The following is a 112,466-nucleotide window of genomic DNA, read 5'->3' as shown; positions in this document are numbered from 1 at the left end:
CAGACGGTGTGCTCCACCCAGACGCTGTCCAACGTCAGGTTGTCGACGTCCTTCAGCTCGCCCCACACCTTGCCCGGTCCGTCGATCCGGTTGGTGTAGTTGCCGAAGAACGCCAGGTGGGCGAAGGTCGACCCGCTGGCCGAGGACTCGACCCGGAACCCGGCGTCGGTGTTCTGCTGGTTCGTCGGCGTCTGGAACCGGGTGTACCACATGCCCGCGCCGACGACCTTCACCGCCTTGCCGTACACCTGGAGCTTCTGCGCGGTCTCGTAGGTGCCGGCCGGCAGGTAGACGCCGACAAGCGTGCCGGTGGTGTCCATCCGCACCGCGTCCAGCGCGTTCTGCACGTCCTGGTGACTGAAGCCGGTGGGCACCTTGTACCGGGTCGGGTCCGGGTTGGCGCGCGGCGACACCAGCTCGGTGTTGACGAAGTCGATCGCGTACGTGGTGCTGTTCGCCGGGTCCTTCTGGAGCCGGATCCGGCTGCCCGCCGGGACGGTGGAGTTCAGCAGCACGTTCGCCTCGTCGTAGAGGTGCCGGGGCGCGCCCGCGCCGGGCGAGTCGCTGGGGGCGGCCTCCGCGCCGTAGAGCCAGATGTGCTTCGAGGTGAGGCTGATCGGCTTGTGCAGCACCCCGTTGACGTAGACGTTGAGCGTCGAGTCGATCCCGCCGCCGCCGGACGCGTCCGGGATGGAGAAGCGGGTGACGAGCGCGTTCGCGGCCGACTTGGTGGTCCACTCGACGTACGCGCCGGTAGTGTTGAGCGTGACCGCGCGCCGGCCGGACGCCTCGCCGGCCAGGTCGCCGATGGTGCGGTTCGGGCCGATCACCTGCGCGCCGCCGCCGACCGAGCCGTCCTCGGCCTCGTACATGTCGTACGCCAGGTTCGCGCCCCGGCCGACGAACAGCGGCCGGTCGCTTGAGTTGTTCTGCCGCTTCACCGGCAGCTCGTTGGCGTCGTCGGCGAGCACCACCCGGACCGTGTACTTGCCGTTGGCGGCGGTCCAGGTGCCGAGCGACACCGGGCCGGCGGTGGCCCCGGCGGCGATCGTGCCGGAGTACGCGCCGGTCAGCGTGCGGACCACGGAACCGGAGTCGTTGAGCACGGTGAGCGTGATGCCGTGCGCGCCGCTCGCCGACGCGATCGTGCCCTGGTTGCGCAGCGTCACCGCGAAGCTGACCGTGGCGCCGGCGGCCGGTGTGCCGGGCGACCAGGTCACCGCGGAGGCCACCAGGTCGGAGCTGGCCACCGGGCTGACCGTCAACGCGGTCGGGTTGGTGTAGGAGTTGTTCGCCTCGTTCTGCTCGATCACCGTGTTCGACTCGTCGACCTTCGCGGTGAGCTGGTAGCTGCCGGCGTCGCGCACGCCGATGCTCGCCGAGACGGTGGTGGACGCGCCGGGCGCGAGCGCGCCGACGGCGGCGGTGCCGACCTTCGTCGTACCCAGGTAGAGGTTGACGGTGGTGGCGGCGGACGCGGCGGTGCCGGCGTTGCGCACGGTGGCGGACAGCGTGATCGCGTCGGTCTCGACCGGCGCGGCGGGCGAGGCGGTCAGGGCGGTGACGGTGAGGTCCGGGTTGGCCGCCGGCACGCCGATGACCTGGAGTTCCGCGACCTGGCCGTTGGACGAGCCGGAGTTCGCGGTGAACTGCAACCGGACGTCCGCGGCGGTCGCCGAGACCGGGACGGTCACCGTGTTGCCGGTGTTCGGGTTGAAGGAGTACGTCGCGGAGCCGACCAGGCTGGTGAACCCGGACGCGGACTGCTCCCGCCCGAGCACCTGGAACGTCTGGGTACGCGCGCCCCACGCCGGGTCCGGGTTGAGCTTCACCACCACCGCGCTGATGCTGGCGTTCGCGCCCAGCGCCACGGTCAGCGTGCTCGGGTACGCGCCCGGCGCGCCCTCCCAGTAGGTGGCGACGTCGTTGTCGACCGCGTTGGCGGCGGTGAACACGTGCACCACGGAGGAGGCGGTGGCCGGCTTGCCGACGGCCAGGTTGGTGCCGCCGGTGGTGCTGCCGGTGCGGGTGACCGTGTTGCTGTTCGCGGACACGTTGCCGGCGGCGTCGCGGGCCCGCACCTGGTAGGAGACGGTGGCGCTGTCCGGCTGGCTGTCGGTGTACGTGAGCGTGGAGCCGCCGACGGTGGTGCGCAACACCCCGTTGGCCCACACCTCGTAGCCGGTGACACCGACGTTGTCGGTGGACGCGGTCCAGGTGAGCCGGATCTGCCCGCTCGCCGGCTGGGTCCAGGCGAGGTTGCCGGGCGCGGTCGGCGCGGTGGTGTCCCCGGTGTTGCCGGTGCGGGTCACCGTGTTGCTGTTGGCGGACACGTTGCCGGCGGCGTCGCGGGCCCGCACGTAGTACGACACGGTGCTGCCGGCGGGCTGGGTGTCGGTGTAGGTGAGCGTGGAGCCGCCGACGCTGGTGCGCAGCACGCCGCCTGCGTAGATGTCGTAACCGGTGACGCCGACGTTGTCGGTGGACGCGGTCCAGGTCAGCCGCACCTGGTCGGTGGCCGGCTCGGTGAACGCCAGGTTGCCCGGCGCGCTGGGCGCCTGGGTGTCTCCGGTCGCCGGGCCGTAGATCTCCAGCTCGGCGAGCTGCCCGGCGGGCCAGGCGCTGTTCGCGGTGAACAGCAGCCGCAGGTAGCGGGTGGACGCGGTGGGCACGGTGACGGTGACCGTGTTGCCGCCGGCCGGGTCGAACGCGTACGCCGCGGACGCGACGAGCGTGCCGAACGTGGAACCGTTGGTGCTGCCCTGCACGGTCAGCGTCTGGGTGCGCGCGCCCCAGCCGGTGGGCAGCCGCAGCACCAGCCGGTTGACGCTGGTCGCGGCGCCCAGGTCGGCCTGGATCCACTGCGGGAACGCGTTGTTCGGGCTCTCCCAGTAGGTGCCCGCGTTGCCGTCGTTGGCGTTGCCGGCCCCGTACACGTCGGAGTGGCCGCTCTCGGTCATCGTCCTGCCGAGCGCCAGGTTGGTCGAGGAGCTGGCGGTGCCGTAGACCTCCAGCTCGGCGAGTTGGGCGGCGGCCCAGCCGGTGTTCGCGGTGACGACGACGCGCAGGTAGCGGGCGTTGGTGGCGCCGAACCCGAGCGTCACCGTGTTGCCGGCGGCCGGGCTGAACGCGCGGGCGGCGGACGCGACGACAGTGGTGAAGCCGCTGCCGTCGGCGCTGGCCTGCACGGACAGCGTCTGGTTGCGGGCCTCCCAGGCGGCGGGGAGCTTGAGCACCACCTGGTCGACGGCGCGGCTGGTGCCGAGGTCGACCTGCGCCCACTGGGGCAGCGCGCCGCTGCTCTCCCAGTAGCTGCCCTGGTTGCCGTCGGTCAGGTTGGCCGTGACGTAGGGGCCGTTGACGCTGCTGGCGCTGGCGGGCCGGCCGGCGGCGAGGTTCGGGCCGCCGGCGGCCAGGGCCGGTGGGGCCGGCGCCGCGGTGACGGCCAGGCCGACCGCGGCGAGCACCGCGACCATTCCGGTACGGAGTCTGGACATGGTGAACGGACACCTTCTTCCCGGGGGACGTGGAGAGGCGTTGACGGGGTGGGGGGGGATGTGGTGCGGCGGGGATCCGGACCGGTCCCCGCCGCACCGGGTCAGGAGGCGTAGACCTCGAACTCGGAGAGCTGGCCGGCCGGCCAGCCGGTGTTACCGGTGAACGTCAGCCGCACGAAGCGGCGGTCAGCGGAGGGCAGCGCGATCGACACGCTGTTGCCGGACGCCGGGTCGAACGTGTAACCGGCCGCCGACTTGAGCGTGGTGAACGACGCGCCGTCGGTGGAGCCGAGCACGGCCACCGTCTGGGTGCGGGTCTGCCAGGCCGCCGACGGCGGCAGCTTGAGCACCACCCGGGCCACCGGCCGGGCGCTGCCCAGGTCGACGGTCACCGACTGCGGGAAGGCGCTGTTGGCGCTCTCCCAGTAGGTGTCGGCGTTGCCGTCGACCGTGTTGCCGGCGCCGTAGACGTCGGCGTGGCTGGTCTCCGCGACCGGCCGGCCGGCGGCCAGGTTGCCGGTCGGCGGCGCGGTGGTGGGCGGCGGGGTCGACGGCGGCGGGGTGGTGGGCGGCGGGGTGGTCGTGCTGCCGCCGTACACCTCCAGCTCGGAGAGCTGGGCCGCCGGCCAGCCGGTGTTGCCGGTGACGGTGACCCGGACGTACCGGCGGGCGCCGGAAGGCAGCGCGATCGAGACGCTGTTGCCGGCCGCCGGGTCGAACACCCGGCCCGCCGACGAGGCGAGCGTGCTGAACGAGGAGCCGTCGGTGGAGCCGAGCACGGACAGCGTCTGCGTGCGGCGCTCCCAGCCGGCCGGCAGCTTGAGCACCACCCGGTCGACAGTGCGCGACGCGCCGAGGTCGACGGTCAGCGACTGCGGGAACGTGTTGTTGGCGCTCTCCCAGTAGCTGGCCGCGTTGCCGTCGACCGCGTTGCCGGCCGCGTACGTCTGGTTGACGCTGGTGGCGGTCGCCGGCCGGCCCAGGGCCAGGTTCCCGCCGGTCGGCGGCGGCGTGGTCGGCGGCGCGGTGGTCGGCGGTGCCGTGGTCGGGGGCGCGGTGGTCGGGGGCACGCTGGTGGGCGGCGGGCTGGACGGGCCGTTGCCCCACTGCGGCTGCGGCCACGGCCCGCAGTACGGGGTGGCCGTGTACCAGCCGGAGTTGCCGGTGCCCTGGGTGATCTGGAAGCCGCTGCCCACGCAGTTGTGCATCGGGTTGGCCTGGGCGATGTTGGTGGCCCGCACGTTCGTGAAGCTGACCTGGCTGGGCGCCTGTACCTGGAGCGCGTACGTGCCCGCGCCGTCGATCCGGACGTTGGTGAAGCTGATGCCGCTGGTCTGTCCCTCGATCCAGTGCAGCGCCGCGTACGAGCTGTCCAGGATGTCGGTGTCGGTGACGTTGATGGCCGCGCCCTGGATCGGCTCGTTGAGCGCGGAGAACCAGATCGCGCCGACCCCGAAGTTCCAGTTGTAGTCGGAGTTGCCGTTGCGGATCAGCGTGTTGCGGGCCACCGTGATGGTGCCGGCCACCGCCGTCGGCCCGGTGACGCCGGGATAACGGTTCGCCACGTGGATGCCGCCGCCGTTGGTCACCGAATCGGCGGTCACGTTGTCGGCGATGGTGATGTTCCGCCCGCCGTAGGTGACCAGGTGGTTCGCCAGGATCGTCACGCCGATGGTGTTGTGGGTGAACGAGTTGCCGACGTTCGGCACGCTCTGCGCCCACATGGCCAGCGCGTCGTCGCCGGTGTTGCGGACGAACGTGTTCGTCACCGTGGAGTTGGTGACGCCCCAGTGGAAGTTCACCCCGTCGGCGGTCTGGTCCAGGATGCGGCTGTTGCGGATGGTGAAGTTGTCCATCGGGCCGTCCATCCAGGCCCCGACCTTGGTGTGCTGCAACCACAGGTTGTCCACCACCGAGTCGGTCATCGCACCGCCGAGCGCGTTGACCTGGTCCTCGTCGACCCGCTCCCGGATGTCGCCGATGATGGCGAAGTCCCGCAGCGTGACGTTGCGGCTCGGCCCGCCGGCCTCGTGCGAGCGGATCTCCCCGGAGTAGCCGCCGCCGGGCACGTACTTGCCGTAGATGCCGGCGGCGCGCTTACGGTCGGTGGGGTGCCGGCCGCCGAGCACCGAGTACCACGGCCCGGCGCCGCGCAGCGTCACGCCGTCGACCACCACGTGGTCCCACAGCGTGAACGTGCCGGACGGGATCCACACCGCCTTCCCCTGCGCCTTGCCGGCGTCCACCGCGGCCTGGAACTTCGCGGTGGAGTCGCTGGCGCCGGTCGGGTCCGCGCCGAAGTCGGTGACCACGTCCAGCACGCCGGACGGCTTGCTGATCGGCGCGCCGACCAGCTCGAAGTCGGCCAGGTCGATGGTGAACGTGGGTGACTGCGCGGTCGAGGAGACCTGGAGGCGGATCTTCGTGCCGGCCGGCCAGGTGGTGCCGAACATGGCCCGGGTCTCGTCGTAGAAGTGGTGCGGGTTGGTGTCGCCCGGGTTGTTGTTGAACGGGTAGCCGCCGTAGTACCAGCCGTACCGGGAGGTGACCGGCACGGCCTTGACCAGCGTGCCGTTCGCGCGCAGGTCGATGCTGGCGTCCCGGCCGGTGCCGGCGGCGTTGTCCGGCAGGCTGTAGCGGAACGTGACCGCGTTCGCCGGGGCGGCGAGCGTGAACTCGACGTACTCCCCGACCGCGTCGAGCGTGACCGCCTCCCGGCCGGACGCTTCCGACGGCAGCGTGCCGTAGCGCCGGTCGGGGCCGATCTTCGTGCCGGTGTGCGCGGCCTGCTCCGCCTCCTGCTCCCGGAACGGGACGGTGGCGCCGCGGCCGGCGATGTCGAACGGGGACAGACCGGCGGCCTGCGCCGGGGTGGCGGTGGAGGTCAACGCCACGACGGTCAGTGTCGAGGCGGCGAGCGCGGCGGCGGCCAGGGCCGCCAGCCCGGTGCTGCGGTGGCGGTGCGCGGTACGGTGCTCGGCCATGCGGGGTGTGCTCCCTTTCGTCGGTGGCCAGGTCCCCCGTTGCGGCGGTGCGGTTCCTTCCTCCCCCAGGTGTGCCGGCGGCCGGGACGGGCCGTCGGTCGTGGTGCGGCGCGGTGGCGCCGACGGCGGGACGGAGCCGCCGGCGCCACCGCGGTTCAGTGCGATCCGGTACGCAGCCAGACCGCGGTGTCCGGTGGCAGCCGGTCGTCGTCGAGTGGACCGCTGGCCAGCAGCAGCCGGTCGTGCGCGGGCAGCGGCACGGCCTCGCGGCCCAGGTTGACCAGGCAGGCGAAGCCCGGTTCGCGGGCGAACGCGAGCACCCCGTCCGGCGCGGGCAGCCAGCGCAACGCGCCGTCGCCGAGCGCCGGTTCGGCCCGGCGCGCGGCCAGCGCCGCCCGGTACAGCTCCAGCATCGAGTGCGGGTCGCCGGTCTGGGCGCGGGCCGTACGGTCCTTCCAGTCCGCCGGCTGCGGCAGCCACGGCGCGGCGGTGGCGTCGTCGGGGCTGAACCCGAACGGCGGTGTGTCGCCCTGCCAGGGCAACGGCACCCGGCAGCCGTCCCGGCCCGGGTCGACCCGTCCGGAGCGTTCCCACATCGGGTCCTGCCGCAGCTCGTACGGGATGTCCTCGACCTCCCAGAGCCCCAGCTCCTCGCCCTGGTAGACGTAGGCGGCGCCGGGCAACGCGAGACTGAGCAGCGCGGCGGCGCGGGCCCGCCGGGTGCCCAGTTCCAGGTCGGTGGGGATGCCCTCACGCTTGGCGGCGAAGCTGAACGTGGTGTCCGCCCGGCCGTAGCGGGTGACGTGCCGGGTGACGTCGTGGTTGGACAGCACCCAGGTGGCCGGCGCGCCGACCGGCGCGTGCGCGGCCAACGTGCCGTCGATGCTGTCGCGCAGCGCGGCGGCGTCCCAGGCGCAGCCGAGGAAGTCGAAGTTGAACGCGGTGTGCAGCTCGTCCGGGCGCAGGTAGTTCGCGAACCGTTGCCGGTCCGGCAGCCACACCTCGCCGACCAGCGCCCGCTCGCCCGGGTACTCGTCGGCGATCCGCCGCCAGGCCCGGTAGACGTCGTGCACGCCGTCCTGGTCGCGGAACGGGTGCGGCCGGTCCGGGTGGACCTCGGGCAGCGTGCCGTCCTTGACCAGCAGGCCGGCCGAGTCGATGCGGATGCCGTCCACGCCCCGGTCGAACCAGAACCGCAGGACGTCGGAGAACTCGGCGCGCACCCGGGGGTGGTCCCAGTTGAAGTCCGGTTGCTGCGGCGCGAACAGGTGCAGGTACCAGTCGCCGGGTGAGCCGTCCGGGTCGGTGGTGCGGGTCCAGGTCGGGCCGCCGAACTCGCCGGTCCAGTCGGTCGGGGGCCGGGAGCCGTCCGGGCCCCGGCCGGCCCGGAACCAGAACAGGTCCCGTTCCGGCGCGTCCGGGCCGCCGGCCAGCGCCGCCCGGAACCACGGGTGCGCATCCGAGCAGTGGTTCGGCACCACGTCGACGATGGTCCGGATGCCGAGCGCGTGCGCCTCGGTGATCAGCGCCTCGACCTCGGCGAGCGTGCCGAAGACCGGGTCGATGTCGCGGTAGTCGGCCACGTCGTAGCCGGCGTCGGCCATCGGCGACGGGTACCAGGGGCTGAACCAGATCGCGTCGACGCCGAGCGCGGCGAGGTGGTCCAGGCGGGACCGGATGCCGGCGACGTCACCGATCCCGTCGCCGTTGCCGTCGGCGAAGCTGCGCGGATAGACCTGGTAGATCACCGCGGAGCGCCACCACGGGCTACTGTCGACAATGGACACGGTCACCTGCTTTCTGCGGGTCGGTTCGGCTTCGGCGGGGCCTGCGGGCGGCGGCGCCCGGTCAGCCCTTGAGACCGCCGGTGGTCAGGCCGGACATGATGTTCCGTTGGAAGATCAGGAACAGCACGACGGTCGGGATCGCGGCGATCACCGAGGCGGCGATCACCACGTTCATCGGGGTGCCGCCGGCGAAGGCGTAGATGCCGACGCTGACCGTGCGCGTCTCCGGCGACGGCATGACCAGCTTCGGCCAGAGGAAGTCCTTCCACACCGCGGTCACCGCGAAGATCGCCACCACACCGAGGATCGGGCGGGACATCGGCAGCACGATCGACCAGAGCGTGCGCAGCGGCGACGCGCCGTCCATCACGGCGGCCGACATCAGGTCCTCCGGGATCGAGTCGAAGAACCGCTTGAGCAGGAAGATGTTAAACGCGTTGGCGACCAGTGGCAGCCAGATCGCGAACGGCGAGTCGAGCAGATTCAGGTGCACGATCGGCAGGTCGATCACGGTCACGTACTGCGGGACGATCAGCACCATCGCCGGGATCATCAACGTCGCCAGCATCAGGCCGAGGATCAGGCCACCCAGCACCGGGCGCAGTTTCGACAACGCGTACGCGGCAGCGGTGTCGAACACGAGCTGGAACAGCACCGCGCCGGTGGCGTAGTAGAACGTGTTGAACAGCAGTTTCGCCAGGTCGAGGTTGGTCCACGCGTCGACGTAGTTCTGCGGCTGCGGGTCGCGCGGGAACAGCGACGGCGGCGTCTGCGCGATCTCCTGGCCGCTCTTGAGCGCGCCGGTGACCATCCAGTAGAGCGGGCCGAGGAAGACCAACGTGAACGCCACCACCACGACGGCGAGCACGGCCCAGTAGAGGACCCGGCCGCGTCCGCGCCGCAGTTGGGCCGGGGAGACGAGGGTACGGGTGGAGTCGACTGCCATGTCCTAGTCCTGTCTCGCGGTCAGTCGCACGTAGACGGCGGAGAACCCGGCCAGCACCACCAGCATGATCACGCCGAGCGCGGCGGCGCCGTTGAGGTCGTTCTGGAAGAAGCCGTGCTGATAGATCAGGTACGCCACCGAGGTCGCCGAGTCCTCGGTGCCGGCGCCGTTGGCGAGGATCAGCGGCTCGATGAAGAGCTGCATGGTGGCCACGATCTGGAGCATCGCCAGCAGCGCGAGGATCAGCCGGGTCTGCGGGATCGTCACGTGCACGATCCGCCGCCACACGCCGGCGCCGTCGATCTCGGCGGCCTCGTACAGCTCGCCGGGGATGTTCTGCAGGGCGGCCAGGTAGATCAGCACCGCGCCGCCCATGTTCATCCAGGTCGACGCCAGCACCATGGCCGGCATCGTCATGGTCGGCGACTGCATCCACTCCGAGGTGGGCAGCCCCAGCGCGGTGAGCACCGCGTTGAACAGTCCCGCCTCGCTCGGGTCGTACGCGTAGAACTTGAACAGGAACAGCGCGGACGCCGGCGGCAGCATCACCGGCAGGTAGACCAGCACCCGCAGGTAGCCCTTGGCGTGGCGCAGCTCGTTGAGCAGGATCGCCACGAAGAACGGCACCGCGTAGCCGAGCACGAGCGCCAGGCCGGTGAAGACGAAGGTGTTCTTCCAGGCGGTCCAGAAGCTCGGGTCGGCGATGATCCGGGCGTAGTTGTCCCAGCCGACCCAGGTGGTCTCGCCGCGCCGGGTGCGCTGGAAGCTCATCACCACGCCACGGACCATCGGGTACCAGGAGAAGACGGCGAAGCAGGCGACCGCGCCGATGAGGAACGTGTGCCCGGTCAGGTTGTCCCGTACCTTCCGGCCGAGCCCGGCGCGGCGCGCGGCGGTCTGCCGCGGCGGCGGTGCGGGACGGCCGGGCCGGCGGGTGGCACCCGGGGCGGTGGTGAGCGCCAAGGCAACTCCTGCGGTAGTGGGTGGGGGCCGGTGCGGCCGGCCCCCACCCCGGTCGGGTCAGCTACCGGCGGCGAGGAGCTGGTTGACCTTGTCCTCGGCGGTCTTGAGCAGGGCGTCGATGTTCGCGTTCGGGTTGGTCAGCACCCCGGACATCGCGGCGTCGAGCACCGCGTAGATGGCCTGGGCGTTGCGCGGCTCCCCCTTGATCGGCACCGGGTTCGCCTCGAAGGCCGTGAAGTTGGTGGTGTCCACGTTGGCGTTGGCCTTGCGCAGCTCCAGTTCCTGCTTCTGCGCGTCGCTGCCGCCTGTGAACAGCAGCGGCTGGGGCAGGCCCACCGGGTAGTTCTGCGGCTTGGCCCGGACGTAGTCGAACTGGCCCTTGCCGGGCGTGAGCTTCTGGTACGCGATCCACTTCAGACCGGCCTTCACCTGCTCCGGGCTCAGGCCCTTCTTGAAGAAGTAGCCCTCGCCGCCGCCGAGCGTCGCCTTGGCGGGCCCGTCCTGGCCGGGCAGCGGGCCCATCGCCCAGTCCTGGTACTTGCCCTGGAACTGGCTGACGATCGCCTGGGTGGCGTCCGGCGCGCCGATGAACATGCCGACCTTGCCGGCCCCGGCGTTGGTCAGCAGGTCACCCCACTGGAGAAGCTGGCGGCTGCCCATGCTGTTGTCGCCGTACCGCATGTCCTTGAGGTTCTGCAGGACCTGTTTGCCCGTCGGGTTGTTGAAGTCGGCCTTCTTGCCGTCGGCGCTGAGCACCTGGCCGCCCTGGGAGTAGAGCAGCGAGGTGAAGTGCCAGCCGCCGGTGTTGCCGGCGCTGTACTCGGAGTACCCGGCGACGCCGCCGCCGAGCGCGGAGATCTTCTTGGCCGCGGCCCGCACCTCGGGCCAGGTCCTCGGCGGGTTGGCCGCGTCGAGGCCGGCGCGCTGGAACAGCGCCTTGTTGTAGATCAGGCCCATCGAGTAGTTCTTCACCGGGATGCCGTAGAGCTTGCCGCCGTCGGTGAAGACCTCCTTGAGCGCCGGGTCCACGCTGTCCCAGGTCGGGATGGTGTCAGTGGTGGCGTACCCGGTGATGTCCATCGCCTGGCCGGAGTCCAGCACCTGCTGGAGGTCGGTCATGTAGCCGTAGAAGACGTCGGTGACGGTGCCACCGGCGAGGCGGGCGGTGAAGTCGGGCGGGTTGTTGCACTGCTCGCCGACGCTGACGCTCTTCACCACGATGGTCGGGTTCTGCCGCTGGAACTCGGCGACGTCGTCGTTCCAGTTCTTCAGCAGTTCCTTCTGCGCGCCGACCGGCTGACAGTCGACCGTGATGGTGACCTTGCCGCCGGCGTCGGCGGAGTCGTCGCTCTTGGTGGAGCACGCCGCGAGGCTGAGCCCGAGGCCGGCCGCGAGCGCCGCCGCCGCGACCTTCCGATATTGCGGTACGGACATCTGTCCATCCCTTCGGGAACGGTTATATCGATGACCTGCACTGGTGTGGGTGACCCCCGGTGAGTGGAGTCAATGTAGCGACGCCGACTCTTAACGGCAAGGTTTCAACGTGATGATGAAAGAACACGACTTGATGACGGATGATCGAGACGACGACCCGAGAGGATGCCGAGCGCGGCACGGGGCGCGTGCCGCTTGACGGGCTACTTGCATTTTGCAAGCATGGTCCCCATGAGCCTCTTCATCACCTGCCCGGTCGAGAGCGTCGAGCGCGCGACCGCCTTCTACACCGCGCTCGGCTGGACCCTCAACGCCGAGATGTCCGACCACAACGTGTCGTGCTTCGCGATCGCCCCCGAGCAGTACGTCATGCTCGGCAGCCGCGAGATGTACGCGAGCGTCGGCGGAGTCGAAGAGCTGGTCGGCGGAGCGCAGACGCCCTCGAAGGTCACGGTCTCGTTCGACCTGGACAGCCGCGAGGCGGTCGACGAGCTCGTCGACCGCGCCGGCGCCGCCGGCGGGCGGATCGGTGACACCGACGACTACCCCTTCATGTACCAGCGCCAGTTCGACGACCCCGACGGCTACCACTACTCACCGTTCTGGATGAAGACGGACGCCGATCCGACCGCGTGAGCGACCTCGCCGCGGCCCTCGACATCGTCGGCGCACGGTGGGCCCTGCTCATCGTGGAACGGCTGCTCGACGGGCCACAACGCTACGGCGATCTGCAGCGCGACCTCGGCGTGCCGACGAACATCCTCGCGACCCGCCTGCGCGAACTCGAAGCGGCTGGCGTGCTGCTCCGCCTACCCCTTCGACACAACACCCGGGCCTACGCGCTGACCGATCGCGGGTTGGCCCTGCGCGAGGCGATCGTCGCGCTCGGCAACTGGGGCCGGAACGAGGCCTAGGAAGCGCCTCTCCGGGGGGCGGGGGCGGTGGAGCCGCGTACCACCAGCTCGGGCTCGAAGAGCAGCTCGTCGTGCAGGACGCCGGCGCCCTCGATCTGGGTGACCAGCAGGTCCACCGCGGCCTGCCCCATCGTCTCGATCGGCTGCCGGACCGTGGTCAGCGGCGGATCGGTGCAGGTCATGAACGCGGAGTCGTCGAAGCCGACCACCGACACGTCGGCCGGCACCGCGCGGCCGAGCCGGCGGGCCGCCCGGATGGTGCCGAGCGCCAGCACGTCGCTGGCGCAGACGATGCCGGTCACCCCGCGCTCGATCAGCTTGGTGGCGGCGACCCGCGCCCCCTCCATGGAGAAGCTGGAACGCTCGACGAAGCGGCGCTCCGGGCCCCAGTCGGCGGCCCGGACCATGGCGTCCAGCTTGCGCCGCGAGGGCACGTGGTCCTCCGGGCCCAGCACCAGGCCGATCCGCTCGTGCCCGAGCGAGCGCAGGTGCCCGTACGCCTGCTCGACCGCGACCGCGTCGTCGGTGGACACGCGCGGGAAGCCCAGCTCCTCGACGCCGGCGTTGACCAGGACCACGGGCAGGCCCCGGTCGGTCAGCCGCCGGTAGTGCTCGTGCGAGGCGTCGGCGAGCGCGTACGAGCCGCCGGCGAAGATGACGCCGCTGACCTGGTGGTCGAGGAGCATCTCCACGTAGCCGGACTCCGGCACGCCGCCGATGGTGCGGGCGCAGAGCGCCGGCGTGAAGCCCCGTTGGGCGAGGGAGCCGGTGACCACCTCGGCCAGCGCCGGGAAGATCGGGTTCTGGAGTTCCGGCAGGACCAGCCCGACCAGTCGGGCCCGCTCCCCGCGCAGCTTCGTCGGGCGCTCGTAGCCGAGCACGTCGAGGGCGGTCAGCACGGCCGTCCGGGTCGCCTCGGACACGCCACCCCGACCGTTGAGCACCCGGCTCACGGTCGCCTCGCTGACGCCCGCCTTGCGGGCCACTTCCGTCAAGCGCTTCGTCACCGCGGCATCGTACGTCAGATTCTTGCAAGAAATGAACAGTGCATCGGCATCCTGCTGGCCAACCGGCACGGTCGTCAGCTCGAAAGATTCGAGCAGTTACATGCTTGAAAGCCTACAAGTGTCAGGAATAACATGAGGCACCTTGTCGGCCGGCACCCCCCGCCTCCGCCGAGGCCCCGTCCCTCCTCGCGAAAGTGGGTGCTCCGATGCAGCGGAGCGTGGAGAGCAGGTCGGGCCGTCGCCCGTCACTGCCGAGAATTCTCGCGGTGGCGGTCACCGCCGCCGCCCTCGTCGTACCGCCGGGTGCCGCCACCGCCGCGGCCGGGTCACCCGGCCCGGCGCCGGTGGTGACGCGGGCCGCCCTCGACCCGGCGCTGACCACCGGTCGCGGCGCCACCGTCGACCACGTCGAGCAGGAGGCGGAGAACGCGCGGACCACCGGCACCGTGATCGGCCCCGACCGCTCCGCCTACACGCTCGCCGGCGAGGCGTCCGGCCGACGCGCCGTGCGCCTGCTCCCCGGTCAGCACGTCGAGTTCACGCTGCCCCGGGCCACCAACGCGCTGACCGTGCGGTACAGCATCCCGGACGCGCCGGGCGGCGGCGGCATCACCGCGCCGCTGCGGGTCGACGTCGGGCGCGCTCCCGCCCGCACGATGCGGCTCACCTCGGCGTACGCCTGGCTCTACAACCAGTACCCGTTCACCAACGACCCCGACGCCGAGCTGCTGCACCCGGACTGGTGGATCACCGAGTGCTCCTGCGTGCCGGCCGCCACCACGCCCGCCCCGGCGATCGCCAAGCCGTTCCGGCCGCACCACTTCTACGACGAGCAGCGGCTGCTGCTCGGGCGCACCCACCGGGCCGGCGAGGTGGTCCGACTGACCGCGCCGACCGGGACGGCCGCCGCCTGGACGGTGATCGACCTGCTGGACGCACACCTGATCGCCCCGCCCCGGGTGGTGCCCCGCGCGGTCAACGTGCTCGCCTTCGGCGCCGACCCGACCGGGCGGCGGGAGTCCGCCGACGCGTTCGACCGGGCCGTCGCGTACGCCCGGCGGGTGGACCGTCCGCTCTACCTGCCGCCGGGCCGGTTCCAGGTCAATCGGCACGTGATCGTCGACGACGTGACGATCGTGGGCGCCGGAAGCTGGTACACCGTCGTGACGGGACGCGAGGTCGCCCTGGACCCGCCCGCGCCGGACGGCTCCCGGCACACCGGCGTCGGCTTCTACGGACGCGACGCCGCCGACGGCGGCAGCCGCGACGTCCACCTCGCCGGCTTCGCCATCGAGGGCGACGTCCGCGAGCGGATCGACACCGACCAGGTCAACGCGCTCGGCGGCGCGCTCAACCACAGTACGATCGACGGCCTCTACCTGCACCACACCAAGGTCGGCATGTGGTTCGACGGGCCGATGACCGGGCTGCGTGTCACGGACACCGTCATCGCCGACCAGATCGCCGACGGCCTCAACTTCCACACCGGCGTCACGCGCTCCTCGGTGACCAACTCGGTGGTCCGCAACAGCGGCGACGACGCGCTGGCCATGTGGTCGGAGGGGACCGCGAACACGGGCAACACGTTCGCGTACAACACGGTGCAGTCCCCCGTGCTGGCCAACGGCATCGCGCTGTACGGCGGCGCCGACCTGACCGTGGCGCACAACCTGGTCGCCGACCCGGTACGCGAGGGCAGCGCGATCCACGTGGGCGCCCGGTTCGGGGCCGAGCCGTTCGCCGGCCGCGTCCGGATCACCGGCAACACCACGGTCCGGGCCGGCACCTACGACCTGAACTGGAACATCGGCCTCGGCGCGATCTGGTTCTACGCGCTGGACCGCAGCATCGACGCCGACATCCAGGTGACCGGTGACGCCTACCTGGACAGCACCTACAACGCGATCATGCTGGTCAGCGACTGGCCGGTGAAGGATCAGGTCCGCATCGACGGCGTCGTGTTCCGCGACGTCCGGGTCGACGGCACCGGCACGTCGGTGGTGAGCGCCCGGACCGCCGGCGGCGCGAGCTTCGCCGGCGTGGACGCGCGCAACGTGGGCGCGGTCGGGGTGAACAACTGCGGCTCGTTCCACTTCACCCCGGCCGGGTCGGAGTTCACCGTGACCGACCTCGGCGGCAACGGCGGATGGCTCGCCCCGTGGCTGCTGCCCAACACCATCACCTGCGACGACCGCCCCCCGGTGGTGCCGCCGCCCCCGCCGTCGACCTGGTGATCGGTACCGCACACGCGTGATGCCGCCACCTCGGTGAGGTGGCGGCATCAGCGCGGTGGATCAGGCCTCGGTGAGCTGGCCCCGCAGCTTGGTCAGGGCGCGGGCGAGCAGCCGCGACACGTGCATCTGGGAGACACCGACCTTGGCGGCGATCTCGCTCTGGGTCAGGTTGCCGTAGAAGCGGAGCGTGAGGATCTTCTGCTCCCGCTCGTCGAGCGTGGCCAGCGCCGGGCCGAGCGAGGCGCGCAGGTCGGCCAGCTCGTACTCGTTGTCGTCGATGCCGAGCGTGTCGCCCAGCTCGGTGGCGCTGTCGCCGTCGCCGATCGGGGTCGAGAGCGAGACCGCGTTGTAGGCGCGCGCGCCCTCCAGGCCCTCCAGGACCTCTTCCTCGGTGACGCCGAGGTGCGTGGCGATGTCGGCGACGGTCGGCGCCCGGTTGAGCGTCTGGGTCAGCGAGCTGTTCGCCTCGGAGATGCGCAGCCGCAGCTCCTGGAGGCGGCGCGGCACCCGGATGTTCCAGGTGCGGTCGCGGAAGTGCCGCTTGATCTCGCCGAGGATGGTCGGGATGGCGAAGCCGGCGAAGTCGACACCGCGGGAGGCGTCGAACCGGTCCACCGCCTTGATCAGGCCCAGCGCGGCCGTCTGCGCGAGGTCACCGGCCGGCTCGCCGCGACCGCTGTAGCGGGCGGCCAGGTGGTTGGCCAGCGGCAGCCACGCCTCGATGACCTGGTTGCGCAGGGCGGCCCGCTTCGGGTGGTCCGCCGGCAGTTCGGCGAGCGCCGCGATCAGCTCGCTGGCACGGGACTCCTCACCGGTCTGCGGCGCGCGGTGCACCTCGGTGGCGGACGGTGCCATGGTCATCGTGGTCATGCTGCCCTTCCTGTCCTCGAAGAACGGGTGGGACCCCCACACCGGTCGTGGGAGCAACACTAGACCAAAGTTCACCAGCAAATCAACCGAACGGACGATGGATGTTTGCCTCATAAGTGGACAAAAAATCAGCGCGGCAGCAGCGGACGGTAATCAGCGGCGGTCAGCGGCAGTGCCGACACGCTTCCGTCGGCGCGCGGCACCTCCAGCGGCTCGCCGTCCCGGCGGAACGCGACGCTGTCCACGTCCGGCCGTTGGGTCAGGCTGCACACGATCTGCCCGAACGCGAGCACCTCGTCGTTACGGCCGGTCTCCTCGCCGGCCTGCCGCACGTCGACAGTGGCGACGGTGCCGGCCAGCGCCGCCCCGGCCACCGCCACCGTGCCCGGCAACGCGGTGGCCAGCCCACGCCGACGCTCCGTCTGGTCCGGCCCGGCCAGCAGGTGCTGAAGGTGGGCGTCCACCCCGGGCAGGCCGTCCACCCGGCGGGTCACCACCGCCAGCCCGTCGTCGCGCACGAAGCAGAACGGCTCGTCCACCCGCCCGTCCGGATCGGCCGTCGTGGTGCCCGCCGGCGTCGGGAACCGCCCGGGCGGCGGCTGGACCAGCCGGGGCTCGTCGTCGACCGGCACGCCGCAGCCGGCCAGCAGCACGACCGCGAGCACCGCCGGCACCAGCCGTCGAACGGTCGGCCGCCCGCCGGCGGCAAGACCCGGCACCGCCCGCCGCGTCATCGGACCGCTCCCGGCAGCTCGATCCGGAACCGGGCGCCCCGCCCCCGGTCCAGCACGGCGGCGGTGCCGCCGTGCGCGGCGGCGTGCTGGGCCACCAGGGCCAACCCGAGGCCGGTGCCGTCGGTGCCGGCCCGGGCGTGCGCGGCCCGGCCCCGGACGAACCGGTCGAAGATGGCCTCCCGATCCGCCGGCGGCACCCCCGGCCCGTCGTCGTCGACCTCCAGGACGCCCACCCCGTCCGCCGCGCCGAGACGGACCGCGACCGGCCCCCCGCCGTACCGCTCGGCGTTCTCCAGCAGGTTCAGCAGGACCTGGGCGAACCGGCGGCGGTCGATCCACCACTGGTGCGGCACCCCGTCGGCCACCGCCACCAGACTCTCCGGCAACGACCGTTCCCGGCAGGCGGCCCGCGCCAGCTCGGCCACGTCGACGGTCTGCCGGTGCGCGGGCTGCTCGGTGCGGGCGAGCTGGATGAGGTCGTCGACCAGCCGCTGGAACCGGGCCACCTCGTCGGCGACCAGGCCGGCCGCGGTGGCGGTGCGCTCGTCCTGGTGCTCCTTGCGACGGTTCAGCACGCTCGCCGCCGCGGCCAGCGTCTGGAGCGGGGAGCGCAGCTCGTGGCTGACGTCGGCGGCGAACCGCCGGTCCCGGTCGATCCGCTGCACCAGCTTGTCGACCATCTCGTTGAACGAGCTGGACAGGCGGGTGAGGTCCGGGTCGGTGGTCGGGTCCAGGCGGGTGGCGAAGTCGCCGGCCGCGATCCGCTCGGCGGCGTCGGCGACCGCGGTGAGCGGGCGCAGGCTGCTGCGGGTGGCGTACCAGCCCAGCGCCGCGCCGGCCCCGGCGATCATGATGGCCACCGCGGTCAGCGCCAGCCCGACCACCTGGAACGTGTCCTCCACCTCACGCAGCGAGGTCAGCTCGTAGTACCCCAGCTCGCCCGGGAGCGGCACGCCGACCAGCAGCGTCGGCTGCCCGTCGAGGCGGATCCGCTGCACGGCGGGCTGCCCGTCGGCGACCACGCGTTGCAGTTCCGCCGGCACCGAGCTGGCGCCCACGTCGGCGGTGCGGGCGTACCACCCGGTGCGCAGGTGCAGCAGCGGACGCCGGGCGCTGCCGGTGTCCAGCGAGCGCAGCACGGCCACCACGTCCGGCGCACCGGTGTCCAGCCCCGACCGGACCACCCCGGCGTCGTAGTACGCGGCCCGGATCGCGGTGCGCTCACGCTCGTCGAGCAGCGAGCGGCGGGTCAGGTCGTACGAGAAGAGCGCCATCAGCGCGGCCAGCAGCAGGGCGCCGACGGCGAACGCGGCGGTGACCCGGGCGCGCAGTCCGGGTCGACTCATCGTTGCAGCTTGTAGCCGAGGCCCCGGAGCGTGACCAGGTGGCGGGGGTTGGCCGGATCCGATTCGATCTTCTGCCGCAGCCGGCCCACGTGCACGTCGACCAGCCGCTCGTCACCGGTCTCGTAGCCCCAGACGCGGCTCAGCAACTGCTGCCGGGACAGCACCCGACCGGCGTGTTCGGCCAGCTCGCAGAGCAGCCGGAACTCGGTGCGGGTCACCGGCACCGGGTGGCCCGAACGGCGCACCTCGCCGGCCTCCGCACTGATCTCCAGGTCGCCGAAGAACTGGGCGGGGGCGGGGCCGGCGACGGTCCGGGCCCGCCGGCGCAGGGCCCGCAGCCGGGCCGACAGCTCCTTGATCGCGACCGGCTTGACCACGTAGTCGTCGGCGCCGGCCTCCAGCGCGGCGACGATGTCGTGGGTGTCGTCGCGGGCGCTGATCACCACGACCGGGACCTCGTCGTCGCGGCGCAACTGGCGGATGCAGTCGAAACCGTCGATGCCGGGCAGCATCAGGTCGACGAGCACGTAGTCGGCCGGGCTCTCCCGCTGCCGCCGCAGCCCCTCCTCCGCCGTCGCAGCCCCGTCTGCCCGGTAGCCCTCCTCCTCCAGCGCGAGCTGGAGCGCGAGCCGGATACGGTCGTCGTCCTCGATCACCAGTACGGCCGTCATAGGGGCATCATGACCGGCGCAGCACGGGTCGCCCAATCGCGCCGGCCGTTCGTGGCTTTTGTCATCGAACCGTCATCCAACCGTCCGGTGACCTCCACGGTCACCGCCAAGAGTGGGAGCGGACCGGAACCCGTCACGGAAGCGATCTGATGACCACCAGCCTGCCGCCCTCCCCGCCGGAGCCCACCGTGCCGCACGTCCGGGTGGAGATCACCGAGGAACTGGACCTGGCCGGACTGCCCGAGGTCACCCACGTACTGGATCAGATCCTGGCGCTGCGCCCCCGCGCGGTGACTATCGACCTGGCCGAGTGCCGGCACGTGGACGCCGCCGCCATCGCGCTTCTGCTGGACGTGCACCGCCAACTCGCCCGGCGTGACGGAACTCTCACGCTGAGCAACCCACATCCCCGGATCCGGCGCATCCTGGCCACCGCCGGACTCGGCGTGACCGTTCCCATCGTCGACACGCCCCGCCCGGCCACGCGCGGCCGGGCCCGGGTCTCGTCCGCGCCACGCTGAGGAGGAGTGGTGACCGTCAGCACGCTCGTCGGGGCGCTGGTCGTGGGACTCGCGGTGGGCGGGTTGGGGCGGCTGGCCGTCCCGGGACGGAAGGCCGTACCGGTCTGGTTGACCCTCGCGCTCGGGGTGGCCGCCGCGCTGCTCGGCGCGATCGTGACCGGGTTGGTCGACCGACGGCCGGACGGCACCGTGCTGGTGTCCCTGCTGGTGCAGTGCGGTTTCGCCGCCCTGGCCGTCATCCTGGCGGTGCTGGCCGCCGGCCGGCCCGGGGCGGAACGGTCGGCGCCGCCCGACCCGGGGGCCCGGCGGAAGGAGGAGGTGTGACTGTCGTACCGGCGGAACACCTGATGATGCTGATCTGCGACGCCTGCGGCGACAGCGTGACCGGCACGGGCACCACGCTGCCGGACGCCGAGGTGGTGTGGACGCTGGTCTTCGAGCACGACTGGGTCGGTTCCCCGTTCGCCTCCGGACCGCACCACTGCCCCCGGTGCAGCGCCCGGGCGGCGGTCGCCGACGACGGGCTGGGCCTGGACGACCTGGAACAGGTCGGGGGGCAACCGGCCGCGCCGGAGACGGACTCCGCCGAGGCGGTACGCCGGGCGCTGACCGACCGGCACGTCCGGGGCGAGCGGGTGCTTGTCGACCTCGCCGGCCTGGAGGTGATCGACTCCGTCGGCCTCGGCCTGCTGGTCCGCGCGCACCAGGAGGCCCGGCGGGACGGCCGGCGGCTGTGCCTGGTGGCGCCGTCGCGGTTCGTGCTGACCGTGTTGCACACCATGCGGCTCGACGGCGTGTTCTCCGTCGTCGACGACCGCGTCCCGGCGTCGGGTGCCGCACCCGACCCGAGGTCACGAGCGAGCAGAAGGAGCCTCCCGCAGTGATGATGCCCTGGCCGTACCCCGATTTCCCGTTCGCCGGCGACGGGCCGGAGCCCGACGGCGCGGACGTGCGGCTGGCCTCCCTGGTGGCCCAGCGGCTCAGTGCCGACTGGACCACCCGGCGGCAGCAGATCACGGTCACCGTGCAGAACCGGGTGGTCATCCTCGCCGGCATGGTCGCCGATCCGGAGACCCGGCGGGTCGCCGCCGAGCTGGCCTGGGACGTACCCGGCGTGTTCGACGTCTGCAACGCGCTGCGGCTCTACGGCGGGCGGCGCTCCCGGCGCTGATCCGCCGGTTGCACGCATCGGCGCACGCCTCTACCCTCTGCGTGGGAGCGCTCCCCAGGCCGCCACGTCGGGCTTTCCGGGCAGGTTGACGACGGGCACCGTCCGATCACCACCCACCAGATGGGACCTTCCCGCATGTTCTCGACTTCCCGCCCGTCCCGGCGGCATCTGCTCGTCGGCGGCGCGGTCGGCGCGCTCGCCCTGGCGGCGACCGCCGTCATGCCGACGACGGACGCGATGGCCGCGACCGGCTGCGCCGTCACCTACACCACCAACTCCTGGCAGGGCGGCTTCACCGCCAACGTGACAGTGAAGAACCTGGGCGACCCGGTGAGCAACTGGACGCTGGGCTTCAGCTTCCCCGACGGCGGCCAGCGGGTGGTGCAGGGCTGGTCGGCCACCTGGCAGCAGAGCGGCGCCGCGGTGACCGCGCGCAGCCTGGACTACAACGGCGCGCTCGGCACCGGCGCCAGCACCACCGTCGGCTTCAACGGCTCGTGGACCGGGTCGAACCCGAACCCGACCGCGTTCACGCTCAACGGCACGGTCTGCACCGGCGGCACGAGCACCCCGCCGCCCACCACGCCGCCGCCGACCACTCCCCCGCCGACCACCCCGCCGCCGCCCACCGGCACCACGCCGGTCGCGATCAACGGGCAGCTCCGGGTCTGCGGCGTCAACCTCTGCAACCAGTACGGCCGCCCGATCCAACTGCGCGGCATGAGCACACACGGGTTGCAGTGGTTCGCCAACTGCTACACCGACACCTCGCTCAACGCGCTCGCCGACGACTGGCAGGCCGACCTGCTGCGCATCGCGATGTACGTGCAGGAGCAGGGCTACGAGACGAACCCGGCCGCCTTCACCAACCAGGTGAACACGCTCGTCGACAAGGCCGAGGCCCGGGGCATGTACGCGCTGATCGACTTCCACACGCTGACCCCCGGCGACCCGACCTACAACCTGGACCGGGCCAAGACGTTCTTCGCCACCGTGTCGGCGCGCAACGCGGCCAAGAAGAACGTCATCTACGAGATCACCAACGAGCCCAACGGGGTGAGCTGGTCGACCATCCGCAACTACGCCGAGCAGGTCATCCCGGTGATCCGGGCGAACGACCCGGACGCGGTGATCATCGTCGGCACCCGGGGCTGGTCCTCGCTCGGCGTGTCCGACGGCGGCAACTCCGACGAGATCGTCAACAACCCGGTCCGGGCGGAGAACATCATGTACACGTTCCACTTCTACGCCGCGTCGCACAAGGACAACTACCGCAACGAGGTGCAGCGGGCCGCCGCCCGGCTGCCGCTGTTCGTCACCGAGTTCGGCACGGTGACCTACACCGGTGACGGCGCGGTCGACACGGCCAGCAGCAACGCCTGGCTCGACCTGCTCGACCGGCTGAAGATCAGCTACGCCAACTGGACGTTCTCGGACGCGCCCGAGGGCAGCGCGGCGCTGCGGCCGGGCACCTGCGCGGCAGGGAACTTCACCGGCACGTCGGTGCTGACCGAGTCCGGCGCGTACCTGCGCAACCGGATCCGTACCCCGGACAACTTCCCCACCTCCTGACCGGGCGGCCGGCGGCGGCCCTCCCCCTTCGGGTCGCCGCCGGCCCGCCCCCGCCCGGGTCGTAGCGTGAGCACATGACGCCGACCGCGACCGTGCTGCTGGTCTTCGGCCGGGGAGTGGTGGCCGACGACCACGGTTACCGGCTCACCGCCGAGGGTGTCGCCCGCACCCGCGCCGCCGTCGGGTACGTTCGTGCCCACGCGGCCGAGTTCCGGGCCGCGCCCGACGCGCGGGTGGTGTTCACCGGTGGCTGGCCGCACGGGCCGGCCGGGGCGCCGGACCCGCCGGCGGGCTGCCGCGAGGGGGAGCTGATGCGGGCGCTCGCCCGCGACGCCGGCCTCGACGCGTACGCCCGGCTGGACGCCGAGACGCGCTCCCGCACCACGTTGCAGAACCTCGCGCTCACCGTCCAGGACGGACTGCTCGGCGCGGCCGGGTTCACCGCCGCCCACCCGCTCGGGCTGGTCTCCCATCCGTGGCACCTGCCCCGCATCCGGCTGCTCGCCGCGCGGGCGCTCGGGCTACGCGGCGCGCAGTTGCTGGACGTGCCGGTGACCGGCCCGGACGCGGTGCCGGCCGGACGTGAACGGGCGGCCCGGGTGGCCTGCCGGATCGGCTATCTGGGCCTGCGTACCCCGGAAGCGCTGTTGCGCCGCGAACGTGGGCTGACCCGCGCCGCCCACCGCGTGGAACGGCTGCTCGGCACGCGGGGATTCGGGGCCCGACGCGCGGGGTAGAACGCTCGTCGATCCACCCGGCGGGCCGCGCCGGCGGACGACGCCAACCCGGGAGGTTCCGTGATCGTGCTGGTGCCGGTGTATCGGCCGGGTGACCGGCTGCCGCCGCTCGTCACCGACCTGACCGCCGCGTTGCCCGGGGCGTCCGTGCTGGTCGTCGACGACGGCAGCGGCCCGGACGCCGCGCCGGTGCTCGCCGAGGCCCGCGCCCGGGGCGCGACCGTGCTGCGCCGCCGGGTCAACCGGGGCAAGGGCGTGGTGCTGCGCACCGGTTTCCGGTACGCCCTGACGCACCGCCCGGACGAGGACGTGGTCTGTGTGGACGCCGACGGCCAGCACCAGGTTTCCGATGTGGTCCGCGTGGTCGACCGGATGCGCGACACCGACGCCCAGACGCTGGGAGTGCGCCGGTTCGACGGCGAGGTCCCGGCCCGCAGCCGGTTCGGCAACGCCGCGACCCGGGCCGCGTTCCGGCTGGCCACCGGCCGGGACGTACGGGACACCCAGACCGGGCTGCGCGCCTACCCGGCCGGGCTGTTGCACCGGCTCACCACGGTCCCCGGCGACCGCTTCGAGTACGAGATGAACGTGCTGCTGGACGCCGTCCGGGCCGGGTTGCCGATCGAACAGGTCGACATCGCCACCCGCTACCACGCCGGCAACTCGGGATCGCACTTCTCGGCGCTGGCCGACTCGGTCCGGATCTACCGCCCGCTGGTCGGCTTCGCCGCCGCAAGGGCGCTCTCGCTCGCCCCGGTCGGGGTGGACGCGCCCGCCGAGCGCGCGGCGACGCCCGACCCGTCCCCCGCCCGGACCTCCTGAGCCGGCGGCCGAAGATCCCGAGCCGGCGGGGCGGCCGGCGCGTGCCGGCCGCCCCCGGGCCCGGTCAGGGATAGCTGACCACGTTGACCGGCACGGTGTTCGTGCCCTGCGCCGGCCCGCCGGTGTCGTTGATGACGTGGGTGATCGACCCGTTGCCACCCAGCGAGACGGTGAGCAGGTCGTGGAACCGCACGCCGGCCCGGGTCGGGGCCTCGAAGGCGTGGTAGGCGGCGATGGTCGGGTCCACGTTGAAGTAGCAGTAGCTGCCCATCCCCCAGCCCTCGAACGAGGTGACCGGGTCGGCGACCTTGAACGCCGCGTACCCGACCCGGGAACCGTTCGTCCAGGCGGCGGCGTTCGGCGGGTCGTACGGCAGCTCGTTCTGGAAGAAGATGGTGCGCCCGTTCTCGCCGTTCCAGATCACCTCGTGCTTCTGGTAGTGCTCGACGAAGAGCCCGAGCGCGGTGACGTTGTCGCCGTTGACGATCAGTCCGGTGTCGGCGGTGTTCACGGTCCAGCCGATGCCGGTGCCGTGGTCGCCCCGCCAGGCCCAGATGTGGTCGATCAGCGCGTCGTCCTGGTTGACCACCAGGCTGGTGGTCGCCTTGCCGGCGTGCGCGCCGCCGATGCGGAAGAACACGTCCTGCACCGAGGTGGGGTCGGTGGCGTGCCGGGCCGCCGAGCCGGCGGGGCCGACCTGCAACAGCACCGGGGAGTTCACCGCGCCGGCGTCGAACAGCAGCCCGGCGAGCCGGACCCCGTCGACGTCGGCGACCGTCATCGGCACCACGCCGTTCTGCGGCACCAACGTGGGGTAGCCGATGCCGAGCACGACCGTGCCGGGCCGGTTGACCGCGATGGTCCGGTCGACGGCGTAGACGCCGGGCGTGAACAGCAGGTTCAGCCCCTGGGCCAGCGCGGTGTTGATGGTGGCCGCCGAGTCGCCGGGCTTCGCCACGTAGAACTGGCTCAGCGGGATCGACGTGCCGGGCGTGGCACCGCCCAGCCAGGACGCGCCGACCGCGTTGGTCCGGGTGGACGGCACGAACACCTGGTAGGCGCCGCCGCTGTCGAGGTAGAGGTAGGGCACGTCGCGGCTGACCGGGGTCTGGGCCAGCGTGGTGTACGGCGGGTTCGGGAAGCTGGTCGCGGGCGCGCCGACCACGCCGGAGTTGGTCACGTTCCAGACCGCGTTGAGGTACCCGCCCACGTTGCTGTCCCGGGTGTACCACTGCTGCTGGGAGTACGGCTGGACCACGCCGGTGACCCGGCTGTCCGCGATGTAGCCGCCGCTGGCCCAGCCGTAGCCGTTCGGGGCCAGGTTCAGGTCGCCCTGGATGTCCATCCGGCGGAACGGCGCGGCCTGCGACACCGCCCAGCGGGTGAAGCCGGCGGACGGGAAGACCCGCATGTTCGACGCCGAGCGCCAGAAGTTCTGGGTGGCGTTGCCACCGAACCAGCCGGCGTCCACCGTGACGTCGCCGTGGATGCGCACGTCCCCGGGGTTCCGGCCGAGCCCCATGATCGAGGTGTAGAAGCCGATCTGCGCGTTGATGCCGGAGTAGTCGCCCGGCTTGAACAGCAGCGCGTACCGCTCGGTGCCGAACTGGTTCGACTCCTGGGTGCGGAAGACGGCGTCGAGCTGGCTCTGGATGGTGGTGGCCGACATCGACGGGTCGAACGTGAGCACGTTGGGCCCGAGCGGTCCGCCGCCGGGCACGGTGCCGCCGCCGGTGGTGTTGACGACCAGTTCCCAGAGCGAGTAGCCGTAGCCGGTGGCCCGGGCTGTGCCGTACACCCGCAGGTAGCGGCCGGTACCGCTGACGGTCACCGCGTCGGTGCCGCCGTCGCCGCTGGTGGTGCCGTAGACCGAGGTCCAGGTGGCGCCGTCGGTCGAGGTCTGGATCTGGTACGCCCGCGCGTACGCGGCCTCCCAGGTGAGCACCACCCGGCAGATGGTACGCACGCTGCCCAGGTCGACGCGGAGCCACTGCGGGTCGGCGGCGGCGCTGGCCCAGCGGGTGCCCGGGTCGCCGTCGACCGCCGCCGAGGCGGGGGTGCCGGCGTTCTCGGTCGACGAGGCGGTGGCCGGTCGGCCCTGGGCCGCGTTCGTCGCGGTGTCGCAGCCGCTGCCGCCGCCGGTGGTGCCGTAGACCTGGAACTCCCAGAGCGAGTAGCCGTAGGCGGTGGCCCGCGCGGTGCCGGACACCCGCACGTAGCGGCCGGTGCCGTCGACGGTCAGGTCGTCGGTGCCGCCGTCGCCGTTCGTGGTGCTGAACACGGTGGTCCAGGCGGCGCCGTCGGTGGAGGTCTGCACCTGGTAGGCCCGCGCGTACGCACCTTCCCAGGCGAGGCTGACCCGGGAGACGGTGGCGGTCACGCCGAGGTCGACCTGGATCCACTGGGGATCGGCGAACGCGCTGGACCAGCGGGTGCCGGTGTTGCCGTCGGTGGCGTTGGACGCCGGGGTGCCGGCGTTCTCGGTCGAGGAGGCGGTGGTGGGCCGGCCCTGGGACAGCAGCGGGTCGGCGGCGCGGGCCGGCCCCGCCGGGGCGGTCAGCGCTCCGGCGGCGAGCAGCGCGGCCAGCGCGGCGAGCAGCCGGCGGACCGGCCGGCGGCGGACGGGCGGAAGGGGTGACATGGGCAGCTCCGGGACGGGTGGAGTGCGGGAACGGGCACGGGCGTGCCGGGGTGGCCGCCCGTGCGCTGGACCATCCCCGCACGCAGTGGCGCATGTCAATTCCCCGCAGCGGCTTCCCCCGCTTTTTTCGCACCTTGTGAAAAGTCCGGAACAAAGCGCCCGGCCGCGTCCTCACCCGGTCGCGGTCACCGCCGCCGCGACCCGCCGGACCCGCTCCGGGCAAGTGAGCACGTCGACGTTGTCGACGTACTGGTCCACCGCGCCGACCGGTGGCCGGTCGCGCAGGTCCGGGTCGTCGATCGACGCGCGCAGCGCCTCGACGAACCGACCCGCGTGCAGCACCAGGAACGGTCGGTCGTGGAACGGACGGGCGGTCGGGTCCACGGGCGCGGCCAGCCCGGCGTCGTTGGTCCAGGCCGCCACCGTCTCCAGGGCCCGCACCAGGCCGGCCTGCCGGGCCGGCCAGTCCCCGGGCCCGAGCGCGACCGCCAGCGCGTCCCGCACCGGCGCCGCCGCCGGCAGGCCGGCGAAGACCGTGCCGAGCCACTTCGGGTACGGCGGCCAGCGGCGGTGCAGCACCAGGCCGAGGCGCATCAGGTCACGGGCCAGCCCGGCCACGACGATCCGGCTGCCCAGGTCGTCGCCGACCTCGGCGCACCGGCCGGCCAGGTGCTCGGCCTGCGCCACCCGCTGCCAGCCGGCCAGCAGCACGTGCCGCCACACGTCGTCCGGGTACCACGCCAGCCGGGCGCGGACGGCGGTGAGCGCACCGTCCAGCCCGTCGTGGAACACCGCGCCGCCGGTCAGCTCGGCGAGCCGCTGCGTCGGCGTGGCCAGCCAGTCCGCCGCCGTCAGGCCCTCCCGCGGATCGACACCCAGCCGGTCCCGCAGCCACGCCCCGAGCTCGTCGACGCTCACCCCGTGCCGGTCACCGTCCGCCCGGACCACCCCGAGCCGGACCGTCGGTCCACCGGCGAACCGGGCCGGCCAGCCGAGGAACTCCCCCGGCAGTCCCGCGTCGAGCACCGCCCGCACCTCGGGCACCCGCGCCGCGTCCGCCACGAACACCTGGGTACGCGGACCCCAGTCGTGGTCGGTGGAGCGGGGCGTGTCGAGGCCGAACAGCTCGGAGCCGCCGTCGAGCAGGCCGGCGGCGTACCGCAGGCCGGGCAGCCGGCGGGCCAGCAGCGGGGCCACCACCTCGTCGTGGAACCGACGGGCCAGGATCAGACCGGGTACGAAGCTCACCGGGCCAGTCTGCGCGCACCGGCGCTCGTCGGGCCGCCCGTTTCCGGCCCCCGGGTGCGTCCCCCACCTCGTCGGTGGGCTGTGCCACAGTGGTCGGCGTGGCACAGCGACCCCCGATCCTGCTGATCGACTCCCCCAGCCTCTACTTCCGCGCCTACTTCGGCATTCCCGAGTCGGCCGCGAAGACGGGCGACGGCCAGCCGGTCAACGCCGTGCGCGGCTTCCTCGACATGCTCGCCCAACTGGTGCGCACCCGTCGGCCGGACCGGATGATCTGCACGCTGGACCACGACTGGCGGCCGGCCTGGCGGGTGGAGCTGCTGCCGTCGTACAAGGCGCACCGGGTCGCGCCGCAGGGCGGCGAGGTCGTGCCGGACACGCTCTCCCCGCAGGTGCCGATGATCCTCGAGGTGCTCGACGCGCTCGGCGTCCCGGCGGTCGGCGCGACCGGCTACGAGGCCGACGACGTGCTGGGCACGCTCTCGGTGACCCAGCCGGGGCCGGTCGAGGTGGTCTCCGGCGACCGCGACCTGTTCCAGCTCGTCGACGACGACCACCCGACGCGCCTGCTCTACGTCGGGCGGGGCGTGGCCAAGCTGGACGACTGCGACGACGCCGCGGTGCGGGCCCGCTACGGCGTGCCCGCCGACCGGTACGCCGACTTCGCCGCGCTGCGCGGCGACCCGAGCGACGGCCTGCCGGGCGTTCCCGGGGTGGGTGAGAAGACCGCCGCCCGGTTGATCGAGCGCTACGGCGGCCTCGACGGCATCCTGGCCGCGCTCGACGATCCCGCTTCCGGCTTCGCGCCGGGCCTGCGCGGCAAGCTCGACGCCGCCCGCGACTACCTGGCCGTGGCGCCCAAGGTGGTCCGCGTCGCCACCGACGTGCCGCTGCCCGAGCTGGACCCGACGCTGCCGACGTCCCCGGCCGATCCGGACCGGCTGCTCGACCTGGCGCAGCGCTGGAACCTGGCCGGCTCCTGCCGACGCCTGGTCGACGCGCTCGCCACCCCCCGCCCCTGACCCACCCCTGACCCACCCCTGACCCACCCCTCCCCCGCCGCGCCCCCGTCACCCGACCCCCGCCCCGGTCCGCGCTGTTCCACGGAAAGAGTGGCCATTCCGAGCGGGATGGCCACTCTTTCCGTGAATTGGTGCTCCGGGCCATGGCCCTGGGGGGCGGGTCAGGGGTTTCGGTCGGTGTTTCGGCGGGAGGGGAACTGCGCACCCGGCTGCGCCAGCGTCGACCGGGCCCGCAGGCCCACCGGGTCCGGCGCCGGTTCGGCCTCGACCAGCGGAGACGCGCCGTCCAGCCGTGCCGCCACGTACGCGGCGCCGGCCCGGTCGTCGTCGGACGGCGCGGCGAGCAACGCGTAGACCAGCCCGACCACGCCGAAGACCACCGCGAGCACGATCGGCACCAGCAGACCGCTGACCTCGGTGCCACCGGAGGTCGCGCCCCGGCCCTCGTGCAGGTGCACCGACAGCGCGCTCATGCCGGTGAAGTGCATGCCGTTCACGGCGATGCCCATGACCAGCGCGGAGGCGATGATGGCGACGCCACGCCGGACGGTCATCGCCAGCCAGAGCGCGACCGTGGCGGCCACCAGCGCGATCACCACGGAGAGCGCCACCCGCAGCGGGTCGTAGCCGAGCGTGCCGTCCAGCCGCATCGCCGCCATGCCGGTGTAGTGCATGGCGGCCACCCCGGCGCCGGTGAAGAAGCCACCGGCGAGCAGCCGGGTCGCGGTGAGCCGACCGGTGCCCACGATGGCCAGGCCGATGCCGACCGCACCCATCGCGATCACCGTGCTGGCGGCGGTCAGCGGCACGTCGTAGCGGATCCGGGTGCCGGCGACCGCGAAGCCGAGCATGGCCATGAAGTGCATCGCCCAGATGGCGGTGCCGCCCAGCGCCCAGGCCGCGAGCAGACCCCACCAGGCTCGCTGGCCGGCGCCGGTGGCGGTCCGGATCCGCCCCGCGCAGACCAGTCCGAGCGCCGAGCCGAGCACGGACAGCGCATAGCTGAGCGCGGGTGTGATCCACCCGTACTCAAAGTGATTGATCTCGCCCACGGTGACCTTCCCCCGATCCGCTACCGACGCCTGACCCGACGCGTCCCGGCAATGATCCGGCAGCGTCTGAGCAGGCATGACGGCGGCCCCCCGGATGTTCGGGGGGTGCCGTCGCGATGACGCAGCGATGCGTCGTTTTCCCGCCGGCGGTGACCGAAAGTGATCGTCAGGCGGAGGCGTGATAGGCCAGGACGCCCCGGTTCACGGCCGAGATCGCCTGTCGCGCGGTGGACCGCAGCTCGGTCGACGCGCCGCCCGAGTCGGCGAGCTGGCCGAGCAGGTCGACCACCTGCCGGGCCCACCGGACGAAGTCGCCGGCCGGCATCTCGCCGTCGATCTGGTGCCCGCTGGCGAGCACCTTGGCCAACGCCTCCCCGCGCGCCCACCGGTAGATCGGCCAGGCGAAGCCGAGATCCGGCTCGCGGGTGACGGCGAGGCCGCGGGCCGCCTCGTCCGCCTCGATGTCGCCCCACAGCTTCAGCGTCTCGTCGACCGCGTCGCCGACCCCGCCGCGCGGCAGCGACGCCCGCTCGTCGACGTCCCGCCGGGCCTCGAAGACCACCACCGACACGGCGGCGGCCAGCTCGGCCGGGGACAGCCCGTCCCACACCCGGCGGCGCAGGCACTCGGCGACCAGCAGGTCGGCCTCGGTCCAGATCCGGGCCAGCATCCGGCCGGCGTCGGTGACCTCACCGTCGGGGGCCAGGTAGCCGCGCGCGGTCAGCAGCGCCACGATCCGGTCGAACGTACGGGCCAGGGAGCCCGTCCGCCCGCTGACCCGCTCCCGCAGCTCCTCGGTGTCGCGCTCCAACCGGCGGCGGCGTTCCGCCCAGCGGGCGTGCTCCTCCCGGTCGGGGCAGGCGTGGCAGGGATGCCCGCGCAGCTCGACGCGGAGCTGGCTGAGCCGGTGGTCCTCCCCGACCGCCTGGCGGGACCGGCCGCCGCGCCGGCCGCCGTGCCGGTCCAGCCCGGTGCCGCTGACCGCGGCGGCCAGGTCGCGCCGGGCCGCCGGGGACCGGTGGTTGAAGTGCTTCGGGACCCGGATCCGGGTGAGCACCTCGGCCGGGGAGGTGAAGTCGCCGGGGCTGACCCGGCCGGCCCAGCGGTCCTGGGTGAGCACCAGCGGGCGCGGCTCCCCGAACCCACCGGTCGCCGGATCGAGGACCACGGCCAGGCCGGCCCGACGGCCCGACGGCACCCGGATCACGTCGCCGACCCGCAGCCGCTCCAGCGACGCGACGGCCGCGGCCTTGCGCTGGGTCTGCCCCTGTCGGGCGATGGCCCGCTCCCGGTCGGCGATCGCCACCCGCAGCGCGAAGTACGCGTCGAAGTCGCCCTGGTGGCAGGTGGCCTCCGCGCCGTACGCCTCGATCGTCTCGGTGTTGCGCTGCACCTGCCGCGCCAGGCCGACCACCGAGCGGTCCGCCTGGAACTGGGCGAACGAGGACTCCAGCAGCTCCCGGGCCGGCGCCGCGCCGACGCTGCCGACCAGGTTGACGGCCATGTTGTAGGACGGCCGGAAGCTGGACCGCAGCGGGTAGGTGCGGGTGGAGGCGAGGCCGGCCACGTGCCGGGGGTCGGTCTCCGGCGACCAGACCACCACCGCGTGCCCCTCCACGTCGATGCCCCGCCGGCCGGCCCGGCCGGTGAGCTGGGTGTACTCCCCCGGGGTGAGGTCGACGTGGGCCTCGCCGTTGAACTTGACCAGGCGCTCCAGCACCACGCAGCGGGCCGGCATGTTGATGCCCAGCGCGAGCGTCTCGGTGGCGAAGACGGCCTTGACCAGGCCGCGGACGAACAGCTCCTCGACGACCTCCTTGAACGCGGGCAGCATGCCGGCGTGGTGGGCGGCGAGCCCGCGCTCCAGCCCGTCGAGCCACTCCCAGTAGCCCAGCACGGACAGGTCCTCACCCGGGATCGCGGTGACCTTGGACTCGACCACGCGGCGGATCTCGGCGCGCTCGTCGGGCGAGGTCAGCCGCAGCCCGGCGGCGAGGCACTGCTGCACGGCGGCGTCGCAGCCGGCCCGGCTGAAGATGAACAGGATCGCCGGGAGCAGTCCCTCCCGGTCGAGCCGGTCGACGACGTCCGGGCGCATCGGGCCCCGCCAGCGCGGGCCACGCCGCCCGCCGCCGGGGCCGGCGCTGCGTCCCTCGCCCAGCTCCAGCCGGCGCACCGTGTCCCGGGTGTACCGCAGCAGCTCGGGGTGGACGTCGTGCTTGCGGGCCGCGTCGGCGTCGTGGAACAGGTCGAACATCCGCTTGCCGACCAGCATGTGCTGCCAGAGCGGCACCGGCCGGTGCTCGGACACCACCACCGCGGTCTCGCCGCGCACGGTGACCAGCCAGTCGGCGAACTCCTCCGCGTTGGAGACGGTGGCCGACAGCGAGACCAGGGTCACCGACTCCGGCAGGTGGATGATCACCTCTTCCCACACGCCGCCCCGGAACCGGTCGGCCAGGTAGTGGACCTCGTCCATCACCACGTAGGCCAGGCCCTCGAGCGTGGCCGAGCCGGCGTAGAGCATGTTGCGCAGCACCTCGGTGGTCATCACCACCACGGGCGCGTCCCCGTTGATCGCGTTGTCGCCGGTGAGCAGGCCGACCTGCGCGACGCCGTAGCGGTCGACGAGGTCGTGGTACTTCTGGTTGGACAGCGCCTTGATCGGCGTGGTGTAGAAGCACTTGCGCCGCACGGCCGGACCGTCACCACCCGGGGTGCCGCGCAGCGCCAGGTGCACGGCGAACTCGCCCACCACCGTCTTGCCGGCGCCGGTGGGCGCGCAGACCAGCACGCCGCTGCCCCGCTCCAGGGCCTCGCACGCCTCCCGCTGGAAGTCGTCGAGGTCGAACCCGAGATCGCGGGAGAATTCGTCCAGGGCCGGGAAGGCGGAGGCCTGCGCGGCCCGGCGGCGCGCCGCGGCGTACCGCTCGGCGGGGCTCGACATGCATCCAAGATTAATCGGTACCGCCGACGACCACCGGTCAAGGCCGTCCGGCAGGGCGGTCGGAGCGGGTCGGTAGGGTGCACGACGTGCCGGACCGTACCGAACTGCCCCACGCCTCGCGCGGCGCCGACGACGCCGTCCGCCCGAGCCCGTCCCGCCGGCCCGTGGAGGCGGTGCTCTTCGACTTCCACGGCACCCTCGCCCAGGTGGAGGAGCCGCTGGCCTGGGTGCGCGCCGCCGCGGCCGCCTGCGGGGTCGAACTGGACCGGATCAAGGCCACCTCGCTCGCCGACCGGCTGCTCACCGCCGGCCGGGCCGGCGGCCCGCTGCCGGCCCGGGTGCCGCCCCGGCTGGCCGAGCTGTGGGCCGACCGCGACCTCTACCCGCACGCCCATCGGGCGGCCTACACCGGGCTGGCCGAGACCGTCGACGCCGGCATCGACGGGCTCGCCGACGCGCTCTACGAGCGGGTGCTGGTGCCCGAGGGCTGGTTGCCGTACCCGGACACCGCGCCGGTGCTCGGCGCGCTGCGGGCTGCCGGGGTGAAGGTCGCGGTGGTCAGCAACATCGGCTTCGACCTGCGACCACTCTTCACCGCCTGGGGCCTGGACGCGCTTGTCGACGCGTACGCGCTGTCGTACGAGGTGGGGCGCTGCAAGCCGGACCCGGGCATCTTCCTGCGGGCCTGCGGGCTGCTCGGCGTCGACCCGGAGCACACGCTGATGGTGGGCGACACCCCGGCCGACGCCGGCGCGGTGGCGGCCGGCTGCGGCGTGCTGGTGCTGCCGTGCGCCGAACCCGGCCGGCCGAACGGGCTGGGCGCGGTGCTCGACCTGGCCGGCGTCCGGTGACCGGCCGCGCGGCGGGTCGTCAAGCTGGCCACGCGGCGGAGCCTCGGGCCGGCCGCGCGGCGGAGCGCCGGGCCGGCCGCGCGGCGGAGCCCCGGGGCCGACGTGCCCGGCCCGATGTCCGGCATGCCGGCTGAGGTCAGCGGCGGCACCGACCGGCACCCCCTACCGCCGGGCCGGCTCGGTGGGGTGGCGCTGGTGCTCGGTGGGGCGTTGTCCGTGCAGTTCGGTTCCGCGCTGGCCGCGTCGTTGTTCCCGCGGACCGGGGTGGCGGGGGCGGTCACGCTGCGGCTCACTCTCGGCGCGCTGCTGATGCTCGTCGTGTGCCGGCCCCGGCTGCGCGGGCACCGGCGCGGCGACTGGACCGCCGTGGTCGCGTTCGGGCTGGCCCTGGCCGGCATGAACTCGATCTTCTACCAGGCGATCGAACGGATCCCGCTCGGGCCGGCCGTCACGCTGGAGGTGCTCGGCCCGTTGGCGCTCTCCGTGGTCGGGGCACGCCGGGTCGCCGCGTGGTGCTGGGCCGGGCTGGCGCTGGCCGGCGTCGCCCTGCTCGGGCAGGGCGGCTTCGACCGGCTGGACCCCGTCGGCGCGGCGCTGGCGCTGGCGGCGGGCACGATGTGGGCGGCGTACATCGTCTGCTCGGCCCGGGTCGGCGCGCGGTTCCCCCGCGCCGACGGCCTGGCCCTGGCCCTGACCGTGGCGGCGCTTGTCACCCTGCCGATCGGGCTGGTCGACGCGGGCGGTCGGCTGACCCACCCGGCGGTGCTGGGGCTCGGCGCCGGGCTGGCGCTGCTCGCCTCGGTGCTGCCCTACAGCCTGGAACTGGCGGCGCTGCGACGGCTGCCCACCGCCACGTTCGCGGTGCTGATGAGCCTCGGACCGGCGATCGCCGCGCTGGCCGGCTGGCTGGTTCTCGGTCAGGCGCTGCACCCGGTCGAGGTGCTCGCCATCGCGCTGGTGGTGGCCGCGAGCGCGGGTGCGGTCCACGCCGCCGCCCCACCACCGGCCGTGGTCAGCGCAGCAGCCGCAGCGCCGCCGGCACGGCGGTGACGGTCACCGGCAACGGGAACGCCCGCTCGCCGTCCGCGTACGTGGTGATGCCGTCGGCGGTCAGCTCCACCGTCCGCGCCCGGTAGGTCCGCACCAGCGGGTGCGTGACGTGGGTGCCCCGGTAGATGCGGGGCTTGACCCGCATCAGCGTGCGCCTGTCGAAGCGACCGCCCACCACCACGTCCAACAGCCCGTCGGTCGGGTCGGCGTCCGGGCAGATCCGCATGCCGCCGCCGTAGCTGGCCGCGTTGCCGACCGCGACCAGCACCGCGTCCACCTCGTGCGGCACGCCGTCCAGGGTGAGCCGGTAGCGGCGGGGGCGCAGCCGGGCCAGCTCGACCAGGATCGCCAGATCGTACCGGCGACGGCCGCGCGGCCAGCGCATCCGGTTGGCCCGCTCGTTGACGATCGCGTCGAAGCCGGCCGCGAGCACCGCACCGAACCAACGGTCGGCGTCGCCGGGCCGGGACAGCCGGGCCAGGTCCACCGGGCGGCTCCGGCCGGCGGCCAGCGCGGCGGCGATCACGTCGACGGCGGCGAGCGGGTCGGCCGGGTAGCCGGTGTCCACCGCGAAGTCGTTGCCGGTGCCGGCCGGGACCGGCCCGAACGGCACCGCCGTGCCGGCGACCGCCTGCACCGCACGGTGCACGGTGCCGTCGCCGCCGACCGAGACCAGCGCCCCGGCGCCGCCGGCCACCGCGGCGTGACACGCCGCCTCCGCCTCCCCGGCGGTACGCGCACGCAGCAGCTCCACCGGGCGGCCGGCGGCGCCGAGGCGCGTCAGGACCTCCGGCAGCAGGCCCCGGTGCCGGCCCCGGGCGGCGGTCGGGTTGGCGAGCACGGCCACCGGGCCGGGCGGAACATGATCGGGCGCGGTCACGGCGAGCACGGTACGACACCGGGCGCACCGCCCACCAGACGTCGGTGATCGACGGGGCCGCGGCGCGGACGACCGTACGGCATACTCCGCGCCATGCGTTCCCGCACGCTGATCGCCGTCCTCGCCCCGTTCGCGCTCGCCCCGTTCGCGCTGGCCGCCGGGCTGTGGTGGGCGCACCGGCCGGGTGAGACGCCCTGGCACGACAGCGCGGTCGCCGACGCCACCGGTACGGTCGACCGGCTGGAGAGTCGGTTCGACGTCGACCACCTCTACCGGGCCGAGGACTTCGTGCACGCCGCCGGGCAGGAGCAGGCGGTGGAGGTGCTCCAGGTACGCGGCGAGACGCACTGGCAGACCGGGGTGACGTTGGTGCTGCGGGTGACCGGGCACGGCGTCGGCGTCAACGACTGGGGCGAGCGGGTCGAGGGCACCGAGCCGGTCTGCTTCCGGCTGAACCTCGGCCCCGAACGGGACGAGCGCGACGACGACATCGACTGCCCCACCGGCGACCCGCTGCCGGTCCCTCGGGACCCGTCCCTCACCGGCGTCGACGCCCGGCTCCGGGCGGCGCTCACCCGGTCCGGCCCCGACGAGGCCGCGGCCCGTGCCGCCGTGGCCGGCCTGGAACTCGACCCGGCCGTGCGGCAGGAGATCACCGTGCGGGGCGGCACGGTCGGCGTGGCGCTGCGGGCCAGCCAGTACGACTGCCTGCTCGCCCGCGTCGGCCCGACGGGCGCCACCGAGACGTGGCGGCCCTCCCACGTCCAACTCGCCCCCGGTGAGCTGAGTTGTTCCGCCGGGCTGGCGTTGAGCAGCCAGTTCGGCCACTCCGTCCGCTGACCGGCGACACGCCGACGGCGCCCGGCACGGAGCCGGACGCCGTCGGAAGGAACGTGGGTCAGGGCAGGTCGACCGGGCGCAGCACCCGGTCCACCGCGTGGGCGATCTGCTTGTTGCCCTTGTTGATGTCGTAGCGGACCACCCGCGCGTCACGGTCGTTGGTGTCCGCGTCGACCAGGCGCACCTGCTTGCCGTACCAGCAGTGCCGCACGTCGACCTCGACGGAGGCGCCGAGCGCGGTCGACAGCTCCGCGCCGTCGGCCTTCAGCGCCGCCTTCCGGTCGATCGTGGCGCCCGGCACCACGTGGTAGAGCAGCACGTTCTCCACGGTGTCCACACCCAGGCCGGCGACCCCGTCGAACGCGGCCTTCTCGCTCGGCAGCGTCCGCGCGTGGGTGATGTCGCGGACCAGCTCGCGGAACGCGTAGTCGTTCGGCACGAACGCGGTCAGCGCGACCGTGCCGTCGGTGAGCACCTTCACCGGCGAGTTCGGCTTCGCCTCCAACACGGTCAGGACCGCCTTGGTGAGCACGTCGAAGTCCCGCGCGTTGCGGTCGAAGCCGCTCTTGTCGGCGGTGAGCACCGCGGCCAGCGAACGCGTGCCGGGCTGCTTCGCGCCGGCCTGGGCGGGCGCGGCGGCGACGGCGGTGGCCACCGCCGCGGCCGTGGCACCCACGGCCAGCCGGGCGGCGAGACGAGCGATGTTCATCGGGGAGCCTTTCGTCGAGGCGACCAGGTCCGTGACTGTCGTCACGACCCTTGCTTCGCCCGCACCGTCCCCGATGGATGCACCCGCGTCGCAACTCTTCCGGTCAGCGCACCACCAACCGCTTACTCACCGACGGCACCCCGTCGCCCTTGACCTTGAGCGTCCAGTTCCCGGCCGCGCCCAGGGCCACCACCGTCTCGGCGGTGCCGTTCGGCTCCGCCTTCAGCTCGGCGATCCGCTTGCCGTCCGGATTGAGCACGTACAGCGTCCGGGCGCCGGCGGTCTTGTTGGTCACCTTCAGCGAGAGCTTCTCGCCGGGCTCGGCGATCAGCCCGTCCGCGCCGGTGAGCGTGTCACCGGTCAGCTCGACGGCGATCGCCCGGTCGTACGCGGTCTCGGCCGCGGCACTGGCCACGTTGCCGTCGTCGGAGACGGTGATCCGGGTACGCACCCCGTCGCCCTGCCGGCCGGGCTTGCAGGCCACCTCGTAGGAGCCGGTGGCGAGCGTGGCGCGCAGGTCGCCGGTGCGGCCCGCCGGCACGTCGGCCACCTCGGCGACCACCTTGGTGAAGGCGTCGCCCTCCCGACCGTAGACGTAGACGCCGGTGGCCTGCTGCCCCCGGTTGGTCACGGTGAAGGTCACCGTGCCGGGGGTGAACAGCGTGGTGGTGACCTCGCAGCTGGTGTCGGTGGCGGTCACCGGGACCTGCTCGCCCTTCGGCGCGGGCTCGTCGTCGCCGCAGGCGGTGAGCGCGGTGGCGGCACAGAGGACGGTCAGGACGGCGGCGGTACGGCTTTTCATCGGGGCTCTCCGGAGCGGAGGTCAGCGCGCTGACCGGGACGGGCGTGGGACTCGGCGGAGTCAGCAGAGTCTAAGCGGGCCGGCGGCGGCGGCAAGGCCCGAGGGCGACTCGAAATGTGCAGCCGCGCGCCGGCCCGGCATGATGGGCGGCATGCGTCTGGTCTCCCTGCTGCCGTCCGCCACCGAGATCGTCTACGCGCTGGGTCTCGGTGACGACCTGGTCGGGGTGACGTTCGAGTGCGAGGTGCCGCCGTCGTACCGGGCCGGCGTCACGGTGGTGGTGGGCGGTCGGGACACCCGCGGCATGAGCCCCGGTGAGATCGACGCGTACGTGCGGGAGCGGGTCGCCGCCGGCGACGACCTGTACACGTTGCACGCCGGCGCGCTGGCCGGGTTGGACCCGGACCTGATCCTCACCCAGGACCTGTGCCGGGTCTGCGCGCTGCCGTCCGGCCGGGTGGCCGACGCCGTCGACCATCTCGGTGCGCGGGCGGAGGTGCTGTCGCTCGACCCGTACACGCTCGACGACGTGCTGGGCACGATCCGCGCGGTGGGCGCGGCGGCCCGGGTGCCGGACCGCGCCGAGGCCCTGGTGGACGGCCTGCGCGCCCGGCTGGCGGCGATCCGGTCGGCGGTGGCCGGCCGGCCCCGGCGGCGGGTCGCCGTCATCGAGTGGGTGGACCCGCCGTTCGGTGCCGGGCACTGGATCCCGGACCTGGTGGACGTCGCCGGCGGCGAGCCGGTGGCGACCAGCGCGGGGGCCCGGTCCACGCCGACGACCTGGGCGGAACTGCGGGCCACCGGCCCGGAGGTGGTGCTGGTCGCGCCGTGCGGCTTCCGACTGGACGGGGCCGCCGACCAGGCCGGCGCGGTGGCCGGGCACTTCCCCGGCGCGGAGGTCTGGGCGGTGGACGCGGACGCGCTCATCGTGCGGGCCGGTCCCCGCCTGGTCGACGGCACCGAGGCGATCGCCGCGATCCTGCACCCCGACGCCGTCGCGCCGCTGTCCCCCACCGCCGCCCGCCGGGTGGCCTGACCCCCGCCCGGCCGACCTCCCGGGACGACGAACGCCGCCCCCGAGCAGCGGGGACGGCGTTCGACTGCGGACCGGACGGTCAGGTCATGTCGTCGTAGCGGCGTTCGATCGGCGCCGGCGCGGCGACCGGCTCGGGGGCCGCGACCGGGGCGGACGCCTCGATCCGGCCACCGGTCGGCACCGGCTCGTCGGACAGGTCCAGCGGCGACACCTCGTCGTCGGCGATGCCGGCGTAGACCTCCCGGCCCCGCCCGCGCCGTCGGTCGTTGATGAACGCCACCCCGACCGCGCCGAAGTAGAGCGCGGAGAGGCAGACCGCCAGCGCCGTCATGCCGAACGGGTCCGGCGTCGGCGTGACCACCGCGGAGAACGCGAAGAACACGAAGATCGCCACCCGCCACCAGCTCAGCAGCCGCTTGGCGCTGGCCAGGCCGACGAAGTTGAGCATCAGCACGATCAGCGGGAACTCGAACGCCACCCCGAACAGCAGGATCAGGTTGGTGACGAAGGAGATGTAGCGAGTCACTTCGAGGTTGGTCGCGATGTCGTCGCCGGAGACGTTGAGCAGGAACTCGAGTCCCTTGGTGGTGACGAAGAACGCCAGCACCGCACCGGCGGCGAACAGCGGAGCGGCGAGCGCGGTGAAGATGTACGCGTAGCGCCGCTCGTGCCGGTGCAGGCCGGGCGCGATGAACGCCCAGAGCTGGTAGAGCCAGACCGGGGCGGCGATGATCAGGCCGACCCAGAGGCCGATCTTCAGATTCAGCAGGAAGACGTCGGCGACGCCGAGCTGCACGAACAGGCACTTGCCGGTGTCCGGATCGACCGACTGCGGCAGGTCGCAGTAGGGCTGCGACAGCAACTTCCGGACCGGCTCGGCCAGCCAGAAACCGAAGCCGAAGCCGACCACGACCGCCAGGGAGGCCCGGAAGAGTCGGTTACGCAGCTCGCGGATGTGCTCGATGAGCGTCATCGAGCCGTCGGCGGCGCGCGCGAACGTGCTCGGCCCGCGCTTCTTCAACCCGAAGGCCACGGTGATGAGGCCCCTTCGGATCAGTTCTCGCGGACGCGCTGCACCGGGTCGACCGGCGGGGCGACCGGCTGCTGCGGCTGCGGAGCATACTGCGGCTGGTACTGCTGCTGGGGCTGCGCGTACTGCTGCTGGCCCTGGACCGGCTGCTGCGGCGGGAGAGGCTGGTAGGCGGCCTGCGCGTCGGCCTTCTCGGCCAGGTCACGGTCGTCGTCGTGCAGGCTCTTCGTCTCGGCCTTGATGATCCGCAGCGAACGGCCCAGCGAGCGGGCCGCGTCCGGGAGCCGCTTCGCGCCGAACAGCAGGATCAGCACGACCACGAGTACGGCGATGTGCCACGGCTTGAGGGCACCCATGGGAAGCTCCAGTCGCTCTGTGTCGGTGGTGAGGTGGGTCGCCGCCCATCGTACGTGGGTCGCAGCGGCTTGCCACCCCCGCCGGGCCCGCTGGTGCCGACCCGGTCGGTGAAGTCTCGGCCAACCCGAAGTGTCCCGTCAACCACCCGTCGTGGCGCATTCGGGTGGGAAACGGCACGCGTCGATCGCTACTCCCCGCGCTTGGCCTTGATCAACGTGACCCGTTCCTGCGCGACGGTCGCCCGCTCCTGGAGCGCCTCGGCCCGCGCCTGCAACTCCTCGGCGGCCGAACGCAGCGACTCCGCCTCGACGGCCCGGCGCTGCAACGCCACCGCCGAACGGCGCAGCCGGGGCAGCCGGGCCACCACCGGGCGGACCGCCAGGGCCAGCACGACCAGCGCGAACAGCACGACCCCGAGCACGATCCACATCACCACGCGGTCAGCCTATCGGGTGACGCCGGCGGCCGCCGGATCGGCGGTGCCGGTCGGGACCGCGTACGCGTCAAGCGCGGCGACCGCCTGCGCGCGGACCTGCTCGGCCAGCTCGGCCGGGGCCACCACTGTCGCGTCCGGGCCCAGCCCGAGCACGAACCGGCGGGCCCAGCCGAGGTCGGTGACCCGCAGCGACACCAGCCACTGCTCGCCGTCGGCCTCGACCCGCTCGCACGGATAGTATTCGGTGATCCACCGCTCGCCCCGGCCGATCCGCAGCGTGATCAACGGCAGGTCGGCCGACGGCCGGAACACGCCGTCGCGCAGGTCGTGCGGGCGGGCCTGCGGCGGCACCACGGCCCGCTCCGGCAGCTCGGTGACCGCGTCGATCCGGTCGGCCCGGAACAGCCGGACCGCCTCGGCGCGGCGGCACCACGCCTCCACGTACGCCCGGCCACCCACCGACAGCATCCGCAACGGGTCGATGGTGCGTTCGGTGGACTCGTCCCGCGCCGGCGTGTAGTAGGTGATCCGCAGCGCGCGGCCCCGCTCGACCGCGGCGCGCAGCTCCCGCACCCGGTCGGTGTCGCCGGGCAGCAGCACCTCCACCGGCGCGCCGCCCAGGTCACCGGCCGCGCTCTCGATCTTCGCCAGGGCCCGCTCCACCGCCTCCCGATTCGCCACCCCGGGCGTCTCGGCGAGCATCCGCAGCGCCACCACCAGCGCCAACGCCTCATCGGGAGTGAGCCGCAGCGGCCGGTCGATGCCGGCGTCGTAGGTGATCGTCACCCGGTCGCCGTCGAACGCCATGTCGATCAGGTCACCGGGGCCGTAACCCGGCAGCCCGCACACCCAGAGCAGCTCCAGATCCTCCCGGAGCTGCCGCTCGGTCACGCCCAGGTCGTGCGCCGCCTCGGCGATCTCGATGCCGGGGCGGGCCAGCAGGTAGGGCACCAGGTTGAGCAGCCGGGCCAGCCGGTCGGCCGAGGCACGGCCGGCGCGGGCCGCCGCCGGCCGGGTCACCGGGCACCCCCGGCCACCGCCAGCTCGTCGTGCCGGGCCGCGACCTCCTTCAACCGCTGGATGACCGCCTCCCGGACCTCCGGCGGCTCCAGCACCCGCACGTCCGGGCCGTACCCGACGATCTGACCGGCCAGGAACTCGGCGTCGGCGTACGGCAGCACCAGCCGGTCCCCGTCCGGCCCGGCGTGGCTCTCCACCGCCCAGCGCCGCAGCCCCGCGGCGCGGCCCGGCGTGACCAGCACGGTCGCCCGACCGGTGCGCTCCACCGGCCCCGACCAGCGGGCCACGTGACTGATCAGGTCCACCCCGGCGGGCGGCTGGTAGGCCCCCGGCGCACCGGTCGCCCGGACCGCGCCGACGACCCGGGAAAGCCGGAAGCAGCGGGTCGCCGCCCGGTCCAGGTCGTGACCGACCACGTACCACCGGCCGCGCCAACACACCACGCCCCACGGCTGCACCCGGCGGCGGGTCGGCGCGTCCCGGTCCGGCACCCGGTAGTCGAAGGCGACCTCCCGGCGGTCCCGCGCGGCGGCGGTCAGCGGCGCGAACGCCGGATCGACCGTCACCATCGGCTCCAGACCCAGGGTGGCCTGCGGGTCCACGTCGATGCCGGCGGCACGCAGCTTCGCCAGCCCCGACGAGGCGGCGGCGGCCAGGCCGGCGTGCTGCCACAGCCGGGCCGCGATGCCCACCGCGGCGGCCTCGTCCGGTTCGAGCGGGATGTCGGGCAACGCGTACTCCCGGTGGGCGATCCGGTAGCCCGGCTCGGCGTCGAACACGCTCGCCGTGCCGGTCTCCAGCGGCACGCCCAGCTCCCGCAGCTCGGCCTTGTCGCGCTCGAACTTGCGCTGGAACGCCTCATGGTCCTTGGCGTCGTCCGGGTCGTGCTCGTAGCCGGGCACGGTCGCGGCGATCTGGGCGGCGGTCAGGAAACGCCGCGTCGACAGCAGGCAGATCACCAGGTTGACCAGGCGTTCGGTACGGGTCCGGGACACGTACCGAACGCTAGCAGCCCGCGCGTCCGACGCGGGCACCCACGCGGGCGCGGCGCGCGGTCACCACCCGAGCGGCCCCGTCCGGGTCACCGGGCGGCCCGTCCGGACCGGCCATAGGGTGAGCCCATGGCGGAACCGGAAGTCAAGACCGAGAGCGTCGGCACCGTCGTGGTGGCCGGCGCGGCGAACCTCGCCATCGCGATCGCGAAGCTGGTCGCGGGTCTGCTCTCCGGCTCCGCGGCGATGCTCTCCGAGGCCGCCCACTCGGTCGCCGACACCACCACCGAGGTGCTGCTCTACCTGGCGCTGCGTCGCGGCGCGCGGCCCGCCGACCCCCGGCACCCGTTCGGGTACGGCAAGGAGAGCTACGTCTGGGCGTTCCTCGCCGCGCTGTTCACGTTCGTGGCCGGCGCCGGTTTCGCCATCACCCACGGCGTCACCACCATCCTCGTGCACGAACACACCGGCGACTACCTGGTCGCCTACGTGGTGCTGGCGATCTCGTTCGCCATCGAGTCGGTGTCGCTGGCCCGGGCCGTCCGGCAGGTGCGCGGCGAGTCCCGGCGCTGGCGCACCACCCCCCGCCGCTACCTGCGGCTCACCGCCGACACCACGGTCAAGGCCGTCTTCCTGGAGGACAGCGCCGCGCTGATCGGCCTGCTCATCGCCGCCGCCGGGCTCACCCTGTCCCACCTCACCGGCGACGAACTCTACGACGGCGTCGCCTCCATCCTGATCGGCGTGCTGCTGCTGGTGGTCGCCGCGATCCTGGCCCACAGCAACATCTCACTGCTGGTCGGCCGCGCCGTCTCGGAACGCACGCACCGGCAGATCGAGCAGGAGCTGGCCGCGCTGCCGACGGTCGACCGGATCGACACACTGATGACCATGTTCCTCGGCCCGGAGGACATCCTGGTCGCCGCCAAGGTCGACTTCCGCGACGACGCCACCGGCGCCGAGATCGAAGCCGCCGCCGACGAGGCGGAACGCCGGCTCACCGGGCGGTTCCCGGAGATCGGGTACGTCTTCCTCGACCCCACCCGGTCCCGCGCCGCCGGCCGGCGCGCCCGGACCACCCAGGACGAGACCGGCCGCCCCGTCGACCAGGACGCCTGACCCGGCCGTCGCCCGCCCCGCCGCCGGCCGATAGGTTGCCGGTCATGGTGCGATGGCGGTCCGGCACGGTCACGGCGGTTCGACGACGGTGGGCCGGCGCCGTGGAACTCGACGTCGACCTGCCCGACGGCGCCCGGATGCGGGCCCTGGCCTACCCGGCGCTGGTCGGCGACCCGGAACCCGGCGACCGCGTGCTGCTCAACGCCGGCGCGCTGCTGATGGGCCTCGGCACCGGCGGTTACGCCCTGGTCGTCGCGCTGCCCGACCGGCTCCCCGCCGACCCGCCGCAGGCCGGCGACAGCCGGGACGCCGGGCACCTCGTCAAGGCCCGCTACACGCCGCTGCAACCGATCCTGCTCGGCGTCGACGAGGAAGCCTCTCCGCACCACCACCGGCTGGCCACCGCCGAGTCCGTCGACGGGATGCCGGTGGTCACCGCCGACCTGCACTCCGCCCTGCCGGCGATCCTGGCCGGCGTGCACGCCGACGCCCCACACGCCCGGGTCGCGTACCTGCTCACCGACGGCGGCGCGCTGCCCGCCTGGTTCTCCCGCACCCTCGCCGGTCTCGCCGACCACCTCGCCGGCACGGTCAGCGTCGGCCAGGCGTTCGGCGGCGACCTGGAAGCCAGCACGCTGCACAGCGGCCTGCTCGCCGCCCGGCACGTGCTCCACGCCGACCTGACGATCGTCGCCCAGGGGCCGGGCAACCTCGGCACCGGCACCCGCTGGGGCTTCTCCGGCGTCGCCGTCGGTGAAGCCGTCAACGCGGTCGCCACGCTGGGCGGACGCCCGGTCGGCTCGCTGCGGATCTCCGACGCCGATTCCCGCCCCCGGCACCGCGGCGTCTCCCACCACAGCCTCACCGCGTACGGCCGGGTCGCGCTGGCCCCCGCGGAACTGGTCGTGCCCGACGGCCTCGACCCGGAACTGGCGACGGACGTGACCGCGGCGCTGGCACCACTCGCGGACCGACACCGCGTCGTCACCGTGCCCACCGACGGCCTCGACGCGGCGCTGCGCGCCAGCCCGGTCGGGCTTTCGACGATGGGCCGCGGTCTCGACGCCGACCACGCCTACTTCCTGGCCGCGGCCGCCGCCGGCCGATACGCCGCCGGCCTGCTCGGCTGAGCCAACCCGCCGACCGACCTCAGCCGAAGAAGACGATCAGCCCGACCCAGGCCGCCACGATCACCACCAGCGCGACCGCCATCGCCCACGTCGGCACCTTGTGGTCACCGCGGCGGTTGCGCGCGATCTCGGCGCGGATCTTCTCCCGCCGCCGGTCGATCCAGTTGAGTTTCTCGGCGCCGCCGTCCCGCTCGCGGCCGGAGGTCTGGCCGCGCTCGCGGCCCTGCGGTTCGGAAGTGTCCATGGCGGGGCCAGCCTACCGGGGCCGCGGCGGCCGGCACCAAGGCACCGGCCGCCGCCGCGCTCACATGCTGGCGATCAGCCGCTCCACCCGCTCGTCGTACGCGCGGAACGGGTCCTTGCAGAGCACCGTGCGCTGTGCCTGGTCGTTCAGCTTCAGGTGCACCCAGTCGACGGTGAAGTCACGCCGCTTCTCCTGCGCGTGCCGGATGAACTCACCACGCAGCCGCGCCCGGGTCGTCTGCGGCGGCGTCTCCTTCGCCTCGAAGATCTCCGGGTCGTTCGCCACCCGGTCCACCTCGCCCCGACGCTCCAACAACCCGTACAGGCCCCGTCCGCGACGCAGGTCGTGATAGGCCAGATCCATCTGCGCCACCCGCGGATGCGACAGCGGCAGGTCGTGCTTGCGCTGGTAACGCTCGATCAGCTTGAGCTTGCTCACCCAGTCGATCTCGCGTGCCACCGGGTCCAGGTCGCCGGTCTCCACCGCCCGCAGTACCCGCCCCCACAGTTCCACCACCCGCTTCGCGGTCTGGTCCCCGCCCCGGCGCTCCACGAACTCCGTCGCCTTCGCGAGGTATTCCTGCTGGATCTCCAGCGCCGAGACCTCCTTGCCGGAGGACAGCCGAACCTTGCGCCGGCCGGTGATGTCGTGCGACACCTCCCGGATGGCCCGGATCGGGTTCTCCAACGTCAGGTCCCGCATCACCACGCCGGCCTCGATCATTCGCAGCACGATGTCGGCGGTGCCGACCTTCAGCAGCGTGGTGACCTCGTTCATGTTGGAGTCGCCGACGATGACGTGCAGCCGGCGGTAGCGCTCCGCGTCCGCGTGCGGCTCGTCCCGGGTGTTGATGATCGGCCGGCTCCGGGTGGTCGCCGAGGAGACGCCCTCCCAGATGTGCTCCGCCCGCTGCGACAGGCAGTAGACCGCGCCGCGCGGCGTCTGCAACACCTTGCCCGCACCGCAGATCAACTGCCGGGTGACCAGGAACGGAATCAGCACGTCGGCCAGCCGGCCGAACTCCCCGTGCCGGGACACCAGGTAGTTCTCGTGGCAGCCGTACGAGTTGCCGGCCGAATCGGTGTTGTTCTTGAACAGGTAGATCTCGCCCGCGATGCCCTCGTCGTGCAGCCGCTTCTCCGCGTCGACGAGCAGCCCTTCCAGGATCCGCTCGCCGGCCCGGTCGTGCGCCACCAGATCGGTCACCGAGTCGCACTCCGGAGTCGCGTATTCCGGATGCGAGCCCACGTCCAGATAGAGGCGAGCCCCGTTACGCAGGAAAACGTTGCTCGACCGGCCCCACGACACCACCCGTCGGAACAGGTACCGCGCGACCTCGTCGGGGGAAAGCCGGCGCTGCCCGCGATAGGTGCAGGTGACGCCGTACTCGGTCTCGAGGCCGAAGATTCGCCGCTCCATGATGAGACATTAGCCGCCCGGAGCCCCCGATGGGCAGCGCCCGCCGTCAGCGTCGTACGCCGGGGTCCCCGGACAGCGACGAACCCCGCCACGTCAGCGACGTGGCGGGGTTCGGAAACCGGCCTCACTCGCCGGGCGCGTCCTCCCGATTGCCCTCCAGGTCGGCCGAACCCGCCGACGTGGTCGGCTTCTTCGCCTCCTCGGTCGGCACCGTCGGCGTCTTCGCCCGGCCCGGCGCCGGCGCGACGTCCGCCTCCGCGTCGCCCTCCAGCAGCGCGGTCAGCGCCGCGCCGGTGATCCGGCGGAACGTCCGGCCCACCCGGCGCCGGTCCAGGACCGCCACCTCCAACTGGTTCGCCGCGATCGTCCGGGCCGCCCCGCCCTCACCGCCGACGCTGCTCAGCGCCTTCATCGCGGCGCGTACCGCCTCCGACAGCGACATCTCCGGCCGGTGCTCGTTCTTCAGCACACCGGCGATCGCCTCGGACTGGCCGCCCATCGCCATCCGACCCGGCTCGTCGTTGACCGAGCCGTCGTAGGTCACCCGGTAGAGCGAGTCGTCGTCCGGCGAGGCAGCCACCTCGGCCACGCAGATCTCCACCTCGAACGGCTTCGACTGCTCGGTGAAGATGGCGCCCAGCGTCTGCGCGTACGCGTTCGCCAGCGCCAGCCCGGTCACGTCGCGCCGGTCGTAGCTCAGGCCGTTGAGGTCGGCCATCCGCACTCCGGCGCGCCGCAGGTTCTCGAACTCGTTGTACCGGCCGACCGCGGCGAAGCCGATCCGGTCGTAGATCTCGCTGACCTTGTGCAGCGTGCTGGACAGATTCTCGGCGACGAAGAGCACCCCGCCGGCGTAGCTCAGGACCACCGCGCTGCGGCCCCGGGCGATGCCCTTGCGGGCCAGCTCGGAGCGGTCGCGCATGATCTGCTCGGGCGAGGCGTAGAACTGCATGGCCACGGCGGTGGTTCTCCTTCGTACCTGTGGTGCGGGACTGCTGACTCGGTGGACGTGCGAGCGGGGTCAGCCGCCGGGGTTCTCCATCCGACCGGACACCACGCTCTCCGCGATCGCCGCCGTCTCGGCGTCGGTGAGCCGGTGGGTGCCCTCGGCCGTCGCGGTCATCACGACCGGGTAGATCCGCCGGGTCAGGTCGGGGCCGCCGGTGGCGGTGTCGTCGTCCGCGGCGTCGTAGAGCGCCTCGACGGCCAGCCGCGTCGCGTCGTCGACCGACAGGCCGGCCCGGAAGCGCTTCTTCAGCGCGGACTTGGCGAACAGCGAACCGGAACCGATCGCGTCGTAACCGGTCTCCTCGTAGGGGCCGCCGGTCACGTCGAAGCTGAAGATCCGGCCGGCCCGCGCCGGGTCGCTCGCGGCCAGGTCGAAGCCGGCGAACAGCGGGACCACGGCCAGGCCCTGCATGGCCGCGCCCAGGTTGCCCCGGATCATCGAGGCCAGCCGGTTGGCCTTGCCGTCGAGCGAGAGCATCGCGCCCTCGATCTTCTCGTAGTGCTCCAGCTCCACCTGGAACAGTCGCATCAGCTCGATGCCGATGCCCGCCGTGCCCGCGATGCCGACGAGCGAGTAGGCGTCGGCCGGGTGCACCTTCTCGATGTCACGCTGGGCGATCAGGTTGCCCATGGTGGCGCGGCGGTCGCCGGCCATGACCACGCCGTTCGCGGCCGCGATCGCCACGATGGTGGTCGCGTGCGGCGCCAGGTCGGCGGCCATGCCGGGCGGCAGCGGCCGACGACCCGGCAGCATCTCGGGGGCCGCCTTGCTCAGGAACGTGGTGAAGGAGGACGTCCCCGCGTTGGTGAACACATCTGGAAGACGCCCGGATGGATCAAAACCCGCTGCCACGTGGTTCCTCTCAGGTATGTGATCGCCCCGGCCAGGGTGTCGAGGTTGTCCTTGAACTGGCCGAGACCGCCGTTGCAGTTGAAGCAGAGTATCCCGCGGACCCATCCGGTGCGATGATCGTGGTCCAGATGTTCCGGATCGGGACGCCGGCAGATCGCGCACACGCCGCCCTGCTCGGCCAGGAGTTCCTGGAACTCCTTCTCCCCGACCCCGTAGCGGCGACGCAGGTGGTACTCGCGACTACCGCCGTAGAGCCGCTGCCGCGTTTCCTTGCCCTTCTCGTTGTGGCACGGCTTGCAGTATCGGCCGTAGCCACCCCGCCCGGACCGATTGCGCGGGAAGTCGTCAAGCACTTTCGTCTCGCCGCATGTCGGGCAACGACGGTGGCCATCCGGAACGGCTGGCAGCTCCCGCACCTCTCGCCCCTGCTTCTCCTTCAGGCGCCTGGCGTAGCTCGCCTTCGAACGAAGGTTGAAGCAGGGCTTGCAGTAACTGCCCCGGCCGTCAGGGCGACGACTGTTGGCGCAGAACTCTTCGAGCGGCTTCCACTCGTGGCAGTCCGGACAACGGCGGTAGCCATCCCGGTCGTCAGAGTTCTTGGGCATGTCCGATTTAACCAGCTATGCCCTATTCCCCCCCTTTTTGTACATAGCCCCTGACGAATTCCTCGGCGTTCTCCTCCAGGACGGAGTCGATCTCGTCGAGCAGGTCGTCGACGTCCTCGGTGATCTCGGCGTGCCGCTCGGCCACCTCGGGGTTGGCCTGCGCGGTGACCTCCTCGACCTCCTCGTGGGACTTGCCGGACTGGGTCTGACCACCCTCTTGCGTCGCCATGGTGGTGCCTCCTCCACGATCGCCTGCGATCAACTTACCTCGCGCGGGCGACGAAAAGCCCGCCGCGCGCCGGGTTCGGCACGCAACGGGCCTTCCGGCAACCGGCTCAGCCGCCGGTCAGCAGCTCCAGCAGATCCTTGGCGCTCTCGCACCTGTCGAAGAGCTGACCGACGTGCGCGCGGGTGCCCCGCTCGGGCTCCATCATCGGCACCCGGACCAGCGACTCCCGGCCCACGTCGAAGATGACCGAGTCCCAGCTCGCGGCCACCACCTCGGAGGCGTACTGGGCCAGACACCGGCCGCGGAAGTAGGCGCGGGTGTCCTCCGGCGGCTCGGTCATCGCGCTGCGGGTCTGCTCGTCGGTGAGCAGCGTCTTCATCGAGCCGCGCTGGACCAGCCGGTGGTAGAGGCCCTTCTCCGGCCGGACGTCGGAGTACTGCAGGTCGACCAGTTGCAGCTTGTGCGAGCCCCAGCCGAGCTTCTCCCGCTCCCGGTAGCCCTCCAGCACCCGCAGCTTGGCCACCCAGTCCAGCTCGTCGGCGCACTCGAAGGCGTCGCGGCCGAGCCGGTCCAGCACGCTCTCCCAGCGGTCCAGCACGTCGGCGGTCTGCGCGTCCACGTCGGGGCCGTACCGCTCGTCCACGAAGGAACGGACCCGCTCGTGGTAGGCCCACTGCACGTCCAGCGCGGTCAGCCGGCGGCCGTCACGCATCCGCATGAGGTGCTTCAGGGACGGGTCGTGGCTGACCGCGCGCAACTCGCCCACCGGATCGGCGATGCCCAGGTCGGCGCCGAGCGCCTTCTCCTCGATCATGGCGAGGATCAGCGACGTGGTGCCGACCTTGAGGAACGTGGAGATCTCGGAGAGATTGGCGTCGCCGATGATGACGTGCAGGCGGCGGTACTTGTCCGCGTCCGCGTGCGGCTCGTCGCGGGTGTTGATGATGGGTCGCTTGAGCGTGGTCTCCAGCCCGACCTCGACCTCGAAGAAGTCAGCACGTTGGGAGATCTGGAAGCCGCTCTGGCCGCCGTCCTGGCCGATGCCCACGCGGCCGGCGCCGCAGACGATCTGCCGGGTCACGAAGAACGGCGTCAGGTACGCCACGATGTCGGCGAACGGGGTCTGCCGGCGCATCAGGTAGTTCTCGTGGGCGCCGTAGCTGGCGCCCTTGTTGTCGGTGTTGTTCTTGTAGAGATGGATCGGGTGGGTGCCCGGAATGGTGGCGGCCCGTCGGGCCGCCTCGGCCATCACCCGCTCGCCCGCCTTGTCCCAGCGGACCACGTCGAGCGGGGTGGTCACCTCCGGGGTGGAGTATTCGGGGTGGGCGTGGTCGACGTAGAGCCGGGCGCCGTTGGTGAGTATCACGTTGGCCAGCCCGAGGTCCTCGTCGGCCAGTGCCTCGGCCGGGTCGTACGCCGCCCCGGAGTAGGTGAAACCGCGGGCGTCGCGCAGTGGCGACTCCTCCTCGTAGTCCCAGCGGGCCCGTCCGCCCCGGTTGAGTTCCGGTCGCGCCCCGTAGGCGTTTACCACCTGCGAGGAGGTGACCATCGGGTTGGCTCCGGCCTGGCCGGGCACGGAGATGCCGTACTCGACCTCGGTGCCCATGATCCGTCTGACGCTCATCGACCTGCCCGCTCCGCTCGCCGTCCCGGTCCCCGTCACGTCGAGCGTAGTCGGCACATCGACGGTAGGTGGCGCGCCGTCCCGCTCGGAGACGACCGACCGGGACGGCGCCGGTGTGGCGCCGCCCCGGTCGGGCCGGTCTCAGAGGTACTGGCCGGTGTTGCTGGCGGTCTCGATGGACCGGCCGGCCTCGGTGCCCTTGCCGCCGGAGACGAGCGTGCGGATGTAGACGATCCGCTCGCCCTTCTTGCCGGAGATGCGGGCCCAGTCGTCCGGGTTGGTGGTGTTGGGCAGGTCCTCGTTCTCCCGGAACTCGTCGACGCACGCGTCGAGCAGGTGCTGCAACCGCAGCCCCTTGCGCCCGGAGGTGAGGAACTCCTTGATGGCCATCTTCTTGCCCCGGTCCACGATGTTCTGGATCATCGCGCCGGAGTTGAAGTCCTTGAAGTAGAGGACTTCCTTGTCGCCGTTGGCGTACGTGACCTCGAGGAAGCGGTTCTCCTCGGTCTCGGAGTACATCCGCAGGACGACGGCGTCGATCATCGCGGCCACTGTGGCCTGCGGATCGCTGCCGTGTTCGGCCAGGTCGTCGGCGTGCAACGGCAGATCGGCCAGGACGTACTTCGTGAAGATGTCCTTGGCCGCCTCGGCGTCCGGCCGCTCGATCTTGATCTTCACGTCGAGCCGACCGGGCCGCAGGATCGCCGGGTCGATCATGTCTTCCCGGTTGGAGGCGCCGATGACGATGACGTTCTCCAGCCCCTCCACGCCGTCGATCTCGCTGAGCAGCTGGGGAACGATGGTGTTCTCCACGTCGGAGGAGACGCCGGAGCCGCGGGTGCGGAAGATCGAGTCCATCTCGTCGAAGAACACGATCACCGGAGTGCCCTCGCCGGCCTTCTCCCGGGCGCGCTGGAAGATCAGCCGGATGTGCCGCTCGGTCTCGCCGACGTACTTGTTGAGCAGCTCGGGACCCTTGATGTTGAGGAAGAAGCTGGTGTGCCGGTCCTTGCCCAACCGCTCCGCGATCTTCTTGGCGAGCGAGTTGGCCACCGCCTTGGCGATCAGCGTCTTGCCACAGCCGGGCGGACCGTAGAGCAGGATGCCCTTCGGTGGCCGGAGCTGGTGCTCGCGGAACAGGTCGGCGTGCAGGAACGGCAGCTCCACCGCGTCGCGGATCTGCTCGATCTGCGCCTGGAGGCCACCGATGTCCTCGTAGTCGACGTCGGGCACCTCCTCCAGGACCAGCTCCTCGACCTCACTCTTCGGGATCCGCTCGTAGGCGTACGCCGAGCGGGGCTCGATCATGAGTGAGTCGCCGGCCCGGATCGGGCTGCCGATCAGCGTCTCGGCGAGGTGCACGATGCGCTCCTCGTCCGAGTGGGAGACCACCAGCGCCCGGTCACCCGGCGCGCCGTCCGGACCGACCAGGATCTCCTTGAGCATCACCACCTCGCCGACCCGCTCGAAGCCGAACGCGTCGACGATGTTGAGCGCGTCGTTGAGCAGCACCTCCTGCCCACGGCGTAGCTCGTCGGTCTCCAGCGAGGGCGAGACGGCGACGCGGAGCTTGCGCCCGCCGGTGAACACGTCCACCGTGCCGTCGTCGTGCTTCGCCAGGAAGACGCCGTAGCCACTGGGTGGCTGGGCGAGCCGGTCGATCTCCTCCTTGAGCGTCACGATCTGCGCGCGAGCCTCCTTGAGGGTGCTCACGAGCCGCTCGTTGTTCTCGGTCAGCCGCGCCAACTGTGCCTGGGTGGCCGCCAGCCGCTCTTCGAGCTGCCGGACGTGTCGGGGGCTTTCGGTCAACTTGCGCCGCACCAGAGCGAGTTCCTCTTGCAGGAACGCGACCTGCGTGGAGAGATCGTGGGCTTCCTTTTCCCACCGTGCGGCGCGCGAGTCCGCGTCGTCGCTGCGTGCCACGTCCCACCTCCCCGGGGGGCTTGAACGTTCTGAGCTAACACTAGCCGCTATGAGCCCGATTCGGTCCTCCGCAACGCGCTCGTCACCGAAGCTTGATCGCCAAGGGCTGGTCGACGGGCGGGTACGGGCGTTCGGGTACCGTCAGAGTCCGGGACGGGAGAACATGGGGGGTGCTTCGTGACCGACGTCGCGACCGACCAGTTGCAGGTCTGGGTCGACCAGGACCTCTGCACGGGTGACGGGCTGTGTGTGCAGTACGCCCCGGAGGTCTTCGAGTTCGACGTCGACGGCCTGGCGTACGTCAAGGGCCCGGACGGCGAGCTGCGGCAGGCCCCGGGCGCCCGGGTGGACGTGCCGGAGCACCTGCGCCTCGAGGTGATCGACTCGGCGAAGGAGTGCCCGGGCGAGTGCATCCACGTGACGCGGGGCAGCGACGGCGTCGAGGTGGCCGGCCCGGAGGCCGAGGACTGACGCACGGCTGACGCGGGGCCGGGGACGGCGTCCCCGGCCCCGCGTCGTGCCGTCCGGGCCGCCGCCGGCTCAGAGCCCCGGGCAGGGCTCAGGGCACAGGCCGGCTCAGGGCACAGGCCGGCTTCAGAGCATCGGCCGGCTTCAGAGCATCGGCCGGCCGACCACCGAGGCCACCAGCCGGGCGAACTCCTCCAGCCGGGTGATCTGCCCGGCGCCGCCGTCGTCGAGCGTCTTGCCGAAGCGCAGCGCGTCGTGCCGCGGGGTGCCGGCCGCCTCGTCGCTCGGCGGCGCCTCGTCAAGCGAGCTGAGCAGCAGGTACACGTCGATGCTGTCGACCCGGACCGTGCCGTCGTCGGCGCGGGTGAGCCGGCGCCGGCAGCCGACCTCGGTGACCGTGGAGACCGGCACCACCCGCAGCGACGAGGTCATCGCGCCGGGCGGCCCCTCCCCCGGCGGCACGTCCTCGCCGTGCCAGAGCACCAGCCGGCTGCCGTCGCAGACGACGACCTCCTGCCACACCCCGTTGACCTCGTTGACGAAGCGTTCCAGCGTGAAGCCGAGCACGGAGGCCCCGCGCAGCACCCCACCGAGCGCCTCCAGGGCGATGTCGGGGTCCCGCAGGTACGCCCGGGCGGCCGATTCCAGGTCGGCGTAGGGCGACCAGTCGGGGAAGACGGCGGGCATCTCGCCGTTGCCGTAGCCGGGACTGCTCACGCCACCTCCCGTCGACCGGTACCGCCGGGGCCGGGACGGACGCGCCCACCGCGCGTCCCGGTCCGCTCTGTCATGCTTACCGTCTCCGGTGTCGTCGTCCCCACGGGCACACATGATCCGCCCGACCGTGGCGGTTCGCGCGGCGGGGGTCAGGACCGGTCGGGCTCTTCCGCCGGCCGGGCCGCCGCCGCGGCGCGCAGGGCGTCGCGGCGCTGCGCGTACGCCTCGGCGCCCTTGCTGGGCTTGCGCCGGCGCGGCGGCGCGGTGACCCCGGGGGCGAGCTTGCGCGCGGAGACCAGGAACGCGGTGTGCGCGATCATGCGGTGGTCGGGCCGGACCGCGAGGCCCTCGGCGTGCCAGTCGCGGACCATCGACTCCCAGGCGCGCGGCTCGGTCCAGCCGCCGCGCTCGCGCAGCGCCTCGACCAGCTCGGAGAGCTGCGGCGTGGTGGCCACGTAGCCGATCAGCACGCCGCCGGGGACCAGCGCCCGCTCGACCATGTCGAGCATCTCCCACGGGGTCAGCATGTCGAGGATGATCCGGTCGAAGCCGGTCTCGGCGCAGTCGGCGACGTCGCCCACGTGCAGCCGCCAGGCCGGGTGCGGGCCGTTGAAGAACGCCTCGACGTTGCGCCGGGCGATCTGGGCGAAGTCGTCGCGCAGCTCGAAGGAGTGCAGCTCCCCCTCGGTGCCGACGGCGCGCAGCAACGAGCAGGACAGCGCGCCCGAGCCGGCGCCGGCCTCGAGCACCTTGGCGCCGGGGAAGATGTCCCCCATCGCGACGATCTGCGCCGAGTCCTTCGGGTAGATCACCTGCGCGCCGCGGGGCATGGAGAGCACGTAGTCGGAGAGCAGCGGTCGCAGCGCCAGGAAGGCGGTGCCGCCGCCGGCGGTGGTGACCACACTGCCGTCGGGCAGGCCGATGAGTGTGTCGTGCGCGAGGATGCCACGGTGGGTGTGGAACTCCTTGCCGGGCTCCAGCGTCACGGTGTGCATCCGGCCCTTCGGGTCGGTGAGCTGGACCCGGTCGCCGATCCGGAACGGCCCGCGGTGGACCGGGGGCAGCGCCGGGACGGTGGAGTTCTCTGCGGTCACGTGTTCGTCTTCCGTTTCGGTTCGAGGAGCTGGGCGAGGTCCGCGACGTGGAGCACGCCGACCACATCTTCGCCTGCCGTCACCAGGTACTGCGCGCCCGGGTGGGTGCGGACGGTCTCCAGCACCCGCTCGCCGTCCGCGTCGACCGGCAGGGCGGGCAGCGCCGCCAGGCCGCGCGCCACCTCGTCCACCGCGAGCCACGGCCGCCGTTCCGGGGGTACGGCGGCGGCGCGCGCCGGGTCGACAAGCGCCACGGTCCGGCCGGCGGAGTCGACCACGGCGAGCGCGGCGTCCGGCGTGCCCGCCTCGGCGCGGCGGCGCTGCGCCTCGGCCAGCGGGGTGCCGGTGGGCACCGGCAGCAGCGGACGGGCCAGCCGGGTCAGGTCGACCAGGTGCAGCCGGCGACCGATGCGGGCCAGTCGGATGGACTGCCCGGCGCCCCGCCACAGCGTCAGCGCGACCAGCAGGAGCAGCGGCAACGCCAGCGGGGCGAGCGCCCGGCGCAGCGTGAGCGTCACCACCAGGGCCAGCGTGCCCAGCGCCACGGCCCGGCCGACCCAGCCGGCCACCTCGGTGCCCCGGTGCCGGTCCCGGGTGAGCGCCCAGACCGCGGCGCGCAGCGCGCGCCCGCCGTCCAGCGGCAGCCCGGGCAGGCTGTTGAAGATCGCCACCACCACGTTGCTGACCGCGAGCTGGAAGGCGAGCTGGTGGCCGAGGGTGCCGGCGGGCAGCGTGAGCGTGGCGGCGACCGCGCCGGCGCCGAGCACCGCGGACACGGCGGGGCCGGCCAGCGAGATCAGCAGCTCGGTCCGGGGGTCGGGGGCATCCCGGTCCATCTCGGTGTAGCCGCCGAGCAGTTCCAGCGTGATTCCCCGCACACCGATGCCGAACCGGCGGGCGGTGAGCGCGTGCCCCAGCTCGTGCAGCAGCACGGAGCCGAGCAGCGAGACGACGAAGCCGAAGCCGACCAGGTAACCGCCGAGCGGGCCGAGGTCGAGCTGGCGGCGGGCCAGCGCCGCGTAGAGCACGGTGACCACGACGGTGAGCAGCAGCATCGACGCGTCGGCGCGCAGCGGCACGCCGAAGACCCGGCCGAGGCTCAACCCGGGCCGGCGCGGCCGTCGGGTCCGCTGCTCCACCCCGGCGATGCTACGCGTCTGTAGATCATGGTCCGGCACGGCGACGGTGGTGGTGTCACACCGGTGGCCTAACCTTCCGGGCATGACGGCGGATCCGGTGATCGACACGCAGGGCGACCCGACGGCGGCACCGACGCCGGTCACGGTGCGGGCGTCGTTGTCGCCGTCGCGGGCGGCCGACTTCAAGACCTGCCCGCTGCTCTACCGGTTCCGCAGCATCGATCGGCTGCCGGAGCGCCCGACGGTCGAGCAGGCCCGGGGCACGCTGGTGCACGCCGTGCTGGAGCGGCTGTTCGACCTGCCGGCCCCGGCGCGCACCCCGGAGTCGGCCGGCGATCTGGTCGCCCCGCAGTGGGACCGCCTGGTCACCGAGGAGCCGGAGCTGGCGACGCTGTTCGCCGACGACGACCCGGCCGGCGTGGAGGGGTTCCTGCGGTCGGCGGCGGGGCTGCTGGAGGGCTATTTCACGGTGGAGGACCCGCGCCGGCTGGAGCCGGCCGAGCGCGAGGCGTTGATCTCCGCGGTGGTCGACGACGAGCTGCTCATCCGCGGCTATCTCGACCGCCTCGACGTGGCCCCGGACGGCGCGCTGCGGGTGGTCGACTACAAGACCGGCGGCGCGCCGCGCGAGGCGTTCGAGGCGCGGGCGCTGTTCCAGCTCAAGTTCTACGCGCTGGTGCTGTGGCGGACCCGGGGCGTGGTGCCGCGGGTGCTGCGCCTGCTCTACCTCAAGGACGCCGAGGTCTGCGACTACGCGCCCGACGCCGACGAGCTGGTGCGCTTCGAGCGCACGGTGGTGGCGCTGTGGCGGGCGATCGAGCAGGCCACCGCACGGCAGGATTTCCGGCCCCGCCCGAGTCGGCTCTGCGACTGGTGCAGCCACCAGGCGCTCTGCCCGACCTTCGGCGGCACGCCGCCGCCGTTCCCGGTGGCCGCCGCCGCGCCCGACCCGCTGGTGGACGCCCGTTCCCGACCGGCCAGTCCCGGGGCCGACGAGTGAGGCCCGTCCCCGCCGGGTGAGCCCCCGGGGTCCGGATCCGTCGATGGGCGGGTCGTCTCCGCTACGCCGCGCAGCGCCCAACCCGCCCCGCCCGGACGCCCCGATCCGCCAATGGCAGCGCGCCCACCTCTCCCGCCCGTGCGCGTCCTTCCCCTCTCCAACCACGCCCGCCCGTGCGCCCCACCCGACGCCGCGCCCGCCTCTCTCCCCCGCACATGGCCCCGCTTTCCCGGAAAGTGGGGCCATGCCGGCGCTGATGCCCACGCTTTCCCAGAAAGTGTCACCCCCGCCCCGGACGGGCTCGCTTCTCCCGACGGCGCGCCGCGCCGCGCGGACCCCATGGGGCCGCTTTCTGGGAAAGCGTGCGTCAAGAGGCCTCGATGAGCACGCTTTCCCGGAAAGCGGTGGGTGGAACGGGCGGGCGAGCGCGGGGCGGAGCGACGCGGGGCGGAGCGGGGGCCCGCGGGGCGGGGGTGGGGGCCCGCGGGGCGGGGGTGGGGGCCCGCGGGGCGGGGGGTGGGTGGGGGTGGTGGGTGGGGCGATGGGATCGGATCCGGTGCGGTCGGTATGCGGGAACCGGTCGCCCTCTACGGTGGTTCCTGCGGACCGGCCGACGCCGGCGGTGGTCTCCGGGCGATGTGCCCGGCGACCGCCGGGCCCGGCCAACCCGGTTCCGGGCTGACCCGCCGTCCAGCACGACGAGGGAGACGATGACCGACGCCGCCGCGCCCCGACCGGTTCGGGTCCTCCTCGCCGACGACCAGCCGCTGCTGCGTGCCGGGTTCCGGATGGTGCTCGGGGTCGAGGACGACCTGGACATCGTGGGCGAGGCCGGCGACGGCGTGGAGGCGGTGGAGCTGTCCCGGCGGCTGCTGCCGGACGTGGTGCTGATGGACATCCGGATGCCGCGGATGGACGGGGTGGCCGCGACCCGGACGATCGTGGACGCCCGACTGCCGGTACGGGTGCTGGTGCTGACCACGTTCGAGCTGGACGAGTACGTGGTCGGCGCGTTGCGCGCCGGGGCGAGCGGCTTCCTGGCCAAGGACGTGCCGGCGGAGGACCTGGTGACCGCGATCCGCACGGTGGCGGCCGGGGAGGCGGTGGTGGCGCCGCGGATCCTGCGCCGGCTGCTGGACCGCTTCGCCGACGTGCTGCCGGATCCGGCGGCCAGTCGTCCGCGGGTGCTGGACCCGCTGACCGACCGGGAGCGGGAGGTGCTGGTGCAGGTGGCGCGCGGGCTGTCCAACGCCGAGATCGCCCGGGCGCTGTCAGTCAGCGAGACCACTGTCAAGACGCACGTCGGGCACGTGCTGACCAAGTTGAAGCTGCGGGACCGGGTGCAGGCGGTGGTCCTGGCGTACGAGACGGGGCTGGTGCGGCCCGGGAAATAGGTGGCGGCGCTCACGTACCGTGACCAACGGCGGCGGCGTGGGGTTGACCGTGACGCGACGTGAGGTCCTACCGTCGGCGTCGCCGGTCGGTCAGGGATCACCCTGAGCCGGCCTGGGGGGCGACCCTCACCGGAAATTCGGCACGGATTCCGCCCGGGGTCGGACGGATCCGGGGCCGGCGGCACCGAGGATGGAACTGCCGCACCGACCAGCGGGGGCGGTGCGGATCAGCAAGCCAGACGGAAGAGGTAGATGACGTGACCGCGACGGTAGGCCGGCAGGCGCAGGCCGCGGCCCGGGCGAACGACGTGTGGAAGGTGTACGGCAGCGGCGAGGCGCAGGTCATCGCGCTGCGTGGGGTGAGCGCCGAGTTCGAACGCGGCCGGTTCACCGCGATCATGGGGCCGTCGGGCTCGGGCAAGTCGACGTTGATGCACTGCCTCGCCGGTCTGGACTCGGTGACCCGGGGCACCGTGATGATCGGTGAGACGACGGTGACCGGGCTCAACGACTCGGGCCTGACGAAGCTGCGGCGGGACAAGGTCGGTTTCATCTTCCAGCAGTTCAACCTGCTGCCGACGCTCACCGCGCAGGAGAACATCCTGCTGCCGCTGTCGATCGCCGGCCGCAAGGCCGACCCGGCCTGGTACGACACGGTGATCGACACGGTCGGGCTGCGGGAGCGGCTCGGGCACCGCCCGGCGCAGCTCTCCGGCGGCCAGCAGCAGCGGGTGGCGTGCGCGCGGGCGCTTGTCGCCCGCCCCGAGGTGATCTTCGCAGACGAGCCGACCGGCAACCTGGACTCCCGGTCCGGCGCCGAGGTGCTGAACTTCCTGCGCAGCTCGGTACGCGAGCACGGCCAGACCATCGTCATGGTGACCCACGACCCGACCGCCGCCGCGTACGCCGACCGGGTGGTCTTCCTGGCCGACGGGCAGATCGTCTCGGAGCTGATCGAGCCGACCGCCGACACGGTGCTGGACACGATGAAGAAGCTGGACGCGCCGGTCGAGGTGGGCAACTGATGTTCCGGGCAACGCTGAAGAGCCTGCTGGCGCGCAAGCTGCGCCTGCTGCTGTCCGGGCTGGCGGTGGTGCTCGGCGTCATGTTCGTCTCCGGCGCGTTCGTGCTCACCGACACGCTGGGCCGCTCGTTCGACGCGGTCTTCGCCGACGCCTACGCCGACGTGGACGTGAACGTGGCGGCGAAGCCGAAGGTCGAGGTCTCCGAGACCGAGGGCGAGCAGGTGGCCGGCCCGGTGCCGGCGTCGCTCGTGGACCGGGTTAAGGCGGTGCCGGGCGCGGCGGACGTGCGCGGCGTGGTGGCGGCCGACGGCGCGCGGCTGATCGGCGGCAACGGCAAGGTGGTCACCTCGTTCGGCCCGCCGCAGCTCGGCGAGAACTGGCTGGGCGAGAGCGACCTGGTGTCGTTGCGCGAGGGGCGCGGCCCGCAGGCCGACGACGAGATCGTGGTCAACGCCGCGCTGGCGAAGGCGGCCGGCGTGCGCGTCGGTGACCGGGTCGGCGTGTTGACCCTGTCGCCGAAGAAGGAGTTCACGCTGGTCGGCGTGTTCGGCTACAGCGGTGGCCGGGACTCCGTGGGCGGCGCGAACGAGGTCGCGTTCACCACGCCTGTCGCGCAGCGGTTGATGCTCGGCAAGCCGGACGTGTTCTCCAACGTCACCGCGCGGGCGGACGGCACCACGCCGGAGGCGCTGCGCGACGAGGTGTCCGGCGCGCTGGGCGGCGCCTACGACGTCAAGACCGGCGACCAGCTCGCCGACGACGCCTCGGCCGGGCTGAAGGAGGGATTGTCGTTCTTCAACAAGATCCTCCTCGGGTTCGCCGCGGTCGCGTTGCTGGTCGGCACGTTCCTGATCCTCAACACCTTCTCGATCATCGTGGCCCAGCGCACGCGTGAGCTGGCGCTGATGCGGGCCATCGGGGCCAGCGGCCGGCAGGTCATCGGCTCGGTGGTGCTGGAGGCGGTCGCGGTGGGCCTGATCGCCTCGGTGCTCGGCCTGGCCGCCGGCATCGGGGTGGGCGCGCTGCTGGCTTACCTGTTCGGGAAGCTCGCCGGTGGTCTGACGCTGGCCGGGCTGGGGGTGCCGCCGGCGGCGGTGATCGGCGCGTTCGCCGTCGGTCTGCTGATCACGGTGGTCGCGGCGCTGCTGCCGGCGCTGCGCGCCGCGCGGATTCCGCCGATCGCCGCGATGCAGGACGTCGCCACGCCGGACCGTCCGCTGACCAAGGTGACCGTCGGCGGCGCGGTGGTCACCACGGTCGGCGCGGTGCTGCTCTTCCTCGGCCTCAGCGGCAACGCCGGCGACAACACGCTGGCGACCATCCTCGGCGGTGTGCTGTTCGCGTTCATCGGGGTGGCGCTGCTGACGCCGGTGATCAGCCGGCCGGTGGTGTCGCTGCTCGGCGCGATCTTCTCCTGGTCGGTGCCGGGCAAGCTGGGCCGGTTGAACTCGGGCCGTAACCCGCGCCGGACCGCGATCACCGCCGCCGCGCTGATGGTGGGCATCGCGCTGGTGACCGGCGTGACGGTGATCCTGGACTCGGCGAAGGGCAGCATCAGCGCGCTCGCCGAGGACCGGATCAAGGCCGAGCTGGTGATCTCCGGCGCCTCGTCCGGGCCGCGTCCGGCGAGCTTCGACGCGGCGGTGCTGGAGAAGACCGCCGCGATCCCGGGCGTGCAGTTGGTCGACGGCGAGTACGGCGACATGGCCACGGTGGGCGGCGAGCGGACCTGGGTGGCGGCGTCGAGCAACGTGGCGGCGCTGGAGCGGATCTTCGGGGCGAAGGCCACCGCCGGTGACATCAGCCGGCTGGCCCCGGACCAGATGCTGCTCAGCTCGGACACCGCGAAGTCCCGCAACCTGTCGGTCGGCTCGACGGTGCCGGTGCAGTTGTCCCGCGGCGAGGCCCGCACGTACACGGTCAGCGGCATCTACGAGAGTTCCCAGCTCACCAACCCGGTGGTGCTGCCGCCGCAGGCGACCGCCGACTTCGCCATCCCGCAGCCCATCCAGGGCTTCGTGCAGCTCGCCCCGGGCACCTCGGTGGGCGCGGTGCAGCCGCAGGTAGAGCGGCTGCTGGTGGACAGCCCGGAGGTGTCGGTGGCGGACCGGGCGGCGTTCATCAAGCAGCAGACCAGTCAGCTCGACACGCCGCTGCGGATGATCCAGATCCTGTTGGCGCTGGCCATCGTGATCGCGGTGCTGGGCATCATCAACACGCTCGCGTTGTCGGTGCTGGAGCGCACCCGGGAGCTGGGCCTGCTGCGGGCGATCGGCCTGCGCCGGGCCCAGACCATGCGGATGATCACGGTCGAGGCGGTGGTGATCTCGATCTTCGGCGCGCTGCTCGGCGTGGTGGTCGGCACCGGTCTCGGCGCGGCGGTGGTCCGGGCGCTCAAGGACGAGGGCATCACCGACCTGGTCCTGCCCTGGGGCCAGATGGTGACGTTCCTGGTGCTGGCCGCGATCATCGGCGTGGTCGCGGCGGTGCTGCCGGCGATCCGGGCCGCGCGGATCAACGTGCTCGGCGCCATCGCCCACGACTGAGACGCACGGCGGGGCCCCTCCCGGCGGGAGGGGCCCCTCGGCCTACCGGTTCAGCAGCGCGGCGAGCAACTCCAGGTCCGCCCCGGTCAGGCTCTCCAGCTGGTGTACGCCGTCGGTCGGCGGCAGCGGCACCTCGGCCGGTACGGCCAGCACCGCCGCGCCGGCGGCCAACGCGCTCGCCACGCCGGTCGGTGAGTCCTCGATCGCCACGCACCGCTCGATCGGCACGCCCAGCAGCTTCGCGGCGGTCAGGTACGGCTCCGGGTGCGGCTTGGCCTCGCCCACCTCGTCACCGCAGACCACCGCGTCGAAGCTGTCCCGGCCCAGGGTCTCCAGCGCGACCTCGACCAGGGACCGGCCGCTGGAGGTGACAAGCGCGGTGGGAATGCCGGCGGCCCGGACGGCGCGCAGCAACGCCAACGCGCCGGGACGCCACCGCAGCCCGGTGCGGAACAGGTCGAGGATCCGCGCGCTGATCCAGTCGGCGCTGGCCTGCGGGTCGCGGCCCGGCTGGCCCAGGTCGGCGTGCACGATCCGCATGGAGTCGGCCATCGCGGTGCCGATGATCGCCTGGCGGGCCTCGGCGGAGAGCGTGCCGCCGTAGACGGCGGCCAGCTCCTGCAACGCGACGTCCCACAGCTTCTCACTGTCGACGAGCGTGCCGTCCATGTCGAAGAGCACGGCGGCGGGGTGTGGGCTGCTCAGCGGGGCCTCCTTCGGTGGGCGTACCCCACCGATCCTGCCAGCCGGACCCGGCCCGGCCGGCGGCGCCGCCGGCCGGGGTGACCTGTGGCATCAACCGAGGTCGCACGCCTTCAGCGAGTTCTCGTAGCCGGCGAAGAACTTCTCGCTGCGCTGCTCGGCGGTGCCGTGCGCGCCCTCGGCGAACCACGGCTGGTCCGGGTCGTCACCGACCGCCAGCAGCCCCTCCCGGAACTCGTCCAGGTCGCCGTCCTCCACCTTCAGCGTCCCGGCGCGCACGCTGTCGCCCAGGTAGGCCCCGGCCATGCAGTCGGCCTGCAACTCCTGCTGGATGGTGAATTCGTAGCGGATGCCGAGCCGGGTCTGCACGCCGTGCGCGTACTCGTGGCCGAGCAGGTAGAACAGGAACGCGTCGCCGATCTGCCGGAACGCCGACACCGACCAGTTCACGTCGTAGGCGATGAAGTCGCCGGCCGAGCAGTAGACCGCGTTGTTGCGCGGCAACGGCTGCCCGCCGCAGGACACCTCACCGGCCCGGGTGTACGCCACCACCCGCCGGATCGGCCGGAAGCGTTCCCCGGAGGAGCGGAACTGCGCGGTCCAGTACTGCTCGGCGCCGGCCACGGCGTCGGAGAAGTCCTGCTTGAACTCGGCGACACTGGTGGTGCCGTCGGCCCGGGTGGTCTCCGCGCCGGGGGACGCCGCTCGCCCGCTGCGCTCGGGGGCGGGCTGCTGCGGCTCGCCCTGGTCGAGCCCGCCGCCCATGCAGCCGGCGGCCACCACCAGGGCCACCACCAGCCCGGCGAGCGGCCCGAGCCGCCGACGTCCCGTCCTGTCCCCCACGACTACCTCCCGGCTGTCCAACCTGTGTTCCGCGCAGTACCCCGGTATCCACCGGCTCTCACGCATCGGCGGCGGCGAACGTTCATCAGGTGTCGACGGCGGTGATCAGCAGCAGCGCCGCGCCGGGGTCGAAGCGCACCTCGGCGGCGCCCGCGTCGTGGTCGACGCTACGGTGCCAGCGCACGCCGGCCGGCACGTACCCGGCCAGCGCCGGCCACACCTCGGGCGCCGCGCCGGTCACCGGCGTCCAGGTGTACGCGGCGGCGAGCGCGCGGGCGTCGGCCGGTGTCAGCCGCACCACCGCCTGGTAGCGCCGGTCGGTCGGGCCGGGCGCGCGGGAACAGGCGAAGCTCGGATAGTCGACCTGCCAGTGGATCTCCGGGTACGCGCCGATGCCCGGCACGTCGGCGTCGGTCCACCGCCGGTCGGTACGGACCTTCGCCTCCTCGGCGGCGACCCGTGCCGCGCAGTCCCGCTCCTCGCCGTCACCGGTGCGGGCCAGCCAGGTCACGCCGCCGCAGGCGGCCAGCAGCGCGACGCCGAGCGCGGCGGCGAGCACGAGGAACCATGATCGTCGGGTCACGCCGGCAGGGTAGCCACCGCCGGCCACCGTGGAGCGCCTTCGGTACAGTCCCGGCCGTGGATCCCGACGTGACACTCGCCAGCGTCGTCTACTGGCGGCGCAGCCTCTGGAACGGCCGGCGGTGCGTACCGGTGCTGATGACGCTCGACCAGGGCCGGCTGCGCGCCCGGGACCGGCACGGCGCGGAGGTGTTCGCGGTGCCCGTCGGCCAGGTGCGGGGGCGGTTGACCCGGCTGGGCACGCTGCTGCTGACCGTCGACGGCCGGCGGTACGACGTGGTCGGGCGGGGGTCGGACATCTCGCCGTCGCCCAGCCCCGACCAGCGGCGCGGGCTGGACGAGTTCCGGGCGCACCGGACGCCGCCCTCCGGCGACGGGCCGGGCTTCCTCGACCTGGCGTTCAACGGGGCCGCCGCGTTCCACACCCGGTCCTGGCGGGACGCGCTGGCCCGCGCGGGCGCGGCGGTGCGCTGAGCGTCTAGTCCAGGCCGCGCATGATGTGCGGCTCGCCGTCGTCGTCGCCGAAGCAGCGGTGCAGGGTCTGGGCGCGGGCCCACAGGTCCAGGCTGCTCGGCGGGCCGGCCGGCGTCGAGCGGACCGGCGCGGCCAGGACGGGGCCCTGGTCGGGCGGCACCTTCGACGTCACCTCGTCGGCCATCTGGCGCCCCTTTCGTCGTACTCCAGGCTCGTCACCGGCCGTCTCGACCGCGTCAACCGGACGGCGCGGGCGTGGACGCGGCGCTGCCGCCTCTTCTGCGACGGTAGCCCGCCGGGCCGGCCGGCACAGTCGAATTGGTGTCGTCCTCGGGGCGCGACGCCGATGGTCAGGCGATGTTCACCGAGATCGACCTGGACCATGACGTCCACATCTGTCTATATAGATGGGACAGTCGCGCCATTCCCGTACGGATGGAGTCCCATGTCCCGCAACCTGCGCGCCACGGCCATCAGCCTCGCCGCGATCCTGGCCGCCACCCTCGGCCTCGCCCAGCCCGCCCTCGCCGCCGGCTACTCCGCGTCGCTCACCACCGCGGTCGCCGGCCTGTCCGTCGCCACCGAGGTGCGCACCGGCTACAGCCGTGACCTGTTCCCGCACTGGATCGACGCCGACGGCGACGGCTGCCACACCCGCAACGAGGTGCTCTACGCCGAGGCCACCACGAAGCCCACGATCAGCGGCACCTGCACGCTCTCCGGCGGCCGGTGGTACTCCTACTACGACAACGCCACCTGGACGGCCACCGGCGACCTGGACATCGACCACATGGTCCCGCTCGCCGAGGCCTGGGACTCCGGCGCCCGGAACTGGACCACCAGCCGCCGCCAGACGTACGCGAACGACCTGGGGGACGCGCGCGCCCTGGCCGCGGTGACCGACAACGTCAACCAGGCCAAGGGCGACCAGGACCCGGCCACCTGGCTGCCGCCGTACGCCTCGGCCCGCTGCCGCTACGTCGGCGAGTGGGTGGCCGTCAAGATCCGCTGGCGGCTCACCGTGGACAGCGCGGAGAAGAGCGCGCTGACCAGTTGGGCGAACAACTGCCCGGCCGCCACCATCTCGGTCACCTACGCGTACTGACCGCGGTCGGCGTCCCGGGCCGGCAACGGCCCGGGAACGCTCGAATGATGGCCGCGATGGCGGAGCACGAGGAACTGACCACCGCGCGGCTGACCCCGAGCCGCCCCGCCCCGCGCGACGTCGATCTGGTCCTCGGGGACTTGCATCCGGTACCCCGGTACGGACCTACCGTCGAGGCGTGACCGACGAACCCGACACCTCCTGGGTGCCCGACGCCTGCACCCTGCCGACCACCGACCGACCGCTGCGGCTGGCCGAGTTCGACCGACTGTTCCGCGACGCCGTCCACGCCGTCGACCGGCGCTCGGCCCGGCACCTGCGACTGCGTCTCGGCAGCGCGGCCGAGCCGGCCACCCGGGACCTGATCACGCGCGAGTCCGCGTGCTGCTCCTTCTTCGCGTTCGCACTCACCAGACCGGACGGCGACGCGCTGACGCTCGACATCCGGGTGCCGCCCGCCCACGTCGACGTGCTCGACGCGCTCACCGAGCGGGCCGCGCCCGCGCCCCGACCGTGACGGACCTGCGCAGCGGCCAGCTCGCCGACGCGGTCGGGGTGAACGTGCAGACGCTGCGCTACTACGAACGCCGCGGACTGCTCGACGCGCCACGACGGTCGCCGGGCGGGCACCGGCTCTATCCCGCCGAGACCGTCACGCTGCTGCGGGTGGTCAAGACCGCCCAGCGTCTCGGCTTCACCCTCGCCGAGGTCGCCGACCTGCTCGACGCCGGCCGGCACCGGCCCGGCCGCGACGCCGGGCTGCGGGCCCTCGCCCGGGAGAAGCTCGCCGAGGTGGAACAGCGGATGGCGGACCTCACCGTCATCCGCGACACGCTGCGGGCCGCGATCTCGGCCGGCTGCGACGACCTGATCGCCTGCGCCGGCAGCTCCTGCTGCCCGCTGCCCTTCGCCGACCCGGCCGGGAGGAACGACCGTGTCGAACCCCGCTGACCGGCTGCGCCGCCTGCTGCCCACCAGCCTCACCGGGCTCGCCGGCGCGGCCTGCGCCGCGTGCTGCGTACTGCCGCTCCTGCTGGCCGCCGGGATCCTGGCCGGCGGCGGCTGGGCGACCCTGACCCGCTTCCTGCCCGGGACCGCCGTCGCCCTGGCCGGGCTCGCCGGCCTGTCCTGGTGGTGGGCCGCCCGGCGCGGCCACCGCGCCGGTTGCGCGGGTGGCGACTGCGCCTGTCGACCCGGCGGCAAGATCGCCACGGTACGGTCGGACCCATGACCGTCGCGCGTTCCGTCCTGCTGTTCCTGGTCGCCGCGCTGGCCGAGATCGGCGGCGCCTGGCTGGTCTGGCAGGGCTGGCGGGAGAACCGAGGACTGCTCTGGATCGCCGGCGGGATCATCGCGCTCGGCCTCTACGGCTTCGTGGCCACGTTCCAGCCCGACCCGAACTTCGGGCGCATCCTCGCCGCCTACGGCGGCGTCTTCGTCGCCGGGTCGCTCGCCTGGGGCGTGCTCGTCGACAAGTTCCGGCCCGACCGCTACGACCTCGCCGGCGCGGCCATCTGCCTGGTCGGCGTCGTGATCATCATGTACGCGCCGCGCGCGAGCTGACCGGTCGCCACCGGGTGAGCCGGCACCACCGGGTGCCGGCTCAACACGACGCGGGCGGGATGCTCTGCTCGTACTGGAAGACGTTGTGCGGGTCGTACATCGCCTTGATCCGGCGGAGCCGCTCCACGTTCGGCCCCCAGTACGCGGTCTCCCACTCCTGCATGCCGATGTTCGGCACGTTGACGTAGGCGCCGTCCACATAGGGGCGCAGCGCCTGGCTGAACTCGGCGATCCACGCCTGCGCCGCCGGGGTGAGCGCGTCGCCGCTGTCCGGCACACCCCGGGTCCCCCAGCCGGCGCCGGGCTCGGAGTAGAAGATCGCGTCGCGGTGCGGGAACGCCGAACCGCCGACCGGCTGCTTCGCCTGCGCGCCGACGCCGAACGCCTGGGTGAAGAAGTTGCTGGCATCGGTGGGCGCGACCGCCATGAACGAGCGGATGACCTCGATCGCCTCCGGCGGGAACGGCCGGCGGGTGAACTGGGAGAAGAACTTCCAGTTCGCGGGCTCGTCCTGGGTCGGCACCTGGAACCCGGCGTAGATGTCACCCCACCCACCGATCTGCACCGTGACCTGCGGGGCGCCGACCGACAGGACCGGCTCCAGCAGTTTCCGCACCTCCGCCTCGGTGCCCTCGGCGAGCACACCGAACAGCAGGATCTGCGACCGGTGGATCTCCAGTTGGGAGCCGAGGCGCACATCGGTGAACGGCGCGGTGCGCTGCCACCGGTCGAAGACGGCCCCCAGGTCAGCCAGGCCGGGCCAGGCCGCCTGGAGATACGCGACGCCGCGCAGCGGAGCCACCCGGTAGGTCAGCGAGGTGACGATGCCGAAGTTGCCGTTACCCGCCCCGCGCAACGCCCAGAGCAGGTCCCGGCGGTTCCGCAGATCCACCTCGATCGCCTTCGCGCCGTTCGCCCCGGACGCGACGACGATCTCCGCCCCGACCAGGCTGTCGCAGGCCATGCCGAGCCAGCGGGTCAGGAAGCCGAAACCCCCGCCCAGGGTCGCCCCGGACAGGCCCACGCTGCCCTCCGTACCGGTCGTCACCGCGAGCCCCTGCTGGGCGAGCGCGGTGACCGCCTCCAACTGGTTGAGCCCGGCGCCGACGCGCGCGGTGAGCGTCGCCGGGTTGATGTCGGCCGACTTCAGCTCACTGACATCGATCACGATGCCGTTGTCCACGTTCGACCAGCCCTCAAGGCTGTGCCGGCCGCTGCGTACCCGCAGCGCGACGTCGTTCTGCCGCGACCAGGCGAGCGCGTTCACCACGTCCTGGGTGTTCTGCGCGAACACGATGACCAGCGGGTTGCGGACGAACAACTCGTCCCAGCCGAGGCTCGCGGACGGATAGTCGGGGTCACCGAACCGCACGATGCGGCCGGTCAACTGCGCCGGCGGGCACTCGGCCCAGACGGGCGCCCCGGAGCCGTCGGTGCCGGTGACCGCCCGGGCGGGCCCGCCGAGCACGGCCGGTGCGACGACCGCCCCGGCGCCCACGGCGGCCGTGGCCTGGAGCAGCGTGCGACGCGAGATGTCATGCATGGTCGTGGCCTCTCGATCGGGTCACGCCCGTCCGTTGGCGTGCGACCTCACGCTAGGACCAGACAATCGCTCACATAACTGAAAAAGACGTGAGCACCCTTCCGAGTGACGTAAAAACTCCGAAAGCTACCCAAATGCCGCGCGCTGGCTGACCCGCGACGACGCTGGTCAGTCGTAGTTGTAGGCGATCAGGGCAACACCGTGAGCCGACATGACCCCGGTGAGATGTTGGTCGGGCGTCCAATCGACCCCGTTGTACGACGCGTGCCACACCTCCACGTCGCTCTGCCGACTGATGTGCGCGCAGTGCAGGACGTCGCCGGAGACGGCCACGGTGGGACTGAAGGACAGCGCGACATCTCTGACCCACGTGTCGGCAGTCCAGCTCGTACCGTCGAACACAGTGTGCAGCAGTTGACCGCTCTCGCCGGGGCCCTGGTGCAGACAGTGCAGCTTGCTCCGGTAGACCGCCACGGCGGGGCTACCGGTGAGACGAACCCCGGCGACCACCCCGGGTCGCGACCAGGCGACCCCGTCGAAGACGGTGTGCCACATGTCGCCGTGGCCGCCACCCTGGTACAGGCAGTGCAGGCGACCGCCGTACTCCACCAGGGCGGGGCTGCCGAATAGTTCGGCACCGGGGACACGTTTGCCCGCGCTCCATCTCGCGCCGTCGAAGACCAGGTGCCACAGCTCGCGGTTCCCGCCGGGCCCCTGGTACACGCAGTGCAGGCGGTCGCCGTACACCGCCACCGCCGGGTTGTCGGTCAGGCTGACCTCCCCCACCCGCTGATCCTCCGACCACGCGCCGCCGCAGAACGTGACGTGCCACAACCTACCGAGTCCTGCCGGCGTCTGATGGAGGCAGTGCACGGCCCCCCGGTAGAAGGCGAGAGCGGGACTGGAAGTGAGGAGGAGCTGCGGCGCTTTCGTGTCCGACGACGGAACGGCGCCGTCGAAGATCGTGTACCAGAAGCTCGTATCGCTCCAGCCGGCATGGACCAGCATCCGCCAATCGACCTCGGGGATGTTGGTGAACGAGTCGATCGCCCACATCACAGCGTCGATGCCACACTGACCATACTTGATCCAGAAATAGCCGTGCTCACCAAAGCCGGTTCCCCAACTGTTCTTACACAACCACGCGCCCTTGTTGTCGTCGAAGCCGACCACACAGACGCAGTGACCACCAACCACCCAGCCCCAACTGTTCTGGTAGACGCCGCCGCCGTAGAAGTAGAAATCGAGGTAGACGGTGAAGGCGGCAATCAGCGGACCGCGCTTGACCAGCCAATTCTTCATCTCCTGAAAGGAGACGATGGTGCTGTACCCGGAAATCCTCGTCGCACGATCGGTCCAGTTGCTCGGCAGCGAACAGGGCTTCTCCCGAGCCGCGTACGGGAACTCCGCCTCGGACAGGAGCCCGTTGTCGCGGGCGTAGCACAGCGCCACGCCGACCGACGCGCCCGTGCCGCAGTCGCCGTTGTGGACACAGGAGACGAGTTGCCCCTCGGAGACATCCAGCGGCATGGTCCCCGGGGCCCTCCGCTCGATTCTCGCCGCAGCGCTCAACGCCGCCACCGTGCCGAACGCCCAGCAACTCCCGCAGTCCCCCTGGTCCTTCACCGCAGATATGTAGTTGTAGCCCCCCTCGTGCCGCCAGTCCATGACGAACGGGAGCACCCCACCTTCTTCGCGAGGCACCATTTGGGCATTCTCGCGGCTGCGCTCCTCGCGTTCCTCAAGGCTCGGTTCGTCCGGCCCCGGAACATAGCCCAGCCGCAGTCTGCGTGCCTCCTCCGGCAACCTCGACACCGACGTCTCGACGGCGGTCCATCCTCCGCCGGTCGCCCGAATCGCCGCCTGGATCTCACTGAGCTCCGTCATGGCCGAACCCCGTCCACTGGTGGCACAGCCCTGCCCCAGGTGCCGGATTCAGCACATCACAACGCCCCACGTGCCGACGGTTGATCGCCGATATCGGTGACCTGGCGGCATTCCGGGAACAAACGCCCCGGCGGGCTACTTGGCGTTGAAGTAGTTCGCCTCCGGGTGGTGCACCACTATCGCGTCGGTGGCCTGCTCCGGCACGAGCTGGAACTCCTCCGACAACTGCACGCCGATCCGCTCCGCGCCGAGCAACTGCACCACCTTCGCCCGGTCCTCCAGGTCCGGGCAGGCCGGATAGCCGAACGCGTACCGGCAGCCGCGGTAGTCGTTGCGCAGCAGGCCGGCCAGGTCGGCCGGGTCGTCGTCGGCGACCGTGCCACCGCCCGGCAGCACCAGCTCCGACCGGACACGCCGGTGCCAGTACTCCGCCAGGGCCTCGGTGAGCTGCACCGACAGGCCGTGCACCTCCAGGTAGTCGCGGTATTCGTTCGCGGCGAACATCTTCGCCGTGTACTCGCTGATCGGCTGCCCCACGGTGACCAGCTGCAACGCCACCACGTCCAACTGGTCGCCCTTCGGGCGGAAGAAGTCCGCCAGGCACAGCCGACGCTCCTGCCGTTGTCGGGGGAAGGAGAACCGGGCCCGCTCGCTGTGCCCGTTCTCGTCCAGCACCACCAGGTCGTTGCCCTCGGAGTACGCCGGGAAGTAGCCGTACACCACGGCCGCTTCCAACACCTGGTCGGCGATCAGCCGATCCAGCCAGTACCGCAGCCGGGGCCGGCCCTCGGTCTCCACCAGCTCCTCGTACGTCGGGCCCGTGCCGCCCCGGGCGCCGCGCAGCCCCCACTGCCCGAGGAACGTGGCCCGCTCGTCGAGCAGCGCCGCGTAGTCGGCCAGCGGCACGCCCTTGACCACCCGGGTGCCGAGGAAAGGCGGCGTGGGCACCGCCTCCTGTACCGCCACGTCGGAGCGCACCGAGGCGTCGTCCAGCTCGGGCAGCGCCTCACGCACCTGCGCGCGCTGCCGTTCCCGACGCTCCCGACGGGCCGCCAGCGCGGCCTCCCGCTCCGGGTCCACCACCGGCGCGCCGCCCCGCTTGGCCGTCATCACCCGGTCCATCAGCGACAGACCCTCGAACGCGTCGCGGGCGTAGTGCACCTGCCCCGGGTAGATCGACCGCAGGTCGTCCTCGACGTACGCCCGGGTCAGCGCCGCGCCGCCGAGCAGCACCGGCCAGCGCTCGGCGACGCCGCGCGAGGCCATCTCGGCCAGGTTCTCCTTCATGATGACCGTGCTCTTGACCAGCAGCCCGGACATGCCGATGGCGTCGGCCCGGTGTTCCTCGGCCGCGTCGAGGATCGCGTTGATCGGCTGCTTGATGCCGATGTTGACCACGTCGTAGCCGTTGTTGGACAGGATGATGTCGACCAGGTTCTTGCCGATGTCGTGCACGTCGCCCTTCACCGTGGCGAGCACGATCCGACCCTTGCCGTCGTCGTCGGCCTTCTCCATGTGCGGCTCCAGGTAGGCCACCGCGGTCTTCATCACCTCGGCGGACTGGAGCACGAACGGCAACTGCATCTGCCCCGAGCCGAACAGCTCGCCGACCACCTTCATGCCGTCGAGCAACAGGTCGTTGATGATGGACAGCGGCGTGCGACCCTCGGCCATCGCGGTGTCCAGGTCGGCCTCCAGGCCGTTGCGCTCACCGTCGATGATCCGCCGCTTGAGCCGCTCCTCCAACGGCAGCGCGGCCAGTTCCTCGGCCCGGGTGGCGCGCGCCGACGCGGCGTCGACGCCCTCGAACGCCTCGATGAACCGCTGCACCGGGTCGTAGCCCTCGCGTCGGCGGTCGTAGACCAGGTCCAGCGCCACCTCGCGCTGCTCGTCCGGGATCCGCGACATCGGCAGGATCTTGCTGGCGTGCACGATGGCCGAACTCAGACCGACCTGGACGCACTCGTGCAGGAACACCGAGTTGAGCACCTGCCGGGCCGCCGGGTTGAGCCCGAACGAGACGTTCGAGATGCCGGCGGTGAAGTTCACCCCCGGGTACCGGGCGACGATCTCCCGGATCGCCTCGATCGTCTCGATGCCGTCCCGGCGCGTCTCCTCCTGCCCGGTGGCGATCGGGAACGTCAACGCGTCGATGAGGATGTCCTCCCGGCGCATCCCCCAGCGGCCGGTCAGGTCGTCGATCAGCCGACTGGCCACCCGGACCTTCCATTCCCGGGTACGCGCCTGGCCCTCCTCGTCGATGAGCAGCGCCACCACGGCGGCGCCGTGCTCCTTCACCACCGGCATGACCCGCGCGTAGCGGGAGTCGGGGCCGTCGCCGTCCTCGAAGTTGACGGAGTTGACCACGCACCGGCCGCCGAGCATCTCCAGCCCCGCCTCGATCACCGCCGGCTCGGTGGAGTCCAGCACGATCGGCAGCGTGGACGCGGTGGCGAACCGGCCGGCCAGCTCCCGCATGTCCTGCGTGCCGTCCCGGCCGACGTAGTCGACGCAGAGGTCGAGCAGGTGGGAACCGTCGCGGGCCTGGTTGCGGGCGATCTCCACGCAGGCCTGCCAGTCGGCGGCGAGCATCGCCTCGCGGAACGCCTTGGAGCCGTTGGCGTTGGTCCGCTCCCCCACCATCAGGACGCTGGCGTCCTGCGCGAACGGCACATGGTGGTAGATCGAGGAGACGCCCGCCTCCGGCTCCGGTGCCCGGGGCGAGGGGCGCCGCCCGCCGAGCCGCTCCACCAGCACCCGGATGTGCTCCGGCGTGGTGCCGCAGCAGCCGCCGATCAGGCCCACGCCGTAGTCGTCGACGAACTGCTCCAGCGCGTCGGCCATCTCCTCCGGCCCGAGCGGAAAGTACGCCCCGTCGGCGGTCAGCACCGGCAGGCCGGCGTTCGGCATCACGGACACCGGGATGCGCGAGTGCCGGGACAGGTAGCGCAGGTGCTCACCCATCTCGGCCGGGCCGGTGGAGCAGTTGAGGCCGATCAGGTCGACGCCGAGCGGCTCGATCGCGGTGAGCGCCGCGCCGATCTCGCTGCCCAGCAGCATGGTGCCGGTGGTCTCCACGGCGACCTGGCAGATGATCGGCACGTCCCGGCCGGCGGCGTCGCGGGCCCGCTTCGAGCCGACCACCGCGGCCTTGACCTGGAGCAGGTCCTGACAGGTCTCGATGATCAGCGCGTCCGCCCCGCCGGCGATCAGGCCGGCGGCGTTCTCCTGGTACGCGTCGCGCAGCGAGGCGTAGCTGGCGTGCCCCAGCGTGGGCAGCTTGGTGCCGGGGCCCATCGAGCCGAGCACGAACCGGGGCCGCTCCGGCGTCGTGTACGCGTCGGCGGCCTCGCGGGCGATCCGCGCGGCGGCCTCGGAGAGCTCCCGGATGCGCTCGGCGATGCCGTACTCGGCCAGGTTCGGCAGGTTGGCGCCGAACGTGTTGGTCTCCACGCAGTCCGCGCCGGCCTCGAGGTATGCCTCGTGTACGCCACGGACCACATCCGGCCGGGTGACGTTGAGGATCTCGTTGCAGCCCTCGAGGCCGTTGAAGTCGTCGATGGTGAGGTCGGCGGCCTGGAGCATCGTGCCCATGGCCCCGTCGGCGATGAGGATCCGGTCCGCCAGCAGGTCGCGCAACGAAGTAGCCACCCGGTCAGGTTAGTGCGCCGAGCGACGTAACGGTCACTCCCATTACGCCATCCCACATAATGTCGGCCGGATCACCGCGTACCTTTCATCCGATTCGACCGGGTGGTCCGGCCGGGTGACCGGCGCGGCCGACGGGCCGGCTCCGGCGGCGACACGTAGGCTGGCGGACGTGAAGGACAACAGGGACGCGACCGTGCGACGGGGCGGCACCGCTCCCGACGAGCAGGGTGAGGTGACGGCGTGACCGAGTTCGACGGGCTGCCGGTTCTGCGCTCACCGGTCGCGATCGCGGCCTTCGAGGGCTGGAACGACGCCGCGGACGCCTCCACCGCCGCCGTGGAGCACCTCGAACAGGTCTGGCAGGCCCGGCAGGTGACCGAGTTGGACCCGGAGGACTTCTACGACTTCCAGGTGAGCCGGCCGACCATCACCATGGCCGACGGGGAGACCCGCCGGGTCGAGTGGCCCACCACCCGGTTCATGGTGGCCAGCCCGGAGGGCACCGAGCGGGACGTGGTGCTGATCCGCGGCATCGAGCCGAGCATGCGCTGGCGCACGTTCTGCGAACAGGTGCTGGAGATCTGCCACAGTCTGGAGGTCGAGCGCGTGGTGCTGCTCGGCGCGTTGCTGGCCGACGTGCCGTACACCCGGCCGCTGCCGATCAGCGGCAGCGCGTCCGACGCCGACGCGGCCAAGCGCTACCAGCTCACCCCCACCCGCTACGACGGGCCGACCGGCATCGTCGGGGTGTTGCACGACGCGTGCACCCGCGCCGAGGTCGACGCGGTGTCGTTCTGGGTGCACGTGCCGCACTACGCCAACAACCCGCCCTGCCCGAAGGCGACGCTGGCGCTGCTGCACCGCGTCGAGGAGGTGCTCGACCTGCCGGTGCCGATGGCCGACCTGGCCGAGGAGGCCGCCGAGTGGGAGCAGCGGGTGCGCAGCGCCGCCGAGCAGGACGCCGAGCTCGGCGAGTACGTGCGTGAGCTGGAGGAACGCGTCGGCGACGCGGGCATCACGCCGTTGACCGGGGACGAGATCGCGCAGGAGTTCGAGAAGTACCTGCGTCGTCGGGGCGGTTCCGCCGGGCCCACCGCGGGTTCCTGGTAGCTGGTTCGTTCGAAGGCCGGGTCCCCCGTGGGCCCGGCCTTCTCGCGTGTTCGGGGTGGCGGCGTCACGTCCGCTAGTGCATCCTAGGAACCTAGCTGTCATGAGGAGGCGGACATGCAGATCAACCCCGGCGCGGCCGAGTTCCCGCACCGGCAGATCGCCGCGCAGCTCAAGGACCGGGTGCGGCGCGGCGACTGGGCGCCGGGCGAGCGACTGCCGTCCATCCCGGCCATCGCCGAACTGTTCGGCGTGGCCAAGCAGACCGTCCAGCGCGCCGTCGACCAGCTCCGGGTCGAGGGCATCCTGATCACCAAACCGGGCTCCGGCACGTACGTCCGGGGCACCCGCCGCCGGCTCAACCGCCTGGCCCGGGGCCGGTACGGCGGCTTCCGCGGCTACCACACCGACCTGGCCGCCCGGTACCGCCAGCAGCTCGTCTCCGTCGGTCGCGCCGCCGCCCCGCCGGAGGTCGCCGACGCGTTCGGCGTCGCCGACGGCACCGAGCTGCTCTGCCGGCGGCACCTGGTCCGCACCGAGGACTCCCCGGTCGAGGTCGGCGCGTCCTGGTTCCTGCCCGCTGACACCGCCGGCAGCTCACTGGAACGGGCCGAGGCGTTCGGCCGGCCGCTCTACCAGGAGGCCGAGGAGGCCACCGGCCGCCGCTACGTCACCGCGACGGACACCATCAGCGCCCGCCAGCCCAGCCGGGAGGAGGCGGAGATCCTGCAGATCCGCCCGGACACGCCGGTGCTGCACCTGCTGCACATCGCGTACGACGAGCGGCGCAAGCCGATCGAGGTGGCCCAGGCCACCTGGCCGGGCCCGATGACCACGCTCACCGAGGAGTACAAGATCCCTGCCCCGGCCCCCGACCCCAGTCCCGACCCGGGCCTCGTCCTCGGCTGACCCGCCCCGCCGGCGAGGTGGTGAGAAGGGGCCCCATCTCTACCGGAGGCGTTAACAGGGGGCCCCGCCTTACACCCGGATGCCGAGGAGGGCGTCGAGCGCGTCGGCGAACAGGGTGGGGGCGGACGGGTCGTCGGCCGTGCCGGCCAGCGTCCCGGACGCCCAGGCGTCGGCTGCGGCCAGCGCGCCCGGCGTGTCGAGGTCGTCGGCGAGACGGGCGCGTAGCTCGGTCAGGAACGCCTCGCCCGACGGGCCGGACGGCGCGGCGGCGGCCCGCCGCCAGCGGTCCAGCCGCTCGTGCGCCTCGACGAGCAGCTCGTCGGTCCAGGACCGGTCGGTGCGGTAGTGGCCGGCGAGCAGGGCCAGCCGCACCGCCATCGGGTCGACCCGGTCGGCGCGCAGCCGGGACACGAAGACCAGGTTGCCCTTGGACTTCGACATCTTCTCGCCGTCCAGGCCGATCATGCCGGCGTGCACGTAGTGGTCGGCGAACGGCGCCGCGCCGGTCAGCCGCTCGGCGTGTGCCGCGGAGCACTCGTGGTGCGGGAAGATCAGGTCGTTGCCGCCGCCCTGCACGGAGATCCGGTCGCCGAGCAGGTTCAGCGCGATGACCGCGCACTCGATGTGCCAACCGGGACGGCCGGGGCCGAGGTCGCCGCCGGGCCAGGACGGCTCCCCCTCGCGGGCGCCGCGCCACAGCAGCGGGTCGAGCGGGTCCCGCTTGCCGGCGCGGTCCGGGTCGCCGCCACGCTCCGGGAAGATCTCCCGCATCTGCGCCCGGGACAGGTTGGACTCGTAGCCGAACGTGCCGGTGGCGGAGATGTCGAAGTAGACGTCGCCGGTGCCGTCGTCGAGCCGGTAGGCCGCGCCGTCCTTGAGCAGCACGAGCACCCGGTCGGCGATGTCCGGGATCGACTCGACCGCGCCGACGTAGTGCGCCGGCGGGATGATGCGCAGCGACTCCATGTCCTCGCGGAACAGCGCCGTCTCCCGCATGGCCAGGACCTTCCAGTCCTCGCCGTCGCGCTCGGCGCGCTCCAGCAGCGGGTCGTCGATGTCGGTGACGTTCTGCACGTACCGCACGGTCAGGCCGGCGTCGCGCCACATCCGCTGCACCAGATCGAACGTGATCATGGTGGCGGCGTGCCCGAGGTGGGTGGCGTCGTACGGGGTGATGCCACAGACGTAGAGGGTGGCGGCGCCGTCGGGCCGGGAGGGGTGGACGCCCTGCCGCGCCGAGTCGTACAACCTCAGCGGCACGCCTTCACCGGGCAGCCGTGGCACCTCGTGTCCCGTCCAAGACTCCATGACCGCCAGCCTAACGATCCGTCAGGCGCTAGGGTGCCACCCCTCGGGTGATCAACACGACACCGGTTCACATCGGCGGCCAGGGCATGGCCGGCCACTCCTCCGGTGGCAGCGGGAACCGGCCGTCGGCCCGCAGGCGCTCCACCCGGGCCGCGACCGCCGCGACCTCGCCGAGTGTGAGGTGTTCGGCCAGCTCCTCGCCGAGCGCGCCGTCGAGCCGGCCGGCCAGCGCGTCGAGCATCTCCACCGCGTCCGGTGGGAGCAGGCGACCCGCCCAGCCCCAGAGCACCGTGCGCAGTTTCTCCTCGACGTGGAAGCTGACGCCGTGGTCCACGCCGTAGATGCGGTCGTCGGCGCCGGCCAGCACGTGCCCGCCCTTGCGGTCGGCGTTGTTGATCACCGCGTCGAGCACGGCCAGCCGGGCCAGCCGCGGGTCGTCGGCGTGCGCCAGCGCGTACGCCGCCCCGTCGTCGTCACGGGCCGCAGCGATCGGGAACCAGCGCGGCGGCACCGACTCGGCCGGGACGAAGCCGACAAGCGGCTCGGCGTCCGCCGGCTCGTCGATCCAGAGCTGACAGGAGCCGGGGCCGAACGGGCCGTCGCGCAGCACGGTCGGCGGCACCAGGTCCCACCCGGTGGCCCGGGAGACCAGGTAGGCGGCCACCTCCCGGCCGGCGAGCGTGCCGTCCGGGAAGTCCCAGAGTGGGCGCTCGCCGCGGACCGGCTTGTAGACGCAGTGCGCGGTGATCTCGCCGAGCGCGACCGCGCCGCGCAGCGTGGCGTTGGAGGCGTCGACCAGCCGCCCCTCCAGGGTCAGCTCGCCGTCGGTCAGCAGCCGCAGCGCCTGCGCGGCGTCCTGTCGGGGTTGCAGTTCCGACGAGGTCACCGGTGATAGCCGTTGTGCCGGGGGCAGAGGTGACCGGCCGGGTCGAGCGGCTGGCCGCAGAGCGGGCAGGGCGGCCGGCCGGCGTTGACCACCCGCTTGGCGCGCTCGATGAACTCGCGGGTCGCCTCGGGGGTCAGCCGCACCCGGAGCCGGTCGAGGTCGTCGTCGGGCTCGTCCGGCTCCTCGTCGATCTCGACCTCGTCGGACTCCGCCTCGCCCAGCTCGACCTCGGTCTCCGCCTCGCCCACGGCGATCGCCTCGATCACCACGGTGGCGGTGTCCACGTCGAACGCCAGGCCGAGCGTGCCGACCCGGAACTCCTCGTCGACCGGGGTGTCGAGCGGTTCGTTGTCGCCCAGCACCACCGGAGCGGCCTCCGGCAGCTTCACCCCGAACCGGCGTTGCGCCTCGGAGAGCAACTCCTCCAGCTTCTCGGCGAGCAGCGACACCTGGACCTTCTCCAGCGCGACGCTGACCAGCCGGCCGCCGCCACGCGCCTGGAGGAAGAAGGTGCGCTCCCCCGGCGGGCCGACCGTTCCGGCGACGAACCGCTCCGGCGGCTCGAACGCGTGCACCTGGTGCGTCATACCCACGACCCTATCCGGAGCGCGGAAGCACCGCGCAGCCCACCGACGCCGAATCCGCCCAGAGCGCAACACGCCGGACCGCCGCGGTCGGCCGGCTCACCGCGCCGCCCCCGCGCCGCCGCCCACCGCCGCGTCCGACCCGGTCGCCCGCACCGCCCGCCGGCGACGCTTGCGCGGCGGCGGGACCAGCGTCGACAGGTCGCCGCCGGTGTCGTTGAGCCGCACCAGGAACGGTCGCAGCGGCGTGTAGCGGATCGCCGTGACCGACGCCGGGTCGGCCACGATCCGCTGGAAGAGATCCAGGTGTACGCCGAGCGCGTCGGCCACGATCGCCTTGATCACGTCGCCGTGGCTGCACGCCAGCCAGACCGCCTCAGGCCCGTGCTCCGCCGTGACGCGCGCGTCCCACGCCCGCACCGCCGCGACCGCCCGCGCGGACATCGCCGCCATCGACTCGCCTTCCGGGAAGGCGGCGGCGCTGGGGTGCTGCTGCACCACCGGCCAGAGCGGCTCCTTCGCCAGCTTCTTCAGGGCCTGCCCCTCCCAGGCGCCGTAGCCGCACTCGATCAGGCCCTCCTCGACCACCGGCTCGACGCCGGGCAACGCCAGGTCGAGGGTCTGCCGGCAGCGGATCAGCGGGCTGCTCACCACCGCCGCGAGCGGCAGCCCGGCGAGGCGCCCGCCGACGGCCGTGGCCTGGGCCCGGCCGGTGTCGTCCAGCTCGACCGGTTGCCGGCCGGCCAGGCCGCCGTCGGCGTTCGCGGTCGTCCGGCCGTGTCGCAAGAGCAGAAGGGTCGCCACGCTGACCACCCTAGGCCGTACCCACCCCCGACAGCGGACCCGCCACCGCACACCCCCACCCGACGTCACCGCCGCCGTGATCATGAGGTTGACGGTGACGAACCGGACACCGCGCGCCGCCAACTTCATGATCACCGGGGCGGACGGGGCGTTTGGGGTGGGTGTCCGGTTCGGGGGTGGTGGGTGGCACCCGTCGGGCGGAATCGGCGGGGGGTGGGCGGCGTTGTAACCGGGTGAACGGCACGCAGCTGTCCCGCCCCCGGGCCGCCCCGGGAATGACGGTGGGGCGCCGGTCGTTGCACCCGGTTCGGTAGCCACGACGAGGCCCCGCCCCGTGGCCCGGCCGGATCCCCCGAGACGAGCGCCTGACGGTGCCACGCACCCCACCCGGTGCGTCGACCCCCGAACGGAGCCCCCATGAACACCATGCTGCGTAAGAGCATCCTCGGTATCGCCGGTCTGACCGTCGCCGGTGGCCTGGCCGCCGGCCCGCTGAACCACCAGGACACCACGCCCACCCCGCGCGAGAGCGCCGTGGCCGTGCAGACGAAGCTCGACACCGCCGCGCTCGTCCCGCACGGCGTGCAGGGCGCCCAGTCCCGCATCGACCTCGACGACGAGCAGACCGCCAACGTCAAGGCGATCATCGCCGCCACCAAGAAGGCCGGCATGGACGAGCGCGCCGCGGTGGTCTCCATCGCCACCGCCCTGCAGGAGTCGAAGCTGGAGAACCTCGGCCACCTCGGCGACCGCAACGACCACGACTCGCAGGGCCTGTTCCAGCAGCGCCCGTCCTCCGGGTGGGGCACGGTCGAGCAGATCACCGACCCCGAGTACGCCACCCTGGCCTTCCTCAAGGGCCTCAAGCAGGTCGACGGCTGGCAGGACATGCCGCTGACCCAGGCGGCGCAGACCGTCCAGGTCAGCGCCTACCCCGACCACTACGCGCAGTGGGAGCAGCAGGCCGCCGACCTCGTCGCCGAGCACTGGAACAGCTGACACCGCGAAGGCCGGCACCCCGGGTGGGGTGCCGGCCTTCGGCGTGTCCGGAGCGGATCAGGTGGCGCTGATCGTGCCGGTGAGCAGCAGGCAGAGCACCAGCGTGCCGAGCGCCACCCGGTAGATCACGAACAGGTAGAGCGTGTGGTGCGCGACGTATCGCAACAGCCAGGCGATGGCCGCGTACCCGATGGCGAACGCGATCAGCGTGGCCACCACCATCTGGGCCACGCTCGGCGCGGCGGTGCCCGGCGCGGACGGCTCGAAGACGTCCGGCAGGCTGAACACGCCGGAGATCACCACGGCCGGAATGGCCAACAGGAACGAGTAACGGGCCGCGGTCTCCCGGGTGAGGTTGAGGAACAGGCCGACGGTCAGCGTGCCGCCGGACCGGGAGACACCCGGGATGAGCGCCATCGCCTGCCCCAGCCCCATCGCCACGCCGTCCCGCATCCGGAAGTTCTCCAGCGTGCGGGTCTGCCGACCCCAGTACTCGGCGAACGCGAGCACCAGGGCGAAGAAGATCAACGTGAAGGAGATGAGGTAGAGGTTGCGGCCGGCGGTGCGGATCTGGTCCTTGAAGAGCAGCCCGAGGATCCCGATCGGGATCGTGCCGACGATGACGTACCAGCCCATCCGGTAGTCGAGGCTGGAGCGCACCGAACGGTCCACCAGGCCCAGGCACCAGGTCCGGACGATCCGCCAGATGTCCTTGAAGAAGTAGATCAGCACCGCGGCCTCGGTGCCGAGCTGGGTCACCGCGGTGAACGACGCGCCCGCGTCGCGGCCGAAGAAGATCGCCGAGGTGATCCGCAGGTGGCCGGAGGACGACACCGGCAGGAACTCCGTCAGCCCCTGGACGACGCCCAGGACGATGGCCTCGATCCAGGTCACTCGCCGACCCCGGAGAGGTCGAGAGCCTCGGCGACGGTACGCAGCGTCTGCACGCCGCTGTCCCGGTCGGCCACGAACAGTGTCACCGACAGCGTGGTCACGCCGGCGGCGGCGTACTCCCGCATCCGCTCGGCGATGCGTTCCTTCGGGCCGAGCAGCGACGTCCGGTCGATGAACTCCATCGGCACCGCGGCCGCCGCGTCCCGCTGCCGCTTGGCCAGGTAGAGATCCTGCACCTCGCGGGCCGCGTCGCCGTAGCCCATCCGGGTGGCGAGCTGGTTGTAGAAGTTCTGCTTCCGGCTGCCCATCCCGCCCACGTAGAGCGCGGCGTACCAGCGGACCAGCTCGGCGCAGGTGGCGACGTCGTCGCCGACCACCACCGGCACGGACGGCACCACGTCGAAGCCGGCCAGCTCCTTGCCGGCGGCGACCCGCCCGGCCCGGACCGAGGCGAGCTGCTCCTCGGCGAACTCCGGGGCGTAGAAGACGGCCAGCCAGCCGTCGGCGATCTCGCCGGCCAGTTCCAGGTTCTTCGGACCGACCGCGGCCAGGTAGATCGGGATGTGCGCGCGCGGCGGATGGAAGCCCAGTCGCAGCGCCTTCCCCGGGCCGTCCGGCAGCGGCAGCGTGTAGTGCTCGCCGTCGTAGGCGACCTCCTTGCGGGCCACCGCGAGCTTGACGATGTCGACGTACTCCCGGGTGCGGGCCAGCGGCTTGGCGAACCGCACCCCGTGCCAGCCCTCGGAGACCTGCGGGCCGGAGACGCCCAGGCCGAGCCGGAACCGGCCGCCGGAGAGCGCGTCGATGGTGGTCGCGGTCATCGCGGTCATCGCCGGGGTGCGGGCCGGGATCTGCATGACCGCGGAGCCGAGGTCGATCCGCTCCGTCTGCCCGGCCATCCACGCCAGCATGCTCGGCGAGTCGGAGCCGTACGCCTCCGCGGCCCACACCACCGAGTAGCCGAGGCGGTCCGCCTCCTGGGCGAGCGCCAGGTGGTCGGCGGGCGTGCTCCACGCCGTCTGGTATCCGAGGCTGAGCCCGAGTCGCATGATCCTCCCACCGTCCGCACCACAGGTCGCATCAGGTTACGCAATGCCGGTGGGGCCACCGACGACCGGCTCGCCCGAACACGTCACACCCGACTGCGGTCGCGCGGGAAGTTGACTGCGGCGAGGATATCCGTGACGCCGGCTTCGAAATAAGGTTCACGCATGCAACAGCGACCGCTCGGCCGAAGCGGGCTGGCGGTTTCGCGGCTCGCGCTCGGCACCATGACCTGGGGACGGGACACCGACGCCGACGACGCGGCCGCCCAGCTGAAGAGCTACCTCGACGCGGGTGGCAACCTCGTCGACACCGCCGACGTGTTCGCCGACGGCGACGCCGAGTCGGTGATCGGCTCCCTGCTGGGCAGCCTGGTCGACCGCGACGAGCTGCTCATCGCCACCAAGGCGGGGCTGCGGCCGGGCAGCGGCCGACGCCGGGACGGCTCGCGCGGGCACCTGCTGCGCACGCTCGACGCGTCGCTGCGCCGGCTCGGCACCGACCACGTCGACCTGTGGCAGGCGCACGGGTACGACCCGGACACGCCGCTGGAGGAGACGCTCGCCGCGCTGGACCATGCGGTGTCCAGCGGCCGGGCCCGGTACGTCGGCGTGTCGAACTTCTCCGGTTGGCAGACCGCCCGGGCCGCCGCCTGGCAGGCCGCCTGGCCGGGGCGCGCCCCGGTGGTCGCCGCCCAGGTGGAGTATTCGCTGCTGGAGCGCGGCATCGAACGCGAGGTGCTGCCGGCCTGCGCCGAGATGGGGCTGGGCGTGCTGCCCTGGTCGCCGCTGGGCCGGGGGGTGCTCACCGGCAAGTACCGCAACGGCCGCCCGGCGGACTCGCGGGCGGTGTCGCCGCACTTCGACCGGTTCGTCGGCAGGTACCTGGAGCCCCGGTGCTCCAGCATCGTGGAGGCGGTGGCGATCGCCGCCGGCGGGCTCGGCGTGTCGCCGCTGGAGGTGGCGCTGGCCTGGATCCGGGACCGGCCGGGCGTGACCGCGCCGATCCTCGGTGCCCGCACGGTGGGGCAGCTCCTCGGCGCGCTCCAGGTGGAACGGATGACGCTGCCGGACGAGATCGTCACGGCGTTGGACGACGTCTCCGCGGTGCCGATCGGGTATCCGGAACGGGACGGCTGACCGGTCGGGCGGTGGCGGGGCGACCGGGGTCACCGTCCGGGGGTGGCGGAGCGCCGCCGGGCTGGGCAGCATGGATGCCATGGACTACGAGTACGCGCCGCTGCGGTTGCCTTCGAATGTCGATCGGTTGACCGCCGCGGCGCAACTGGCGATCCAGGCGGAGTTCTCCGGCTGGGAGTTGGCCCGGGTGCGGCTCTACCGGGACGGCACCCGGCAGGTGATGCTGCGACGCCGGGTGGTGAACAAGCCGCAGCCCGGCCTGTCGTACTGAGCCGGGCCGTCCCCGGGGCCGCGCCGTGCGGTGCGGCCCCGGGGCGAGCACGGCCTAGTGGGCGTGGTCGTGCTCCTCGTCGACCTCCAGGAACGGGTGCTCGTCGAGCCGCCCGACCAGCCGGTCGTCGACGGCCGGCTGGAACGGGCCGACCGGGTCGTCGTCGTCGAACGACTCCAGGTCGACCGGGGTGCCGACCTCGCTGACCATGACCACGCCGTCGAGCGGCTCCAGTTCCGGCACGTCGAGCGCGGACAGCGAGCCGTCGCCGCTCTGCAACAGCTCCAGCACCGCCTCGCCGACGCCCTCGACCGGCGCCGGCTCGTCCTCCTCCGGGGTGCCTTCCCGGCGGGCCGCCTCGGCGACCCGGAGCAGCGCGGCGACGCTGGGGACCCGGTAGTCGCGGCGCTGCCGCACCGAGATCACCCGGGGGTGCGGGTCGGTGGGCTCGCCGCCCTCGACCGCGCCGAAGCGCTCGTCGGCCTCGTCCGGGTCGATCGACTCGACGTCCCAGGGCGTCACCTCGCCGAACGCGTCGAGCAACTGCTCGTCGTAGGCGAAGGAGGCGTTGTTCAACGCGACGTACGCCTGCCAGACGGCGTCGTCGTCGATCCGGCCCTGGGCGGCCCGGACGGCGGCCAGGTGGGCTCGGGCCGCGTCGATCACCCGCTCGAGGGCGGCGTCCAGCTCACCGTGCTGGTCGGTCATGTGAGGCAGTCCCTTCGCGATGGGGGCAGGTTCCGCGCCGACGGCGCCGCGGCGGGCGCGGTCAGCAGTTGCGGAGGAAGCGGTCGAGAACCCGCACGCCGAACTGTAGTCCGTCCAGCGGAACCCGCTCGTCGATGCCGTGGAACAGGCCGGAGAAATTGAGGTCGGCCGGCAGCCGCAGCGGCGCGAACCCGAAGCAGCGGATGCCGAGTGGGGAGAACGCCTTGGCGTCGGTGCCGCCGGAGAGCATGTACGGCACCGGGTGCGCGCCCGGGTCCTCGGCGCGCAGCGCGGCGGACATCTGCGCCACCAGGTCCCCGTCGAACGTGGTCTCCAGGGCCGGCTGGCGCTGCACGTACTCGATCGCGATGTCCGGCCCGACCAGCTCCCGCAACTGCCGTTCCAGCTCCTCGCTCTGCCCGGGCAGGCTGCGGCAGTCGATGGTGGCGGTGGCCCGGCCGGGGATGACGTTGTCCTTGTAGCCGGCGGCCAGCCGGGTCGGGTTGGCGGTGTTGCGGATCGTCGCGCCGATGATGTTCGCGATCGGGCCGAGCTTGGCGATCGCGGTCTCCGGGTCGTCCGGGTCGATCTCGATGCCGAGCACGTCGGAGACCTCGGCCAGGAACGCGCGTACGGTGTCGGTCATCACCATCGGGAAGCGGTGCCGGCCGATCCGGGCGACCGCCTCGGCGAGCGCGGTCACCGCGTTGCCGTCGTGCATCATCGAGCCGTGTCCGGGCCGTCCCCGGGCGTGCAGGCGCAGCCAGTCGATGCCCTTCTCGGCGGTCTCGATCAGGTAGAGCCGGCGCTGCTCGTCGACCGAGTAGGAGAAGCCACCCACCTCGCCGATCGCCTCGGTGCAGCCGTCGAACAGGCCCCGGTGGCGCTCGGCCAGGAAGTGCGCGCCGTAGTCGCTGCCGGCCTCCTCGTCGGCGGTGAGGGCGAGCACGATGTCGCGGCGGGGTCGGACGCCGGCGCGCTGCCAGCCGCGCACCACGGCCAGCACCATGGCGTCGAAGTCCTTCATGTCGATCGCGCCGCGGCCCCACAGGTAGCCGTCGCGGATCTCGCCGGAGAACGGGTGCACCGACCACTCGTCCGGGTCGGCGGGCACCACGTCGAGGTGGCCGTGCACCAGCAGCGCGTCCCGGTCGGGCTCGGTGCCGGGGATGCGGGCGACCAGGTTGGCCCGCCCGGGCGCCGACTCGTGGATCTCGGCGGCCACGCCGACCTCGGCGAGCTTCTCCGCGACGTACTCCGCCGCGCGTCGCTCCCCCACGCTGGTGTCGTTGTCCCCGGTGTTGGTGGTGTCGATGCGCAGCAGGTCCCGACAGAGGTCCACGACCTCGTCGGTGGGCTCGGGTGAGGCGGAGGTCGTCATCGCTTCCTTATACCAGTCGGACCGGTCGCGGCGGCCGGCGCGGTGCGGCCCGGTTTCGCCCGACGCGCGGCAGGGTAACGCCGAACATCGATTCCGGCCACCACGATTCCGGCCACCCACGAGGAGGGCACCATGACCGTCCCCCTGCCGCCGCTCCCACCCGCCGCCGACGACAGGTACCGGCCGGGTGGGCGGAGCCTGGCCGACCTCGTGGACGCCGAGCACCGTGCGCTGCTCGACCTGGCCGACCGGGTGACCGACGCCGGGCTGGACCCGGCCGGCCGCGCTCGGGTGCTGGACGTGCTGACCGCCGCGGTGTCGCGGCACCTCTCCGCCGAGGAGCAGTACCTCTTCCCCGCCGCCCGGGCCGCGGTGCCGGAGAGCGCCGAGCTGGTCAGCCGGGAGATCGAGGCGGACGCCGCGCTGCTGACCGCGTTGAAGGGGCTGTCCGGTCCGGACGACGCGGCGCTGGCCGACGTGGCGGAACGGGTCCGCCGGCATGTCAGCCGGGTGGCCGCGCTGGTCACGCCGCTGCGCGAGGTGGCCAGCGACGCCGAGTTGATCCGGTTGGGCAACCGGTGGGAGATCGCGGAGGAGGCGGCGCCCACCCGGCCGCACCCGGGCACCCCGGCCACGCCGCCGTGGAACAAGATCGTCGAGCCGGCGGTGGGGGTGCTGGACAAGGTGCGCGACGCGGTCAGCGGGCGGCGGACCCGCCTGGCCGACCTGGAGCCCCGCCGGGAGGCCTGAGCCGATCCGCCCCTTCCCGGACACCCGTTCGTGGTCCTACCGTCACCGTATGAATCTGGAGCTGCGACACCTGCGGGTGGTCTGCGCGATCGCCGAGACGGGGAGCGTCACCAAGGCGGCGTCCCTGCTCGGGTTGGCCCAGCCGGCGCTGACCGCCCAGCTCCAGCGGATCGAGCGGGTCCTCGGCGGGCCGTTGTTCGAACGGGACCGCCGGGGTGCCCGGCCCACCGCGCTGGGTGAGCTGGTGCTGGACCGGGCCCGGGTGCTGCTGCCGGCGATGAAGGGCCTGCAGGACGAGGCGGCCCGGCTGGCCGGCGCGGGCGACCCGCTGCGCCGCTACCGGTTCGGCGGGGTGAACAGCCCGATCCTGGGCCGGCTGGTGCACCGGCTCGCCGCCGAGCGCGCCGACGCGCAGATCTCCACGTACGCGTCGTGGTCGGTGGACGAGCTGGCCCAGTTGGTGGCCGGGGGTCGGCTCGACTTCGCCCTGGCCGGGGTGTGCGGGGACGCGACGCCGTCGCCGGTGTTCGGATTGAGCTGGCGGGAGGTGGCCGTCGACCCGGTCTTCGTGCTGCTGCCGCAGACCCATCCGCTGGCCGCCCGCGACGAGATCGACCTGCTCGACCTGCGCCGGGAGCAGTGGGTGGCCGCGCCGGGCGACGGCTGCTTCGGCGACTGCTTCGCCGCCGCCTGCGCGCGCGCCGGCTTCACCCCCCGCAAGGTGTACGAGGCGGACGTGCGGGCCGCGCTGGACCTGGTGGACGCGGGCACCGCGGTGGCGCTGTGCCAGGCCACCTTCCGTCCGGTGGCGGGGCTGGTGACCCGCCGGCTGGCCGGGGTGCCGCTGCGCTGGCGGTTGCTGTTCGGCTGGCATCCGGAGGCGCCGGCCGCGGTGGTGGCCGAGCCGGTGCTGGAGCAGGCGGTGGCGGCGTACACCGACGCGTTGGCCAACCATCCGGACTATCTGGGCTGGCTGTTGGCCCATCCGGACTTCGGCGTGCAGCCCACCGGCACCGGTGGGGTGCGAACCGCCTGAACGCGGGTATCACCGGCGGCATGACTGATCTGTATCCGGCCGCCGACCAGCGGGAACTGCTGCGCCGGGCGGCTGCCGCGCACACCGCCGCCGCCGCCGACGTCGAGGCGTTCCTGCGCCGGCTGCCCGAGGTGCCGGACCCGGCGGACGTCACCGAGTACGCCACCCTGCTCAGCCGGGAGGAGCGGGCGCGGACGGACCGGCAGGCCGCGGCCGACGCCGCCGGGCTGGAGCTGCCCAGCATGGAGTCCGAGTAGCTCCGGCCTGGGCGAACGCCCCGAGCGAGGCGCGGGCCGTGCGGCCGGGACCGGCTCCGGGCGTGTCGCGTCCGGACAGCGAGTTCGGTCGGGAGCGGTATACCGCAGAGGCATAATCATGCCTGTGCGGTATACCGCTCCCGACCGCATCCATCTCCCGGCGTCGTCACTCACCGCGACGAAGGCCGGCGGTTGCGGACGCGCGGAGTCAGCGTTCCACCAGCACGTCGTGACCGAGGTCGAGCAGCGCGTGCCGCCACTCGTCGTCGGCGGCGCCCCGGTCCGGCCGGTCGGCGGCGAGTTCCCGGATCCGGGTGATCGCCTCGCGCATCACCTCGATGTCCTCCGGGGTCAGGTCCACCTTGCGCTTGCGCAGCACGGCGAGGATCTGCCGGCCGGGTTCGGGCAGGTCCAGGTCGGGGCCGGGGCCGAACGCCTCCTCCCCCGACCCGCGGGTCAGCAGCCACTGCCGTAGCTGCTCGGAGGGAACGTTCACCTCGGCGTGGAAGTCGTCCCAGATGATCTCGACCTCGGGGTCGAGTCGCGCCTCGCGTACCATCACGCCTCCTTTCCCGGCGGCGGCCCGGACGGTTCCGGCTCGCCCTCGCCGCTCGGTGTCTGCGGGGTCAGTCCCTCCGGTGGCACCCGGACCCGGGACGGGTTCGCCGTCGGCGGCGCCTCGATCGGTTCACCGGCCGCGGCGTCCTCCCGGGTCTCCTCGGGTTCGGTCATGTCCGCCCTCCGATCCTTGCGCCCGTCGGATCACCGGGGATGGGAGGTGGTGGCGGCCGAGTAGCCGCGCTCACCGGCGGACACGTCGAGGACGAGCTGGTCGTCGCGGGCGTCGACGGTGACCTTCTGGCCCGGCGAGATCTCGTTCTCCAGCAGCATCCGGGACAGCCGGTTGTCGAGTTCGCGCTGGATCACCCGGCGCAGCGGGCGGGCCCCGAACTCCGGCTGGTAGCCGTGCTCGGCGAGCCAGTCGACGCCGGCGGTGCTGATCTCGACCTGGATGTCCTGGGCGTGCAGCCGGCGGCGGGTCTCCTCCAGCAGCAGGCCGGTGATCTCCCGGAGCTGCTCGGCCTCCAGCCGCTGGAAGATGATCACCTCGTCGATCCGGTTGAGGAACTCCGGGCGGAAGTTCTCCTGGAGCCGGCGCATCAGCCGGTCCCGCAGCTCGGTGGACTCCTGTTCGCCCGGCTCGCCGGTGGCGAACCCGACCGTGCGCTGGGTGCCGGTGATCAGCTCGGAACCGAGGTTGCTGGTCATGATCAGGACGGTGTTCTTGAAGTTCACGGTCCGGCCCTGGCTGTCGGTGAGCCGGCCGTCGTCGAGCACCTGGAGCAGGATGTTGAACACATCGGGGTGCGCCTTCTCGATCTCGTCGAGCAGCACCACCGCGTACGGGCGGCGGCGGACCGCCTCGGTGAGCTGGCCGGCCTCCTCGTAGCCGACGTAGCCGGGCGGGGCGCCGACCAGCCGGCTGACGGTGTGCCGTTCCTGGAACTCGCTCATGTCCACCCGGACCATCCGGTCCGCCTCGCCGAACAGCGCCTCGGCGAGCGCGCGGGCCAGCTCGGTCTTGCCGACGCCGGTGGGGCCGAGGAACAGGAAGCTGCCCATCGGTCGGTTCGGGTCGGCCAGGCCGGTACGCGAGCGCCGGACCGCCTCGGCGACCGCGCCGACCGCGTCGTCCTGCCCGATCACCTTCTGGTGCAGGTGCCCCTCCAGGCGCAGCAGCCGGTCACGTTCCTCCTCGGTGAGCTGGGTGACCGGGATGCCGGTGGCCCGGGACACCACCTCGGCGATCTCCTTCGGACCGACCTCCGGCACGTGGTTGGGGCCCTCGTCGCCGCGGGCGCGACGGATCTGGTCCTCCAGCTCGGCGAGCCTGTCGCGCAGCGAGGAGGCGCGTTCGTACTGCTCGTCGGAGACCGCCTGTTCCTTGTCCCGGCGTACCTCGTCGAGCTGCTGTTCCAGGTCGCGGACGTCGGAGGCGGGGGTGCGGGTGCGCAGCCGGACCCGGGCGCCGGCCTGGTCGATCAGGTCGATCGCCTTGTCCGGCAGGAACCGGTCGGTGACGTACCGGTCGGAGAGTTCGGCGGCGGCGACCAACGCCTCGTCGGTGAAGCGGACCTGGTGGTGCGCCTCGTAGCGGTCGCGCAGGCCGCGCAGGATGGCGACGGTGTCCTCGACGCCCGGCTCGGGCACCAGCACCGGCTGGAACCGGCGGGCCAGGGCGGCGTCCTTCTCGATGGTGCGCCGGTACTCGTCGAGCGTGGTCGCGCCGATCACCCGCAGCTCGCCGCGGGCGAGCGCCGGTTTGAGCATGTTGGACGCGTCCATCCCGCCCTCGCTGCCGGCGCCGCCGGCCCCGACCAGCGTGTGGATCTCGTCCAGGAAGATGATCAGCTCCTCGCGGTGGGCCCGGATCTCGTCGATCACCTTCTTCAGGCGTTCCTCGAAGTCGCCCCGATAGCGGGTGCCGGCGACCAGGCCGGAGAGGTCGAGCTGGATGACCCGTTTGCCGATCAGGGTCTGCGGCACGTCGCCGTCGCAGATCCGCTCCGCGAGGCCCTCCACGATGGCGGTCTTGCCGACGCCGGCCTCACCGATCAGCACCGGGTTGTTCTTGGTGCGCCGGGACAGGATCTCCACCGCCTGCTCGATCTCGTCGGCGCGGCCGATCACCGGGTCGATCTGGTCCAGCCGGGCCAGCTCGGTGAGGTCCTGCCCGTACTGGTCGAGGGTGGGCGTGCCGCGGTCCGGACGCGGGCCGTTCGCGGCGCCGCGCTCGGCGCTGGCCGCCTGCAACGACTCCGGCTGGATCCGGCCGGCGGCCAGCATCCGGCCGGCCGGCGACTCGGGGTTGAGCGGCAGCGCCATCAGGATGTGCTCGGGGCCGATGTAGTTGGCGCCCATCGCGCGGGAGAGCTGGTGGGCGTCGAGCAGCGCCCGTTTCGCGGCCGGGGTGAGCGACAGGTTCGGCGGCACCTCGCCGCCGGGCGCGCCGCCCTCGGCGCGTCCGCCCAGCGCGTTGACCAGCGCGTCCGGGTCGGCGCCGGCGCGGCGGACCAGATCCCGCAGCGGCTCACGCTGCAACGCGGCCCAGAGCAGGTGGTCGGTGTCCAGGTCGTTGCTGTGCTTCTGGGCGGCCCGCCGGGCCGCGTCGGCCAGCATCTCCCGGGCGTCGGCGGTCATCAGGCGGGTGATGTCCACCCGGTGGGCCGGCCGGCGACCGCCCTCGCCCCGACCGAAGTACCGGGCCAGGAACTCGTCCCACGGGTCGTTGCCGAAGTCGCCGGGTCCCATCATGTTTCGTCCTCCGCAGTCGGTCGGCACGACCGGGACGCGGCACGCGCGACACGGTCGGCGGTGGCTACCCGGCGGTGTGCGCGACAAACGCCCGCGGATGGCAGGCTGGGCGGATGGAGAGCAGACCGCTGCTGGTGGTGGACGGCGCGAACGTGGTGGGCTCCCGGCCGGACGGCTGGTGGCGCGACCGGGCCGGCGCGGCGGTGCGGCTGCGCGACGCGCTGGCCCCGCTGGCCGGCGTCGGCGTGCCGCCGGAGCTGCCGCCGCCGGTGCAGGTGGTGCTGGTGGTGGAGGGCGCGGCCCGGCACGTGGCGCCGACGCCCGGGGTCGACGTGGTGTCCGCGGCCGGGTCCGGCGACGACACCGTGGTGGAGCTGGTCGCCGCCGCGCCGGAGCGCCGGCGGGTGGTGGTCACCGCGGACCGGGAGCTGCGGGCCCGGGTCAGCGCGCTGGGCGCGGAGGTACGCGGCCCGCGCTGGCTGGGTCGCTGACGCCCGAGTCCCGTCAACGGGACCAGAGCGACCGCCGGCGGGACCGCCGACCCGGCGGCTGCCCGGCCTTCCCGCACGTCAGGGCCGCAATCGGACACCCGGGCAGGAACGGCGCGAGGGTGGATGTTCGCCCACCCGATGGGATGGGTTGTAATGGAGATCTCCCCTGCCCCCAGGAGGTCCTTGTGGCGAGCGTCGCCGAGCTGAAGGCCGCCATCGATGTCGCTCTCCAGCAGATCGGCGACGGCCAGACAGCGGTGCAGGCGGCCGGCGAGAAGCTGGCCGAGGCGCAGCAGACCCTGGCCGGCGCGCTGGAGGGCAGCGGCCACGAGACCGTCGAGGCGGCCCAGGCCTCGCTGACCCAGGCCAGCCAGGAGCTGGAGGAGTGCCTCGCCGCGACACTGGTGGCGGTGGAGCAGGCGCAGCTCTACGTCGCGACGCTCTGAAGGGCCGGCCGTGTCCATCGTCGAGGACATCGGCGCGCAGGTCCGCGCCGCCGCCGAGGAACTACCGCTGGCGCAGCTCGCCGCCGCGCTGGAGAAGCTCGGCCAGGCACAGGAACGACTGCGCTGGGTGCGCCAGGAGTCGGCCGACCCGATGGGCGTGCCGGAGCTGACCGCCGCCACCGAGCACGCCGAGACCGCCGGCTACGCGCTGCGCGTGGCCCAGGAGCAGCTCAGCGCGTACCTGGCCGCGATCGGGCTGGCCGCCGACGGCGTGCCGGCCGCGACGTCGGGCGAGCGGCGACCCCGGCACGACGCGCCACGTGGCGAGGCCGCGCCCGCGCCCGGCCCGGCGCCCGACCCGGGCGAGCAGCCGGCGGTACGCCGCTGGTGGGCGGTGCGGGTGGCGGAGCTGACCGGGGGGCGGGAGGGCGCGCCGGACGAGCCGGACGAGCGCGTCGAGAACGCCCACGAACTGCTGCGCCGGGTGGTGGTCGGCATCCGCTCCGGCGACCGGGACCGGCTGCACGCCGAACTGCGGCGGGCCCACGCCGACGTCGGGCTGGGGCTGGCCGCGATCGCCCCGCCGATGCTGCGCGACCTGGCCGGTGAGCTGCTCGGCCACCCGCCCCGTGCGGACGACCTGGCCCGGCTGCGCCGCGAGCTGGACGGGCGGGTCCGCGACCTGCTGCCCGGGCTGCCGCCGCCGGTGCTGGACACGCTGCTCACCCGGATCTGCCGGATGCCCCCGCCGCGCCGCGACGACGGGCAGGAGCAGCCGCACGCGGCCGACCCGGCGGTCACCGCCGGGGTGCTCACCGCCGTACTGCTCGACCGGCTCGGCCGGGACCTGCCGAAGGACACCGAGGAACGGGAGCCGTCGCGTGGCTGACGTCCGCGCCCAACTGGTGACGCGGGTCCGGGGCATGCTCTCCGAGGCCCTGGGCGCCACCCGGAACCGGCTCACCGCCGCCGAGGCGGAGCTGGCCGCCGGCCGGGAACGGCTGGCCCGTACCCGGCGCGCCGCCGCGGCGGTGCCCGGCCGGGTCGGCACGGCCCGCGACCGGCGGCTCGCCGAGATCGACGCCCGGCACACCGCCCGCCTGGCCGAGCTGGCGCGCCGCGCCGCCGCCGCGGCCCAGCGGGAGTCGCCGGGCGCGGCGTCCGCGCCCTGGGACCGGTGGACGGTCACCCCCGCCGGCCGGGCCGAGCCGCCGGGCGCGGTCCGGATCGGCACGGTACGCATCACCGGCGCCGAACCGGTGCCGGCGCTGGTCCCGCTGCTCGACGCCGGGCACGCGCACCTTGCCGGCGGCGACCGGGACGGCCTCGCCGCGGTGGTGCCCGCGCTGCTGCTGCGCTCCGTCGGCCGGGCCGACCCGGGCGCGGTCCGGCTGCACGGCTACGACCCGGAGCACCTGGGCGGCGGCCTGGCCGGGTTCGCGCCCCTGGGCACCGCCGGCCTGCTCACGTTCGTCGGCCCGGGTGGGCTGGGCCGGCTGCTGGACGACCTGGTGGAGCAGATCCGCCGGATCAACGCCACGGTGCTGGCCGGCGAGTACGCGTCCCTGCGGGAGCTGGCCGCCGCCACCGGCCGGCGCCCGGAGCCGTGGCGGGTGGCGGTGCTGCTCGGCGGCGACGAGCTGTCCCGGCACGAGCGCGGCCAGCTCGACCGGGTGGTCCGCACCGGTGCCGCGTGCGGGGTGCACCTGGTGGTCCGCGGCATCGACCTGCCCGACGACCCGACCGTCACCCGGATCGTGGTGGATCCGGACGACGCCCGCATCGCCGGGCTGCCGGTGGTGCTCGACGCCCCGCCACCGCCCACCCTGGTCACCGAGACCTGCCGGACGGTCGCCTCCCGGGTCGCCGCCGGGCCGCCGCCGACGCCGTTCACCGATCTGCTTCCCCCGCCGGACGACTACTGGCGGGAGGACTCGGCGCACGGGCTCACCGCGCCGATCGGCGAGGGCCCGCACGGGCGGCCGGTGCTGCTGACGCTCGGCGACTATCCGCCACACGCGTTGATCGGTGGCCCGTCCGGCACCGGCAAGACGAACCTGATCTTCGCGTGGATCGGCGCGCTCGCCGCCCGCTACTCCCCCGCCGAGCTGGAGTTCTATCTGCTCGACTTCAAGGAGGGGGTGTCCTTCGCCCGGTTCGCCCAGGGCCGGCGCGACCCGAGCTGGCTGCCGCACATGCGGCTGGTCGGCATCAACGTCAACACCGACCGGGAGTTCGGCCTGGCGCTGCTGCGGTTCCTCGCCGAGGAGCTGCGCCGGCGGGCCGACGCGGCGAAGAAGCACGAGGTGACCAAGCTGGCCGAGCTGCGGGCGGTGGACCCGAGCGGGCACTGGCCGCGGATCGTCGCGGTGGTCGACGAGTTCCAGGCGCTGCTCGCCGGCCGGGACGTGGTCGCCCGGGAGGCCGCCGACCTGCTGGAGGACCTGGCCCGGCGGGGTCGCTCGCAGGGCATCCACCTGGTGCTCGCCTCCCAGGACGTGCGCGGCATCGAGGCGCTCTGGGGCCGGCCCGCGCTGGTCGCCCAGTTCACCCTGCGGATCGCGTTGCCGAAGGCGCTGCGCATCCTGGCCGAACGCAACGACGCCGCGCAGTCGCTGCCCCGCCACCACGCCGTGGTCAACGCCGAGTCCGGCCTGGCCGAGGGCAACGAGGTGGCCCGCATCCCGTCGGCGAGCGACTGGGAGACCTGGAGCGAGTTGCAGCACCGGCTGTGGCGGATGCGTCCGCAGGATGCCGCGCCGGCCCGGCTCTTCGACGGCGACGCGATCCCCCGGCTGGCCGAGGCGCCGGACTTCCGTGCCCTGACCGCGCCGGAGCAGGGCGCGCCGCGCAGCCCGGTGGCGCTGCTCGGCGAGATCATCGACGTGCAGTCGCGCTCGGCGGCGCTGCGGCTGCCCCGGGCGCCGGGCCGCAACCTGGCCGTGCTGGGCACCCGGGTGGACGAGGCGTGCGCGGTGCTCGACGCCGCCGCCCGCTCGCTGGCCCGGCAGTACCCGCCCGGCGCGGCCCGGTTCTCCATCGCCTGCCTCGACCCGGACGCCGACCCGGCCGCCCGCGCGCTCTACGAGGACCTGGCCGGCGACGCCTCCTGGTACGACGAGGAGACGGTCGCCGAGCTGATGGCCGAGGTGGGCGACGGGCTGGGCGCGCCGGGCACCCCGCGTACCCCGCACTTCCTGCTGCTGTACGCGGTGGACGCGGCGGCCGGGGCGCTGGCCGGCAAGGCCGGCGCCCGGACCGGGCTGGAGCAGCTGCGCCGCATCCTGCACGACGGGCCCGAGCGGCGGACCCACGTGCTGGCCTGGTGGCGCGGCGTGGCCCGGATGCGGGCCGACCTGGGCGGCGCCGGCGCGCGCACGGACCAGATCGGCGCGTGGGTGGCGCTCGACGTGCAGGGCGGTGAGCTGGGCTCGTCGCTCTACCCGGGCAGCGGCGGGCCGGACTGGTATCCCCGGCCGTGGCGCGGTCTCTACTTCGACCGCGCGGTGCACCGCACCGGACAGGTGATCATCCCTTATGGTCCCTCCCGATGAACGAGCCGGTCTCCAGTGAGACGTACCCCGCCCAGATCCGCCGACTCGCCGAGCTGACCGCCCGGGTGGCCGCCCAGCGGGCCGAGGCGCACACCTGGTACGCCCAACAGGTCTCCGCCGCCGACCGGGCGGTGGCCGAGGCGGCCGAGGCGGTCCGGCTCGCCGAGGCGGAGCTGGCCGAGGCCCAGCGGATGGTGGACCGGGTGGACGGCGAGGTGACCCACCTGTGGGCGCAGCTGCGGGCCCGGCTCGGCGGCGGCACTCGGCGCCTGGGCGACCCGCCCGGGCCGGTACGGGACGCCGCCGGTGACCCGGTGCCGCTGCTGCGCGGCGTACGGGAGCTGCTGGAGCGCACCGGGACGCCGGGCGAGTTGCCCGGCTCGGTGAACCCGCTGCTGATCGCGTGCGGGGTCGGCGGCGCGCTGGTGGCGTTCCTGCTGGGGACCGGGGCGCGGGCGCTGGGCGCCGGCTCGGGCGGTGACCTGGCGGTCGGCCTGCCAGTGCTGGCGCTGGTGGTGACGCTGCTCGGCCCGCTGGTGGGCCTGGCGCCGGCCCGCCTGTTGGCCGACCGCCGGCACGCGGTGCTGACCCCCCGACCGATGATCCTGGTGGCCGCCAGCGGCCTGGCCACCACGCTGCTCCTGCTGACGGTCACCTACACCCGCTGACCCCCGGTCAGGCGGGGACCAGGACCGCCTCCTTGAGCAGGCGGCGGGTGAGGACCAGGCGGTCGGCGTCGTCGTCCAGGCCGGGCAGGTCGCCGACCCGGGTGGCCGCGCCGGTGAGCAGCGCGCGCAGCGCCGGCTCGCAGGTGCCGGGCAGCGTGAGCGTGCGGTCGGTCAGGCGCAGCGCGACCGTGCCGGCGTCGGTCCGGGTGAGCTGCCAGCGCAGGCCGTCCCGGAGCGCGACCCGGCTGTCCGGGACGAGGCGGGCCAACGCGTCGGCCTGCGCGAGAGGGCGGATCGGGGCCGGTCGGGCGGCCGGCCACACCCGCGACCGCAGCCGCGCGGCCACCGCCGCCGGGTCGGCCCGCAGCAGCCAGTCGCGCAGCGCCTCGACGGTCTCGGTGAGTTCCGGCTCGATCGCGTCCGGGTCGGCCAGGTCGAGCCCGAACGGCAGGCCGGCGCGCAGCCGGGCGTCCTCGGCGGCCAGGGCCAGCAGCTCCTCCACCATGGCGTACCGGGTCAGCGCCCGGATGCCCACGGTCAGGTGCAGCGAGCTGGACTCCTGCGCCTGGGCGCTGTGCAGCCAGCCGCGCGGCAGGTAGAGCGCGTCACCCGGCTCCAGCACCACGTCCAGCGCGGGTCGGCCGTCAGCGGTGGCGGCGACCTCGTCGGCCCGGCCGCCCCACGGCTGGCGCTCCAGCGGGTCGGCGAGCACCGGCGGGTGGATGCGCCAGTGCTTACGGCCGTCGACCTGGAGCACGAACACGTCGTGGGTGTCGTAGTGGGTGGCGAAGCCCTGGCTGCCGGCCGGCGTCAGGTAGGCGTTGACCTGCAACGGCTGGGCCAGCGCGGCGCCCAGGTCGCGGGCCAGGTCGACGATCGCCGGCCAGGTGCGGTGCAGGCCCTGGAGCACCAGGGTGGCGCCGTCGGCGTAGAGCGCCAGCACCTTCTCGTCCAGCACCTGGTCGCCGATCTCGGCGCCGGCGCCACCGCCGCCGGTGTACCGCGCCGCCGGCACGAGCTGGCCGTCCTTGGCCACCCGCAGGAACGGGGTACGCAGGCCGCGGCGGCTGAGCAGCTCGTCGGCGTCGGCGGGGCTGAGCAGGTCGGTGAAGCCGTCCGGGTTGGGCAGGTCGGCGGCCCGGGACAGCAGCGGGCTGCGCCCCCAGTGGTCGGCGGCGAACTTGGCCGGCTCGACCGCCACGCAGCGGGCCAACGCCGCGTCGGCGGAGGACGAACCCGCCGGGTGGCCGTGGCCACCCGGCGGGTCGACGTGCGGGAGGCTCATCGGTCAGGCGCTGCCGTCGGCGCCACCGTCGTGCTGACCCGGGGTCGCGCCGCCGTCGGCCGGACCCTCCGCGCCACCGTCCGCGCCACCGTCGTGCTGACCCGGGGTCGCGCCGCCGTCGGCCGGACCCTCCGCGCCACCGTCCGCGCCACCGTCGTGCTGACCCGGAGTGGCACCGCCGTCGGCCGGACCCTCCGCGCCACCGTCCGCGCCACCATCGTGCTGACCCGGGGTCGCACCGCCGTCGGCCGGGCCCTCCAGGCCGCTGCCGCCGCTGGTCTGGATGTCGTCGTCGTTCAAAGCCATGGGTGCTCCCTCGGTGTGCCGCCCCGCGTGTTCCCGGGGTCCGTGTGCGACGGGTGGTACCCCACGTCCGATCGTCTCTAACCCCACCGTAGACGCCCGAACCCGGGCGCACGGACGGTTCGTGCCGAAGGGCGGCCGGGCCCGGTCGGTGCCAGGATGGCCACCCGGGGACACGCGCGAGGAGGTACGCGGGTTGATCGTGGTCGGCACGTCGGGCCGGGCTGCCGGTCTCCCGGACGCCGACGGCCCGCCCCGCCGAGGGGGCGGGACGGACCGGGGTGGGGCCGGCTCAGGGAATGAGCTGAGCCAGGTCCCGCGGCATGGCGGACTTCACGTCCTGCCACTCGCCCTGCGTGACGTGCCGGCGCAGCGTGTCCAGCACCACCTGCACCACCCGCTGCGGGCCGCCCGACACGTCGTACGGGAAGCCCTGCCGGACCTCGTAGAGGAAGTCGTCGCGGTTGAGCTTGATCGGCACATGCTCCGGCTGCCAGCCGTCGAAGTAGATGCCGCGCAGCAGCACCGGCAACTGTTGGGCGAACTCGGCGCTCTCCGGCACCGGCAACCGGTCGCGCAGCAGGTGCAGCACGGTGCGCAGCGCCGCGTACGACTGGTTGCGGCGCTCCGGCGGCCAGCCGTACGCCGACTCGATCTCCTTCAGGATCACGTTCGTCTTGTCCAGCGAGGACTCGAACGCGGACATCAGCTGTTCAGCCATCCGGCTCACCCCCGGGTGTCGGTCTCCCAGCGTCGGTCGTCGGCGCGTCGCGGTGGGCCGCTGGGCCCCCGCCACAGCCGGGTCGGGCTGAACCGGCCGGGCCGCCCGCTCCGCTCCGGCGGCACGTCGGCGCTGCCGACCACGTGCAGGACGCCGCCACGGCGTCGATCCGCCACCACCCGTACCGTCATGACCCCACCTCCTCGTCGGGGCGCGCGGGCCGGTGCGTCCGCGCGCACCGTCCATGCTGCGGGGCGGCCGGGTGAGCCGGCCTCACCCGGAGCGGGTGAGCGCGCGGAACCTCAGGCCGCGCGTCGCTCGCGGGTCTGCTTGCAGGCCACACAGGAGGTGGCCGACGGGAAGATCTCCAGCCGCTCCACCGGGATCGGCGCGGCGCAGCCCTCGCAGAAGCCGTACGTGCCCTCGTCGAGTCGGGCCAACGCGCGCTCGAACTGGGCCCGCCGATCCAGGATGGTGCGCAGCAGGGACTGGGCGGTGTCCCGCTCGGCGGTCTTGGTGCCGCTGTCGGCCTGGTCGTCGCCGGCGGTGTCGCCGACCTCGACCAGCCGCAGCACCTGACTCTGCATCACGGCCTGGTCGTACTCCGCGGTCAGCTCGTCGTACCGGGACCGCAGGGACTGCCGGATCTGGTCGACCTCCGCCTGGGAGCGGCTCGTGGCTGTCGTGTCGTGGACGAGCATCGCTGCCTGCCTTTCCTGCGGCTCGACCCGGCCCTGCGGCGATGCCGACGGCCCGGTCCGAACGGGAACGCACGGGCGAGATCGCCCGTGCTCTGTGAGCCGGGCGATTACCCCTGCCCTCGGCGGGCCAAACCGGAGATTTCCTGGCACTTTCCCGTGAGTTCGGACCGCCTGGTCAGGCCGGTTCCACGAGCGCCGGGTGGCGCGGGTCGTCGGCGCGGACCACCACGTCGGCGAAGGAGGCCGGGTCGACCTCGTCGGCGTAGCGGGCGAACGCCGGCAGCGTCCAGCGCCACGCCGGGTCGGTGCGCCGGGCCAGCGCCGCCGGGGAGAGCACCAGGTGCACGGCGACGTCGAACGCCAGCGTGCCGCCGAGCAGCAACGCGCCGCTGACCAGGACCACCCCGCCGGCCGGCAGATCCTGGTACGGGGCCCGGCTGGCCCGGTCCGCGTCGGCGTCCCAGAGCGACGGCAGCACCCGGCCGGTGCCGCCCGGGCCGGCCGGGTCGAGCACCTCGCGGCGCAGGCCCGGCTCGTCGAGCCATCCCTCGTAGTACGCGTCCGGGTTGGTGCGGCCCTGCTCCAGGCGGACCGAGGCGGGGCGGAGGAAGTCGGCGGCGCGGACGTGCAGGGCCGGCCGGCCGGCGGCGCGCAGCGGGTCGACGAGCGCGGCGGCGAGCGCGTCCGGCCCGGCGGCGGGCGGCCCGTCGACGGCCACCCGCAACCGGCCGGACGCCTCGGTGCGGGCGAGGCGGCCGGTCAGCTCGGCGACAAGCCGGTCGGGGCTGATCGGGCGGACACGCATCCGTCCATCCTGCCCGCCCGGCGGCGTCGGTCCACCACCGGTTCGCGTCCGGGCGGTCGGGGCTCCGTCCGGTCCGCGGTCGTCGGTGGCGGGCGTGGTGGTCAGCCGGTGCGGTCGATGGTCACCCGGGCGTCGTCGGCGAGCCGGTAGCCGACGCCGTAGACGGTGGTGACCAGCGGGACGTCCACCCCGACCTTGCCGCGCAGCCGGCGCACGTGCACGTCGACGGTGCGGACGCCGGCGTGCTCGTACCCCCAGACCGCGTTGAGCAGTTGCAGCCGGGTGAACACCCGGCGCGGATGGGCGACCAGGTGCAGCAGCAGGTCGAACTCCAGGCGGGTCAGCGGCAGCGGCTCGCCGTCGCGCAGCACCGACCGGGAGGACGCCAGGATGTGCAGCGTCGGGATGGTCGGGGCCAGCGGACGTGCCGGGCTGCGCCCGGCCGGCACGTCGGGTCGGCGGTCCGCGCCGGCGGGGCCGGTGCTGACCACCGCGTCGCCGCGTTCGAGCAGCTCGCGGGCCGCGTCGAGGAGCCGGCGGGCGGCCGGGGTGAGCGACTCCTCGCAGGCCAGGGGGATGTTGAGGGTGACGGTGAGCACGGGGGTGGCGGCGTTGGCGGGGCGACGCTGGCCGCCGGGCGGACGGCCGGGGACCGCGGGTTGGGACGTATGCCATCCGGCGCGCGACGAGGCGGGGCTGACCGACATGGTCCTCCTTGGCTGGTCCGGGTATCTCCCCACGGCCCGGGACGCCGCTTCATCGATGCTTCCCGGCGCTTGTGCGAGGGTCAAGGGGCCACTGCGTTGCATGAATGTGACAATTGGCGAACACATCGGAGCCGAGTGCTCGCTCTGCGTACGAGGTCCGTTGATTACAGCAGAGCGACGACACGCGCCGGTACGGGGGGTCCCCGGCCGGTTCACAATGGCGGGTGCGACGGCGACGTGAACGCGGCGCACCCGGGATCCGGGTGCGCCGCGGGTCGGTCCGGGCCGGCTCAGGCGTCGCGGTCCACCTCGATCGGGGCGTCGTCGGCGAGCCGGTACCCGACGCCGTAGACGGTGGTCACCAGTGGCGTGTCCGGGCCGAACTTGGCCCGTAGACGTCGGACATGCACGTCCACGGTGCGGGCCACCGCGTGCTCGTAGCCCCAGACGTTGCTGAGCAGTTGCAGCCGGGTGAAGACCCGACGCGGGTGCTCGGCGAGGAAGAGCAGCAGGTCGAACTCGATCCGGGTCAGGCCGACCTCGACACCGCCGTGCCGGACCCGTCGGGTGCCGGTGAGCAGGCGTATCCCGCCCGACCCGGTGGCCGGTGACGCCGGCGCCGGCCCGGCCGGTGGCGTGGGGACGCGGCGCAGGTCGAGCACGGCCCGGGCGGCCCGGTGCTCGTCCGGGCGGACCAGTCCCTCCCCGGAGGCGGCCAGCTCGTCCAGCAGGTCGGCCAGCCGGGCCAGGCCGGGCGTGAGCGGACCGGCACTGAGATCGAGCGTGATGGTCAGGGTGGGTGCGGTACGCGGCCGGGACGCCGGCGCCCGGTCGGGGCGGCCGGTGCGGGCCGGACGGGTGTTGAGGGCGACGACGGACATGGGAGCCTCCTGTGCGGGCGGTCGCCCCGCCCCGCCGGGTGCGGCGGAACGGTCAGCGGAGCGCCCGGCCGGCGGTGACCGGGGGCGCGGTGGACGAGGGTCGGGGCGGCGGGGTGGGGCCGAGGGTGGGCAGGCCGGCGATGCGCCAGGCCGCGAAGCCACCGGCCACGTCGGTGGCGCGGTGCAGTCCGAGGTCCTGGAGGGCGGCGGCGGCCAGCGACGAGGTGTAGCCCTCCTGGCAGAGGACGACCACCGGCACGTCGTAGTCGACCGCCTGCGGCAGGCGGGCGGCGCACCGCGGGTCGAAGCGCCATTCCAGGACGTTGCGCTCGACGGTGAGCGCGCCGGGCACGGTGCCGTGCGCGGCCCGCTGGCCGGCCGGGCGGATGTCGACGAGCAGCGCACCGCCCCGGTGGGCGAGGTGCGCCTGCTCAGGGTCGAGGCGACACAGTCGGGTGCGGGCGGCGGCGAGGATCTCGTCGATGCCGCGCGAGCCGGACGGAGGGACCGGACAGCTCTCGGCGGGGGCGGGGTTCTGCGCCATGGTGGCGTCCTTCCGTTCGGCGGGAATCGGGGGCGGGGTCGCCGGGCTCACCAGGCGACGCCGGCCTCGGCCACCTCGGCGACCCGGAGCCGGCCGGCGTCGAGGTGGTAGCGGGTCATCCGGCGCAGCGCCGGCCGGTAGACGTGCACGCTGACCGCCGGTTCGGCGGAGCGGTTGGTGACCTGGTGCACATGCCGGGCGCCGAAGCGCCGGCCGGCACCGGCGGCGAGGCGGTGCGGACGCAGCCGGCCACCGCTGACCGTCTCCTCGACGAGCACACCGGCGACGACCAGGAAGGCGCCGGACGAACCACCGTGGTCGTGCAGGTCGGTGCCCTGTCCGGGCAGCCAGCTCAGCGCCCACACCTCGTACCCGGCGTCGGCGTGCAGCCGCGCGTACCACCGTTCGGACCGGTCGAAGCACAGCGGCACCGGCCAGCCGGTCGGGTCGACCCAACGGGCGGCGACGGTGAGCAGGTCGGTCGGGTCGGAGCTGGTCATCGGCGGAGCGTCCTCACGGTGCGGAGCGGAGCGTGCCCACACACTTTAGACGGCAAACCCTATAGGTTTAGTAGGTAATACCACATGGCGGGACGCGGTCAGCGGAGCACCGGCGGGTCCACCCGATAGCCGGGCACCGAGGGCCACCGGACGGTGAGCACGGTGGACGCCCGCTCGGCGTACCAGGAGTGGTCCACGCCCCGACCCCAGACCACGTAGTCCCCGGGCGCGCGCAGCACCACCGTCCGGTCCGGCAGCTCGACCCGGAACGCGCCGCTGATCAGCACCAGCAACGCGGTACGCCGCTCGCCGGTGGCCCACCGGGACCGGGTCTCCCCCGCCGGGTGCACGCCCCACTTCACCTCGACCTCGGCGCTGTGCCGGACGTCGCCGGCCGGCTTGAAGTGCCCCAGCAGCCACCCCGCGTCGGTCGCCCCGTCCACCGCCGCGTTGCCCACGTACACCCGATCGTCCATGTCGCCTCCCGTGCCGGCTGCGCAAGCTACCAGGCGGCGCCGGCCGCGACGCCCTAACCTGGGCGGGTGCCCGACGAACTGGACGCCGAGACCGTCGCCTTCGCCCACCGGATGTTCGACCTGGCCCGCGCCGGCGAGACCGCCGAACTGGCGGCCAACGTGGACGCGGGACTGCCGGTCAACCTGACCAACGCCAAGGGCGACACGCTGCTGATCCTGGCCGCCTACCATGCCCGGCCGGAGACCGTGGCCGCGTTGCTCGACCGTGGCGCCGACCCGGACCGGGTCAACGACCGGGGGCAGACCGCGCTGGCCGCGGCCGTGTTCCGGCAGAACGCGGCGGCGGTCCGGGCGCTGCTCGACGCCGGCGCCGACCCGGACCACGGCGCCCCCTCGGCGGTGGAGACCGCCCGCTTCTTCACGCTGCCGGAGATGCTGACGCAGCTCGGGCGCGACTGAGCACCCGAGCCCGCCGCGCGGGGCGTATACAGGTGCGGTGGAGGATCCCGTACCCGAGCAGATGCGCACCGCGGCCACGGCGCTGCTGGCGGCGCTGGACGAGCCGGCCCGGCGACGCGCCCGGCACGAGTTCGACGACGAGCCGGCCCGCCGGTGGCTGGAGTACCGGCCCCGGCCCCGGCCCGGCGTCCCGGTCGCCGACCTCGACGTCACCGCCCGCAAGGCCGCCCACCGGCTGCTCGCCACCGCGCTCAGCCCCGCCGCGTACGCGCAGGCCATGGCCGTGGTGGCACTGGAAGAGGTGCTGGACCGGGCGGAGGGCTGGCGACGCGGCCGGCACAGCGGCGACTACTGGGTGGCGATCTTCGGCGACCCGGCCCGCGACGACCGCTGGGCGTGGCGGTTCGAGGGGCACCACATCTCGGTGAGCATGACGGTCGCCGAGGACCGGGTCTCCCCCGCCCCGATCTTCCTCGGCGCGAACCCGGCCACCGTGCGGCACGCCGGCCGCCCGGTCTCCCGGCCGCTGGGCCCGGAGGAGGACCTGGCCCGCGAACTGCTGGACGCGCTCGGCCCCGGCGGGCGGGCCGCCGCGGTGATCGCCGAGGAGGCGCCGGCCGACATCATCAGCGCCACCCGGGCCACCGCACCCGACCGACTCGACCCGCTCGGCGTGCCCCGGGGCCGGCTCGGGCCGTCGGGGCGCGCGTCGCTCGACCGCCTGGTGGCGCTCTACCTCGACCGGCTCCCGGCCGACCTGGCCGCCCGCGAGGCGGCCCGGCTCGACGGCGGCGAGCTGCACTTCGCCTGGGCCGGGCCGGTGGAGCCGGGCCGGCGGCACTATTACCGGGTGCAGGGCGACGACCTGCTGATCGAGTACGACAACACCACCGACGAGGGCAACCACGCGCACACCGTGCTGCGCCGCCCGGCCGGTGACTTCGGCGCGGACGTGCTGGCCGCGCACCACGCCGCCGCGCACCGCCCGGTCACCGGCGACGCGCCTCGATGAGGAACCGCCGGGCGTGGGCCACGGCCGGCCCCTCGGCCCGGATCCGCTCGTCCAGCCGGCGCAGCGCGGCCCGGTGCCGGTCGACGGTGAAGCCGGGCACGGTCCAGACCACCTTGCGCAGGAACCAGACCACCGCGCCGATGTCCTGGAAGACGGTACGCAGCGTGGCGGTCCGCAGGTCCACCACGGTCAGTCCGGTGGCCTCGGCGGCGGTGACCGCGTGCTCCGGGTGACGGTGCTCCGGTGGCGGCAGCGGCCCGAGGATCGCCTCGCTGAGTTCCCGGACCGTGCCGGGGCCGATCTGCTGGGAGAGGAAGCTGCCGCCGGGGCGCAGCACCCGGGCCACCTCGTCCCACCGGGTGTCCACCGGGTGCCGGCTGACCACCAGGTCGAACGCCGCGTCGCGGAACGGCAGCGGCGAGCGGTCGCCGACCTGGACGACGTGACCACCGACGCGGCTCAGGGTCCGCCGGGCCACCGACACGTTCGGCGGCCAGGCCTCGGTGGCGACCAGCAGCGGTGGCGGCGCGGACGCCGCCTCGGCCAGCACCTCGCCGCCGCCGGTGTCGATGTCCAGGGCGGCGTCGACGGCCGTCAGCCGGGCCCCGACGAGACGGGCGTAGCCCGATGGCGGGCGCTCCTCGGTGGCCCGCCCGGCCAGCCAGGAGAAGCCCCACCCCTCGACCGGCGCCGCTTTGGCCTCGGCGACCAGTTCGTCGAACCCGCGTTCGGTGACCATGAGCCCGAGCCTGCCGCCGTTCGGAGTCGCGCCGCCCACCGCCCACCACTCGTGGTCGTGACGGCACTGCCGGCGGTGCGGTTACACAGCGTCACAGCCCGGGAGAGACGCGACCTCAAATGCGGTATGCCTCCTGGTCATAATTATGACCAGGAGGCATACCGGTTTCGCTTCGTCCACTCTCCCCGCCGCGACACGCCCGGAAGCACCCGCCGAAACCATGCAGGCGAGGGCTCGGCAGTCTTCAGAAGGGGCGCGGACGGATGATCTCCACCGTGGCGCCGGGAATCGTCTCCAGGCCGGTCGGCTCGGCGGCGCCGCCCCGGTCGGACTGCTGCATCAGCCGCGCGCCCAGGCCTACCCCGACCGCGCCCACCGCCAACGCCACCAGCTCGGTGGCGAGCTGACCTCCGGTCGCGCCGCGCTGCGGCGCGTGCGCCCGGATCAGGCAGGTGAGCAGGAACATCGCCGCCATCACGGCGTTGACCAGGTTGAACGTGATGGCGGTCCGGTTGGCGCGGCCGATCCGCACGTCCCAGAGGTCGACCAGCCCGGCGACCGTGGCGAGCCCGGCGGCGACGAGCGCGGCGACCGCCGTCCAGTAGCCCACCTCACCGAGGAAGGCCGGACCGCCCGCCACGTCGGCGAGGTCGAACACCGCGGCGCTGACGAAGAGCCCGAACGGGAACGTCACCAGCATCGGTTGGATGGGGTGCCCCTGCACCCGAAGTCGGCTCTCCATCGCGTCCTCCCCACGTCGGCGCGGTTCACCAGTCCAGGTTGCTACCCGACCCCCCGCAGGGCGAAACGACTGTCGGTCAGTTGTCCCGGGGACGGGAGACGGTGAGCACCAGCCGCTCGGCCACCTCGCGCAGCGGGATGTCCAACGAGGACGCGGCGCTGCGGAGCACGCCGAGCGCCTCCACCGCGGGACAGCCGCGTTGCGTCATGATCACGCCGACGGCCTGCCCGATCACGCCCTCGGCCAACAACGCGCCGTCGATCTGGCCGGCCCGGGCGGCAGCCCGCTCGCGGTCGCGGACCGCGGCGAGCAGTAGGCCGGCGTGCTCGGCGAGCAGCATCGCGGTGAGCTGGTGACTCGGCGTGAGCGCGCCGGGGGCCGACGCGTACAGGTTGATCGCGCCGATGACCTGCTCGTCCACGTCGACCGGTGCGGAGATCACGCCGTGCACGCCGAGCGCGCGGGCGCGGATGCTCCAGGTCGGCCAGCGCGACTCCTCCGCCAGCCCGCCCGCGATGATCATTTCGCGTCGACGGATGGCGGTCAGGGCCGGCGTGTCCGGGCCGTGCCGCAGGTCGTCCAGCTCGGCGAACCGCGGGTCGGAGGCGGCCACCCCGGCGGGCTCACCGGCCCGCAGCGCGGTGAAGCCGCAGCAGTCCACACCGGGCACCGCGCCCCGGGCGATCCGGACCAGGCGGTCCAGCGCCTCGTCGAACTCCGCGACACCGATCAGGCCGGCGGTCAGCTCGCGCAGCAGCGCGGCGGTCTCCAGCACGCCCAGGTCGTCGGTCATGGGTAGACGGGTCTCGAGGTTCACCGCACCACGGCCCCCACCGCCCCCGCGTCCGTCCGCGCGGTGTTCCCGTCCGGCGCCGTTGCCTGTGCCATGTTCGTCCTCTCTTCGACCGAGCCTCGGCCTACTACCCCCGCCGACCGACCTCGAAACCGCGCAAAAGGGCCCCTTCCGGCCGTACCCGACCGGAGGGGCCCCTACGCACCGGGTCAGCGGGACCCGGAGATGAGCCGCCGGCCCACCGAGGCGATCAGCCGGTCCAGCTCCGAGCCGAACGGGTTGTCGTGCACGAGGTACGTCCAGGTGGCGCTCGGCCGCACCAGCTTCGACGCGTCCGGCTCCCACCCCTCGTCGAACTCGGTCTCCTCGAACGTGGCGATGGTGCGCGTCTCGATCTCCGGCATCAGGGCGTTGAACGCCGGCACCGCGCTGCGGTGGAACTCGTCGAGCGGGTCGAGCCGGCCCAGCGCCCGCAGGTGCACGCCCTCGCGCACCTCGGACAGCTCGGCCAGGTGCTCGGCCCAGAGCCGGTCCAGGTGGTAGAGCGCGATCGAGCGGGAGACCTCGGCGAGCAGGTCCTCGTCCATCTCGCCGGCCTTCTCCGGCACCCGCTCCAACAGCATCAGCGCGGCGATGTCGGTGGTCAGCAGCCGCTCCCGCCGCTCGGCGAGCGCCTTGCGCTGCTGCTCGATCACGTGGCTGTAACGCCAGGTGTTGCGGTGGATCTCGTGGTTGACGCCCTCGGCGACCCGCTGGGCGTGCTCGACCGCGTAGTCCACCTGCGGGTCGGTGACCAGGCCGTCGGCGTTCATCCGGGGCGACGCCGGCACGGTGTCGCCGGCGTGCCGGACGACCAGGTCGTCCTCCAGGCTGACGAAGAAGACCGACCCGCCGGGGTCGCCCTGCCGGCCGGCCCGGCCGCGGAGCTGGTCGTCGACCCGGCGGCTGTCGTGCCGGCCACTGCCGATCACGTAGAGGCCGCCCAGCTCGGCGACCCGCTCCTGGTCGGACTGGTCGCTGCCACCGAGCCGGATGTCGACTCCCCGACCGGCCATCTGGGTGGAGACCGTCACCGCGCCGTACGCGCCGGCCTCGGCGATGATGCCGGCCTCCTCGTCGTCGTTCTTGGCGTTGAGCACCACGCACGGCACCTCGGCGGCGCGCAGCGCGGCGGCCAGCCCCTCGGACTCCTTCACGTCGAGCGTGCCGACCAGCACCGGACGCCCCGCCTGGTGACAGCGCGTGATCTCGTCGACCAGCGCCTCCTCCTTCTCGGCGCGGGTGGCGTAGATCCGGTCCGGCTCGTCCTCCCGGACGCACGGGGTGTTCGGCGGGATCACCGCCACCTCGAGGCCGAAGAACTCCCGGAGCTGGTCGCCGACGAGCACCGCGGTCGCGGTCATCCCGCAGACGGTCGGGTAGAGCGCGATGTACGCCTGCACGGTGACGGTGCCCAGCACCTCGCCCTCAGCGCTGGCGTCCAGCCCCTCCTTCGCCTCGACCGCGGCCTGGAGCCCGTCCGGCCAGCGGCGGCGCTGCGCGACCCGGCCGCGCATCTCGTCGATCAGCTCGACCGAGTCGTCCCGCACGATGTAGTCGACGTCGCGGTGCAGCAGCGCGTGCGCGTGCAGCGCCACGTTCACCGCGGAGAGCTGCCCGACGTGCTCCTCGTCGTACAGGTCGATGCCGCCGAGCTTCGCCTCGACCGTGGCCAGGCCGACCGAGGTGAAGGCGACGCTGCGGCCGTCCTCGGCCACCGTGTAGTGCCTGCCCTTGCGCAGACCACGCACCAGCGCGGCGGCGGCGTGCACCGGGTCCTGCTCGCCGGGGACCGCGCCGGCCAGCACCATCGGCACCCGCGCCTCGTCGATCAGGATCGAGTCGGCCTCGTCCACGATCGCGGTCTTCAGCGGCGGCTGCACCCGCTCGGCCACGTCGGTGACGAGCTGGTCGCGCAGGTAGTCGAAGCCGGCCTCGCTGACCGACACGTAGGTGACGTCGCAGCGGTACGCGGTGCGGCGCTCCTCCGGGGTGGACGCCTCGTTGACCCACCCGACGGTGAGCCCGAGCAGCGTGTAGACCGGCTGCATCCACTCGGCGTCGCGGCGGGCCAGGTAGTCGTTGACGGTGAGCACGTGCACCGGGCCGTTGCCGAGCCGGACGTGCCCGTACGCGGCGACGGTCGCGGTGAGCGTCTTGCCCTCACCGGTGGCCATCTCCGCGACCTTGCCGGAGAGCAGCGCCATGGCGCCGAGCAGCTGCACGTCGTAGGGGCGCTGGTCGAGCCCTCGGCGGGCCGCCTCGCGGCCGATCGCGCAGATCTCCTCGTACTTCTCGGCCCGGCCGGCGGCCTCGGTCAGCTCGGCGTCGGAGAGCTGCTCCAGCTCGGCCTCGCGGGACTCGATCGCCGGCAGCAGCTTCTCCAGCGGGGCCAGGTCGACCGTCGTCCCCGGGCGCTGGAGGAACCGGCGGAACCTGGTCTTGAACCGTTGCGACACACCCATGAGCCGCAACGGTACGCGAACCACAGCCGATTGTGACCCCCGCCCACCGCCGGAGCCGGGCCGTGTCCGGAAATCACCGGCCCGACCGGTTCAGACCCGTCCCGGGCGGATCAGGCCACGAGCAGTTGGTGGGTGGCCAGCTCCCGGTAGAGCGGGCTGGTGGTGGTCAACTCGTCGTGGGTGCCGACCGCCACCACCCGGCCGCCGTCGAGCACCACGATCTGGTCGGCGTCCACCACCGTGGAGAGCCGGTGCGCCACGATCAGCAGGGTGCGGCGCACCGCCACCGCGTCGATCGCCCGCCGCAGCGCCGCCTCGTTGCGGGCGTCGAGGTTGCTGGTCGGTTCGTCGAGCAGCAGCACCGGCGGCCCGGCCAGCAGCGCCCGGGCGATGGCCAGCCGCTGCCGCTCCCCGCCGGAGAGCAGCACGCCGCCCTCCCCCACCTGCACGTCCAGCCCGTCAGCGGTCCGGTCGGCCAGGTGCCCCAGGTTGACCTCGTCGAGCACCGCGCGCAGCCGGTCGTCGGTGGCGCCGGGCGTGGAGATCAGCAGGTTGTCCCGCAGCGTGCCGGCGAGCACCGGCGCTTCCTGCTCCACGTAGCCGAGCCGGGCGCGCAACGCGTCCCGGGGCAGCTCCCGCACGTCCACGCCGTCCAGGCGGACCGCGCCCTCGCCCGCCTCGTAGAAGCGCTCGACGAGCGCCAGCACTGTGGACTTGCCGGCGCCGGACGGGCCCACCAGGGCGGTCCGGGTGCCGGCCGGCACCGTGAAGCTCACCTCGTGCAGCACCGGCGGGCCGCCGGGATAACCGAAGCCGACCCGGTCGAACTCCACCCGGGCCGGCGCGGCGGCGGCCGGCACGTCCACCCGCCCGGGCCGGTCGCCGGCGCTCTCGCCCGGCACGGTGAGGATCTCCTCGATCCGGGCCAGCGCGCCCAGCCCGCTCTGCAACTGGGTGTACGCGTGCACCGCCTGGCCCAGCGGCAGCACCAGGAAGAACAGGAACATCACGAACGCGACCAGGTCGCCCACGCTGATCGCCCCGGACGCCACCCGCGCCCCGCCCACGGCCAGCACCAGCAGGAACGCGCCCTGCACGGTGACCGCGCTGACCGGTCCCACCACCGCCTGGGCGCGAGCCACCCGCTGCCCGGCGTCGTACGCCGCGGTCGCGCTGGCCACCACCGTGCCGGTCTCCCGCTCCTCGGCGCGGCTGGCCCGGATGGTCCGCGCCGCGGAGATGGCCCGCTCGACGGCCGAGGTCATCTCACCGACGCGTTCCTGGGCGCGGCGGGACAGCCCGCGCACCCGGCGGGCGACCGTGACGGCGAACCCCACGCCGACCGCGACCGACGCCAGCGTCACCCCGAACAGCAGCGGATCCAGCAGCAGCATGGCGGTGCCGGCGCCGAGGACCATCACCGCCCCGGTGACGGTCTCGAAGAGGCCGGACGTGACCACCGCCCGCAGCAACGTGGTGTCGGCGCCCACCCGGGACAGCAGGTCGCCGGTGCGGCGCCGGTCGTACTCGGCGATCGGCAGGCGCAGCAGGTGGCCGGCGAGCCGCCGCCGGAGGCCCAGCACGAGCCCTTCGGCGGTGCGTTGCAACAGGTAGTCGCGGAGCCCGCCGAGCAACGCGCCGACCAGCACCAGCACCACCAGCGCCACCACCAGCGTGGTGGCCGGGCGGTCGGCGGTGATCCGGTCCAGCACGGTGCGGGTGAGCAGCGGTTG

Annotated in this window: 112 protein-coding genes (2 of these 112 cut by a window edge); 44 read left to right on the top strand and 68 right to left on the bottom strand. The window is 73.3% G+C overall.

Annotated features, from left to right (window positions below):
- The 6 genes from C8054_RS05550 to C8054_RS05525 form a co-directional block, all read right to left on the bottom strand.
- Positions 1–3,497, bottom strand: partial view of a discoidin domain-containing protein gene (locus C8054_RS05550; protein WP_107155626.1) — the 5' portion only. Its footprint begins 790 nt before the window's first position; the window shows 3,497 of its 4,287 coding nt (coding positions 1–3,497); the start codon lies at positions 3,495–3,497; its stop codon lies off the left edge, out of view.
- 101 nt (positions 3,498–3,598) lie between these two features.
- Positions 3,599–6,481, bottom strand: coding sequence for a discoidin domain-containing protein (locus tag C8054_RS05545; RefSeq protein ID WP_107155625.1), 2,883 nt, complete (start codon positions 6,479–6,481; stop codon positions 3,599–3,601).
- A gap of 155 nt (positions 6,482–6,636) precedes the next feature.
- Positions 6,637–8,262, bottom strand: coding sequence for an alpha-amylase family glycosyl hydrolase (locus C8054_RS05540; RefSeq protein WP_107155663.1), 1,626 nt, complete (start codon positions 8,260–8,262; stop codon positions 6,637–6,639).
- 67 nt (positions 8,263–8,329) lie between these two features.
- Positions 8,330–9,214 carry a carbohydrate ABC transporter permease gene (locus tag C8054_RS05535; protein ID WP_107155624.1) on the bottom strand — a complete coding sequence of 295 codons (885 nt, stop codon included), beginning with the start codon at positions 9,212–9,214 and terminating at the stop codon, positions 8,330–8,332.
- 3 nt (positions 9,215–9,217) lie between these two features.
- Complete coding sequence (locus C8054_RS05530; RefSeq protein WP_107155623.1) at positions 9,218–10,177, bottom strand: carbohydrate ABC transporter permease; 960 nt, start codon at positions 10,175–10,177, stop codon at positions 9,218–9,220.
- 57 nt (positions 10,178–10,234) lie between these two features.
- Positions 10,235–11,611, bottom strand: coding sequence for an ABC transporter substrate-binding protein (locus tag C8054_RS05525; RefSeq protein WP_107155622.1), 1,377 nt, complete (start codon positions 11,609–11,611; stop codon positions 10,235–10,237).
- Positions 11,612–11,842: 231 nt separating this feature from the next.
- Here C8054_RS05525 and C8054_RS05520 point away from each other — a divergent pair, with 231 nt between their 5' ends.
- Both C8054_RS05520 and C8054_RS05515 read left to right on the top strand, forming a co-directional pair.
- Positions 11,843–12,247, top strand: a complete 405-nt coding sequence (locus C8054_RS05520) for a VOC family protein (protein ID WP_107155621.1) — start codon at positions 11,843–11,845, stop codon at positions 12,245–12,247.
- Entirely contained in the window at positions 12,244–12,525 is a 282-nt protein-coding gene (locus C8054_RS05515) for a helix-turn-helix domain-containing protein (RefSeq protein ID WP_107155620.1), read from the top strand. The genes C8054_RS05520 and C8054_RS05515 overlap by 4 nt, the downstream gene beginning before the upstream one ends.
- Here the strand turns inward: C8054_RS05515 and C8054_RS05510 are convergent.
- Entirely contained in the window at positions 12,522–13,532 is a 1,011-nt protein-coding gene (locus C8054_RS05510) for a LacI family DNA-binding transcriptional regulator (RefSeq protein WP_107155619.1), read from the bottom strand. The two genes, C8054_RS05515 and C8054_RS05510, sit on opposite strands and share 4 nt — an antisense overlap.
- Positions 13,533–13,738: 206 nt before the next feature.
- Here C8054_RS05510 and C8054_RS05505 point away from each other — a divergent pair, with 206 nt between their 5' ends.
- On the top strand, positions 13,739–15,766 hold the full coding sequence (locus C8054_RS05505; protein WP_107155618.1) for a glycosyl hydrolase family 28-related protein: 2,028 nt from the start codon (positions 13,739–13,741) through the stop codon (positions 15,764–15,766).
- Between the two features lie 60 nt (positions 15,767–15,826).
- On the opposite strand, the gene C8054_RS05500 is transcribed toward C8054_RS05505, so the two are convergent.
- From C8054_RS05500 to C8054_RS05485, 4 genes are all read right to left on the bottom strand, one after another.
- Entirely contained in the window at positions 15,827–16,636 is an 810-nt protein-coding gene (locus tag C8054_RS05500) for a SigB/SigF/SigG family RNA polymerase sigma factor (RefSeq protein ID WP_107155617.1), read from the bottom strand.
- A gap of 128 nt (positions 16,637–16,764) precedes the next feature.
- Positions 16,765–17,370, bottom strand: coding sequence for a GerMN domain-containing protein (locus C8054_RS05495; protein WP_107155616.1), 606 nt, complete (start codon positions 17,368–17,370; stop codon positions 16,765–16,767).
- A complete protein-coding gene (locus tag C8054_RS05490; protein WP_107155615.1) occupies positions 17,367–18,716 on the bottom strand; it encodes a cell wall metabolism sensor histidine kinase WalK in 1,350 nt (449 codons plus the stop codon). The genes C8054_RS05495 and C8054_RS05490 overlap by 4 nt, the downstream gene beginning before the upstream one ends.
- Positions 18,713–19,387, bottom strand: coding sequence for a response regulator transcription factor (locus C8054_RS05485; protein ID WP_107155614.1), 675 nt, complete (start codon positions 19,385–19,387; stop codon positions 18,713–18,715). The genes C8054_RS05490 and C8054_RS05485 overlap by 4 nt, the downstream gene beginning before the upstream one ends.
- 149 nt (positions 19,388–19,536) lie before the next feature.
- On the opposite strand from C8054_RS05485, the gene C8054_RS05480 reads away from it, so the two are divergent.
- From C8054_RS05480 to C8054_RS05450, 7 genes are all read left to right on the top strand, one after another.
- On the top strand, positions 19,537–19,908 hold the full coding sequence (locus tag C8054_RS05480) for an STAS domain-containing protein (protein WP_107155613.1): 372 nt from the start codon (positions 19,537–19,539) through the stop codon (positions 19,906–19,908).
- Positions 19,909–19,917: 9 nt separating this feature from the next.
- The gene (locus C8054_RS05475) at positions 19,918–20,232 is read left to right on the top strand and encodes a hypothetical protein (RefSeq protein ID WP_107155662.1); all 315 of its coding nucleotides are present in this window, start codon (positions 19,918–19,920) and stop codon (positions 20,230–20,232) included.
- Complete coding sequence (locus C8054_RS05470) at positions 20,229–20,792, top strand: STAS domain-containing protein (protein ID WP_199199548.1); 564 nt, start codon at positions 20,229–20,231, stop codon at positions 20,790–20,792. The genes C8054_RS05475 and C8054_RS05470 overlap by 4 nt, the downstream gene beginning before the upstream one ends.
- Positions 20,789–21,079 carry a BON domain-containing protein gene (locus tag C8054_RS05465; protein WP_107155661.1) on the top strand — a complete coding sequence of 97 codons (291 nt, stop codon included), beginning with the start codon at positions 20,789–20,791 and terminating at the stop codon, positions 21,077–21,079. Before C8054_RS05470 ends, C8054_RS05465 begins: the two co-directional genes overlap by 4 nt.
- A gap of 135 nt (positions 21,080–21,214) precedes the next feature.
- Positions 21,215–22,651, top strand: a complete 1,437-nt coding sequence (locus tag C8054_RS05460; RefSeq protein WP_107155612.1) for a cellulase family glycosylhydrolase — start codon at positions 21,215–21,217, stop codon at positions 22,649–22,651.
- 74 nt (positions 22,652–22,725) lie between these two features.
- Positions 22,726–23,388, top strand: coding sequence for a YdcF family protein (locus C8054_RS05455; protein WP_107155611.1), 663 nt, complete (start codon positions 22,726–22,728; stop codon positions 23,386–23,388).
- A gap of 60 nt (positions 23,389–23,448) precedes the next feature.
- Complete coding sequence (locus C8054_RS05450) at positions 23,449–24,210, top strand: glycosyltransferase family 2 protein (RefSeq protein WP_107155610.1); 762 nt, start codon at positions 23,449–23,451, stop codon at positions 24,208–24,210.
- 64 nt (positions 24,211–24,274) lie between these two features.
- Here C8054_RS05450 and C8054_RS05445 read toward each other — a convergent pair whose 3' ends face one another.
- Entirely contained in the window at positions 24,275–26,851 is a 2,577-nt protein-coding gene (locus tag C8054_RS05445; RefSeq protein WP_107155609.1) for a discoidin domain-containing protein, read from the bottom strand.
- A 171-nt stretch (positions 26,852–27,022) separates the two neighbouring features.
- Positions 27,023–28,099 (bottom strand): DUF4037 domain-containing protein, encoded by a 1,077-nt coding sequence (locus C8054_RS05440; RefSeq protein WP_107155608.1) that lies wholly within the window; start codon positions 28,097–28,099, stop codon positions 27,023–27,025.
- Between the two features lie 98 nt (positions 28,100–28,197).
- On the opposite strand from C8054_RS05440, the gene C8054_RS05435 reads away from it, so the two are divergent.
- Entirely contained in the window at positions 28,198–29,121 is a 924-nt protein-coding gene (locus C8054_RS05435) for a 5'-3' exonuclease (RefSeq protein ID WP_107155660.1), read from the top strand.
- Between the two features lie 161 nt (positions 29,122–29,282).
- Here C8054_RS05435 and C8054_RS05430 read toward each other — a convergent pair whose 3' ends face one another.
- Both C8054_RS05430 and C8054_RS05425 read right to left on the bottom strand, forming a co-directional pair.
- Complete coding sequence (locus C8054_RS05430; RefSeq protein WP_107155607.1) at positions 29,283–30,173, bottom strand: MHYT domain-containing protein; 891 nt, start codon at positions 30,171–30,173, stop codon at positions 29,283–29,285.
- Positions 30,174–30,339: 166 nt separating this feature from the next.
- Complete coding sequence (locus C8054_RS05425; RefSeq protein ID WP_107155606.1) at positions 30,340–33,120, bottom strand: RNA helicase; 2,781 nt, start codon at positions 33,118–33,120, stop codon at positions 30,340–30,342.
- Between the two features lie 86 nt (positions 33,121–33,206).
- Between C8054_RS05425 and C8054_RS05420 the strand changes: the two genes are divergently transcribed.
- A complete protein-coding gene (locus C8054_RS05420; protein ID WP_107155659.1) occupies positions 33,207–33,971 on the top strand; it encodes an HAD family hydrolase in 765 nt (254 codons plus the stop codon).
- A gap of 123 nt (positions 33,972–34,094) precedes the next feature.
- Positions 34,095–35,021, top strand: a complete 927-nt coding sequence (locus tag C8054_RS05415; protein ID WP_199199546.1) for a DMT family transporter — start codon at positions 34,095–34,097, stop codon at positions 35,019–35,021.
- Here the strand turns inward: C8054_RS05415 and C8054_RS05410 are convergent.
- A complete protein-coding gene (locus C8054_RS05410) occupies positions 34,984–35,910 on the bottom strand; it encodes a diacylglycerol kinase (protein WP_107155604.1) in 927 nt (308 codons plus the stop codon). The two genes, C8054_RS05415 and C8054_RS05410, sit on opposite strands and share 38 nt — an antisense overlap.
- A gap of 84 nt (positions 35,911–35,994) precedes the next feature.
- Here C8054_RS05410 and C8054_RS05405 point away from each other — a divergent pair, with 84 nt between their 5' ends.
- A complete protein-coding gene (locus tag C8054_RS05405) occupies positions 35,995–36,741 on the top strand; it encodes a hypothetical protein (protein WP_107155603.1) in 747 nt (248 codons plus the stop codon).
- Between the two features lie 58 nt (positions 36,742–36,799).
- On the opposite strand, the gene C8054_RS05400 is transcribed toward C8054_RS05405, so the two are convergent.
- Positions 36,800–37,450: a fasciclin domain-containing protein gene (locus C8054_RS05400; RefSeq protein ID WP_107155602.1), complete on the bottom strand. Its 651-nt coding sequence runs from the start codon at positions 37,448–37,450 to the stop codon at positions 36,800–36,802.
- Positions 37,451–37,553: 103 nt separating this feature from the next.
- A complete protein-coding gene (locus tag C8054_RS05395) occupies positions 37,554–38,252 on the bottom strand; it encodes a hypothetical protein (protein WP_107155601.1) in 699 nt (232 codons plus the stop codon).
- A 151-nt stretch (positions 38,253–38,403) separates the two neighbouring features.
- Here C8054_RS05395 and C8054_RS05390 point away from each other — a divergent pair, with 151 nt between their 5' ends.
- On the top strand, positions 38,404–39,288 hold the full coding sequence (locus C8054_RS05390) for an ABC transporter substrate-binding protein (protein ID WP_233219501.1): 885 nt from the start codon (positions 38,404–38,406) through the stop codon (positions 39,286–39,288).
- A gap of 79 nt (positions 39,289–39,367) precedes the next feature.
- Here C8054_RS05390 and tatC read toward each other — a convergent pair whose 3' ends face one another.
- From tatC to C8054_RS05365, 5 genes are all read right to left on the bottom strand, one after another.
- The gene (gene tatC / locus C8054_RS05385; RefSeq protein WP_107155599.1) at positions 39,368–40,321 is read right to left on the bottom strand and encodes a twin-arginine translocase subunit TatC; all 954 of its coding nucleotides are present in this window, start codon (positions 40,319–40,321) and stop codon (positions 39,368–39,370) included.
- Between the two features lie 20 nt (positions 40,322–40,341).
- Complete coding sequence (gene tatA / locus C8054_RS05380; RefSeq protein WP_107155598.1) at positions 40,342–40,674, bottom strand: Sec-independent protein translocase subunit TatA; 333 nt, start codon at positions 40,672–40,674, stop codon at positions 40,342–40,344.
- Between the two features lie 188 nt (positions 40,675–40,862).
- Positions 40,863–41,111 (bottom strand): hypothetical protein, encoded by a 249-nt coding sequence (locus C8054_RS05375; RefSeq protein ID WP_107155597.1) that lies wholly within the window; start codon positions 41,109–41,111, stop codon positions 40,863–40,865.
- Positions 41,112–41,120: 9 nt separating this feature from the next.
- The gene (locus C8054_RS05370; RefSeq protein ID WP_107155596.1) at positions 41,121–42,131 is read right to left on the bottom strand and encodes a YafY family protein; all 1,011 of its coding nucleotides are present in this window, start codon (positions 42,129–42,131) and stop codon (positions 41,121–41,123) included.
- Positions 42,128–43,126, bottom strand: coding sequence for a YafY family protein (locus C8054_RS05365; protein WP_107155595.1), 999 nt, complete (start codon positions 43,124–43,126; stop codon positions 42,128–42,130). The genes C8054_RS05370 and C8054_RS05365 overlap by 4 nt, the downstream gene beginning before the upstream one ends.
- Before the next feature lie 126 nt (positions 43,127–43,252).
- Between C8054_RS05365 and C8054_RS05360 the strand changes: the two genes are divergently transcribed.
- Entirely contained in the window at positions 43,253–44,242 is a 990-nt protein-coding gene (locus tag C8054_RS05360; protein ID WP_107155594.1) for a cation diffusion facilitator family transporter, read from the top strand.
- 44 nt (positions 44,243–44,286) lie between these two features.
- Positions 44,287–45,372, top strand: a complete 1,086-nt coding sequence (locus C8054_RS05355; protein ID WP_107155593.1) for a DUF3866 family protein — start codon at positions 44,287–44,289, stop codon at positions 45,370–45,372.
- Positions 45,373–45,391: 19 nt separating this feature from the next.
- On the opposite strand, the gene C8054_RS05350 is transcribed toward C8054_RS05355, so the two are convergent.
- The 8 genes from C8054_RS05350 to arc form a co-directional block, all read right to left on the bottom strand.
- Positions 45,392–45,616, bottom strand: coding sequence for a hypothetical protein (locus C8054_RS05350; RefSeq protein WP_107155592.1), 225 nt, complete (start codon positions 45,614–45,616; stop codon positions 45,392–45,394).
- Between the two features lie 60 nt (positions 45,617–45,676).
- Positions 45,677–47,035, bottom strand: a complete 1,359-nt coding sequence (gene pafA, locus C8054_RS05345) for a Pup--protein ligase (RefSeq protein ID WP_107155591.1) — start codon at positions 47,033–47,035, stop codon at positions 45,677–45,679.
- A 124-nt stretch (positions 47,036–47,159) separates the two neighbouring features.
- The gene (gene prcA, locus C8054_RS05340) at positions 47,160–47,993 is read right to left on the bottom strand and encodes a proteasome subunit alpha (RefSeq protein WP_107155590.1); all 834 of its coding nucleotides are present in this window, start codon (positions 47,991–47,993) and stop codon (positions 47,160–47,162) included.
- Positions 47,994–48,056: 63 nt separating this feature from the next.
- On the bottom strand, positions 48,057–48,896 hold the full coding sequence (prcB, locus tag C8054_RS05335) for a proteasome subunit beta (RefSeq protein WP_199199544.1): 840 nt from the start codon (positions 48,894–48,896) through the stop codon (positions 48,057–48,059).
- Complete coding sequence (locus C8054_RS05330; RefSeq protein ID WP_199199542.1) at positions 48,815–49,501, bottom strand: endonuclease VII domain-containing protein; 687 nt, start codon at positions 49,499–49,501, stop codon at positions 48,815–48,817. Before C8054_RS05330 ends, prcB begins: the two co-directional genes overlap by 82 nt.
- Before the next feature lie 22 nt (positions 49,502–49,523).
- The gene (locus tag C8054_RS05325) at positions 49,524–49,730 is read right to left on the bottom strand and encodes a ubiquitin-like protein Pup (RefSeq protein ID WP_046562769.1); all 207 of its coding nucleotides are present in this window, start codon (positions 49,728–49,730) and stop codon (positions 49,524–49,526) included.
- A gap of 106 nt (positions 49,731–49,836) precedes the next feature.
- On the bottom strand, positions 49,837–51,354 hold the full coding sequence (gene dop / locus C8054_RS05320) for a depupylase/deamidase Dop (protein ID WP_107155588.1): 1,518 nt from the start codon (positions 51,352–51,354) through the stop codon (positions 49,837–49,839).
- Positions 51,355–51,495: 141 nt separating this feature from the next.
- The gene (gene arc / locus C8054_RS05315; RefSeq protein WP_107155587.1) at positions 51,496–53,277 is read right to left on the bottom strand and encodes a proteasome ATPase; all 1,782 of its coding nucleotides are present in this window, start codon (positions 53,275–53,277) and stop codon (positions 51,496–51,498) included.
- A gap of 177 nt (positions 53,278–53,454) precedes the next feature.
- Here arc and C8054_RS05310 point away from each other — a divergent pair, with 177 nt between their 5' ends.
- Positions 53,455–53,748 carry a ferredoxin gene (locus tag C8054_RS05310; RefSeq protein ID WP_107155586.1) on the top strand — a complete coding sequence of 98 codons (294 nt, stop codon included), beginning with the start codon at positions 53,455–53,457 and terminating at the stop codon, positions 53,746–53,748.
- A gap of 141 nt (positions 53,749–53,889) precedes the next feature.
- Here C8054_RS05310 and C8054_RS05305 read toward each other — a convergent pair whose 3' ends face one another.
- From C8054_RS05305 to C8054_RS05295, 3 genes are all read right to left on the bottom strand, one after another.
- A complete protein-coding gene (locus C8054_RS05305) occupies positions 53,890–54,462 on the bottom strand; it encodes a hypothetical protein (protein ID WP_107155585.1) in 573 nt (190 codons plus the stop codon).
- Positions 54,463–54,611: 149 nt separating this feature from the next.
- The gene (locus C8054_RS05300; protein WP_107155584.1) at positions 54,612–55,556 is read right to left on the bottom strand and encodes a tRNA (adenine-N1)-methyltransferase; all 945 of its coding nucleotides are present in this window, start codon (positions 55,554–55,556) and stop codon (positions 54,612–54,614) included.
- Positions 55,553–56,611 carry a M50 family metallopeptidase gene (locus tag C8054_RS05295; RefSeq protein ID WP_233219504.1) on the bottom strand — a complete coding sequence of 353 codons (1,059 nt, stop codon included), beginning with the start codon at positions 56,609–56,611 and terminating at the stop codon, positions 55,553–55,555. Before C8054_RS05295 ends, C8054_RS05300 begins: the two co-directional genes overlap by 4 nt.
- 166 nt (positions 56,612–56,777) lie before the next feature.
- On the opposite strand from C8054_RS05295, the gene C8054_RS05290 reads away from it, so the two are divergent.
- The 4 genes from C8054_RS05290 to C8054_RS05270 all read left to right on the top strand — a co-directional run bounded on the left by C8054_RS05290 (position 56,778) and on the right by C8054_RS05270 (position 62,660).
- Entirely contained in the window at positions 56,778–57,695 is a 918-nt protein-coding gene (locus tag C8054_RS05290) for a PD-(D/E)XK nuclease family protein (protein ID WP_107155582.1), read from the top strand.
- A gap of 710 nt (positions 57,696–58,405) precedes the next feature.
- The gene (locus C8054_RS05280) at positions 58,406–59,089 is read left to right on the top strand and encodes a response regulator transcription factor (protein ID WP_107155581.1); all 684 of its coding nucleotides are present in this window, start codon (positions 58,406–58,408) and stop codon (positions 59,087–59,089) included.
- A 257-nt stretch (positions 59,090–59,346) separates the two neighbouring features.
- Positions 59,347–60,114, top strand: a complete 768-nt coding sequence (locus tag C8054_RS05275; RefSeq protein ID WP_107155580.1) for an ABC transporter ATP-binding protein — start codon at positions 59,347–59,349, stop codon at positions 60,112–60,114.
- Positions 60,114–62,660: an ABC transporter permease gene (locus C8054_RS05270; protein WP_107155579.1), complete on the top strand. Its 2,547-nt coding sequence runs from the start codon at positions 60,114–60,116 to the stop codon at positions 62,658–62,660. Before C8054_RS05275 ends, C8054_RS05270 begins: the two co-directional genes overlap by 1 nt.
- A 42-nt stretch (positions 62,661–62,702) precedes the next feature.
- Here C8054_RS05270 and C8054_RS05265 read toward each other — a convergent pair whose 3' ends face one another.
- The 3 genes from C8054_RS05265 to C8054_RS05255 form a co-directional block, all read right to left on the bottom strand.
- Positions 62,703–63,341, bottom strand: a complete 639-nt coding sequence (locus tag C8054_RS05265; RefSeq protein WP_107155578.1) for an HAD family phosphatase — start codon at positions 63,339–63,341, stop codon at positions 62,703–62,705.
- Between the two features lie 114 nt (positions 63,342–63,455).
- Entirely contained in the window at positions 63,456–64,205 is a 750-nt protein-coding gene (locus C8054_RS05260) for a neutral zinc metallopeptidase (protein WP_233219500.1), read from the bottom strand.
- A gap of 85 nt (positions 64,206–64,290) precedes the next feature.
- Positions 64,291–64,788 carry a hypothetical protein gene (locus tag C8054_RS05255; RefSeq protein ID WP_146179871.1) on the bottom strand — a complete coding sequence of 166 codons (498 nt, stop codon included), beginning with the start codon at positions 64,786–64,788 and terminating at the stop codon, positions 64,291–64,293.
- A 56-nt stretch (positions 64,789–64,844) separates the two neighbouring features.
- On the opposite strand from C8054_RS05255, the gene C8054_RS05250 reads away from it, so the two are divergent.
- Positions 64,845–65,261 (top strand): hypothetical protein, encoded by a 417-nt coding sequence (locus C8054_RS05250; protein ID WP_107155575.1) that lies wholly within the window; start codon positions 64,845–64,847, stop codon positions 65,259–65,261.
- Positions 65,262–65,265: 4 nt separating this feature from the next.
- On the opposite strand, the gene C8054_RS05245 is transcribed toward C8054_RS05250, so the two are convergent.
- Positions 65,266–65,445: a hypothetical protein gene (locus tag C8054_RS05245; protein WP_107155574.1), complete on the bottom strand. Its 180-nt coding sequence runs from the start codon at positions 65,443–65,445 to the stop codon at positions 65,266–65,268.
- A 261-nt stretch (positions 65,446–65,706) separates the two neighbouring features.
- On the opposite strand from C8054_RS05245, the gene C8054_RS05240 reads away from it, so the two are divergent.
- The 6 genes from C8054_RS05240 to C8054_RS05220 are packed head-to-tail and all read left to right on the top strand — an operon-like array spanning position 65,707 to position 67,929.
- The gene (locus tag C8054_RS05240) at positions 65,707–66,366 is read left to right on the top strand and encodes an HNH endonuclease family protein (RefSeq protein WP_107155573.1); all 660 of its coding nucleotides are present in this window, start codon (positions 65,707–65,709) and stop codon (positions 66,364–66,366) included.
- 56 nt (positions 66,367–66,422) lie between these two features.
- A complete protein-coding gene (locus tag C8054_RS33050; RefSeq protein WP_255562949.1) occupies positions 66,423–66,548 on the top strand; it encodes a hypothetical protein in 126 nt (41 codons plus the stop codon).
- The gene (locus C8054_RS05235) at positions 66,545–66,883 is read left to right on the top strand and encodes a hypothetical protein (RefSeq protein ID WP_107155572.1); all 339 of its coding nucleotides are present in this window, start codon (positions 66,545–66,547) and stop codon (positions 66,881–66,883) included. The genes C8054_RS33050 and C8054_RS05235 overlap by 4 nt, the downstream gene beginning before the upstream one ends.
- Entirely contained in the window at positions 66,880–67,317 is a 438-nt protein-coding gene (locus C8054_RS05230) for a MerR family transcriptional regulator (protein ID WP_107155571.1), read from the top strand. Before C8054_RS05235 ends, C8054_RS05230 begins: the two co-directional genes overlap by 4 nt.
- On the top strand, positions 67,301–67,597 hold the full coding sequence (locus C8054_RS05225; RefSeq protein ID WP_107155570.1) for a hypothetical protein: 297 nt from the start codon (positions 67,301–67,303) through the stop codon (positions 67,595–67,597). Before C8054_RS05230 ends, C8054_RS05225 begins: the two co-directional genes overlap by 17 nt.
- Positions 67,594–67,929 carry a YnfA family protein gene (locus tag C8054_RS05220; RefSeq protein ID WP_107155569.1) on the top strand — a complete coding sequence of 112 codons (336 nt, stop codon included), beginning with the start codon at positions 67,594–67,596 and terminating at the stop codon, positions 67,927–67,929. The genes C8054_RS05225 and C8054_RS05220 overlap by 4 nt, the downstream gene beginning before the upstream one ends.
- 40 nt (positions 67,930–67,969) lie before the next feature.
- On the opposite strand, the gene C8054_RS05215 is transcribed toward C8054_RS05220, so the two are convergent.
- The 3 genes from C8054_RS05215 to metH all read right to left on the bottom strand — a co-directional run bounded on the left by C8054_RS05215 (position 67,970) and on the right by metH (position 75,010).
- Complete coding sequence (locus C8054_RS05215; protein WP_107155568.1) at positions 67,970–69,472, bottom strand: FAD-binding oxidoreductase; 1,503 nt, start codon at positions 69,470–69,472, stop codon at positions 67,970–67,972.
- A 168-nt stretch (positions 69,473–69,640) separates the two neighbouring features.
- Positions 69,641–71,359 (bottom strand): C1 family peptidase, encoded by a 1,719-nt coding sequence (locus C8054_RS05210; RefSeq protein ID WP_107155567.1) that lies wholly within the window; start codon positions 71,357–71,359, stop codon positions 69,641–69,643.
- Between the two features lie 135 nt (positions 71,360–71,494).
- Complete coding sequence (metH, locus tag C8054_RS05205) at positions 71,495–75,010, bottom strand: methionine synthase (RefSeq protein WP_199199540.1); 3,516 nt, start codon at positions 75,008–75,010, stop codon at positions 71,495–71,497.
- A 240-nt stretch (positions 75,011–75,250) separates the two neighbouring features.
- Here metH and C8054_RS05200 point away from each other — a divergent pair, with 240 nt between their 5' ends.
- Both C8054_RS05200 and C8054_RS05195 read left to right on the top strand, forming a co-directional pair.
- A complete protein-coding gene (locus C8054_RS05200) occupies positions 75,251–76,120 on the top strand; it encodes a PAC2 family protein (protein ID WP_030504102.1) in 870 nt (289 codons plus the stop codon).
- Between the two features lie 114 nt (positions 76,121–76,234).
- On the top strand, positions 76,235–77,026 hold the full coding sequence (locus tag C8054_RS05195) for a GntR family transcriptional regulator (protein WP_107155565.1): 792 nt from the start codon (positions 76,235–76,237) through the stop codon (positions 77,024–77,026).
- Between the two features lie 69 nt (positions 77,027–77,095).
- On the opposite strand, the gene mshC is transcribed toward C8054_RS05195, so the two are convergent.
- The 4 genes from mshC to C8054_RS05175 form a co-directional block, all read right to left on the bottom strand.
- Complete coding sequence (mshC, locus tag C8054_RS05190; protein ID WP_107155564.1) at positions 77,096–78,334, bottom strand: cysteine--1-D-myo-inosityl 2-amino-2-deoxy-alpha-D-glucopyranoside ligase; 1,239 nt, start codon at positions 78,332–78,334, stop codon at positions 77,096–77,098.
- Positions 78,335–78,401: 67 nt separating this feature from the next.
- Positions 78,402–79,220 carry an SCO1664 family protein gene (locus C8054_RS05185; protein WP_107155563.1) on the bottom strand — a complete coding sequence of 273 codons (819 nt, stop codon included), beginning with the start codon at positions 79,218–79,220 and terminating at the stop codon, positions 78,402–78,404.
- Positions 79,217–79,807 carry a DUF3090 domain-containing protein gene (locus tag C8054_RS05180; RefSeq protein WP_107155562.1) on the bottom strand — a complete coding sequence of 197 codons (591 nt, stop codon included), beginning with the start codon at positions 79,805–79,807 and terminating at the stop codon, positions 79,217–79,219. The genes C8054_RS05185 and C8054_RS05180 overlap by 4 nt, the downstream gene beginning before the upstream one ends.
- Before the next feature lie 96 nt (positions 79,808–79,903).
- Complete coding sequence (locus C8054_RS05175) at positions 79,904–80,617, bottom strand: histidine phosphatase family protein (RefSeq protein ID WP_107155561.1); 714 nt, start codon at positions 80,615–80,617, stop codon at positions 79,904–79,906.
- A gap of 408 nt (positions 80,618–81,025) precedes the next feature.
- Here C8054_RS05175 and C8054_RS05170 point away from each other — a divergent pair, with 408 nt between their 5' ends.
- Positions 81,026–81,607: a hypothetical protein gene (locus C8054_RS05170; protein WP_107155560.1), complete on the top strand. Its 582-nt coding sequence runs from the start codon at positions 81,026–81,028 to the stop codon at positions 81,605–81,607.
- 57 nt (positions 81,608–81,664) lie between these two features.
- Here C8054_RS05170 and C8054_RS05165 read toward each other — a convergent pair whose 3' ends face one another.
- Both C8054_RS05165 and C8054_RS05160 read right to left on the bottom strand, forming a co-directional pair.
- A complete protein-coding gene (locus tag C8054_RS05165; RefSeq protein WP_107155559.1) occupies positions 81,665–82,501 on the bottom strand; it encodes an undecaprenyl-diphosphate phosphatase in 837 nt (278 codons plus the stop codon).
- Complete coding sequence (locus C8054_RS05160) at positions 82,498–83,550, bottom strand: LLM class F420-dependent oxidoreductase (protein ID WP_107155558.1); 1,053 nt, start codon at positions 83,548–83,550, stop codon at positions 82,498–82,500. Before C8054_RS05160 ends, C8054_RS05165 begins: the two co-directional genes overlap by 4 nt.
- A gap of 162 nt (positions 83,551–83,712) precedes the next feature.
- Between C8054_RS05160 and C8054_RS05155 the strand changes: the two genes are divergently transcribed.
- Positions 83,713–84,684, top strand: coding sequence for an aldo/keto reductase (locus C8054_RS05155; protein WP_107155557.1), 972 nt, complete (start codon positions 83,713–83,715; stop codon positions 84,682–84,684).
- A gap of 79 nt (positions 84,685–84,763) precedes the next feature.
- A complete protein-coding gene (locus C8054_RS05150) occupies positions 84,764–84,955 on the top strand; it encodes a DUF5703 family protein (RefSeq protein ID WP_107155556.1) in 192 nt (63 codons plus the stop codon).
- Positions 84,956–85,009: 54 nt separating this feature from the next.
- Here C8054_RS05150 and C8054_RS05145 read toward each other — a convergent pair whose 3' ends face one another.
- Together C8054_RS05145 and C8054_RS05140 are read right to left on the bottom strand one after the other, a co-directional pair.
- Complete coding sequence (locus C8054_RS05145) at positions 85,010–85,663, bottom strand: hypothetical protein (RefSeq protein WP_107155555.1); 654 nt, start codon at positions 85,661–85,663, stop codon at positions 85,010–85,012.
- Between the two features lie 61 nt (positions 85,664–85,724).
- On the bottom strand, positions 85,725–87,044 hold the full coding sequence (locus C8054_RS05140) for a M20/M25/M40 family metallo-hydrolase (protein WP_107155554.1): 1,320 nt from the start codon (positions 87,042–87,044) through the stop codon (positions 85,725–85,727).
- A 132-nt stretch (positions 87,045–87,176) separates the two neighbouring features.
- Between C8054_RS05140 and C8054_RS05135 the strand changes: the two genes are divergently transcribed.
- The 3 genes from C8054_RS05135 to C8054_RS05125 are packed head-to-tail and all read left to right on the top strand — an operon-like array spanning position 87,177 to position 89,087.
- On the top strand, positions 87,177–87,794 hold the full coding sequence (locus C8054_RS05135; RefSeq protein WP_107155553.1) for a hemerythrin domain-containing protein: 618 nt from the start codon (positions 87,177–87,179) through the stop codon (positions 87,792–87,794).
- 49 nt (positions 87,795–87,843) lie between these two features.
- A complete protein-coding gene (locus C8054_RS05130; RefSeq protein WP_107155552.1) occupies positions 87,844–88,830 on the top strand; it encodes a LysR family transcriptional regulator in 987 nt (328 codons plus the stop codon).
- A 20-nt stretch (positions 88,831–88,850) separates the two neighbouring features.
- Entirely contained in the window at positions 88,851–89,087 is a 237-nt protein-coding gene (locus C8054_RS05125) for a hypothetical protein (protein ID WP_107155551.1), read from the top strand.
- Positions 89,088–89,295: 208 nt separating this feature from the next.
- Here the strand turns inward: C8054_RS05125 and C8054_RS05120 are convergent, their stop codons facing one another.
- The 3 genes from C8054_RS05120 to C8054_RS05115 are packed head-to-tail and all read right to left on the bottom strand — an operon-like array spanning position 89,296 to position 92,402.
- Complete coding sequence (locus C8054_RS05120) at positions 89,296–89,646, bottom strand: DUF3140 domain-containing protein (protein ID WP_107155550.1); 351 nt, start codon at positions 89,644–89,646, stop codon at positions 89,296–89,298.
- A complete protein-coding gene (locus C8054_RS32220; RefSeq protein WP_199199538.1) occupies positions 89,646–89,819 on the bottom strand; it encodes a hypothetical protein in 174 nt (57 codons plus the stop codon). The genes C8054_RS05120 and C8054_RS32220 overlap by 1 nt, the downstream gene beginning before the upstream one ends.
- A gap of 30 nt (positions 89,820–89,849) precedes the next feature.
- On the bottom strand, positions 89,850–92,402 hold the full coding sequence (locus C8054_RS05115; RefSeq protein ID WP_107155549.1) for an ATP-dependent Clp protease ATP-binding subunit: 2,553 nt from the start codon (positions 92,400–92,402) through the stop codon (positions 89,850–89,852).
- Positions 92,403–92,515: 113 nt separating this feature from the next.
- Here C8054_RS05115 and C8054_RS05110 point away from each other — a divergent pair, with 113 nt between their 5' ends.
- The 5 genes from C8054_RS05110 (at position 92,516) to C8054_RS05090 (ending at position 97,561) form a co-directional block, all read left to right on the top strand.
- On the top strand, positions 92,516–92,893 hold the full coding sequence (locus tag C8054_RS05110) for a hypothetical protein (protein ID WP_107155548.1): 378 nt from the start codon (positions 92,516–92,518) through the stop codon (positions 92,891–92,893).
- A gap of 185 nt (positions 92,894–93,078) precedes the next feature.
- On the top strand, positions 93,079–93,339 hold the full coding sequence (locus C8054_RS05105) for a hypothetical protein (RefSeq protein WP_030504016.1): 261 nt from the start codon (positions 93,079–93,081) through the stop codon (positions 93,337–93,339).
- Positions 93,340–93,349: 10 nt separating this feature from the next.
- The gene (locus tag C8054_RS05100; RefSeq protein WP_107155547.1) at positions 93,350–94,228 is read left to right on the top strand and encodes a hypothetical protein; all 879 of its coding nucleotides are present in this window, start codon (positions 93,350–93,352) and stop codon (positions 94,226–94,228) included.
- Positions 94,221–96,893 (top strand): FtsK/SpoIIIE domain-containing protein, encoded by a 2,673-nt coding sequence (locus tag C8054_RS05095; RefSeq protein WP_107155546.1) that lies wholly within the window; start codon positions 94,221–94,223, stop codon positions 96,891–96,893. Before C8054_RS05100 ends, C8054_RS05095 begins: the two co-directional genes overlap by 8 nt.
- Positions 96,890–97,561: a hypothetical protein gene (locus C8054_RS05090; protein WP_107155545.1), complete on the top strand. Its 672-nt coding sequence runs from the start codon at positions 96,890–96,892 to the stop codon at positions 97,559–97,561. The genes C8054_RS05095 and C8054_RS05090 overlap by 4 nt, the downstream gene beginning before the upstream one ends.
- A gap of 7 nt (positions 97,562–97,568) precedes the next feature.
- Here C8054_RS05090 and C8054_RS05085 read toward each other — a convergent pair whose 3' ends face one another.
- From C8054_RS05085 to C8054_RS05035, 11 genes are all read right to left on the bottom strand, one after another.
- On the bottom strand, positions 97,569–98,846 hold the full coding sequence (locus tag C8054_RS05085; RefSeq protein WP_107155544.1) for a cupin domain-containing protein: 1,278 nt from the start codon (positions 98,844–98,846) through the stop codon (positions 97,569–97,571).
- Between the two features lie 3 nt (positions 98,847–98,849).
- Positions 98,850–99,152, bottom strand: a complete 303-nt coding sequence (locus C8054_RS05080; protein WP_107155543.1) for a hypothetical protein — start codon at positions 99,150–99,152, stop codon at positions 98,850–98,852.
- A gap of 289 nt (positions 99,153–99,441) precedes the next feature.
- Positions 99,442–99,870, bottom strand: a complete 429-nt coding sequence (locus C8054_RS05075) for a DUF2267 domain-containing protein (protein ID WP_107155657.1) — start codon at positions 99,868–99,870, stop codon at positions 99,442–99,444.
- A 5-nt stretch (positions 99,871–99,875) separates the two neighbouring features.
- Positions 99,876–100,061 (bottom strand): hypothetical protein, encoded by a 186-nt coding sequence (locus C8054_RS05070; RefSeq protein WP_107155542.1) that lies wholly within the window; start codon positions 100,059–100,061, stop codon positions 99,876–99,878.
- A gap of 111 nt (positions 100,062–100,172) precedes the next feature.
- Positions 100,173–100,571 carry a TraR/DksA C4-type zinc finger protein gene (locus tag C8054_RS05065; RefSeq protein WP_107155541.1) on the bottom strand — a complete coding sequence of 133 codons (399 nt, stop codon included), beginning with the start codon at positions 100,569–100,571 and terminating at the stop codon, positions 100,173–100,175.
- Positions 100,572–100,746: 175 nt separating this feature from the next.
- Complete coding sequence (locus tag C8054_RS05060; RefSeq protein ID WP_107155540.1) at positions 100,747–101,376, bottom strand: uridine kinase; 630 nt, start codon at positions 101,374–101,376, stop codon at positions 100,747–100,749.
- A 101-nt stretch (positions 101,377–101,477) separates the two neighbouring features.
- Positions 101,478–102,083, bottom strand: coding sequence for a winged helix-turn-helix domain-containing protein (locus C8054_RS05055; protein WP_107155539.1), 606 nt, complete (start codon positions 102,081–102,083; stop codon positions 101,478–101,480).
- A gap of 290 nt (positions 102,084–102,373) precedes the next feature.
- Positions 102,374–102,964: a winged helix-turn-helix domain-containing protein gene (locus C8054_RS05050; protein ID WP_107155538.1), complete on the bottom strand. Its 591-nt coding sequence runs from the start codon at positions 102,962–102,964 to the stop codon at positions 102,374–102,376.
- Between the two features lie 52 nt (positions 102,965–103,016).
- A complete protein-coding gene (locus C8054_RS05045; RefSeq protein WP_107155656.1) occupies positions 103,017–103,508 on the bottom strand; it encodes a rhodanese-like domain-containing protein in 492 nt (163 codons plus the stop codon).
- A gap of 47 nt (positions 103,509–103,555) precedes the next feature.
- Positions 103,556–104,008, bottom strand: coding sequence for a cysteine dioxygenase family protein (locus C8054_RS05040; protein WP_107155537.1), 453 nt, complete (start codon positions 104,006–104,008; stop codon positions 103,556–103,558).
- Between the two features lie 98 nt (positions 104,009–104,106).
- Positions 104,107–104,484 carry a signal peptidase I gene (locus tag C8054_RS05035; RefSeq protein ID WP_107155536.1) on the bottom strand — a complete coding sequence of 126 codons (378 nt, stop codon included), beginning with the start codon at positions 104,482–104,484 and terminating at the stop codon, positions 104,107–104,109.
- A 66-nt stretch (positions 104,485–104,550) separates the two neighbouring features.
- Here C8054_RS05035 and C8054_RS05030 point away from each other — a divergent pair, with 66 nt between their 5' ends.
- Positions 104,551–104,943, top strand: coding sequence for an ankyrin repeat domain-containing protein (locus C8054_RS05030; RefSeq protein WP_107155535.1), 393 nt, complete (start codon positions 104,551–104,553; stop codon positions 104,941–104,943).
- A gap of 37 nt (positions 104,944–104,980) precedes the next feature.
- Positions 104,981–105,955, top strand: a complete 975-nt coding sequence (locus C8054_RS05025) for a DUF3500 domain-containing protein (protein ID WP_199199536.1) — start codon at positions 104,981–104,983, stop codon at positions 105,953–105,955.
- Here the strand turns inward: C8054_RS05025 and C8054_RS05020 are convergent.
- The 5 genes from C8054_RS05020 to C8054_RS05000 form a co-directional block, all read right to left on the bottom strand.
- Positions 105,933–106,694: a class I SAM-dependent methyltransferase gene (locus C8054_RS05020; RefSeq protein ID WP_107155655.1), complete on the bottom strand. Its 762-nt coding sequence runs from the start codon at positions 106,692–106,694 to the stop codon at positions 105,933–105,935. The genes C8054_RS05025 and C8054_RS05020 overlap by 23 nt on opposite strands.
- Before the next feature lie 244 nt (positions 106,695–106,938).
- Complete coding sequence (locus C8054_RS05015; protein WP_107155533.1) at positions 106,939–107,436, bottom strand: DUF2231 domain-containing protein; 498 nt, start codon at positions 107,434–107,436, stop codon at positions 106,939–106,941.
- Positions 107,437–107,512: 76 nt separating this feature from the next.
- On the bottom strand, positions 107,513–108,253 hold the full coding sequence (locus C8054_RS05010; RefSeq protein ID WP_107155532.1) for a GAF and ANTAR domain-containing protein: 741 nt from the start codon (positions 108,251–108,253) through the stop codon (positions 107,513–107,515).
- Between the two features lie 185 nt (positions 108,254–108,438).
- The gene (secA2, locus tag C8054_RS05005) at positions 108,439–110,733 is read right to left on the bottom strand and encodes an accessory Sec system translocase SecA2 (RefSeq protein ID WP_107155531.1); all 2,295 of its coding nucleotides are present in this window, start codon (positions 110,731–110,733) and stop codon (positions 108,439–108,441) included.
- 110 nt (positions 110,734–110,843) lie between these two features.
- Positions 110,844–112,466, bottom strand: the 3' portion of a protein-coding gene (locus C8054_RS05000; protein WP_107155654.1) for an ABC transporter ATP-binding protein. 123 nt of this gene lie beyond the right edge of the window; 1,623 of the gene's 1,746 nt are visible here — the last part of the coding sequence; its start codon lies off the right edge, out of view — the gene reads right to left on this strand; the stop codon is at positions 110,844–110,846.

Source organism: Micromonospora sp. RP3T (assembly GCF_003027925.1).
GTDB lineage: Bacteria > Actinomycetota > Actinomycetes > Mycobacteriales > Micromonosporaceae > Micromonospora.
The sequence above is the reverse complement of the archived record's forward strand: the minus strand, read 5'-3'. Positions and strand labels throughout refer to the sequence as shown.

What these genes read in the sequence shown, in the direction of transcription:
- C8054_RS05545 (WP_107155625.1), bottom strand. Translation starts at nt 6,481, where the DNA reads ATGGCCGAGCACCGTACCGCGCACCGCCACCGCAGCACCGGGCTGGCG.
- C8054_RS05535 (WP_107155624.1), bottom strand. Translation starts at nt 9,214, where the DNA reads ATGGCAGTCGACTCCACCCGTACCCTCGTCTCCCCGGCCCAACTGCGG.
- C8054_RS05525 (WP_107155622.1), bottom strand. Translation starts at nt 11,611, where the DNA reads ATGTCCGTACCGCAATATCGGAAGGTCGCGGCGGCGGCGCTCGCGGCC.
- C8054_RS05520 (WP_107155621.1), top strand. Translation starts at nt 11,843, where the DNA reads ATGAGCCTCTTCATCACCTGCCCGGTCGAGAGCGTCGAGCGCGCGACC.
- C8054_RS05505 (WP_107155618.1), top strand. Translation starts at nt 13,739, where the DNA reads ATGCAGCGGAGCGTGGAGAGCAGGTCGGGCCGTCGCCCGTCACTGCCG.
- C8054_RS05500 (WP_107155617.1), bottom strand. Translation starts at nt 16,636, where the DNA reads ATGACCACGATGACCATGGCACCGTCCGCCACCGAGGTGCACCGCGCG.
- C8054_RS05495 (WP_107155616.1), bottom strand. Translation starts at nt 17,370, where the DNA reads ATGACGCGGCGGGCGGTGCCGGGTCTTGCCGCCGGCGGGCGGCCGACC.
- C8054_RS05490 (WP_107155615.1), bottom strand. Translation starts at nt 18,716, where the DNA reads ATGAGTCGACCCGGACTGCGCGCCCGGGTCACCGCCGCGTTCGCCGTC.
- C8054_RS05485 (WP_107155614.1), bottom strand. Translation starts at nt 19,387, where the DNA reads ATGACGGCCGTACTGGTGATCGAGGACGACGACCGTATCCGGCTCGCG.
- C8054_RS05480 (WP_107155613.1), top strand. Translation starts at nt 19,537, where the DNA reads ATGACCACCAGCCTGCCGCCCTCCCCGCCGGAGCCCACCGTGCCGCAC.
- C8054_RS05460 (WP_107155612.1), top strand. Translation starts at nt 21,215, where the DNA reads ATGTTCTCGACTTCCCGCCCGTCCCGGCGGCATCTGCTCGTCGGCGGC.
- C8054_RS05455 (WP_107155611.1), top strand. Translation starts at nt 22,726, where the DNA reads ATGACGCCGACCGCGACCGTGCTGCTGGTCTTCGGCCGGGGAGTGGTG.
- C8054_RS05445 (WP_107155609.1), bottom strand. Translation starts at nt 26,851, where the DNA reads ATGTCACCCCTTCCGCCCGTCCGCCGCCGGCCGGTCCGCCGGCTGCTC.
- C8054_RS05425 (WP_107155606.1), bottom strand. Translation starts at nt 33,120, where the DNA reads ATGTCGAGCCCCGCCGAGCGGTACGCCGCGGCGCGCCGCCGGGCCGCG.
- C8054_RS05415 (WP_199199546.1), top strand. Translation starts at nt 34,095, where the DNA reads ATGCCGGCTGAGGTCAGCGGCGGCACCGACCGGCACCCCCTACCGCCG.
- C8054_RS05405 (WP_107155603.1), top strand. Translation starts at nt 35,995, where the DNA reads ATGCGTTCCCGCACGCTGATCGCCGTCCTCGCCCCGTTCGCGCTCGCC.
- C8054_RS05400 (WP_107155602.1), bottom strand. Translation starts at nt 37,450, where the DNA reads ATGAACATCGCTCGTCTCGCCGCCCGGCTGGCCGTGGGTGCCACGGCC.
- C8054_RS05395 (WP_107155601.1), bottom strand. Translation starts at nt 38,252, where the DNA reads ATGAAAAGCCGTACCGCCGCCGTCCTGACCGTCCTCTGTGCCGCCACC.
- C8054_RS05390 (WP_233219501.1), top strand. Translation starts at nt 38,404, where the DNA reads ATGCGTCTGGTCTCCCTGCTGCCGTCCGCCACCGAGATCGTCTACGCG.
- tatA (WP_107155598.1), bottom strand. Translation starts at nt 40,674, where the DNA reads ATGGGTGCCCTCAAGCCGTGGCACATCGCCGTACTCGTGGTCGTGCTG.
- C8054_RS05360 (WP_107155594.1), top strand. Translation starts at nt 43,253, where the DNA reads ATGGCGGAACCGGAAGTCAAGACCGAGAGCGTCGGCACCGTCGTGGTG.
- C8054_RS05355 (WP_107155593.1), top strand. Translation starts at nt 44,287, where the DNA reads ATGGTGCGATGGCGGTCCGGCACGGTCACGGCGGTTCGACGACGGTGG.
- C8054_RS05350 (WP_107155592.1), bottom strand. Translation starts at nt 45,616, where the DNA reads ATGGACACTTCCGAACCGCAGGGCCGCGAGCGCGGCCAGACCTCCGGC.
- pafA (WP_107155591.1), bottom strand. Translation starts at nt 47,035, where the DNA reads ATGGAGCGGCGAATCTTCGGCCTCGAGACCGAGTACGGCGTCACCTGC.
- C8054_RS05330 (WP_199199542.1), bottom strand. Translation starts at nt 49,501, where the DNA reads ATGCCCAAGAACTCTGACGACCGGGATGGCTACCGCCGTTGTCCGGAC.
- C8054_RS05325 (WP_046562769.1), bottom strand. Translation starts at nt 49,730, where the DNA reads ATGGCGACGCAAGAGGGTGGTCAGACCCAGTCCGGCAAGTCCCACGAG.
- dop (WP_107155588.1), bottom strand. Translation starts at nt 51,354, where the DNA reads ATGAGCGTCAGACGGATCATGGGCACCGAGGTCGAGTACGGCATCTCC.
- C8054_RS05295 (WP_233219504.1), bottom strand. Translation starts at nt 56,611, where the DNA reads ATGCTGCTGCTCACCGTCGTGGTCACCGTGCTCTACGCGGCGCTGGCC.
- C8054_RS05290 (WP_107155582.1), top strand. Translation starts at nt 56,778, where the DNA reads ATGACGGCGGATCCGGTGATCGACACGCAGGGCGACCCGACGGCGGCA.
- C8054_RS05280 (WP_107155581.1), top strand. Translation starts at nt 58,406, where the DNA reads ATGACCGACGCCGCCGCGCCCCGACCGGTTCGGGTCCTCCTCGCCGAC.
- C8054_RS05270 (WP_107155579.1), top strand. Translation starts at nt 60,114, where the DNA reads ATGTTCCGGGCAACGCTGAAGAGCCTGCTGGCGCGCAAGCTGCGCCTG.
- C8054_RS05245 (WP_107155574.1), bottom strand. Translation starts at nt 65,445, where the DNA reads ATGGCCGACGAGGTGACGTCGAAGGTGCCGCCCGACCAGGGCCCCGTC.
- C8054_RS05240 (WP_107155573.1), top strand. Translation starts at nt 65,707, where the DNA reads ATGTCCCGCAACCTGCGCGCCACGGCCATCAGCCTCGCCGCGATCCTG.
- C8054_RS33050 (WP_255562949.1), top strand. Translation starts at nt 66,423, where the DNA reads ATGGCGGAGCACGAGGAACTGACCACCGCGCGGCTGACCCCGAGCCGC.
- C8054_RS05220 (WP_107155569.1), top strand. Translation starts at nt 67,594, where the DNA reads ATGACCGTCGCGCGTTCCGTCCTGCTGTTCCTGGTCGCCGCGCTGGCC.
- C8054_RS05215 (WP_107155568.1), bottom strand. Translation starts at nt 69,472, where the DNA reads ATGCATGACATCTCGCGTCGCACGCTGCTCCAGGCCACGGCCGCCGTG.
- C8054_RS05210 (WP_107155567.1), bottom strand. Translation starts at nt 71,359, where the DNA reads ATGACGGAGCTCAGTGAGATCCAGGCGGCGATTCGGGCGACCGGCGGA.
- C8054_RS05195 (WP_107155565.1), top strand. Translation starts at nt 76,235, where the DNA reads ATGCAGATCAACCCCGGCGCGGCCGAGTTCCCGCACCGGCAGATCGCC.
- mshC (WP_107155564.1), bottom strand. Translation starts at nt 78,334, where the DNA reads ATGGAGTCTTGGACGGGACACGAGGTGCCACGGCTGCCCGGTGAAGGC.
- C8054_RS05180 (WP_107155562.1), bottom strand. Translation starts at nt 79,807, where the DNA reads ATGACGCACCAGGTGCACGCGTTCGAGCCGCCGGAGCGGTTCGTCGCC.
- C8054_RS05170 (WP_107155560.1), top strand. Translation starts at nt 81,026, where the DNA reads ATGAACACCATGCTGCGTAAGAGCATCCTCGGTATCGCCGGTCTGACC.
- C8054_RS05160 (WP_107155558.1), bottom strand. Translation starts at nt 83,550, where the DNA reads ATGCGACTCGGGCTCAGCCTCGGATACCAGACGGCGTGGAGCACGCCC.
- C8054_RS05155 (WP_107155557.1), top strand. Translation starts at nt 83,713, where the DNA reads ATGCAACAGCGACCGCTCGGCCGAAGCGGGCTGGCGGTTTCGCGGCTC.
- C8054_RS05150 (WP_107155556.1), top strand. Translation starts at nt 84,764, where the DNA reads ATGGACTACGAGTACGCGCCGCTGCGGTTGCCTTCGAATGTCGATCGG.
- C8054_RS05145 (WP_107155555.1), bottom strand. Translation starts at nt 85,663, where the DNA reads ATGACCGACCAGCACGGTGAGCTGGACGCCGCCCTCGAGCGGGTGATC.
- C8054_RS05140 (WP_107155554.1), bottom strand. Translation starts at nt 87,044, where the DNA reads ATGACGACCTCCGCCTCACCCGAGCCCACCGACGAGGTCGTGGACCTC.
- C8054_RS05135 (WP_107155553.1), top strand. Translation starts at nt 87,177, where the DNA reads ATGACCGTCCCCCTGCCGCCGCTCCCACCCGCCGCCGACGACAGGTAC.
- C8054_RS05130 (WP_107155552.1), top strand. Translation starts at nt 87,844, where the DNA reads ATGAATCTGGAGCTGCGACACCTGCGGGTGGTCTGCGCGATCGCCGAG.
- C8054_RS05125 (WP_107155551.1), top strand. Translation starts at nt 88,851, where the DNA reads ATGACTGATCTGTATCCGGCCGCCGACCAGCGGGAACTGCTGCGCCGG.
- C8054_RS05120 (WP_107155550.1), bottom strand. Translation starts at nt 89,646, where the DNA reads ATGGTACGCGAGGCGCGACTCGACCCCGAGGTCGAGATCATCTGGGAC.
- C8054_RS32220 (WP_199199538.1), bottom strand. Translation starts at nt 89,819, where the DNA reads ATGACCGAACCCGAGGAGACCCGGGAGGACGCCGCGGCCGGTGAACCG.
- C8054_RS05115 (WP_107155549.1), bottom strand. Translation starts at nt 92,402, where the DNA reads ATGATGGGACCCGGCGACTTCGGCAACGACCCGTGGGACGAGTTCCTG.
- C8054_RS05110 (WP_107155548.1), top strand. Translation starts at nt 92,516, where the DNA reads ATGGAGAGCAGACCGCTGCTGGTGGTGGACGGCGCGAACGTGGTGGGC.
- C8054_RS05090 (WP_107155545.1), top strand. Translation starts at nt 96,890, where the DNA reads ATGAACGAGCCGGTCTCCAGTGAGACGTACCCCGCCCAGATCCGCCGA.
- C8054_RS05085 (WP_107155544.1), bottom strand. Translation starts at nt 98,846, where the DNA reads ATGAGCCTCCCGCACGTCGACCCGCCGGGTGGCCACGGCCACCCGGCG.
- C8054_RS05080 (WP_107155543.1), bottom strand. Translation starts at nt 99,152, where the DNA reads ATGGCTTTGAACGACGACGACATCCAGACCAGCGGCGGCAGCGGCCTG.
- C8054_RS05075 (WP_107155657.1), bottom strand. Translation starts at nt 99,870, where the DNA reads ATGGCTGAACAGCTGATGTCCGCGTTCGAGTCCTCGCTGGACAAGACG.
- C8054_RS05070 (WP_107155542.1), bottom strand. Translation starts at nt 100,061, where the DNA reads ATGACGGTACGGGTGGTGGCGGATCGACGCCGTGGCGGCGTCCTGCAC.
- C8054_RS05065 (WP_107155541.1), bottom strand. Translation starts at nt 100,571, where the DNA reads ATGCTCGTCCACGACACGACAGCCACGAGCCGCTCCCAGGCGGAGGTC.
- C8054_RS05060 (WP_107155540.1), bottom strand. Translation starts at nt 101,376, where the DNA reads ATGCGTGTCCGCCCGATCAGCCCCGACCGGCTTGTCGCCGAGCTGACC.
- C8054_RS05055 (WP_107155539.1), bottom strand. Translation starts at nt 102,083, where the DNA reads ATGTCGGTCAGCCCCGCCTCGTCGCGCGCCGGATGGCATACGTCCCAA.
- C8054_RS05050 (WP_107155538.1), bottom strand. Translation starts at nt 102,964, where the DNA reads ATGTCCGTCGTCGCCCTCAACACCCGTCCGGCCCGCACCGGCCGCCCC.
- C8054_RS05045 (WP_107155656.1), bottom strand. Translation starts at nt 103,508, where the DNA reads ATGGCGCAGAACCCCGCCCCCGCCGAGAGCTGTCCGGTCCCTCCGTCC.
- C8054_RS05040 (WP_107155537.1), bottom strand. Translation starts at nt 104,008, where the DNA reads ATGACCAGCTCCGACCCGACCGACCTGCTCACCGTCGCCGCCCGTTGG.
- C8054_RS05035 (WP_107155536.1), bottom strand. Translation starts at nt 104,484, where the DNA reads ATGGACGATCGGGTGTACGTGGGCAACGCGGCGGTGGACGGGGCGACC.
- C8054_RS05020 (WP_107155655.1), bottom strand. Translation starts at nt 106,694, where the DNA reads ATGGTCACCGAACGCGGGTTCGACGAACTGGTCGCCGAGGCCAAAGCG.
- C8054_RS05015 (WP_107155533.1), bottom strand. Translation starts at nt 107,436, where the DNA reads ATGGAGAGCCGACTTCGGGTGCAGGGGCACCCCATCCAACCGATGCTG.
- secA2 (WP_107155531.1), bottom strand. Translation starts at nt 110,733, where the DNA reads ATGGGTGTGTCGCAACGGTTCAAGACCAGGTTCCGCCGGTTCCTCCAG.